Origin of the sequence: Pseudomonas sp. LS-2 (assembly GCF_003605735.1) — a bacterium.
Taxonomy (GTDB): Bacteria; Pseudomonadota; Gammaproteobacteria; order Pseudomonadales; family Pseudomonadaceae; genus Aquipseudomonas.
In genome coordinates this window covers 166,073-277,584 of record NZ_QXTJ01000003.1, presented here as the reverse complement: position 1 = coordinate 277,584, position 111,512 = coordinate 166,073, and the positions used below count along the sequence as shown (strand labels likewise).

The window sequence follows — 111,512 nt, the reverse complement described above, 5'->3', positions numbered from 1 at the left end:
CTTCGATGTCAGCGTCGGACATCCACGAACCTTGTTCGGAGTAGATCTTGAACATGGAACCGGAGATGTCGGACTTGAATTTCACTTCGTCGAAGATGAAGAATTCTGGCTCTGGACCGGCGAATACGGTGTCACCGATACCGGTGGACTTCAGGTATTCCTCGGCGCGGTGAGCGATGGCGCGCGGGTCGCGGTCATAACCTTGCATGGTCGAAGGTTCGATGATGTCGCAAACCAGGATCAGGGTTGGCTCTTCGGTGAACGGGTCCAGAACGGCAGTTTCGTCGTCTGGAAGCAGGATCATGTCGGAGGCTTCGATGCCTTTCCAGCCAGAGATGGAGGAACCGTCGAACATTTTGCCGACTTCGAAGAAGTCGTCTTCCAGCGCATCGCGAGCTGGCATGGTCACGTGGTGCTGGGTGCCTTTGGTGTCCGTGAAGCGCAGATCAATCCACTTTACGTCATGATCTTTGATGAGTTGAACCGACTTCGACATGTTGTCCTCCGGGGTGGATTAGGGCTGGATAGTTGTTGGCCCTTTAATTTGGGTGATGCCGGGCGCGATAGTCGGCCAAGGCAACCTGCCTCACAAGGGAGCAATTTGCATGCCAGTGCCCTGTGTTGGGTTTTCTGCCCAAAATGCCGGATTTTCGGGCGTAAAACGTCGCAATTGTGAAAAGTGATGCACCGCATCGGTGCGCTCAGATTGTATACAGTCCCTTTTTGGTGCGCTGATGATCGGCAGTACGATAACTGGTTAAACCTTGAGCAATTTCCGCTATAATCCGCGCCCCCCTTTTTTGACCGGCACCTCGCGCGCTGTTTTCATGAAACTAATCGTTAAAGTTTTCCCAGAAATCACCATCAAAAGCCGACCTGTGCGCAAGCGCTTCATCAAACAGTTGGCCAAGAACATCCGTACCGTGCTCCGCGATCTGGACCCGGCGCTGGTGGTCGATGGCGTGTGGGACAACCTCGAGGTCGAGACGAAGGTTCAGGATTCCCGCGTCCTGCACGAAATGACCGAGCGCCTGAGCTGCATGCCCGGCATCGCGCATTTCCTGCAGGTCGATCAATACGCTCTTGGCGACATGGACGACATCTACGAGAAGTGCAAACTGCATTTCGGCGATGCCTTGTCCGGCAAGATTTTCTCGGTTCGCTGCAAGCGCGCCGGGCATCATGACTTCAGCTCCATGGACGTCGAGAAGTACGTCGGCAGCAAACTGCGTCGTGAGTGCGGCGCCGCCGGTATTTCCCTGAAAGCGCCGGAAGTCGAAGTGCGCATCGAGATTCGCGACCAACGGTTGTTCGTGATTCACAGCCAGCACAACAGCATCGGCGGTTATCCGTTGGGCTCGCTGGAACAGACCCTGGTATTGATGTCCGGTGGCTTCGACTCCACGGTGGCCGCTTATCAGGTCATGCGTCGTGGCCTGATGAGCCATTTCTGTTTCTTCAATCTGGGCGGCAGGGCCCACGAGCTGGGTGTGATGGAAGTCGCGCACTTCATCTGGAAGAAGTACGGAAGCTCCCAACGTGTGCTGTTCGTCAGCGTACCGTTCGAGGAAGTTCTGGGAGAAATTCTCGGAAAAGTCGATAACAGTCATATGGGCGTAGTATTGAAGCGTATGATGTTGCGCGCTGCGACCAATATTGCCGACAGGCTTGAAATCGACGCGCTGGTGACCGGCGAAGCGATTTCCCAAGTGTCCAGTCAGACACTGCCTAACCTGTCGGTCATCGATTGCGTGACGGAGAAGCTGGTCTTGCGCCCGCTGATCGCCAGTCACAAGCAGGACATCATCGACCTGGCCGACGAGATCGGCACCGGCGATTTTGCCCGGCACATGCCTGAATACTGCGGTGTGATCTCGGTCAATCCAAAGACCGCGGCCAAACGTCACCGCGTCGAGCATGAAGAGAAGGAATTCGACATGGCGGTGCTCGAGCGTGCGCTCGAAAACGCCCGTCTTGTGCCCATCGATCGCGTGATCGAGGAATTGGGTCAGGATGTTCAGGTCGAAGAAGTCAGTCAGGCTCTTGCCGGACAAGTGGTCATCGACATCCGGCACCCGGATGAAGCCGAAGACCGTCCGCTGGAACTGTCAGGCATTGAAGTACAAACGCTGCCGTTCTTTGCTCTGAACAGCCGTTTCAAGGAACTGGATGACACGCGCCAGTACCTGCTTTATTGCGACAAAGGCGTCATGAGTCGCCTGCATGCTCATCATCTGCTCAGTGAGGGGCATGCCAATGTGCGCGTTTATCGACCGAGCTAAGTGCCCGGGGCTGTTTGCCTGTGGCTTGCGTCACCGGCCCCCCGACACCAGTCGTCAGCCGTAAAGGCTTTCACGGGCTCCATTGTTCATAGCTGCCTACACTAGTCAGCTGACCGAATCCTCTGATCGAGATACACAAGTGATCGAAAATCTACGCAACATCGCCATCATTGCTCACGTTGACCACGGTAAAACTACCCTCGTCGACAAGCTTCTGCGCCAGTCCGGCACCCTTGAGCGCAACGAGCTCAACGACGAACGCGTGATGGACTCCAACGACCAGGAGAAAGAGCGCGGTATTACCATTCTCGCGAAGAACACCGCGATCAACTGGAATGGCTACCACATCAACATCGTCGACACCCCGGGCCACGCCGACTTCGGTGGCGAAGTAGAGCGCGTGATGTCGATGGTCGACTCCGTTCTGCTGCTGGTCGACGCCCAAGACGGCCCTATGCCGCAAACCCGCTTCGTGACCAAGAAGGCTTTCGAAGCCGGCCTGCGTCCAATCGTGGTCATCAACAAGGTTGACCGTCCAGGCGCGCGTCCGGATTGGGTTCTGGACCAGATCTTCGATCTGTTCGACAACCTGGGTGCTACCGAAGAGCAACTGGACTTCCAGGTCGTCTACGCCTCGGCCATCAACGGCATCGCGGGTCTGGATCACAACGAAATGGCCGAAGACATGACCCCGCTGTACCAGGCGGTCGTGGATCACGTACCTGCTCCGAAAGTTGACCGTGACGGTCCTTTCCAGATGCAGATCTCGGCTCTGGACTACAACAGCTTCCTGGGTGTTATCGGTGTTGGCCGTATCGCTCGTGGCCGCGTCAAGCCAAACACCCCGGTTGTGGCCATCAGTGCCGACGGCAAGCGTCGCAACGGCCGTATCCTGAAGCTGATGGGTCACCACGGTCTGCACCGCATCGACGTTGAAGAAGCAGCTGCCGGCGACATCGTCTGCATCAGCGGCTTCGAAGAGCTGTTCATCTCCGACACTCTGTGCGACCCGTTGAACGTTGAAGCGATGAAGCCGCTGACCGTTGACGAGCCAACCGTTTCCATGACCTTCCAGGTCAACGACTCGCCTTTCTGCGGTAAAGAAGGCAAGTTCGTGACGTCCCGTAACATCAAGGACCGTCTGGACAAAGAGCTGCTGTACAACGTTGCACTGCGCGTTGAAGAAGGCGACTCGGCTGACAAGTTCAAGGTTTCCGGCCGTGGTGAGCTGCACCTCTCGGTACTGATCGAAACCATGCGTCGCGAAGGCTTCGAGCTGGCCCTGGGCCGTCCTGAAGTGATCATTCGTGAAGTCGACGGCGTCAAGCAAGAACCGTACGAAAACGTCACCATCGACATCCCTGAAGAATCCCAGGGCAAGGTCATGGAAGAGATGGGTCTGCGTAAAGGTGACCTGAGCAACATGGTTCCGGATGGCAAGGGCCGTGTTCGTCTGGAATACAACATTCCTGCTCGTGGTCTGATCGGTTTCCGTAACCAGTTCCTGACCCTGACCAACGGCGCTGGCATCCTGACCTCGATCTTCGATCGCTATGACACCGTCAAGTCGGGCCACATGTCGGGCCGTCAGAACGGCGTACTGGTTTCGGTTGAAACCGGTAAGGCACTGACCTACTCGCTGGAAACCCTGCAGGCGCGTGGCAAGCTGTTCGTTGAACACGGTCAGGAAATCTACAACGGCCAGATCGTTGGTCAGAACAGCCGTGACAACGACCTGGGCGTCAACCCTACCAAGGGCAAGAAGCTCGACAACATGCGTGCTTCGGGTAAAGACGAAACCATCGCTCTGGTTCCACCTGTTCGCTTCACCCTGGAACAGGCTCTGGAATACATCCAGGAAGACGAGCTGTGTGAAGTCACTCCCAAGTCGATCCGTCTTCGCAAGAAGATCCTCGACGAAAGCGAGCGTACCCGCGCTGCCAAGAAAGCCAAGGTGTAACTAGCCCCGGCTGAACGAAAACGCCCCCGGTCGAAAGGCCGGGGGCGTTTTTGTTTGTCTCGAATAAAGGTGAGTGCGCTGATTCTGCTGGAGCGCGCTGCTCGTTTAGAACTTCAGTGGCACATGGCCGGAGTTCGAATTCAGCGTGCCGCTTTTCTCACGCACGACTTCTTTTGGCTTGTACGCGCAATACCCTGGGCGCGGCCCGATCTTCGGATGATTGCGGCAGGTGTCAGGACGTTTGTCGTAAATGGTGCACAAGCGGCTCTTGCGATCCAGATACAGGCAATCGTTGTTGCTCATGCGCTGCAGGGTGAAGATCCCGGATTTCTGGTTGAAGCGCTCGATGATTCCTTCTTTCTGCAGGCGCTTGGCGATGTTCTTCGGGTTGTCGCCCTGTTCGAACTCGTCGACGATGCCAATGCGGATCAGGTCCTTGATCTTCGCTTCGACAGGCAAGGTGCAGCAACTGGACACGCAGCCTCCGCACATGTGGCTGGAGTATTTCTGCCAGGTCTCGAGACGGTCGATTTCTGCAGCGGCGATCAAGGTGGGTTTCATGGCGTTGTGCTTCCGGGTGTATCGGGCGCGCGATCATACCGGGCTGCGCGCATTTCCCCTATCGCAAAATGATCGATGCGACTGTCGGCAAGCGATGGGGCGCAGCCATGCCTTCGCGACAAGGCGCGGGCGTGCCCTTACAGGAAATCAGCGTTTAGACCAGGACAGTTTCCGACAAAGTCTCTAACTGTTCCTGCCGCTCGGTCTGATTGAGCTTCGAGTGCGGATTCAACGACGACCACTGCGGATGCGCCCGAGCCTTTTTGAGTGCTTCAGGCAGTTTGCCTTCGCGCCAGGTCTTATCCTGAAGTGCGTCCAGCTTGATGCTGTCCATTGCGGCGTGGCCTCGCGCCTCCAGTGCCAGTAACAGCTGCCGCTGGCGTAAGGCGAGCAGGCGCAAAACAGCATCATCGACCGTCAGTTCGCGCTGCCCCTTGAGTTTGCCCAACAATCGGCCGCCGTAGCTGCGTGCGGTCTGCAACGCGCCTCCGGCAATCGCGCCGACCAGCGCCGCGGCCCCCATCGTGATACCGCCGACCAGCAAGTCCACGCCTGCGCCCGCCGCTGCACCCGCCGCAATGCCACCTCCCACTCGCACGCCCAGTAGCTTCAGGGTTTCGGGATTGAACAGGTCATCCCCCCATCGCCCGTCCATTAATGGCAGGTCATTGGCCGACGCGTCTTCCCGACGGAACCCATACAAAGTGAGCAGCGCTTCTACGCACCGTTGCTCACGCTGACGGACCGCTTTGCGCAATTCCTCAATGGCCTTCTGAACTTGATCAGACTCGGTCGCGACGCTCCGCCGGCAAGCCGCACAATCGATCAGCAGTTCGGCTATGAGTCGTGCAGCGCTGGTGCGACGAACTTGACGCTGTGCCTGCTGATCGGCAATCAACCGTTCCAGTCGCTCGCGGGATGTTTCCAGCAACAGCGCCAGGCTTTCATACAGCCGCCGTTCGCCATCTTCGGGCGGGGCGACGCTGTCGAATCGCACCAGGGCATGCAGGCCCAGGCGCGCCAAAGCCTCGCGCCAATCCGGTTCGCGATGCTGTGCGCTGCTCACGAAATTGAGCACAGGCAGCAACGGTTTGCCACAACTGGCGATTACGGCCAGCTCATCGCGGTACTTGGCAAGAACCGGCTCGCGGGCATCGATGACGTAAAGACCTGCATCTGAGGCCAGCAACTGACGCATGACCTTGGCCTCCTGTTCGAAACGCTGACGTGCCTCGCTGCCTTCCAGAAAGCGGGCTAATCGGGCCGGGCCATCGAGCCGCTCGCCCGGGCGGTCGAGACGCTCCAGATAATCGAGAAGGGCAATGGCGTCTTCCAGGCCTGGCGTGTCGTAGAGCTCCAGCAGTGCCTCGCCGTCCACCGATAGCCGGGCGCCCTCCACATGGCGGGTGGTGCTCGGACGATGAGAGACTTCGCCGAAACCGACATCCCGGGTGAGCGTGCGCAGCAGAGAGGTCTTACCCACGTTGGTGTGACCGACCACTGCCAGTTTCAGTGGGCGGTTCGCATCCTTTTCAGTCATGTCCGGTCTCCAGCCAGGTCAGCGGTGCGCTATCGACCCACTTCAAGTCCAGCTGTTGCAGTGCCGAGTGCCAGTCGCTGAGACGATCGGCATCCAGCGCCTGGCCAGTTGGCGCAGGCAGCAGCCAGATACGCGTGTCTGCTGCACACCGAGCCAGTTCTGCCACCAACGCCAGGCTGCCGCGATCCGGTGAGCGGCGCGGATCGCAGGCGATGGTCAGGCGCGCAGGCGGGTATCGGGTGAGTTGATCGAGCAGGACTCTGCGCGATTCGCGACTATCGAGGATGCCTGCGTCAGCGATGGTTTTCGGCAGTTTTGGCGGCCATGGGCGCTGATCGTCCAGTTCGATGGCAACCAGAAGCGCGCCTTCGCTGTCCATGGCTGCGGCGCCCGCCTGCACTTGATGGATCTGCGCAGGTGCGGCGTCGTTGATCCCCAGGCGCTCGCTGCTTGGCATCAATCGCTCGCGCAGCTCAGCGAATCCGGGTTGACTCAGGTCCAGGACGAGGTGTTTGCGCCCTGCGCGCCAACGGCCGTAGCACAGAAGGGTCAATATCAAGCGCGGAGCGATGCCATAGACGACAAGCACGCCGACCAGCCATGCAGCCCAGGCCTGTCGAGCATTTTCGATCACCAGCGCGCTGTCGCCACTGGCGCGGATCATGTCTTCGCCGGGAACGCTGAAGCCCAGCAGAGAAGGTAATGTGCCGAGCCCTTGGGTCAGGCTGACGAATGTATCGCTGCCCAGAATTGTGGTTTCCCAGACAAACCCGTAGCGCCGGGTGGCCATCAGCAGCAGCAAGAGCGTCAGAGCGCTGAGCAGGGCAAGCAGCCATAAGCCGTTGACGCACACGCCAAGCACCCAGCGATTCAGGCGTTTGCGTTGCAGTAGCAGAATGAGTGCGGGCGCCAGCTGTGCGGCTCGCGCATCGCGAGCCAGTTTTTCGCTGAGCCATAGCCACAGTCGCCCGAGGCTGGCAGCACTGTCCCCGGCGAACAGCAGCCCTGATAACCAGCTGATCAGCAGAATAAGATTCAGGCCGAGCAGGCTGCCCAGCGCCCAGAACACATTGACCGGCGTTTGTCCGTCGCCCAGCGCCGCGAACGCGAGGCCGGCGCCACTGATGACGGCAAAAACCACCAGCACGATCACCGACAGCCTCGCCCCTTGTTTCCAGTGATGCAGTGCCGCGAGCATGCCGTCGCGTTCGGCGAGCCACAGAGCGCGGTTCTTGATTCGGGTCAGCAAATCCCCCGCGCTGGCGCGGGCGCGGCGGCTGGCTTCCTCATCCTCAAGCGGCCCGGCGTGCTTTTCACGCAGGCGCACGGCTTCGGTGAGCCATAGTTCATCGAGTGGGGTCAGTGCAGTCACACGGCGTCTCGTTGGTGAAGTCAGAAGTGAGCATAACCGCTGTGGCCGCAATCGCGCACGGCCGCAGGGGTGTCGCGGGTTGGACCACCGCAATCGCGAGCAAGCTCCCTCCTGCAATCGGGCGCGTTTGATGTAGGAGTGAGCTTGCTCGCGACTGGGGCTGCTCAGGCGACGCATAACACGTCGTGCGGTTATACGAATCAACCCTCTTGCTCTGCTATCCTCGCCGCCATGAAAAAACATCTCCCCCTCAGCCTGATTGCCGCCCTGGGTCAAAACCGGGTCATCGGCGTCGACAACTCCATGCCCTGGCATTTGCCCGGGGACTTCAAGTATTTCAAAGCCACCACGCTGGGCAAGCCGATCATCATGGGTCGCAAGACCTGGGATTCGCTGGGCCGTCCGTTACCGGGGCGACTGAACATCGTCGTTACCCGTCAGACGGATCTTCACCTGGAGGGCGCTGAGGTATTCACTTCGCTTGAGGCTGCCGTCAAGCGCGCCGAAGAATGGGCGACCGAGCAGGGCGTCAGTGAGGTCATGCTGATCGGCGGAGCACAGCTGTATGCCCAGGGGTTGGCGCAGGCTGATCGGTTGTACCTGACTCGCGTTGCGCTGAGCCCTGAAGGGGACGCCTGGTTTCCAGAGTTTGAGCTGGCAGAGTGGAAGCTGGTGTCGAACACCGAGAACCCGGCACTGGACGACAAGCCTGCCTACACCTTCGAGGTGTGGGAGCGCCGGTAAAAATTCCATCGCGGGCAAGCGCGCTCCTACAGGGAAACGCGATCAACTGTAGGAGCGCGCTCGCCCGCGATGATGTCGTTCCAGCCTGCGACGTTCCCCCGCGTTAACCAACATCTGTCGTTTTTGTGTCATATGTCGCGAAAGGTTCTCAAGGTGACGCCATCAGAACGGGCGCAGTCGCTGACGCATTAAAACAGTAATGGCTTTTTGTTACGGTCCAGCCTCGAACCAAAAAGGGGAGGACAACGTTATGAAGCTCGCACCAAAACTGTTGGCCGCTGCGCTCTGTCTGGGCCTTGCCGGTCAGGTATTTTCCACTGAGCTCAAGCACTGGCCCGAGCCTGCGGCCAAGCAGCTCGACGCCATGATCGCGGCGAACGCCAACAAGGGTAATTTCGCGGTTTTCGACATGGACAACACCAGCTACCGCTATGACCTGGAAGAGTCGCTGCTACCGTTCATGGAAAACAAAGGGCTGATCACCCGCGACAAGCTCGATCCTTCCCTCAAGCTGATTCCTTTCAAGGATACCGCTGACCATAAGGAAAGCCTGTTCAGCTATTACTATCGCCTCTGCGAAATCGACGACATGGTTTGCTATCCGTGGGTCGCGCAGGTGTTCTCTGGTTTCACCCTAAAAGAGCTCAAAGGCTACGTCGATGAGTTGATGGCGTCTGGCAAACCCGTGCCGAGTACCTATTACGAGGGGGATGTGGTCAAGACCATTGAAGTCCAGCCGCCGAAGGTCTTTACCGGGCAGGCCGAGCTGTACAACAAGCTCATGGAGAACGGCATCGAGGTCTATGTGATGACTGCGGCCTCCGAGGAACTGGTGCGTATGGTCGCGTCCGATCCCAAGTACGGCTACAACGTCAAACCGCAGAACGTCATTGGCGTGACCACGCTACTGAAAAACCGCGACACCGGCGAGTTGACCACTGCACGCAAGCAGATCACGGCGGGCGCGTATGACGAGAAGGCCAACCTCGGCCTTGAACTGACCCCATACCTATGGACCCCTGCAACCTGGATGGCAGGCAAACAGGCCGCGATCCTGACCTACATCGATCAGTGGAAAAAACCGGTGCTGGTCGGCGGTGACACCCCAACCAGTGACGGCTACATGCTATTCCACAGTGTTGATGTCAACAAAGGCGGCATTCACTTGTGGATCAACCGCAAGGACAAGTACATGACCCAGCTCAACGGCATGATGAAAACCAACGCCGAGGCCCAGGCCAAGGAAGGTTTGCCGGTGACGGCGGACAAGAACTGGGTGATCGTCAAACCGGACGAGATTCAGTGACGGGGCGACGCTTTCTGTAGCAGCACGGCGTGCCGGCGGTGGGTATTTGAAACGTCAACGCCGGCAAGCCGGACTGCTACAAGGGCTTGTGATGCGCTCATAAAAAACCGGCATTGCTGCCGGTTTTTTTAATGTTGCTGCGACGCCGCTTACGGCACCAGCTTGTCCAGCATCGCCTTGTCACGCACCGCACCTTTGTCGGCGCTGGTGGCGAGCAGAGCGTAAGCCTTGAGAGCAGTGGTGACTTTGCGAGGACGCGACTCGACAGGTTTCCAGCCTTTCTTGTCCTGCTCGGCACGGCGCTCGGCCATTTCCGCATCGTCGATCATCAGGTTGATCGCCCGATTCGGGATGTCGATCAGTACTTTGTCGCCGTCGCGTACGAGGCCGATCGCGCCACCGGCTGCGGCTTCCGGGGAAGCGTGGCCGATGGACAGACCCGAAGTACCACCCGAGAAACGGCCATCGGTCAGCAATGCACAGGCTTTGCCCAGACCCTTGGACTTCAGGTACGACGTTGGGTAGAGCATTTCCTGCATGCCCGGACCGCCTTTCGGACCTTCGTAACGGATGATCACGATGTCGCCGGCTTTCACTTCGTCAGCAAGGATGCCGCGTACGGCGCTGTCCTGGCTTTCGAAAATTTTCGCGTTGCCTTCGAACACGTGGATTGATTCGTCAACACCTGCCGTTTTCACGACGCAACCGTCGAGTGCGATGTTGCCGTACAGCACGGCCAGCCCGCCTTCTTGGGAATAGGCGTGCTCGACGCTGCGAATGCAGCCGTTTTCACGGTCGTCGTCCAGGGTTTCCCAACGGGTCGACTGGCTGAACGCGGTTTGCGTCGGGATACCGGCAGGGCCGGCCTTGAAGAAATGATGAACCGCTTCGTCATCCGTCTGGGTGATGTCCCACTTGGCGATGGCTTCTTCCATCGACTTGGCGTGCACGGTCGGCAGATCGGTGTGCAGCAGGCCACCACGGGCCAGCGATCCGAGGATGCTGAAGATGCCGCCAGCGCGGTGCACGTCTTCCATGTGGTACTTCTGGATGTTCGGCGCGACCTTGCACAGTTGCGGGACGCGACGGGACAGGCGATCGATGTCGCGCAGGTCGAACGGGATTTCTGCTTCCTGAGCGGCGGCCAGCAAGTGCAGGATGGTGTTGGTCGAGCCACCCATGGCGATGTCCAGGGTCATGGCGTTTTCGAACGCCTTGAAGTTGGCGATGTTGCGCGGCAGAACCGAATCGTCGTTGTCGCGGTAGTACGTCTTGCACAGCTCGACGATGGTGCGGCCAGCCTGCAGGAACAGCTGCTCACGGTCGGAGTGGGTCGCCAGTGTCGAACCGTTGCCAGGCAGCGCAAGGCCCAGGGCTTCGGTCAGGCAATTCATCGAGTTGGCGGTGAACATGCCGGAGCACGAACCGCAGGTCGGGCAGGCGCTGCGCTCGTATTCCGCGACTTTCTCGTCGGAAGCCGAGGCGTCGGCAGCGATGACCATCGCGTCAACCAGGTCCAGGCCGTGGCTGGCGAGTTTGGTCTTGCCGGCCTCCATCGGGCCGCCGGAGACGAAGATCACCGGAATGTTCAGACGCAGTGCGGCCATCAGCATGCCGGGGGTGATCTTGTCGCAGTTGGAGATGCAGACGATGGCGTCGGCGCAGTGGGCGTTGACCATGTACTCCACGGAGTCGGCGATGATCTCGCGGCTCGGCAGCGAGTACAGCATGCCGTCGTGCCCCATGGCGATGCCGTCATCGACGGCGATGGTGTTGAACTCCTTGGCAACGCCGCCGGCTCTTTCGATTTCACGGGCGACCAGCTGGCCCAGATCCTTGAGGTGGACGTGGCCCGGTACGAACTGAGTGAACGAGTTGGCGATGGCAATGATCGGTTTTTTGAAGTCTTCGTCTTTCATACCCGTGGCGCGCCAAAGGGCGCGTGCGCCGGCCATATTGCGGCCGTGGGTGGACGTTTTCGAGCGGTAATCAGGCATGGAGCACTCCGGGCGGCTAATCAGGTTCAGTAAGGGAGTGAGCTTCTCTTGGTCCTTTGCAACGGCGACAGGTCGCTGCCGTTGCGGATGAGGTCGGTGACGCCACAGGATCGCTGCGCGCTCGACCGGAGCTCATAAACCCGCCGGGGATGATTGGCGATGAATACGCCGATTCTACACCGCTGGCGGCGGGATGGAATGCCGATACCGATCAGGCGCCTCTATTAGGGCTATGTAGGACGGTTCTGAAAATCGCCCGCATGGGTGTCCTTGCCTGATCGGACTCATTACTATCCCCGCGCCGCATGTGCGGTGAGCGAGAAATCATCCCAATGGACCACCCCGGTTTACGTTCCTCGAGAACAGACAATCTGGCACCGACCGCAGCGGCGGCGGGCTTGCCTGCGGGCTGACGTGGTCGGCTTCCGGGTAGCCCTGCGCGGCTGCCTGGAGAGTTACATGACAATTTTTGATCTGACCCAACCTGTTGGCCCCCTCAACCACCTGTCCGCAGCCGACATCGCGGCCCAACTGCAAGCGCTGCCTTCTGAAAAGCGTATTCAGGTCCTGGAGCAGTTGGACACCGGCGCTGTCGGCGAGGCCACTGAGGACTTTCACAAAGGCGCCGCGATTTCCACGCCGTTGGGCAACCTGAGCAGCGCCACGGCGGGCTTGCTCTACCGCAAGCGCGTTTTCTGGCTGGTGTTGCTGGTGTTCGGCAATCTGTTTTCCGGCGCAGGCATCGCCGCCTTCGAAGATGTAATTGCCGCCAATATCGTGTTGGTGTTCTTCCTGCCGCTGTTGGTGGACAGCGGCGGCAACGCGGGCGCGCAATCGGCGACCTTGATGGTCCGGGCGCTGGCGACCGGCGAGGTGGTCATGAAAGACTGGCTGCGCCTGCTGTGGCGTGAATGCTCGGTGGCGCTGGCGCTGGGCGTGACAATGGCCGTGGCCGTCGCTCTCATCGGCGCCATGCGCGGCGGCTGGAACGTTTCCATGGTAGTTGCCAGCAGCATGCTGATCATCGTGCTGATTGGCAGCCTCATCGGCATGAGCCTGCCCTTCCTGTTCAGCCGCCTGCGGATGGACCCGGCAGTCGCCAGCGGTCCGCTGATTACATCGATTGCCGATGCGGCGGGGGTGTTGGTGTATTTCGGGATTGCTTCGGTGATTCTGGAGCTTTGAGGACGCCGGTTTAACATATTCGCGGGCAAGCGCGCTCCTACAGTTGACCGAGTTCACACAGGGAAATCGGGTCAACTGTAAGAGCCAGCTTGCCCGCAATGGCGTCATTGCAGGCGCTACCGAATCAGCTATTGGGCAACAACCGGCAGGTAATGCTCTTGATGTAACGGGTTTCCGGAATCGCCGGGTGTACCGGGTGATCCGGGCCCTGGCCGCCGCGTTCCAGCAGCTGGATGTTGCGGTCCAGATGCCGGGCGCTGGTGAGCAGGATGTTCTGCAGGTCGTCTTCGGGCAGGTGCATCGAGCAGGATGCACTGACCAGAATGCCGTCCTTGCTGAGCAGACGCATGGCCTGTTCGTTCAGGCGGCGGTAGGCACCTTCGCCGTTTTTCAGGTCTTTCTTGCGTTTGATGAATGCAGGCGGGTCGGCGACGATCACGTCGAAGCGTTCTTCAGCGGCCTTCAATTCTTTCAGCGCCTCGAATACATCACCTTCGATGCAGGTGACTTTTTCGGCAAAGCCGTTGAGCCCCGCATTACGCTCGACGCCATCCAGTGCAAAGCCCGAGGCATCGACGCAGAACACTTCGCTTGCACCGAACGCACCGGCCTGCACGCCCCAGCCGCCGATGTAGCTGAACAGGTCCAGCACGCGCTTGCCCTTGACGTACGGTGCCAGGCGCGCACGGTTCATGCGGTGGTCGTAGAACCAGCCGGTTTTCTGGCCTTCCATCACCGGCGCTTCGAACTTCACGCCGTTCTCTTCCAGCGCAACCCACTCCGGCACCAGGCCGAATGCGGTTTCGACGTAGCGGGTCAGACCTTCGGCATCACGCGCTGCGGAGTCGTTCTTGAGCAGAATGCCGCTTGGCTTGATCACTTGAATCAATGCCGCCAGCACGTCGTCTTTGTGCTGTTCCATGGTCGCGGAGGCCAGTTGCACCACCAGAATGTCGCCGAAACGATCGACGACCAGGCCGGGCAGCAGATCGGAGTCGCCGTAGACGAGGCGGTAGAACGGCTTGTCGAACAGGCGTTCACGCAGCGACAGGCAGACGTTGAGGCGATGCACCAGCAGGGATTTGTCCAGCGGCAGCTTGACGTCGCGGGACAGCAGACGTGCGCAGATCAGGTTGTTGGGACTCATTGCGACAATGCCCAGCGGCTTGCCGCCCGCCGCTTCGAGAATCGCTTGAGCGCCTGGAGCGAAGCCGTTGAGTGGGGTGGCGGCAACGTCGATTTCGTTGCTGTAGATCCACAGGTGACCGGCGCGCAGGCGTCGGTCGGCGTTGGGCTTGAGGCGCAAGCTAGGCAGGGACATGACGTCGCTCCGGAAAAAAGAGCGGGATTATAGCGCGGCTTCCTGCCTGCGGGCGTGTTCAGGTGAATTAACCGGCTGGCGGTCGGTCGGATCCGATGAGTGCTTCTACGGTTGTCGAAGCATGGGCGGTAAAGGTTAGAATCGCCCCCTGACCTTGAGTGTGTACTTATGTCCCAAGAGCTTACTTCCGAGCAGATCCAGCAGGCGTTGCAAGGCATCAGTGTTCCGCCCCAGCCGCAAATCATGGTGGATTTGCAGATGGAGCAGTACATGCCCGACCCTGATCTGGGTGTGATCGCCCGGTTGATCGCGCAGGATCCAGGGTTGTCCGGCGCCTTGCTGAAAATCGTCAATTCGGCGCACTACGGTTTGACGAACAAGATTGCTTCCATTCAGCGCGCGGTGAATCTGCTGGGCAGTCGTTCGGTCATCAACCTGATCAACGCGCAGTCGATCAAGGGCGAGATGAGCGACGAAACCATCGTGGTGCTCAATCGCTTCTGGGACACCGCCCAAGACGTGGCAATGACCAGTCTGACGCTGGCCAAGCGACTTGGCTCGCAGACAGTCGATGAATCCTACGCCTTGGGCCTGTTCCACGACTGCGGCGTGCCGCTGATGCTCAAGCGCTTTCCTGAATACATGAACGTACTGGAAGAGGCGTACGCCAAAGCCGGGCCGGAATGCCGGGTAGTGGATACTGAAAACCGCGTTCTTAACACGAACCACGCGGTTGTCGGCTATTTCACTGCCAAGTCCTGGCGCTTGCCCGAACATGTCAGCAACGCCATTGCCAACCACCATAACGCGCTGGCGATCTTCCAGGATGAGTCGGGCCGCAACGCCCCGCTGAAAAACCTGCTGGCGACGCTGAAAATGGCCGAACACATATGCTCGTCCCACCGCGTGCTGGGCAATCAGACCGTTGACCATGAGTGGAACAGCATCGGTCATCTGATCCTCGACTATGTCGGGTTGTCCGACTATGACTTCGAAAACCTCAAAGAAAGTATTCGAGAATTGAGCGCGCACTGATCCAGCGCGCTTGCGTTCTACTCGCCATCGAGCTGCCTCATGCCTGAATTACCTGAAGTCGAAACCACCCGTCGGGGCATTGCGCCTCATCTGGAAGGGCAGCGCGTGAGCCGCGTCATTGTCCGCGACCGGCGACTGCGTTGGCCGATTCCTGAAGACCTGGACATTCGCCTGTCCGGGCAGAAGATCGTGGTGGTGGAGCGGCGCGCCAAATACCTGCTGATTCAGGCCGAGGTGGGTACCTTGATCAGTCATCTGGGCATGTCTGGCAATCTGCGGTTGGTGGAGGCGGGCTTGCCGGCGCTCAAGCACGAACATGTGGACATCGAGCTGGAGTCCGGACTTGCGCTGCGCTATACCGATCCGCGACGTTTCGGCGCGATGTTGTGGAGCCTCGATCCGCACAACCATGAGCTGCTCATCCGTCTTGGGCCTGAACCGCTGACCGATCTGTTCGACGGGCTGCGCCTGTATGAGCTGTCGCGGGGGCGTTCGATGGCGGTCAAACCGTTCATCATGGACAACGCGGTGGTCGTGGGTGTGGGCAATATTTATGCGACCGAGGCGCTGTTTGCGGCGGGTATCGATCCGCGCCGTGAGGCCAGAAGCATCTCCAAGGCCCGATATGTGAAGCTGGCAATCGAGATCAAACGCATTCTGGCTGCCGCCATCGAGCGCGGTGGTACGACGTTGCGCGATTTCATCGGCGGCGACGGTCAGCCGGGTTATTTCCAGCAGGAATTGTTCGCCTATGGTCGTGGGGAGCAGCCGTGCAAGGTCTGCGGCACGACGCTGCGTGAGGTCAAGCTGGGGCAGCGGGCGAGTGTTTATTGCCCCAAGTGTCAGAAGTAGCGCGCGAGCAATAACTTAGCTGTCGCCGTTGGCCTGCAGCCGCACGGCTTGACGGCGGTGAGGGCGACACGTTCGCCACCGTTGCTGCTACAGCGGCTGTGTCGCGAATGAAACAGACATCTCCTTGCGTAACCTCAATCCCTGTTTATAGTGAGCAACATCACTTTTCTTGCTGTGCCTGAAGGATCACGCCATGAGCCCGTTTCGTATTCTCGCTGCCACCCTGGCTTTGTTTCTCGGCTTGCAGATAACGCCAGCCACGGCACAGACCGAGGCTTCGGGCAGTGGCGATCCGGTCTATCAGATTCAGAATCCGCCTGCATACGCGATGATCGGCGACCTGCTGATCGCGCGTCCGCTGCTGATTGCAGCGACTATCATCGGCGCAGGCCTGTTCGTCATCGCACTTCCGTTTACCGCGACCGGAGGTGGCATCGGACGTACGGGTAAGGCGTTGGTAGTGGATCCCGGCAAGGCAGCATTCGTGCGCTGCCTTGGCTGCACGGGCGATGGCTACGGCAAGCAAGACTGATCGGCACACCTGCGCACCAGATTCAGCGGCGCATTGGGCCTGAACGTCGCTGAAACCCCTACCCCTCGAGGGTCGCTTGCGGCCTCGACACTGGCGTTGTTCTTACGCCACAGCAGCACTTGCTGGTTACCGAAATCCCTTTTCGTTTCTTTAACGCGATAACCACGCTCTTGCAGGTCATTCAGTTCCTCGGTCGTAAAGGCGCCGGGTTCGTACTCCATCACGTCGGGAATGTACTGATGATGGTAGCGGGCTGCCGAAGCCCAGTCGGCAATGGGTTTATCGTCCAGATATTGCAGCATCGACAGCAGAACGACGCTGGGAATCCGGCTACCCCCCGGGGTCCCGAACGCGGTGAAGGACTGGGGGCTTTCGATGAAGCTTGGACTCATGCTCGACAGCGGGCGCTTGCCTGGCTCGATAATATTCGCCTGACTGCCCACCAGCCCGTATGTGTTGCTGCCGTTAGGATCGACCGCGAAGTCGTCCATCTCATCATTGAGGATGACGCCTGTGCCGGGGACGGTGAATGCCGAGCCGAACGGCAGATTCAGTGACAGTGTCCCGGCGACGGCATTGCCCTCGTTGTCGAGCACGCTGAAGTGGCTGGTGTTGTCGCCTTCACGCCAGCGCGGTGCCGGCGGCAGGATGTTATTGGGTGTTGCGCGGTGAGGATTGATGCTGGTCGACAAATTCAGCAGGTAATCGGGCGACAGCACCTGCGCGATCGGATTGGGCACGAAGTCCGGATCGCCGAATAACATTCTGTCCCGGTAAGCCCGACGCAAGACCTCCACAACATAGTGGGCGCGTTGCACTTTGTCAGAGTCACGCCACGGCAGTTGCTGCAGCATGAACAGGCTTTGCGCGAGTGCGATTCCGCCAGCGGAGGGTGGGGGGGCGCTGATCAATTCTCGCTGGTCTGCCAATTGGAAGCGCAACGGGGTGCGACTGATGACGTCATATTCTTCGAAATCATGGTAGTTCCAGATCCCGCCTGCAACCCGAACTCCGCTGACCATGGCCTGAGCCGTCAAGCCGCTGTAGAACCCGGCGCGGCCTTTGTCGGCGAGGCGATCCAGCGTCTGAGCCAGTTCCGGCTGGGTAATCACTTCGCCCAAGGCCGGTACGTCGTTGTTGCGCAGAAACAGCCGCGCGCTTTCCTTGTTGGCCCTCAGTGCGAAAAGGCGCCAGTTGGCGCGTTCGCGGTATATCTCGTCAACCTTGAAACCTCGGTAGGCAATGCGAATGGCGGGCGCCATGGAGATGCTCAGTGGCAAACGCCCGTAGCGTTCGGCGAGTTCGACCAGCGCCGCAGGCAAGCCGGGAATGGCCGCGGCGAGTGGGCCGTTCAGGGACAGGTCGGGCTGTGCGACGCCATTGCGATAAAACATCCTGGATCTGGACTTCAGCGGTGCTTTTTCCCGTGCATCGAGGAACCGATACTGCACAGGCTCACCCGCCTGGCGCATGAGAAAGAAGCCGCCCCCGCCCAGTCCCGAACCATAGGGCTCGACCACGGCAAGGGTTGCGCTGATGGCAACGGCGGCGTCGAAAGCGTTCCCGCCGTCGACGAGAATTTCCCGACCGGCGGCTGTCGCCATGGGATTGGGGCTGGCAATGGCGGCCTGATCAGGGTGATCCGGACTGGCTTGAGCCGAGAGGGCGCATAGTAATAACAATGCGCCGAATGAAAAGGTTATTCGCGCCAGCTTCGATGTCATGCGTATCTCGCTCAGGTCAACGGGCATTACAGCCAGTGTCTTCGGCGAAAGCGCGGATGCCGACAGGATCTGCCTCGGTTATGCCTTGCTGGTAATCAACTGGTACTTGGCCATCAGCTCGTCTTTGCTCTCCACGTGGTTTTCATCCAGAGGGATGCAATCCACGGGGCAGACTTGCTGGCACTGCGGCTCGTCATAGTGGCCAACGCATTCGGTGCACAGGTTCGGATTGATCACGTAGATCTCTTCCCCTTGGGAAATCGCTTCGTTCGGGCACTCGGGTTCGCAGACGTCGCAATTGATGCAATCGTCGGTGATGATCAGGGACATGGATACTCCTGCCGCGGTCGACACCGGGGCATATCAAAACTAATGCGGCGAATTGTGCCGCATCGGCGCTCGATATGCACCTGCACATGACGCAAGGAACCGATTCGACGGACTATGACTTGAATCGTTCGCTCAGCGCCTGCGCGACTGCCGGATGTACGAATTTGGTGATATCCCCACCCAACGCTGCGATTTCTCTGACCAGCGTAGATGAAATGAATGAATAGCGTTCGGACGGCGTGAGAAAAAGACTTTCCACGTCTGGAGCCAGCTGTTTATTCATGTTGGCGAGCTGAAATTCGTACTCGAAGTCGGAAACGGCACGCAGCCCGCGCAGCAGGATGTTGGCGTTCTGCTCTTGGGCGAAATGCGCCAACAAACTCGAAAAGCCGACCACTTCGACGTTCGGCAGGTGTTTGGTGGCGGCGCGAGCCAGCGCGACGCGTTGCTCCAGTGGAAACAGCGGGTTCTTCTTGGGGCTGGCCGCAACGGCAATAACCACTTGATCGAACAGGCGCGAGGCACGCTCGACCAGGTCGCCATGGCCCTTGGTGATAGGGTCGAATGTGCCTGGATACAACACTCGGTTCATCGCGTCGTCCTGATCGAAGTCCGTTGGGGACTCGGATGGTAGCGCAGCGGGGGCCGCTGGGCCAAGTCAGGCGGTCAACCCTTCAACCGGTCTGCCAGGGCCGTCGCCAGTTGCGCGGTCAGGCCATACACCGACAACTGCGGGTTGGCGCCAATGCTGGTGGGGAAAAGCGATCCGTCATGAATCGACAGGTTCTCCAACTGATGATGGCGACCCAGACTGTCGACAACCGCGACTCTTGAATCCTCTCCCATCGCACAGCCTCCCATCACGTGCGCACTGCCCAGGCGGGTCCGAAAGATTTCCAGATTGAGGCTGTCGATCAATGACCGGGCCTGAGCGAGTGTTTTCACGTAATCCGCATCGGCATGCAGTGGCATCAAGGCCTTGGCACCGCCCGCGAACTGGATTTCAGCCATGCTGTGCAGTGCGCGGCGCACCCCATCCCAGGCGTAAGGTGAAACCTGATAGTCGAGCACCGGCGTGTCGTCGCTTCGCAGCTCCACTTGACCGCCAGGGCTGTCGGGATGAAAGCCGTCCCGCAGCAGCGCCAGCATCATGTGGGTATGGGGCAGTTGCGCCATGCGTTCAGCGTTTTTTGTACCGTAGCCGCCAAGCAATGTGCTGGTCAGGGAAGGTTGTAACGGCGGCACTTCGAGCTTGTAGGCCATGGGCCCCGTCACGCCGTCGCGCCACTGGAAATGATCGGAGTAGATCGACTGCGGCGCCCCATAAAACGGATTGATGATCTGGTCGAACAGCGCGGCAGAAAACGTCACCAGATGCAGAAACGTCCGTTTCCCCACACGCCCTTGAGGGTCCGCAGCCCTGGAGCGCATCAGCAAAGCCGGACTGTTGATACCGCCGCCGGCAAGCACCGTATGGCGCGCTCTGACGGTGACTTTGCGCCCCGTTGGCGCCACGCAGCGTTCGTCCATGGCCACGCAGTCCACACCCAGCACCTTATCGTTCTGGATGATCAGGCGATCAGCGCGAGTGAGGTAGAGCAATTCGCCGCCATTCTCAAGGGTCGCAGGAATCGTCGTGACCAGCATCGATTGCTTGGCGTTGGTCGGGCAGCCCATCCCGCAATAGCCAAGGTTCCAGCAGCCACGCACGTTGCGCGGAATCACGTGCCAGCTGTAATCGAGTCTTTCGCAGCCTTGTCGGATCACATCGTTGTTGGCATTGGGCGGCATGATCCACGGCGCTACACCCAGACGCTGCTCCATCTTCGCAAACCAGGGCGCCATCTCGACCGGACTGTGGCCTTTGACGCCGTGCTCTTTGGCCCAGTGTTCCAGGGTCGGATCGGGGGTGCGAAAGCTCGAGGTCCAGTTGACCAACGTAGTCCCGCCGACTGCCCGACCTTGCAGGATGGTGATCGCGCCGTCCTTGCTCATCCGGCCGATGCCTTCCTGATACAGCGTGGAGTAAGCCTGATCTTCCAGCAGTGTGAAGTCCGAACTGGTTTTCAGCGGGCCTTCTTCAATGATCAGCACCTTGAGGCCGGCAGCGCTGAGAATCTCGGCTGTCGTGCCACCTCCTGCGCCGCTGCCGATGATCGCGACGTCCGCTTCCAGTGTCAGATCATGCTCAAGTCGTGAGCCATCATGGGTTTTCCAGCCGCGAGCGAGTCCTTCGCGGAACGTGTCGGGAACAGGCATAGAACCTCGATCTTTTTATTGTTTTGTGGTGTGCGATCAGACTTTTGGCGGGCCCGGATAGCCACAATGTGCCCAGGACTCTGACCGGCCATACCATGCCATGAGCACCAGTTGCAGCAGCGAGCTGTGGCCTTGGCGCAGCAGGTTCAATGAGCTGTTTTCCCATCGCGTGAGAAAGTGCCGGATCTGCTCGGCATCAGCGTTTTCCCAGCTGCCCCAAATGCCTGTCAACGGCCCGCGAGTCATCCCCATCGCCAGTACGTCGAACAGTTGTCGAGTCAGTTTGAGCATTTCAGAAGACAGCCGAGCCAGGCCATGATCGAGGCTTTGCAGGGTTTGTTCGATGGCGGTCGAAACAGCGATTGCGCTCAGTGCTCCGTCCAGCATCACGGGAATGGCGGCGCGCAGAAAAGGCAGATCGCTGGATCGCAAAACGCTGAAGCCGGGCGCAGCAGTACTGCTGGAGCATCCGCTGAGACTCGCCGTGACGCCTGCTGTGGACAGAAACGCAGTCGCCCCGAGCCCAAACTTGAGAACGCCGCGCCGGGAAAGTCCGGTCGTCGCTGCACTCATCGTATAAACATCCGATAGATCAGTTTTTGAATCGCTTTGCCATACGGTGGGTAGATCAAGCGCGCGGCGTTGAAGCGTTGTTTGATGAACACGCCTTTAGCTTTGCTGAACGTGAGAAACCCTTCGTGGCCGTGGTACTGCCCCATTCCTGAAGGGCCGATGCCGCCGAAAGGCATGTCGTCCTGAGCGACATGCAGCAAGGTGTCGTTCAGGCAGACGCCGCCGGAATGCGTCTGCTCCAGCACGCGTTGCTGCTCGGCTTTGTTGTAGCCGAAGTAATACAGCGCCAGAGGACGGGGACGTTGGTTTATGTAGTCGAACGCCTGCTCGATCCGCTCATAAGGGACGACCGGCAACAGTGGGCCAAAGATTTCGTCCTGCATCACCAGCATGTCGTCCCGGACATCCAGCAAGAGGCTGAAAGGCATGCGCCGCCCTTGGCTGTGGTCATACAGCGAAATGACCCGGGCGCCTTTGCCGGTCGCATCGACCAGATAGTGGTGCAGACGCGCCACATGTCGAGGGTTGATGATGGCGGTGTAGTCCGGATTGTCGGCGAGTGTCGGATAAAAGCCGATCACTGCCTTTTTGTAGGCTTCGATGAAGCTTTCCACGCGACTCGTCGGCACCAACACGTAGTCCGGGGCCACGCAGGTTTGTCCGGCATTGAGCGTCTTGCCGAAGGCGATGCGCTCGGCGGCATCGTCGATAGGCACGTCGCTGGACACGATGGCAGGCGACTTTCCGCCCAACTCCAGAGTGACTGGCGTCAGGTTTTGCGCCGCAGCGCGCATCACATGCCGACCGACACTGGTCGCGCCCGTGAATAACAAGTGATCGAAGGGCAGTGTGGAAAAGGCCATTCCGACCTCGGCTTCGCCCAGCACTACGGTCACCAGGTCTTCGGGGAAGACTCTTGCGAACAGCGTTTTGAGCAGCTCGCCCGTCATGGGCGTCGACTCACTGAGTTTGAGCATCACCCGGTTACCCGCCGCCAGGGCACCCACCAAAGGACCTATCGCCAAATAAAGCGGGTAGTTCCACGGCACGATCACGCCCACCACACCCAGCGGCTGATAAACGACCTTTGCAGACGCAGGCTGAAACGCCATGCCAACGCTGCGCCGAGAAGGGCGCATCCAGTTTTTCAGATGACGACGCGCGTAGTGAATGTTGTGAAGGCTGGGCATCAATTCGGCCAGCAGCGTTTCATCGGCGCTGCGATGACTGAAATCGGCGCTGATCGCCTCGATGATGCTCTGGCGTTCATCGCTGAGTACCTGACGCAGACTGTCGAGCCACTGCAGACGCTGACCCAAGACGGGCATGGGGTTCGCGGCGAAGGCCTGTCGCTGCCGGTCGAAGAGGGTCTCAAGGTCGCTTCGCGGGCCCGGCGCTTCGTCATGCACAGGCAAACGAATGGATTCGACAGACATCGCTGCAGCCCTTTATTTGAAGTTGTAGAGTGTTTCTAGAGTCATTGCTCTATAAAGTCAAATCTGTGGGTCTCGCCTCTCTGAGCGAGGCCATGCTACTTGCACGACGCCAATCCGCGGGCCAGACTGCTCGCGACGGTTTTCGACGAACCGTTGCGCAATACCTGACATGGAGTCTCAATGCGTACGGATTACCTGGCGTTCTTCGTTTCTCTCTTTCTCTCGCGGCTGGCCGATCAGATTCTGTTGTTTCTCGTGCCGCTGGTCGTCTTTCAAACCACGAACGATGCGGCTTGGACTGGTCTGGCGTTTTTCGTCGAGACTCTGCCGCGTTTCATTGCGTTTCCGGTCTGCGGAGCGTTATGCGACAAGTTCGCCCCGATCCGGCTTCTGCACATCAGCCAGATTTGCCGAGCCGCCGCCTGTGTAGTGGCCATGACGCTGTATGGGTTCTTCGGAGGCATTTACTGGCTGGTGCTGCTGTCGGCTATCTGCGGCGTGCTGACCACACAAGGCATCATGGCGCGCGAAGTGGTGATGCCGCATATCTTCCCGGATTATCGCTACGGCAAGACACTGTCTTATTCGCAAATCGCCGATCAGACCGGGCTGGTGCTCGGCCCTTTGCTGGCAGCGCTTTCGCTGGAACTGTGCCCGTGGCCCGGCGTGGTCGTCGGGGCCGCGTTGATATTCGTGCTGGCAGATCTCGCGATGCGACAGTGGCAGCGATACTCCAGCGTCACGCTGCAAACCTTCGAGCAGCCTGTCGGGTTCTGGTGGCAGCCGTTGTCGACTGCCTTCGGGCATATCCGCCGATCCGCAGAGTTGAAAAAGATCATCGCGCTGGCAGTCGGCGTCAATTTCATCGTTGGCGTCACACTGGCCAGTTCAGCGGCGATGGTCATCGGCTCGTTTGGCGAGAGCAAGGATTTCTACGCAGCGCTTCAGGCCTCTGGCGCGGTCATCACGATCATCATTCTTTATGTGCTTGCCCGGATCAGCCTGCCGCTGAAGCTGCTTGGCGCGTTGTCATACTCGGCGCTGGTGCTGGGGGCCTTGGTGACCGCCACCGGGGCATCGTCTGAGGTCTATATGGTGGGCTTTCTGCTCGTCGTCGGCTTCGACAAGATGTTCAACGTCTATATGCGCAGCATTCGTCAGCAGGTCATTCCGGTGGCGGACTTCGGCAAAACGGTTGGCGTGATCACCTTGCTCAATAACCTGTCTCAGCCGCTGGCCGGATTGCTGATCGGATTTCTGGCAGCGCCGATAGGGCTGCGTGGGGTGATTCTCTTGCTGACACTGTTCTGTGGTCTGCTCGGTGTGGCAGTGGCGGTTGCGTTCAAGGCCGGGGTCGTGACGCCTGTCGAGTCATGAAGACTGCCCCGGGTCTTGATGCTTGCGTTAAGATCCAGCACATTCCCGTTACATCCGGACGTTCGAGCTGAACATGGCGCCGCGCATAAAAACTCCACGCATCAAGACCCGCGAACGCATCGTGCAGAGCAGCCTGGAGCTGTTCAATCTGCAGGGCGAGCGCAGTGTCAGCACCAACCACATCGCTGCGCACATGGAAATCTCGCCGGGCAATCTGTATTACCACTTCCCGAACAAGCAGGCGATCATCGCCGAGCTGTTCACCGAGTACGAAGATCTGGTCGACAGTTTTCTACACCTGCCCAGAGGGCGTTTGCCCACGGTAGAAGACAAGCGTCATTACCTGATGGCCATCCTCGATGGCATGTGGCGCTACCGTTTTCTGCATCGCGATCTTGAGCATTTGCTCGAAGCCGATCCTGAGCTTGCCGGACGTTATCGCCGGTTTTCGCAGCATTGCCTGATCAAGGCCATGGCCATCTATAGCGGCTTCGTCGAGGCGGGCATTCTGGCCATGGACCAGGTGCAGATCGAATCGCTGACGCTTAATGCCTGGATCATTCTGACCTCCTGGGTACGTTTTCTTTGTACGACACGGGAGAACACCGCGCATCTGAACGAGGATGCCATTCGCCGAGGTGTCTATCAGGTGCTGGTGCTTGAGATGGCGTACGTCACGCCGCAGGCCCACGACGCTGTACATACCCTCTGCGCAGAATTTTATGTGCCACTGAACCAGGCACTGGAGGACGCAGGCTGATTCTGATTCCTGCGCTCGAACCGATTGTTTTTTTGCCACCTTTCACTGTCTGCAGGAGCCCGTCATGTCCATCGCGCAATTGATCAGCCCGCAACAATTGGCAGAACGCTCAAGTAAAGCGGGGCTTGTGATTCTTGATTGTCGTTCCTCCCTCGATGATCTGGACTACGGCCAGCGCAGCTACGCCGAAGGTCATATCGAGGGTGCGTTCTATGCCGATCTACTCAACGACTTGAGCGGGCCGATCAGCAAGGGGGTTACCGGGCGTCATCCGCTGCCGGATCCACAGACGCTGATCGAGCGGCTGCGTTTCTGGGGCGTGAACAACGACAGTGAGATCGTGCTCTATGACGACGGCCCGGGAGCGTATGCCGCTCGGGCCTGGTGGTTGCTGGCGTGGCTGGGCAAGCGTGACGGCGTGTACTTGCTCGATGGTGGCCTGAAGGCGTGGCACGCCGCCGGTTTGCCCTTGAGCCTGGATCCGCCCGAACATCGTCAGGGGTTCTTCGACGGCAAACCGGACGACTCGCTGGTGCTGACGGCAGACGCTTTGCTCGCCCGTATCGGTGAACCGCAGATGACCTTGATCGATGCCCGTGCACCCGCGCGTTTTCGCGGTGAAGTCGAGCCCATCGACCCGATTGCAGGGCATATACCCGGCGCTCAGTGCGCGGCGTTCACCGACAACCTGGGGCCTGACGGCCGATTTCTTCCGCCTGAACAGCTCAAGCAGCGGTTTGCCGAGACGTTGAGAGGGCGAGCACCGGAGCAGTTGGTGGCCTATTGCGGCTCCGGCGTTACGGCGTGCCACAACCTGTTCGCCCTGTGTCTGGCCGGTTATCCGCTGGGCGGGTTGTACGCCGGATCGTGGAGCGAGTGGATCAACGACCCGCGCCGTGGCGTCGCGACAGGGGATTGAGCGAAGTGCGGGGGCAGTTCGTCAGATCTGCCCCATCATCCAGCGCAACACGAAGAACACCGCCAACCCGCCACCAATGGTCGCCAACAGATTTCGGCTGAACGCTGCGATCCCGATCGCCGCTATGCCCGCGAGCAGATACGCGTTCTCGAACGACAGCTGCCAATGTTCGCCATCAGGCAGCAACATCCCTGGCACCACAATGGCCGTCAGTACAGCCGTCGGCACGTAATGCAGCCCTTGGCGAACAACCGGCGGGAAGCGCAGGTTCGGCCAGGCGAACAAGCTGTAGCGCATCAGGAAGGTAATCGCGGTCATCCCCAGAATCAGCCACCAATAACTCATGAGCGCGCCTCCTTGCCCGAGGCGTCATGGGGATGGGCGGTCTGCCCGCGCTCAAGCAACACCCCCACAGCAATGCCGCTGAACGCTGCTGCCATCAGCCCCAGTTTGTAAGGCAGCGACCACGTCATCAGGGCGACTGCACCTGCTGCCAGCGCTGCGGCAACCTGCGGTTGGTTACGCAGTAAAGGCACGACAATCCCTATAAAGGTCGCAAGCATCGCGAATTCCAGCCCCCAGCTCGCCATGTCCGGCACCGCTTGACCGAACAGCACGCCGACCAGCGAACTGCTGACCCAGCAGGCATAGAGGGCGCTGGTCACGCCCAGCCAATACCAATGGGCGAGCGGCTGGCGGCCATGCACGATGTAGTAACGCTGGACCACGGCGAACGTCTCGTCGGTCAGCCAGAACGCCAGCAATAAACGCCAGCGCTGCGGCAAACCATGGACCTGCGGCTGCAACGTGGCGCTATAGAGCACATGGCGCAGATTGACGATGAAGGTGGTCAGCAGAATGACCACTGCGCTGGCGCTGGCGCCCATCAGGCTGATCACGATGAACTGCGCGGATCCTGCGTAGACGAACAGCGACATGCCAACGGCTTGCCACAAGGACAGGCCGCCGACGCCGGCGAGTGTTCCGAAGATGATGCCGAACGGCGCAATGCCGACCAGCATAGGCACGCTGTCGCGAAGGCCGCGAACATAGAGTTGATTGCGGGACATGGTGTTTCTCCTTATGTCCCGAATGGTAGGCCCCTGATGGAGGGCTGTCTTGAACGATCCTGCACGATCGGAGGCGTGACCCCGATTTCAAAAATGTGGGCTTGCTGGCGAATGAGGACTGTCAGTCAAAAAAGCATCAATTGACCCAGCGTTTACGCCAGTAAGCCAGCCCCACAGGATCCGAGGTTTCCTTCAAGTCGACAGAACAGGGAAGCCCTGGTTTTACATCGAGATGCCCTGTGCCCCATGCACCGCCACCAGCCATTCCGGTATCCGCCGCTCCAGATAATAGGTCGGTGTTCTGATCGACCCATCGACAAACCCCACATGCCCACCGCGATTCTGCAGATCGAACTCAGTGCTGGCCGATAATTCGCCGGCATCCGGCAGGCTGTGCTTGAACACGAAAGGATCGTCCAGGGACTGCACCAGCAGCGTGGGCGTACGAATGGCGCCGAGAAAGTAACGGCTTGAGGCGCGTCGGTAGTAGTCGTGAGCGTCGACGAAGCCATTGAGCGGTGCGGTCACGCGTCCATCGAACTCCCAGAAGGTGCGCAGGTTTTCCAGCGAGCCCAGCGCTGCGAGCTCGGCAAGCCCTTCACTCAAACCTTCATGCTGAAAGCGCCGCTGTTTGTCCTTGATGTACCCAACCATCTCGCGCATGAAATGTCGCTGATAGACCTTGGAAAACCCCTGGCCGATACGGTCAGCGCATTCATCCAGGCGAAACGGCACCGACACCGCTGCGGCTCCCTGCAGATCGCTATCCAGGCCCGACTCGCCCAGATGCTTGAGCAGAATGTTGCCGCCCAGCGAGTACCCGACGGCGTAAAGAGGGGCCAGCGGTCGAGCGGTGCGGATATGCGCGATGACCGCCGCCAGGTCTTCGCTCGCGCCGGAGTGATAGCTGCGCGGCAGCAGGTTGGGCTCGCCCGAGCAGCCCCGCCAGTTCAGCGCAACGCTGGTCCAGCCGCGTTTGTCCATCGCCTGTTGCAAGCCGACGACATAAGGTGAATTGGACGAGCCGGTGAGGCCGTGCAACACCAGCACCACCGGTACTTTTGCGTCGTGGGGGCCGTACCAGTCCATGTCGAGGAAGTCGCCGTCTTCAAGCCACATGCGCTCGCGGCGGCGATCCAGATGAATGGTCCTGCGCCAGAGCGGCCCCCACAAGGTTTGCAGGTGAGGGTTACCCAGGCCGATCGCCGGAACGAAAGGGCGGCAGTCAGCTAGCGGCGACACTTCTTTCCCACAGCGCGTAATACACCTGTCCGGCCTTCTTCTCGCGGTGCAAGCGCCAGGTCGCGGGCATACCCAGGGTGGACGGCGCGGTTTCGCTTTCGGTGTAGATCCACGCATCGTTGGCCAGCCAGTTGCGTTCTTCGAGCAGCGTGCAGGCTGGGGTCAGCAGGTTCTGATGGAACGGCGGGTCGAGGAACACCACATCGAACTGTTCAGCCGGTTGGGTCTCCAGATAGCGCAGTGCATCGGTAGCGTGGGTCTTGCCGACCGTGCAACGCAGGGTGCCCAAGTGCTCGCGCAGGTTGGAAATGGCGGCGGAATTAGTGTCCAGCGCCAAACCCATGCTGGCGCCTCGCGACAGGGCCTCCAGATAAAGAGCGCCGCTGCCGGCGAACGGGTCGAGCACCCGAGCGCCTTCGATATGAGGCGCGAGCCAGTTGAACAGCGTTTCGCGAACTCGATCCGGCGTCGGGCGCAGGCCCGGGCCGTCAGGAAAACTCAAACGCCGACTGCGCCATTCGCCGCCGATAATCCGCAGTTGGCCCAGGCCTGTGTGGATTTTGTGCCCCTTGTGAATACGTGGCGGCTTGGAAGTCGAGGTCATTAGTGCTCCGGAACGCCAAGTGGTTGCTCGGCGGGTTTATCAGTAGGGGGCGGCAGAGGCTTCTGCGGGACGGTCGGACCGGCGGTCACGATCACCAGCTTGTCGGCGTCCAGATGTTTGTTCATCACTGCCTTGATCTGCTCGACGGTGATGCTCTGTGACTGCGTCATGAAGTCTTCGAGATAGGTCAGCGGCAGATTATAGAAGCCAATGGCGCCCAGTTGGCCAACGATGGCCGAGTTGCTGGCTGTCGACAACGGGAAACTGCCAGCCAGCTCGCGTTTGGCATCGTCGAGTTCTTTTTGCGTCGGACCGTTGGCGAGGAAATCGCGGGTGATGTCTTTGACCAGCTTCAGGGTGTTTTCGCTCAGTTCGGCCCGGGTTTGCAGGCCGATCATGAACGGGCCCTGAGCCTGCATTGGGGTGAAGCCCGACGACACGCCGTAGGTCAGGCCGCGTTTTTCACGGACTTCAGTCATCAGACGGCTGCCGAAGCCACCGCCGCCGAGAATCGAATTGCCCAGCGACAGCGCTGCGTAGTCGGGGTCGGCGCGGTCGATACCCAGTTCCGCCAGCATCAAGTGAGTCTGTTTAGAGGGAAACTCGATGTGGGTCTCGCCCGGCTTGGGCTCGCTCGGCGCGACGGTCTTGGCCAGCGCCGGGCCTTTTGGCAACGAGGCCGATACCTGAGCCGCCACCGCTTCTGCTTCTGCGCGGGACAAGTCGCCGACCATGGCAATGACCGCGTTACCAGCTGCGTAGGCTTTGGCGTGGAACGCTTTCAATTGAGCCAGGGTAATCGGCGTGATGCTTTTCGCGGTGCCCATGCTCGGGTGCGCGTATGGGTGGTCACCGTAAAGACGTTTGAACAGCTCATCGCCAGCCAGTTTGCCAGGGTTCTGTTTCTGATATTCGAAGCTGGCCATCAGCTGATTCTTGATCCGCGCCAGCGAGTCGGCGGGGAAGGTCGGTTTGCCCACCACCTCAGAGAACAGCTTCAAGGCAGGCTCCCGCTTGTCGGCGGCACTCAGGCTGCGCAGCGACGCAATGGCCATGTCGCGATAAGAACCGTTGCCGAAGTCTGCGCCCAGCCCTTCGAACCCTTCGGCGATGGCGCTGACGTCCTTGCCTTTGACACCTTCGTTGAGCATGGCGTTGGTGATCAGTGCGATACCTGGTGTGGCGCCGTCCTGGCTGCTGCCCGCAGCGAACAGCAGGCGCATGTCGAACATCGGCAGTTCATGGGCTTCGACGAACAGCACGCGAGCGCCCTCGGCGGTATTCCACGACTGGATGTTCAGCGTGCGTCGCGCGGGGGCCTTGCCGTCGAGCTCTTTCAATGACTCAAGCGTAGTGGCTGCCTTGTCGATGGCCTTGGGAGCATCGGCAGACGTGTCGGCCATCGCCGAGGTGCCACCGAACAGCCCGATGGTCACGGCGAGCAGGAGCGTCTGGGCCCGCGTTCGCGCAAAGCGTGCTTTGTTGCGCTTACTCATGGGCTTTCTCCTCAGGCAAAACGTGCGCAACGGCGAGGCGTTCGCGGGTGAAATAGGTACGTGCAGCTTTCTGGATGTCTTCCGGGGTCACGCTTTGCAGTGCCGCCAGCTCACCATCGATCAGTCTCCAGGACAGACCGACAGTTTCCAGTTCGCCGATGGTGCTGGCCTGGCTGGTGATGGAGTCTCGCTCGTAAACCAGGCCGGCGATAACCTGAGCGCGAACCCGCTCGAGTTCTTCCTTGGTCGGCGGTTTGGTTTTCAGCTCGTCCAGCAGGCGCCAGATACCCGCTTCGGCGTCGGCCAGGGTTTTCTTCTTCTGCAGGTTGGGCGTGGCGCTGATGGTGAAGAGGCTGTCGCCACGGGTGTAAGCGTCGTAATCCGACGATGCGCCAGTGACCAGTTCTTCGCCACGTTCGAGGCGAGTCGGGATGCGCGCGCTGTATCCGCCGTCCAGCAGGGCTGAAATCAGGCGCAGTGCATTCACCGATTGTGGATAGGTGGTGGTGCTCAGGCTCGGCACGTTGAAGCCGTACATCAGGCTCGGCATCTGGGTGGCGACATGCACGGTGATCTGGCGCAGGCCCGGCTCAGCCAATTCCAGCGGTTTCTTCGATGGCGGCACGTCGCGGCGGGGAATCGGCCCGAAGAACCGTTCGGCCAATGCTTTCACTTCGTCGGGCTTCACGTCGCCGACCACCACCAGCGTGGCGTTATTGGGCACATACCAGGATTCGTACCAGTGGCGCAGCTCCTGAACCTTCATTCGGTCAAGGTCGGCCATCCAGCCGATGGTCGGCGTGTGATAACCGCTGGCCGGGTAGGCGATGGCCTTGAAGCGCTCATACGCTTTGGCGTTGGGTTTGTCGTCGGTGCGCAGGCGGCGCTCTTCCTTGATGACTTCGATTTCCCGGGCAAACTCTTCAGGCGGCAGCTTCAGTGTTGCCATGCGATCCGCTTCGAGCTCGAGCGCCACGCTTAGACGATCACGGGCCAGGACCTGGTAATAAGCGGTGTAATCGTCGCTGGTAAAGGCGTTCTCTTCGGCGCCTAGATCACGCAGGATCAATGACGCTTCGCCAGGGCCAGCCTTGGAACTGCCCTTGAACATCATGTGCTCGAGCGCGTGGGAGAGACCGGTCTGGCCGGGCGTCTCGTAGCTGGAGCCGACTTTGTACCAGACCTGGGAAACCACCACTGGGGCGCGATGATCTTCGCGCACAACGACCTTCAGGCCGTTGTCCAACGTGAATTCGGAAGTGGGTTGTGGGTCGGCGGCGTTGGCTGCGAGGGGCAAACAGAGTGTGCCGAGCAACAGGCCTGCGGCACAGCGGGCGAGAGCATTCATTCGTAATTCGAACCTTCGAGGCGGCCAGCTTGAACTTAGCGTCGGCGGGCGCGGGGGTTAGGGCGTATCATCACATATTTCCGCCGCCGCGCCGGAGCCTGAGATTACGCAGGGCAAGGCGCGAGGAGTGTGGTTTGGTCATTCCAAACGAACGACGAGCAACGCCGCTCTGCGTAATCTCAGCCCCGGCCCTCCGGGTTGTCGCCTAAAAGCGCGCCATACTGCGTTGAAGGCCTCGGCAAGGAAACGCACATTCCCAGCGGCCTGCGCCTTGTCTGACGCGCTTTTAGGCGGCAACGCGGCGGTGGAAATATGTGATGACACGCCCTAGGATAGCGGCCAGTTTGCTCGACGACCATGGCTACGACGTAGGACTCTTCGTCTGATGCCGGGAGGCGATGCTTAAATGGCGTAAACGGCAGAGCCCTCGATGAACAAGCGGGCTCGATTACAGTCTGTTTCGCATTGACAGAATTTTTCAGAGGCGCCGCTCTGGCGCGTCGCTACCTTGAGATAGCCGTCCTCCATGTTTGGTTCCAACGACGACAAGAAGACCCCAGCCCCGGCTGGCGAGAAAAAAGGCCTGTTCGGATGGCTGCGCAAAAAGCCGCAGGAAACCGTCGCCGAGCAGCAGAAAGACTTACCCGCAGCAGCGCCCGAGCCTGTCGTCGAGACGACGCCGGTCGTTGCTGAACCGCAGATCGCTCCCGCTGTTGCTGCCGATCCAGAACCGGTGGCAATCGACGTTCACGAGTCGGCACCGATTGGCGTGCAGCCTGATGCTGAGCCGTGGCTGAAACTGCCGGTTGCTGAGGAGCCGGTCGCCCTCACCCCTGAAAGCGAACCGCATGTCACCCCGGACATTCCGACCTACACCGCGTCTCACGTGCAGTCTGAGCTGACAATCCCCCATCCTCCGGCCCAGCCCGCGGTTGTCGACACCACCTCATTCGAAGTGCCGCCATCCATCGAGCCGATGCCGGTTGCGCTCCCTGATCCTGTTGCAGGCAATGATCTTCCTGCAGCTTCGCAGCCGTCCCCGGTCATACCACCGCCAGCCGTTGCGCCGGTAGTCGCTCCCGTTGCGGCCGTTGTCGAAACGCCAGAGGCCGCTGCGCAAACAGTGGTTGCCCCAGCCGAGCCAAAGCAGCCCGGTTTCTTCGCCCGCCTCAAGCAAGGCCTGTCCAAAACCAGCGCCAGCCTGGGCGAAGGCATGGCCAGCCTGTTCCTGGGCAAGAAAGCCATCGATGACGACATGCTCGACGAGCTGGAAACCCGCCTGCTGACCGCAGATGTCGGCGTTGAGGCAACTTCGCTGATCGTGCGCAATCTGACGCAGAAAGTGGCACGCAAACAGTTGACTGACAGCGATGCACTGTACAAGTCGCTGCAAAACGAGCTGACCGAAATGCTCAAGCCGGTGGAAGCCCCGCTGGTGATCGGCTCGGAGCACAAGCCATTCGTGATTCTGGTGGTTGGCGTCAACGGTGCCGGCAAGACCACTACCATTGGCAAGCTGGCGAAAAAGCTTCAGCTCGAAGGCAAGAAAGTCATGCTGGCAGCCGGCGACACCTTCCGTGCCGCTGCGGTCGAGCAATTGCAGGTCTGGGGCGAGCGCAACAAGATTCCTGTGATCGCTCAGCACACAGGTGCCGATTCCGCGTCCGTGATCTTCGATGCCGTGCAAGCCGCGAAGGCCCGCGGCATCGATGTGCTGATCGCCGACACCGCCGGTCGACTGCACACCAAAGACAACCTGATGGAAGAGCTGAAGAAGGTTCGCCGGGTGATCGGCAAGCTCGATGAGCAGGCGCCGCACGAAGTGCTGCTGGTGCTTGATGCGGGTACTGGTCAAAACGCGATCAACCAGGCCAAGCAGTTCAACCAGACCGTTCAACTGACAGGGCTTGCCCTGACCAAGCTCGACGGTACGGCCAAGGGCGGTGTGATCTTTGCGCTGGCCAAGCAGTTCGGGCTGCCGATTCGTTACATCGGCGTTGGTGAGGGTATCGACGATTTGCGGACTTTCGAGGCTGAACCCTTCGTTCAGGCCCTTTTCGCCGAGCGGGAGCGCACATGATTCGTTTCGAACAGGTCGGTAAACGCTATCCGAACGGACACGTCGGCTTGCATGAGCTGAGCTTTCGAGTGCGTCGTGGGGAATTTCTGTTTGTCACCGGCCACTCCGGCGCCGGTAAAAGTACCTTGCTGCGTCTGTTGCTCGCCATGGAGCGCCCAACCACCGGCAAACTGCTGCTGGCGGGGCAGGACCTGGGCCAGATCAGCACTGCGCAGATACCATTTCTGCGTCGGCAGATCGGTGTCGTGTTCCAGAACCATCAGTTGCTGTTTGATCGCACCGTGTTCAACAACGTCGCCTTGCCGCTGCAGATTCTCGGCCTGTCCAAAGCTGAAGTGACCAAGCGCGTCGACTCCGCGCTGGAGCGCGTGGCGTTGTCCGACAAGGCCGAGCTGTACCCCGGCGACCTGTCCACCGGCCAGCAACAGCGGGTCGGTATCGCCCGCGCCATCGTTCACCGTCCGGCCTTGCTGCTGGCGGACGAACCGACCGGTAACCTAGATCCACGATTGGCAGCGGAAATCATGGGTGTATTCGAAGACATCAATCGGCTTGGCACCAGCGTGCTGATCGCCAGTCACGACCTGGCCCTGATCGCACGTATGCGCCATCGCATGCTGACCCTGCAACGCGGCCGGCTGATCGGTGACGGGGAGGCAGGTGTATGAGTGCCACTCGAAGCCCCAAGGTTTCCGAACGCGTCGCGCCGAAGGCCTCTGAGCCCGGCCCGCAGAAGAAAAAGAAGCACGACGATGACGACGGTCCGAGTTTCGGCATGTTGTTCAATGCCTGGGTGGAGGCGCATCGCTCCAGCCTGATCGACAGCCTGCGTCGTCTGGGCAAGCAGCCTATTGGCAGTTTCTTCACCTGTCTGGTCATGGCTGTTGCGCTGAGTCTGCCGATGGGCTTGTCGCTGCTGCTGAGCAATGTCGAGCGCCTGGGTGGGTCATGGCAGCGTGCTGCGCAGATTTCGCTTTACTTGCAGCTGGATGCTTCGCCGACCGAAGGCGAGGGGCTGGTGGGTCAGATCAAGGCAATGCCTGGCGTCGCTGAAGCTGAGTACATCAGCCGCGATCAGGCACTCAACGAGTTCCAGCAGCAGTCGGGCTTGGGCGAGGCACTCAAAGAGTTGCCGGAAAACCCGCTGCCAGGCGTGGTACTGGTGACGCCACAGGAAGTTGACAAGGCCGCGCTGGAAGCATTACGTACACGTCTTGCCGAGTTGCCGAAGGTCCAGCAGGCTCAGCTGGACCTGGTCTGGGTCGAGCGTCTGGCGGCGATTCTCAAGCTGGGTGATCGCTTCGTGTTCGGTCTGACGGTGTTGCTGGTCGTGGCGCTGTTGCTCGTCATCGGCAATACCATCCGTCTGCACATCGAGAACCGTCGTACCGAGATCGAGGTCATCAAGCTGGTGGGTGGCACCGACAGTTATGTCCGCAGGCCCTTCCTTTATATGGGCGCCTTGTACGGATTCGGCGCCGGAATCCTCTCCTGGGGCGTGTTGGCGTTTGGGCTGGACTGGCTCAATGAGGCTGTGGTTCGGCTCGCCGGGCTGTACGGCAGCAATTTCTCCCTGGCGGGTGTACCGGTCGCCGATGGTCTGTCCCTCTTGCTTGGGGCGGTCTTGTTGGGGTATATCGGTGCGTGGATTGCAGTCGCACGCCATTTGAGAGAGCTGGCACCTCGTTGAGTTTTAATGTTCAGGTCATTTTTGTAGCGTAAATTTTGTTTCATCTATTGACTTTTCAGCTAAGGGAACTTGTTTAGCGGTTCCCGGTCAATTTCGCAGTGCTGAACTGCACGAGTCATGTGTCGGAGGTTTTTTCGTATGACCAATTCTTTGCAACCTGCTTATGCCTTGGTTCCCGGTGCAAACCTGGAAGCCTATGTGCACACGGTAAACAGCATTCCACTGCTGACGCCCGAGCAGGAGCGTGAACTGGCCGAGAGTCTCTATTACGAGCAGGATCTAGGGGCGGCTCGGCAGATGGTGCTCGCCCACCTGCGTTTTGTCGTGCATATCGCACGCAGCTATTCCGGTTACGGACTGGCTCAGGCTGACCTGATCCAGGAAGGTAACGTCGGTCTGATGAAGGCCGTGAAGCGTTTCAACCCAGAAATGGGCGTTCGTCTGGTGTCCTTCGCAGTGCACTGGATCAAGGCCGAGATTCACGAATTCATTCTGCGCAACTGGCGCATCGTGAAAGTCGCGACCACTAAGGCTCAGCGCAAGCTGTTCTTCAACCTGCGCAGCCAGAAGAAGCGTCTGGCGTGGCTGAACAACGAAGAAGTGCATCGTGTGGCGGAGAGCCTTGGCGTCGAGCCCCGCGAAGTACGTGAGATGGAAAGCCGTCTGACTGGTCACGACATGGCGTTCGACCCGGCAGCGGAGGCAGATGACGACAGCGCATTCCAGTCACCTGCCAACTACCTGGAAGACCATCGCTACGATCCGGCGCGTCAGCTGGAAGATTCCGACTGGACCGACAGCTCGACGGCCAACCTGCACGAAGCGTTGAACGTGCTCGATGACCGCAGCCGCGACATTCTCTACCAACGCTGGTTGGCGGAAGAGAAAGCCACGCTGCACGACCTGGCCGAGAAGTACAACGTCTCTGCCGAGCGTATTCGTCAGCTCGAGAAGAGCGCGATGAACAAGCTCAAGCTGTCGATTGCTGCGTAAGCGAGAAGCCAAAACGAAAAACGCCCCGAGATGATCGGGGCGTTTTTGTTTGTGGGCCGAAACGTTGAATCTTCTGTAGCAGTCCGGCTTGCCGGCGGTGGGGCATCTGAAAACGCCACCGCCGGCAAGCCGGACTGCTACAGAGCAGGATCAGTGATCAGGCAGTGCTCACCACTCCCGCCGGTGATTCAACTCCGTCAGGTACTCCTCCCCACCCAGTTGCCGCATCTGCTGACGAATCCATCCCGCCCGACGGGAAACGTAGCTGCTTGGATGACTGGCGCTCCATTCGCGGGGATTAGGCAGTACGGCCGCGAGATAGCTGGCCTGTTGCATCGAGAGCTGGCTGGCGTTGACATGGAAATGATGCTGCGCCGCGGCCTGGGCGCCGAACACGCCTTCATCCCATTCGACGCTGTTGACGTAGACCTCGAGAATCCGTTGCTTGGACCAGAACACCTCGATCAGCGCGGTAAACCAGGCCTCCAGACCTTTGCGGAAATAGCTGCGGCCGGACCACAGGAACAGATTTTTCGAGACTTGCTGGCTCAACGTGCTGGCGCCGCGAATCGAACCACCTCGTTCGTTATGAACCAGTGCAGCCTGAATGGCGTCGATATCGAAACCCCAGTGCTCGGCGAATTTCTGGTCTTCACCGGCAATGACCGCGACTTTCAGGTCATCGGAGATCTTCTCCCACGGCTGCCAGTCGCGCTGCAGATCAATGGGCTGACCGTCGAACCAGGATTCGATCTTGCGCTCGACCATCAACGCCGTGAACGGCGGAGGCACCCAGCGCAGGATCAAAACCAGCACGACACTTGCTGCTGCGAACCAGAGCAGGCCTTTGGCGACACGACGAAGGAGGAAACGCAGCATAGAGATGGCTTGGCCGAACCCGTTGAGCGGGCCATTATACAGACCACGCGCCATTGAACGACTTTGCCTGGAGTTGCACATGTTACGAACGTTTCTGATGTTGGCCGCTTTCTTCGGCTTTACCGGTGTGGCCCTTGGCGCGTTTGCGGCGCATGGCCTGAAAAACCGGCTCACCCCCGAATATCTGGCGATCTTCCACACCGGTGTTCTTTATCAGCTGATTCACGCCTTGGCGATCTTCGGCGTGGCGATCCTGGCGACGCAGATTCAGGGGCGATTGGTCAGCTACGCCGGTATTGCCTTCACACTGGGCATCCTGCTGTTCTCCGGCAGCCTCTATTTGCTGACGCTGACCGGTGTCAGCAAACTGGGCATCATCACGCCGATTGGCGGGCTGTGTTTTCTGATTGGCTGGTTCATTCTGGGTTGGACCGCGTGGCGGCTGGGTGTCGGAACGCTGTGAGTCGAGCTCAATCTGCCCTTTGCCCGATCATATGACCCAGATCCCTGTAGCAGTCCGGCTTGCCGGCGGTAGCGAGTTTGAATACGCCACCGCCGGCAAGCCGGGCTGCTACGGGGGCGGGTGCAGATGCGAGACGAATGGCACGCCTTTGCCTTGGTCATACCGGCTGATCGGGCTAGAATGCTCGCCCCCTAAAATGATGGCTGCCTTCCGCATGCGCATTCAGTTGAACGGTGAACCCTTCGAACTGCCCGACGGCGAGACCGTTGCGGCGTTGCTGACCCGTCTGGACCTGACCGGGCGTCGAATTGCCGTCGAGCTCAATCTGGACATCGTCCCGCGCAGCCAGCATGACGCCACGACGCTGAACGAAGGCGATCAGGTCGAAGTGGTGCATGCCATCGGTGGCGGCTAGCCGTTTACTGTCGACCGGCACCGCGCCCCGATCCAGAAACAACTGCAAGAACCTCAACCGTAAAGAGGATTTCCGATGAGCAATGTTCGTAGCGACAAGCCGTTTACAGTGGCCGGTCGTACTTTCCAGTCGCGCCTGTTGGTCGGCACTGGCAAGTACAAGGATATGGAAGAAACCCGTCGGGCCATCGAAGCCTCGGGCGCCGAGATCGTCACTGTCGCAGTGCGCCGGACCAACCTGGGCCAGAACCCGGGCGAACCGAACCTGCTCGACGTGCTGCCTCCGGATCGCTACACCATCCTGCCGAACACTGCCGGTTGCTACGACGCCATTGAAGCCGTGCGCACCTGCCGCCTGGCCCGTGAGCTGCTCGACGGCCACAATCTGGTCAAGCTTGAAGTGCTGGCCGACCAGAAAACCCTGTTCCCCAATGTGATCGAAACCCTCAAGGCTGCCGAAACGCTGGTCAAGGATGGCTTCGACGTTATGGTTTACACCAGCGATGACCCGATCATCGCTCGCCAACTGGCGGAAATCGGTTGCTGCGCGGTCATGCCACTGGCAGGTCTGATCGGCACCGGTCTGGGGATCTGCAATCCGTACAACCTGCAGATCATCCTCGAAGAATCTAAAGTGCCGGTGCTGGTCGATGCCGGTGTCGGCACCGCTTCCGACGCCACCATCGCCATGGAGCTGGGTTGTGAAGCCGTGCTGATGAATTCGGCCATTGCTCACGCGCAGCAACCGGTATTGATGGCTGAAGCCATGAAACACGCCATCCTTGCAGGCCGCATGGCCTACCTGGCTGGCCGCATGCAGAAAAAACTCTATGCCAGCGCGTCCTCGCCGCTGGATGGTCTGATCAAGTAAGAGCCCGTTGATGATTGATTCGCAAAAGCCCGATGCACTTCCGGACGACGAAGTGATGAACGACGAAGACGGTAAAGTACAGGGCGATGACAGCCATCATCGACGCATCAAGAGCTTCGTGATGCGCGCCGGCCGCATGACCGAAGGCCAGCAGCGCGGCCTGGATCAAGGCAAGCCTCTGTTCGTGCTGCCGCTGGCCGATGAACCGGTCGATTTCGACAAGGTGTTCGGTCGCTCGGCGCCGCGCACGCTGGAAATCGGTTTTGGCATGGGCCACTCGCTGCTGGAAATGGCAGCGGCGGCTCCCGAGCAGGATTTCATCGGTGTCGAAGTTCACCGTCCGGGCGTTGGCGCGCTGCTCAATGGCGTGCTGACTCAGGGCCTGACCAACGTGCGGGTCTATGATTGCGACGCAATCGAAGTGCTCAACCGTTGCGTTGCCGACAACAGCCTGGACCGCCTGATGCTGTTCTTCCCGGACCCCTGGCACAAAGCGCGTCATCACAAGCGCCGTATCGTGCAGGCCGAGTTCGCCGCATTGGTACGCACCAAGCTCAAGCCGGGGGGTGTCCTGCACATGGCCACCGATTGGGAGCCGTATGCTGAATACATGCTGGAGGTCATGAACGTCGCGCCGGGTTATCGCAATCTGGCTGAAGACGGCAAATGCGTGCCTCGTCCGGCAGAGCGTCCGATCACCAAGTTCGAACGCCGTGGCGAGCGTCTCGGGCATGGTGTGTGGGACTTGAAGTTCGAAAAGCTGGCTTGATCTGACATCTGCTTTCAATGGAAGGGCTACCGGCGCCACGGCGGCCCTTTTGTAACGATTCCTTCCTCCATCTGCATGCCTGGCTGGTCCTGAAAGCCGAACGCATCTCGATCCTTTCTCTTAGCGATCCGGCCCACACGTTCATCAGACGCGTCCGACATCGCGCTCCAAAACTCGTCGTTATAGTCCCGCCGTTGCATACATCAAAACGGATAGAGGGGATAAGTTATGAACAAGTTCTGGCAGATGGCTGCAGTAGCCACGCTGATCGCGACCACCAGTGGTTGTGTCAGCTACAACATGAGCCAACCGGCTGCGTCGCTGTCGGGGGACGTGAAAACCGACCTGAAGGCTGACGTGAAAGTCGGCGAGGCCATCAGTGGTGAGTCTTCTACCAACGTGTTGTTCGGGTGGTTGAAAATCGGCGGCGATAATCAGTTTGCCGATGGCGTCGCATACGGAGGCGCAAGCGCGGGCGGGATGGGGCTGCTGCTTCCTGATCCCGTCTCTAGCGCTAAGGCCGCAGCAGCCTACAAGGCGGTCAAGTCGTCCGGCTCCGATCTGATTGTCGCGCCGCGTTATGAAGTGACCGTCAAAGACTACTTCATCCTCAAACAGGTGAACGTCAAGGTCACCGGCAACAAAGGCAGCATCCAGAGCATTCGCTAATCGAATGCTGCACCCGCATACCCATGGGGGTGGAGACGATAGACATGCCTGGTTCGGCATTCCGGTTTGCTGTCTGCGGTGATCTTTAGATTGCTGCCGCCGGCGAGCCGGACTGCTACAGAAAAGACAAAGCGCAGAGGTCGAATCACTTTCTGTCCGCTACAACCCCGATCAACACCAGCACCACCAGCAACACCGGCGCCAGGCTGTAGTTGTTGAACTGGCTTAGCCCGCGAACTACCCACGGGGTGGCGTAGATCAGCGCGGCACCACTGCCGATGGTGCACAGCAACGCCATGACCGGTACGCGCAATGCGCCGGCAAAGCTGCTCAAGCGACCCTCGATCCAGCCCTTGATGTCTGCGCCGAACAGGATCAGCAGGCAGCCCACCAATGCCAGAGCGATTTCCGAAAGGTTGCTGCGACTCCAGCGCGAGACGGTGGCCAGCAAGTCGAGTACGAGGTCCATTCAGTGTCCTTAGCGTTAAGCCTTAAAGAAGAAAGTACTGCAGCAGGTCATTCAGGAACAGCTGACCGCGAGCAGTTGCCGCCAGGCGAGCAGGATCGGCCTCCATCAAGCCGCGTTCCACGGCCTGCTGACGCGCGCTGGCCAGCGAATCGAGGCTTAGACCCGTGCGGTGCTGAAATAATGCAGCGTCGACGCCTTTCGTCAGGCGCAGGGCATTCATCAGGAATTCGAACGGCATTTCATCCAGCGCCAGCAGCTTTTCACCGGCCTGATAAGACTTGGCTGGGTTCAGATAATCCTTGGGCAGACGGGTCTTCCAGGTGCGCACGATGCGGCCATCAGGATGGCTGAGCTTGCCGTGGGCACCGGCGCCAATACCGATAAAGTCGCCGAAGCTCCAGTAGTTCAGATTGTGCCGTGCGGCGCGACCTGGCTGCGCATACGCCGAAACTTCGTATTGTGCGTAGCCGTTTTCCTTGAGCAGCGTCTGACCGGCCTCCTGAATATCCCACAGGATGTCGTCTTCCGGCAGCGTCGGTGGCTGATTCCAGAATACAGTGTTCGGCTCCAGCGTCAGTTGATACCAGGACAGGTGCGTCGGGGCGAGCGCGATGGCCTGGCGCAGATCGCCCAAAGCGTCGTCCTCTGACTGATCCGGCAGGCCGTGCATCAGATCCAGGTTGAAGTTGTCGAATCCCGCCCGGCGCGCCATGTCAGCGGCACGTACGGCTTCATCGCCGTTGTGGATACGTCCCAAGGCCTTGAGCTTGGCCTCTTGAAAGCTCTGGATGCCGATGGACAGGCGATTGATGCCCAGCCCTCGATAAGCACTGAACTTCACCTGTTCGAAGGTGCCGGGATTGGCCTCGAGCGTGATCTCGATGTCGGGAGCGAAACGAATGCGCTGCTCGACGCCCTTGAGCAGCCGGCCCAGCGCATCGGCGCTAAACAGGCTGGGCGTGCCTCCCCCGAAAAAGATCGTGCTCAGTTCGCGTCCATAGACGTGGGGCAAGTCTTGGTCAAGATCCGCCAACAGCGCATCGACATATTCCTGCTCGGGCAACACGGGACTGGCAGTGTGGGAGTTGAAGTCGCAGTACGGGCATTTGCGCACACACCACGGAATATGGATGTACAGCGATAGCGGAGGCAGCTCGGGCAAGGCGGGGCGCGGTTGCTCAGAGCTGAAACCGGCCGCGCCAAGGATCAGCGGCCGGGTGGTGGAGTCCTGAGTCATTTCAACGCCGTACTCAAGTGCAGGCGATCACGCAGAATGGCCATGGCACGGGCGCGATGACTGATCTGGTTCTTGTCGGCGGGGCTCAGTTCGGCGCTGGAGAGGCCGCGCTCGGGGACCCAGAACAACGGATCGTAGCCAAAACCGTGGTCACCGCTGGCGGCGGTCAGAATGCGTCCATGCCAGAGACCTTCACAGAGAATCGGCAACGGATCGTCGGCGTGACGAACCAACGCCAGGACGCAGACAAACTGCGCGCCACGCTGCTCTTCAGGCACATCCTTGAGAGCGTCCAGCAGTTTGGCGTTATTGGCAGCATCGCCTTTACCGTCGGCGTAGCGGGCCGAGTAAATACCCGGCGCACCGCCCAGGAAGTCGACCGCCAGGCCAGAGTCATCGGCCAGCGAAGGCAGGCCGGAAATGCGTGCTGCGTTGCGCGCCTTGAGAATCGCATTCTCGACGAACGACAGGCCGGTCTCTTCCGGCTCGACGCTGCTGAACTCGCCGATCGAGCGCAGCTGTACGCTGCCGCCGAGCATGGCCTGGAGTTCTTTGAGTTTGCCAGCGTTGTGGCTGGCCAGTACGAGCTGGGTGAAATTCATTATTGATCCGTGAAAATCTGCTGATTGAAGCTGAGCGTGTGTGGGTCGCCGTCGCCCGCCTTCACATCGATGGTGAAGGTGTAGAAGTCCGAGGTATCAGGCTCGACCGCGAACTGTGCGATGTAATTCACCGCGCCTTGTTCGCTGATCTGCTTGAAGATCAGTGGTTTCTTACGGCCGGTCAGGTCTTGAACCGTTCCGCTGACGGTGGCCGGCACCGTCTTGCCGCTCTTTATGGCCGTGATGTTAATCGCGGCTTGGCCCTTGCTGCGAATCAGACCTGTGGCCTGAGCGACGGATGGTTGCAGGATGCTGGACGCGAAGGCGTTGTAGTGAATGGTCAAGTCGCCGAACTGCTCCTGTCGCTCCGGTCGGGCGTTGTCCACGGCCATCGCAGGCCCCGACAGCGCCAGCAGCACGCCCAGCATTGCAATCAGACGAGCCATGATCATTCTCCTTCTTGTTGGGTTCAGACGGCGATCCGGTGGTCCTGCAGGGTAGGGCTGCTGACCCGATAGATGCCGATCTCACCCAACAGATTAGGCCATAGCTTGCTGGCCCAGCCGTGGCGATGCTGTTGATCCACGGCCAGCCGATCAATGACCTTGGCGGAACGGCCGCGACACAGTTCTTCGAAATCTTCGAACGTGCAGAAGTGGATGTTCGGCGTGTTGTACCAGGTGTAGGGGAGGAATTCGGAGACCGGCATCCGTCCCTTGCTTGCCAGGTACCAGCGGCAGCGCCAGTGGCCGAAGTTGGGGAAGGTGATGATGCACTGACGACCGACCCGCAGCATTTCGTCGAGGATGCGATCAGGGTAGTGAACCGCCTGCAGCGCCTGAGTCATGACCACGACGTCGAAGCTGTTGCTGGCGAAGTTGCCCAGGCCCTTGTCCAGGTCCTGCTCGATGACGTTGACGCCCCGCGCCACGCAGCGTGCGATGTTGTCGGCGTCGTTTTCCAGGCCGTAGCCGGTGACTTGTTTGTTGTCCCGCAGCCAGGCCAGCAATTCGCCGTCACCGCAGCCGAGGTCGAGCACGCGGCTGCCTGCCGGTATCCAGTCTTGGATGATTTCCAGGTCGGCTCTCATGGTGTCCTCAGAGTGCAATACGGTTCATGTAGCTGGAGAAGGCCTGCAAGTAGCGCGGGATCGGCATCAGGAAGGCGTCGTGGCCCTGCGGTGCGTCGATTTCCAGATAGCAGACGTCCTTCTTCGCAGCCATGAGGGCGTCCACCAGTTCCCGCGAACGGGCTGGCGAGAAGCGCCAGTCGGTGGTGAACGACATCACGCAGAATTTGGAGGTGACATGGGCGAAGGTGGCCGCCAGATCATCGTTGAAGCTGGCCGCCGGGTCGAAGTAATCCAGGGCCTTGGTCATCAACAAATAGGTGTTGGCATCGAAGCGCCCGGAGAACTCTTCACCCTGATAGCGCAGATAGCTCTCGACCTGAAACTCGACACTGTGAAAGTCGTAGTTGAGCTTTTCGCTCTTGAGACCCCGGCCGAATTTCTCGCCCATGGAGTCGTCCGACAGGTACGTGATGTGGCCGACCATGCGGGCCAGCATCAGGCCGCGTTTGGGGATCACGCCCATTTCCTGGAACGAGCCGCCGTGGAATTCGGGGTCGGTCAGGATGGCCTGACGGGCGACTTCGTTGAAGGCGATGTTCTGCGCCGACAGCTTCGGTGCTGACGCGATGGCCAGACAGTGACGCACGCGATCCGGGTAGGTCATGGTCCACTGCAGGGCCTGCATGCCGCCCAGACTGCCGCCCACGATAGCGGCCCATTGCATGATGCCGAGACTGTCGGCCAGACGCGCCTGGCTGTGCACCCAGTCCTCGACGGTCAGTACCGGGAAGTCTGCGCCGAACGGCTTGCCGGTTTCCGGGTTGATACTGCTCGGGCCGGTGGAGCCATTGCAACCGCCGAGGTTGTTCAGGCTGACGACGAAGAACCTGTTGGTGTCGATGGGCTTGCCGGGGCCGATGCAGCTGTCCCACCAGCCCGGTTTGCGGTCTTCGGCGCTGTGGTAACCGGCGGCATGATGATGGCCGGAAAGGGCGTGGCAAATCAGTACCGCGTTGCTTTTGGCGGCGTTGAGCTGACCGTAGGTTTCGTAGATGAGGTCGTAGGCGGCCAGCGAACGGCCGCAGGCCAACGCTAGAGGCTCGCTGAAATGCGCCGTTTGCGGCGTGACTAGACCGACAGAATCTTCGGGAAAGACCGTGGACATCGACCCTGCTCTCGCTGAAATGAGGCGTAAGTCTAAAGATCGCGGTGGGTAGCGGCAACAAAGTAAATAATTGAAACGGTTGATGATGGCTTTTGATTCTGCCCAGAGGGCGGAGGAGCGCGCTTGCCCGCGATTGCGTTGGGTCAGATATCAAATATGAACCTGATCTACTGCTGTCGCGGGCAAGCGCGCTCCTACAAAATCCTGCTCCCGATTGGAGGGGTCAGATCAACCGCCACAACTCCTGCGGCATGCCGGCGTAGCCTGCCAGTTCAGGCATGACGTACGACTGCAGCACCTGAATCGCCAGGAAGGCGAAGATCGGTGAGATGTCCAGACCGCCCAGGTTCGGAATGATGCGGCGGAACGGCGCCAGAATCGGCTCGCTGATCTGGTAAGCCAGTTCGGCGGCCGGGTTGTGCGTGCCAGGTGCGATCCAGGACACGATGACCATGATGATCATTGCCACCCAGAAGATCTTCAGCAGCAGCGAGGTAATGCCGATGATCGACCACATCAGCAAATGCGGCACGTCGCCGATGGTGCCGTAGGTCATCATCAGCACGAACGCCATCAACAGCGCCTGAATCACAATGGCCAACAGCAGGGAGGAGGTGTCCAGCCCCAACACGCTAGGCACGATCCGACGGATAGGTTTGAGCAACGGCTGGGTCGCGCGCACGGCGAACTGGCAAAGCGGGTTGTAGAAGTTGGCCTTGACCAGTTGCAGCACGAAGCGCAGCAGAACGATCGTCAGGTACAGGCTGATCAGCGTCTGGATGACGAAAATCGTGGCGCCGGTGAGTGCATTCATGAATTGCTCCTTATTTGCCCAGCAGTTCGGCCATCTCGGCCGAGCGGTGTGCGGCAGCGCCAAGCGCCTTTTCTACGATGGCTTCGAAACCGTCCGCCTGGAACGACTTGATCGCTGCTTCCGTGGTGCCCGCTGGCGAAGTCACACGACGACGCAGCTCGGCAGCGTCGACATCGCTTTCGGTGGCCATGCGTGCAGCGCCCAGCGCGGTCTGTTCGGCCAGTTGTTTGGCGACCTGTTGTGACAGGCCCAGCTTCACGCCAGCGGCAGTCATGGCTTCGATCAGCAGGAAGAAGTACGCAGGACCGCTGCCCGAAACGGCAGTCACGGAGTCGATCTGGGTTTCTTCGTCCACCCAGAGAGCGATCCCCACTGCGGACAGCAGCGTTTCGGCCTGCTGACGCTGGGCCTGGGTCGCTTCAGCGGTCGCATACAGCCCACTCACACCCTGACGCAACAGCGCCGGAGTGTTAGGCATGCAGCGCACGATCGGCTGCTCGCCCAGCCATGCTTTCATGCTGGCGCAGGTGATCCCGGCAGCAATCGAGACAACAAGCTGGTTCGGTTTGAGGGCTGGCTTGAGGGCTTCGCAGACGGTCTTCATCATCTGTGGCTTGACCGCCAGCAGGATCACGTCAGCGCCATCGATGGCTTCAGCATTATCCGCGACGACGTTGATGCCGTGCTCTCTGGCCACGCGCTCGCGGGTTTCTGCACCAGGATCGCTGGCACGGATCAAATCAGCTTCGACGCCTTGGGCACGCATGCCGCCAATCAGGCTGGCGGCCATGTTTCCGGCGCCGATAAACGCGATACGGGTCTTGCTCATGAACGATTTCCTGTGAGGCGAAGGTTAAGGCTGCCCATAGTTGCGGGCGCCGAAGAGGGCAGTGCCGATCCGCACCCAGGTCGCGCCTTGTGCAATGGCGGCTTCCAGGTCGTGGCTCATGCCCATGGAAAGAGTGTCCAGCGGCAGATTCAGTTGGTCTTGCAAGGTACGTACAGCAGCAAAGGCAGCGTTCTGTTCGTCGCTGTCTTCTGTAGGTTCGGGAATTGCCATCAGGCCGCGCAATCTCAGATTGGGTAAGGCGCTGATTGCCTGCGCCAGTGCGGGCAGGTCTTGGGGCGTGCAGCCGGACTTGCTGGCTTCGCCGCTGACATTGACCTGGATACAGATGTTGAGCGGAGGCAGTTCTGCGGGACGTTGCTCGGACAGGCGTTGTGCGATTTTCAGGCGATCCACGGAGTGTACCCAGGCAAAGTTCTCGGCGATGGCGCGAGTCTTGTTTGACTGGATGGGGCCGATGAAATGCCAGATCAAGGGCAGGTCGCTCAATTCGGTCTGTTTGCCGAGGGCTTCCTGGAGGTAATTCTCGCCGAAGTCGCGTAATCCGGCGGCGTAGGCTTCGCGCAGGTCGCTCGCCGGTTTGGTCTTGCTCACGGCCAGCAGGCCGACGGACGCCGGGTCGCGCTGCACCGCTTGCGCAGCGTTGCGAATTCGCTCTGCGAGCGTTGAAATGTTCTCTGCTATCGTGGACATTGATTTGCGCCAGCAGGGCTAAAGTCTGCGGCATTCTATGTGATGAGGAGCTGTATGGATATTACCGAGCTGCTTGCCTTCAGTGCCAAGCAAGGCGCGTCGGACTTACATCTCTCTGCCGGCTTGCCACCGATGATTCGGGTGGATGGCGATGTGCGGCGGATCAACCTCCCGGCTTTGGACCAGAAAGAAGTCCAGGCGCTGATCTACGACATCATGAACGACAGGCAGCGCAAGGACTTCGAAGAAGACCTGGAGACGGACTTCTCCTTCGAAGTGCCAGGCGTGGCGCGGTTCAGGGTCAACGCGTTCAATCAGAACCGTGGGGCAGGTGCGGTGTTCCGGACCATTCCATCGAAAGTCCTGAGCATGGAAGAGTTGGGCATGGGGGAAGTGTTTCGCAAGATTACCGATGTCCCCCGTGGTCTGGTGCTGGTGACCGGTCCTACCGGTTCGGGTAAGTCCACGACGCTTGCGGCGATGGTCGATTATCTGAACGCCAACAAGCATCACCACATCCTGACCATTGAGGACCCGATCGAATTCGTTCACGAGTCCAAGAAAAGTCTGATCAATCAGCGTGAAGTTCACCGCGACACTCATGGTTTCGCGGAGGCGCTGCGGTCGGCACTTCGGGAAGATCCGGACGTGATTCTGGTGGGTGAGCTGCGTGACCTGGAGACCATCCGCCTGGCGCTGACTGCCGCGGAAACCGGCCACCTTGTGTTCGGCACGCTGCACACCACATCTGCGGCGAAGAGTATCGACCGTATCGTTGACGTATTCCCGGCTCAGGAAAAATCGATGATTCGTTCGATGCTTTCGGAGTCGCTGCACGCCATTGTGTCCCAGGCGCTGTTGAAGAAAGTTGGCGGCGGCCGAGTGGCGGCGCACGAGATCATGATCGGCACGTCGGCGATCCGGAACCTGATCCGCGAGGACAAGGTGGCGCAGATGTACTCGTCGATTCAGACCGGGGGCGCATTGGGGATGCAGACACTGGATATGTGTCTGAAGGATCTGATCAGCAAGGGGCTGATCACGCGAGAAAGCGCTCGCGAGAAAGCGAAGACGCCAGATAATTTCTGATTGCCCAAACAGCAGATGCGAAAAAACCTGCAGGAGTCCGGATTCGCGGCGGTGGCGTCAATAAGATCACTACCACCGGCAAGCCGGGCCACTACAGGTTCATGAAGCGATGTTGCCGTATCCAGTTCAGCGCTGCGCGATGCGCACAGTGCCTTTCGGCGCAGGTGCCTGTTTTGGCAGGACGCGCTTGGCAACGACGTAATGGCTGTCCCAGTACGGCTTCTTCAGGGTGTCGATGGTCACCGACTTGCCACGGCGAGGCGCGTGGACAAAGCGGTCGTCACCCAGATAGATCGCGACGTGGTTGACCTTGCGGCTCTTGATGTTGAAAAACAGCAAGTCGCCTGGCTTCAGATCCTTGCGGTCGACCTTCTGCCCGTGACCTTCGGCCATGGCATTAGAGGTACGCGGAAGATCCACTTCGCTCACGTCGTTGAACGCATATTTGACCAGGCCGCTGCAGTCAAACCCTTTTGTTGGGCTGGTGCCGCCCCAACGATAGGGTGTACCGATGGCATTGACTGCACGGTTCACCACGTTGCTACTCTGCTTGCTCCCCATTTGCGAGGGTGCTGCCAGGGCAACGGTGTTCTGGGAAATCTTGCGAGAACTGTGGGACTTCTTGCCCTTGGTCGCTCGGGTTTTCTTGCTTGAAGTCTCAAGCGGGGTGGCTGTTTCTTCGAGTGCGGCGATTGCAGCGCGTTGAGCGGCAATATTGCGTGATACGGTTTCCTGTGACTCGGATTTGGCGGTGAAACCCGTAAAACTCGAAGGCAGCGTTTGCTCACGATTGGTGGCGTGGGCGGCCAGTGGCATAAATAGGCAAATAGTTAGCCATGTCTTGAAAAATGGACGCATTAGGCAGGGCTCATATTGGTCAGCGCGCAACTTTATAACAGCTTTTGCGGCGTTTCCGAGGCCATTTGTCGAACAATTTACTGGCCGGGAGGTCAGCATCGACACTAAAACTGTCATATGACCGGATGCATCGCCTTTCAGAACAAGGGTTTGCGTGAACGCGCAGAGGTTCAAGCCATACGTCGGAGAGCGTCACCAAAGTCACAAAAGTTACGCATATTTTTTTCTATCGCTTCAAATGAGGTAAGCAATGAACACCTATCATCCTGACGTTCAACGTCCCGATACGCACAGCAAGGTCATGGGTTATCTGCTGTGGATCGTCGGTTTTACCGGTTCTCATCGCTTCTATTACGGTAAGCCGGTGACCGGCACGCTCTGGTTTTTTACCCTCGGGTTGTTGGGGATTGGCTGGCTGATCGACCTGTTTCTTATTCCGTCGATGGATCGTGAGGCAGATCTGAGATTCAACGCGGGCACGACTGACTACAGCGTCGCATGGATTCTTCTGACGTTTTTGGGTGTGTTCGGGGTGCATCGGATGTATCAGGGCAAATGGATCACCGGGATCCTCTACCTGTTTACGGGCGGGCTGTTCTTTCTGGGTGTGCTGTATGACTTCTGGACGCTGAATGACCAGATCTCGATGAAGAACGCGCAGCACCGGTAAACGCTGACCTATAGCGGCGCGCTTCCCGGCGAGGCGTCAGACCTGAGTTTCGAGGGTGTCTGACTTAATGCTATCGCGGGTAAGCGCTCCTACGAGGTCAGAGTGTCGCGTCGACTTAGCCGATATAACTGATCCGGCCATCCACGAAGGTGTATTTCACTGCGCCCGGCAGGCAATGCCCGAGGAATGGGCAGTTTTCGCCCTTGGACAACCATTTCTCGCCAGCCACGGTGGAGGCCGCAGGATCAAACAGCACCAGATCCGCTGGTGCACCCGCAGCCAGCTGGCCCGCTGGCAGACGCAAGGCTGCTGCAGGCCCAGAACTCAGGCGTGCCAGCAGGGTGGGGACGTCCAGCAGGCCATCCTCGACAAGGGTCATTGCCAACGGCAGCAGCAGTTCGACGCTGCTGATGCCAGGCTCCGTCGCGCCGAACGGCGCCAGCTTGGCATCTCGCTCATGGGGCTGATGGTGGCTGGAGATGGCTTGAACCACGCCCGACCGGACCGCCTCTCGCAGCGCATCGCGGTCGGCGCGGGTGCGCAGCGGCGGTTGCACGTGATAGAGGCTGGAAAAGTCGATCAGCGCTTCGTCGGTCAGAATCAGTTGATAGAGCGCGACGTCGGCAGTGACCGGCAGGCCGCGAGCTTGCGCCTGGGCGATGAGCTCGACGCCGCGAGCACTGGTCAACTGAGTGAAATGTGCGCGTACGCCGCTTTGCTCGACCAGCAGCAGGTCGCGGGCCAGGGCCACGGTCTCGGCGGTTTCCGGGATACCTGGCAGACCGAGGAAGGCAGCCGTCGGACCATCATGGGCCAGACCACCGCCCGCCAGATCGTGATCTTGCGAATTGAAAATCACGGTCAGGTCGAAGGTTGCAGCGTATTCCAGCGCCCTGCACAGGGTGCGATTGCTGCCAAAGTTCACCAGGCCATTGGTGAACGCTACGCAACCCGCGTCACGCAGGGCGATCAGTTCGGCCAGTTGCTCGCCTTCCAGACCTTTGCTCAGCGCGCCGATGGGGAAGACTTTGCTGTGTCCGGCTTCACGGGCGCGGTCCAGAATCAGCTCCGCGACGGCCGAGGTGTCGAGGACCGGTTTGGTCCGAGGCGGGCAGCAAACGCTGGTCACGCCGCCCGCCGCAGCGGCGCGCGTTTCGCTGGCGATAGTGCCCTTGCGGCTGTAACCGGGTTCGCGCAGGGAGACATTGAGATCGACCAGGCCGGGCGCTGCAATCAGACCCTTGCCGTCGATGGTCTGCGACGGGATGAAATCGGCGGGCGCCGCGCCCAGGGCCAGGACCTTGCCGGCTTCCAGGTGGACATCGATGACTTGATCCAGACCGCTGACAGGGTCGATGACGCGGGCTTTGATGATGCTGAACTTCACTGCGCGTTCTCCTGCTCGAACTGGCGTTGGGCCGTTTGGCCACTCATGGCCATGGACAAGACGGCCATGCGCACCGCGATGCCGTAGGTCACTTGATTGAGAATCACCGAGTGGGCGCCGTCGGCCACCGCCGACTCGATCTCCACGCCCCGGTTGATCGGGCCAGGGTGCATGACGATGGCGTCAGGCTTGGCACCGGCCAGGCGCGCGGTGGTCAACCCGAACAGGCGGTAGAACTCGCCCTCGCTCGGCAGCAGACCGCCCGACATGCGCTCGCGCTGCAGGCGCAGCATGATGACCACGTCGACGTCTTTGAGGCCTTCGGCCAGATCCGTATAGACCTTCACGCCATACTGCTCGACGCCAATCGGCAGCAGGGTTTTCGGCGCGACCACGCGAATGTCAGGGCAGCCCAACGCCTTGAGAGCGATCATGTTCGAGCGCGCAACCCGGGAATGAAGGATGTCGCCGACGATGGCCACCGAAAGGTTCTCGAAGTTGCCCTTGTGGCGGCGGATGGTCAGCATGTCGAGCATGCCTTGTGTCGGGTGCGCATGACGGCCGTCGCCGCCGTTGATGATCGCCACCTGCGGGCAGACATGCTCGGCAATGAAGTGCGCCGCGCCGGAGTCGCCGTGGCGCACGACGAACATGTCGGCGGCCATGGCCTCAAGGTTGCGCAGGGTATCGAACAGGGTTTCGCCCTTGCTGGTTGAAGAGGTCGAGACGTTCAGGGTAATGACGTCCGCCGACAGCCGCTGCGCCGCCAGTTCGAAAGTGGTGCGGGTGCGAGTCGAATTCTCGAAGAACACGTTGCACACGGTCTTGCCGCGCAGCAACGGGACTTTTTTCACCGCCCGGGCGCCAACCTCAAGGAACGAGTCGGCGGTGTCGAGGATTTCGGTGAGCAGCTCGCGGGGCAAACCATCGAGCGAGAGGAAATGTTGCAGCTGACCCTGATGGTTCAGCTGCAGCGGGCGCTTGGCGTCGAGAGGCGTCATCGCAAAGGACTCTTAGAGGGCGGCGGAATCGGTGGAGAGGTCTTGCAGTTCGAGTGTCAGCGGTGTCGGACCCGACAGCTTGACCCGTTCGTTCGGAGACAGATCCAGCGTCGCACCGGTCACATTCGGGCGGATTGGCAGATCGGCTGCGTCCAGATCCAGCAGTGAAACCAGGGTCACACTGGCAGGGCGGCCATAGTCGAACAACTCGTTCAGCGCCGCGCGAATGGTGCGGCCGCTCATCAGGACGTCGTCGATCAGGACCAGATGCTGTCCTTCGATCTCGAACGGCAGCTCGGAAGGGCGTACTTGCGGGTGCAGGCCGTTCTGGCTGAAATCGTCGCGATAGAAGGAAACGTCCAGCGTACCAAGGGGAGACTGGCTGTTCAGCGCCTGAAGGAGGGCTTGGGCGACCCATACGCCGCCGGTGCGGATGCCGATGAAGCGGGGCTCGCTGATACCACGTTTATTCAGGTGCGCGTTCAGATCGATCGCCATCTGGCTGATCAGTTCGGCGGGGTTGGGCAGGCTGCTCATGGTCGCTCCTTCAGGAGCCCGGTCGTCCGTGCGGCACACACCGGGCTGAAACTCGAATGCTGTGTTCTACAATGCGGTGCAGTGTAAGTCGCTCAGGTGTCAAACAGTGCGCCGTTAGCCTCCAGCCAGCCTTGCAACAGAAGCGCTGCGGCGATGGCATCGACCGGATTATCGCGGTAGCTGCCGCGCTGACCGCCACGGGACATGCGTTCGCCTTTGGCTTCGAAGGTGGTCAGGCGCTCGTCGTGGGTGTAGACGGGCAGATTGAAGCGGCCGTTGAGCTTGCGTGAAAACTTCTCGGCACGGGCGCTCATCTCGCTGGGGGTGCCGTCCATGTTCAGCGGCAGGCCGACGACGATGGCGTCGGGCTTCCACTCGCTGATCAGGGCCTGAACCTTGTCCCAGTCCGGCACGCCGTTCTGGGCTTTCAAGGTGCACAGCTCGCGGGCCTGGCCGGTAATCACCTGGCCCACCGCCACGCCGATCTGTTTAGTGCCGTAATCGAAACCCAGTAACAGGCGCAGAGCGGCCATCAGGCGTGACCCGCCTGGCTGGTCAGCAGGCTGAGATTGACCCCCAGCTTCGCAGCAGCGGCGTCGAGACGCTGCTCGCTGTCAAGTTCGAAGAGGATGGCTGGATCGAACGCGCAGTTCAGCCACGCGTTGGCGGCGAATTCGGCTTCCAGTTGCCCGGCGTCCCAGCCCGCGTAGCCCAGAGTGATCAGATTTTGATCAGGTCCGTAGCCGTCGGCGATGGAAAACAGGATGTCCTGGGAGGTCGACAGCGAGATACCGCCCAGATCGACCGTGGCCTGGAAGATCTGGCCGGTCGGATGCAGGACGAAACCGCGATCGGTCTGAACCGGACCGCCGACGTGAATGGGGATGTGCTGGCAACGTACCGGCGGCGGCAGTTCCGGGCGCAGTTGCTCAAGAATGTCTGCCAGAGAAAGGCTTTGCGGTCGGTTGATCACCAGACCCATGGCGCCATTGGCGTTGTGCTCGACGATGTAGGTCAAGGTCTGAGCGAAGTTCTCATCGTGCATGTGGGGCATGGCGATCAGAAATTGGTGCTTGAGGTACGACGGAGTGACGTTTTTCATGAGCCCTAGTGTGGCGCCGTGGGGCTGTTGTGACAACTGGCAGAACCGACTCCACGGAGGATAAATCGCGACGGGGTTCAGGTTTCATCCTCGAACAGGCCAGCGTTGTGCGATGGATTGGCAAGCTTTGCAGGAGCGCGCTTGTCGCGGGACACCCTCTGTAGCAGTCCGGCTTGCCGGCGGTGGCGATCTTGAGTGCCCTACCGCCGGCAAGCCGGACTGCTACAGGACCAGGCACGTCGGTCAGTTACTCGAAAGCTTGTCGCCTCGGGCGAATTTCCAGGTGCGGATGATCTCGAGCCGGTCGATGTCAGCCAGATCGCCGGTAAACGGTGCAAAAGGCGCCGCCAGTCTGACGATTCTCTGCGCTGCCTGGTCCAGCAACGGCTGGCCGGATGACTCGAGCACCAACACTTCATAAAGGGAGCCGTCGCGGTTGATCGACACCATCATTCGCAGGCTGCCGTAGATCTGCTGGCGCCGCGCTTCTTCCGGGTAGTTGAGGTTGCCGATGCGTTCGATCTTCTTGCGCCAGTCCTCTTTGTACCAGGCGCCTTTGTCACGCATGGTCGAGGCGGCGCTCAGGCGATGGATCTTCGGACGCTTGGCATACGCCTGCTGCTCGTCGGCGAGTTCCGCTTCGAGGCTGGCGATTTCGCTGTTCAGTTGGGTGCTGTCGAACGTCGGGGCGGCTTTCTTGGGCTCGTCCGGTTTGACTTCATCGCGCTTGGCGACAGTTTTTTGCGGCGCCTGAGCCTTGGTCGCCACGGCGGTTTTGGGCGCTTCCTGCTTGACCACCGGTTTGGCGGCAGGAGGAGGCGTCACCTTGTTGATCCTGGTGTCCTGATACGGCGCGATTTCAGTGGTCTTGGGCACTGCTTTCTTGTCGAGGGTGCCGCTGCCTTGCTGGTTTTCCTGGGCGAGGAAGTCAGCGTCCTTGGGTTTGGTGTCGCTCTTGAAGGGGGCGAGGGTGATTTCCAGTGTCTGGCTGATCTTCTCCGGTTTGACGTAGCTGAAGCCCACGCCAAGGATCAACGCCAGATGCACGAGCGCAGCGATCATCAGGGTAAAACCCAGGCGATCGGCCGGGCGCACGTGAGTGCGGGTCAGGGCCATCGGGAGATCACTGTCGACCGCAGCGTTCATCGACGCTCCGGAATCACACGAGCCAGCATTGCGAAAACCAACCTAGAGCGAAATTCAGGCCGCGCATGATAACGCAATGTCACGGGGTTCTTGGGCTTTGATAGCGGCGGGCCGATTAGTGGGCAATAAAGCATTGCGCCTCTGATTCTGGCCGGAGGCCGTGGGAGTTCAGCTTGCTGACGATCTGCCGGGGACCGGCAGTAATCCCATCCAGCCCGGCTATATCAGGTAGGCCGAGTTGTCAGAGTCTACTGCCGCTTCGCGCCAGATCGCCGGCAAGCCAGGCTCCCACGCCCTCCGGGCAGAAGCAGGGCTGGCAGGGCTTAAGTGCGAGCTTGCAGCTTCTTCTCGATCACATCCATCAACATCCCGCCGATGTCCGTGCCGAACGCGTTGTCGATTTCGCGGATGCAGGTCGGGCTGGTGACGTTGATTTCGGTCAGGTGCTCACCGATGACGTCCAGACCCACGAACAACAGGCCTTTTTCGCGTAGGGTCGGACCGATTTCAGCGGCGATCCAGCGGTCGCGGTCGGTCAGGGGACGTGCTTCGCCTCGTCCACCGGCCGCCAGGTTGCCGCGGGTTTCGCCAGCGGCGGGAATCCGGGCCAGGCAATACGGCACAGGTTCGCCATCGACCATCAAAATGCGCTTGTCGCCGTCCTTGATTGCAGGCAGGTACGCCTGCGCCATGATCTGTTGCTGACCGTGGGTGGTCAGGGTTTCCAGAATCACCGACAGGTTCGGGTCGCCAACGCGATGGCGGAAGATCGACGCGCCGCCCATGCCGTCGAGCGGCTTGAGGATGACATCGCCGTGTTTGGCTGCGAACTCACGAAGGACGTCCGAACGGCGGCTGACCAGCGTCGGCGGCGTGCACTGAGGGAACAGCGTGGCGAACAGCTTCTCGTTGCAGTCACGCAGACTCTGGGGCTTGTTGACCACCAGCACGCCTGCGCGCTCGGCCTGCTCCAGCAGGTAGGTGGAGTAGACGAATTCCATGTCGAACGGCGGATCCTTGCGCATCAGGATCACGTCCAGGTCGTCCAGACCGCTGTCGACTTCCGCGCCCAGCTCGAACCAGTGTGCAGGGTCGGCGAACACTGTCAGCGGCTTCATGCGTGCGCGGGCCTGGCCGGCGTCCTGATACAGGTCCTGCTGTTCCATATAGAACAGCGACCAGCCGCGGGCTTGCGCTGCAAGGAGCATGGCCAGCGAGCTGTCCTTTTTATAGGAGATGCGCTCGATGGGGTCCATGACAATTCCCAGGCGAATGCTCATGGGCAGTATTCCTCTGATCGGTAATGGCCGTAACGGGCCTGAAAACAGGCGTCAGGGTGGCGCTGCGCCGGCTTCGGGTCAAGGGGCAAGAGTGGCGCAGATGCTTTATGGATTGCGTCTTTAGAGTGTGCTAAAAAGGCTCGGCATCCGGCGTCATGCCGATTGCCAGTGCACCCCTCTAGATGGGGGTTCAGCGATCCCGACCAACACCATAGGCCCGGCCGAAGGCAGACCCATCTGAATCGCCGAGGCGATGGTAGAGCAGATATGGAACAGCATTCAGCCCCATTGAAAGTCATGGTCATCGACGACTCGAGAACGATTCGCCGTACCGCCGAGACCCTGTTGAAGAATGTCGGCTGTGAAGTGATCACGGCGGTGGACGGCTTCGATGCCTTGGCCAAGATTGCCGATAATCATCCTAGAATCATTTTTGTCGACATCATGATGCCCAGGCTGGACGGGTATCAGACCTGTGCGCTGATCAAGAACAATCGGGCATTCAAGTCCACTCCGGTGATCATGTTGTCCTCCAGGGACGGGCTGTTCGACAAGGCCAAGGGCCGAATCGTCGGTTCTGATCAGTTTTTGACCAAGCCGTTCAGCAAGGAAGAACTGCTGGGGGCGATAAAGGCGCATGTGCCAGAGTTCGTCGCAGTAGAACAACAACTATCTTGATGCCGACCCTCATCGAGGGGCGGCTGTTTCTATGGGGAAGCACCATGGCTCGAATTCTGATCGTCGATGACTCGCCGACTGAAATGTACAAGCTGACGGGGATGCTGGAGAAGCATGGCCATGAAGTCCTCAAGGCTGAAAACGGTGCCGATGGCGTGGCATTGGCCCGCCAGGAAAAGCCCGATGCGGTATTGATGGATATCGTCATGCCCGGTCTCAATGGCTTCCAGGCAACCCGGCAGCTGACCAAGGACGCTGACACCAACATGATCCCGGTGATCATGATCACCACCAAGGATCAGGAAACCGACAAAGTCTGGGGCAAACGCCAAGGCGCTCGGGATTACCTGACCAAGCCGGTGGATGAAGAAACCCTCATGAAAACCCTGAACGCGGTTCTGGCGGGCTGAAGGCCGGCCAGCGTTCATGGCTCAGTCACAAACCGCCTTCCAACTGCTGCTCGACATCGACCAGCGCTGCCGTTCGCTGGCTGCCGGGCTGCCGTTGCAGGAAACCCGACAGCAAGGCTGGAGCGGCATCGGCTTTCGCATGGGCGAGCGCTACTACGTGGCGCCCATGGGGGAGGTCGATGAAATTCTCCACGAGCCGCGTTGTGCAACGCTGCCGGGGGTCAAACCCTGGGTCAAGGGCATCGCGAATCTGCGGGGCCGATTGCTCCCGATCATGGACCTTTACGCCTTTTTCGGACACGAACTCTCGCCGCTGCGTAAACAGCGTCGGGTGTTGGTGATCGATCATCAGGACGTGTTCGCCGGTTTGCTGGTCGATGAGGTATTGGGCATGCAGCACTTCAGCGAGCGCAGCCTGATGCCCGATTTGCCAGATGACAGCGATCCCAGAATGGCTCCCTACGTTCAAGGCCGGTTTCTGCGGGAACAGGCCTGGCGGGTTTTCAGCCCCATAGTCCTGGTCCAGTCGCCGGAATTCATGGATGTCGCACTTTAATACGGTCTGGCACAGCACCGAGGACGCTCGTCGTCTTCGCAGGCGCGGACCTGTCCGCATTGGCCATGGTTCAGGCGGAGCCCTGAGAAATGAGTAATACCGGCAAGTCACTGGAAGGCGCCCGCAGCCGTTCGCAGATCATTGCGCTGTTCGTGGGGCTGATCGTCTTCATCATGCTGTTGTTCGTCAATTTCGCGTACCTGAGCACGCAATCCAACTACGACAAGCAGTACATCGGTCACGCGGGCGAGCTTCGCGTGCTGTCCCAGCGTATCGCCAAGAACGCCACGGAAGCGGCGGCAGGCAAAGCTGCGGCGTTCAAGTTGCTGGCCGATGCGCGCAACGATTTCGACACCCGCTGGCAATACCTCAGGAAGGGCGACAAGAACACGGGTCTGCCCGCCGCGCCCGCCGAGGTCACCGACGAATTGAAAGCGGTGCAGAGCGACTGGGAAAACCTGCGCAAAAGCACCGACGTGATCCTGTCTCGCGAACAGACGGTGCTCTCACTGCATCAGGTCGCCGCCACCTTGGCCGAGACCATCCCGCAACTGCAGATCGAGTCGGAAAAGGTCGTCGACATCCTCCTGCAGAATCGCGCACCGGCCAGCCAGGTCGCGCTCGCCCAGCGTCAGTCTCTGCTCGCCGAGCGAATACTCGGCGCGGTGAATACCGTTTTGTCGGGCGACGAAACGGCGGTTCAGGCCGCTGATGCCTTCGGGCGTGACGCCAGCCAGTTCGGGCGCGTGCTCAACGGCATGCTGGATGGCAATGCGACGCTGAAAATTACTCAGGTCGAGGATCGCGATGCGCGGGCGCGTCTGGCCGAGATCGCCGAGTTGTTCCAGTTCGTGTCGGGGTCGGTCGATGAAATTCTGGAAACGTCGCCAGAACTGCTAGAGGTGCGCGAAGCCGCAGGCAATATTTTCAACCTTTCGCAGACGCTGCTGGACGAAGCCTCCGTGCTGGCCAACAGCTTCGAGCACCTGGCCGGTGGTCGCGCCACCAACAGTTACGGCGGGTACATTCTTGGTTTGCTGGCGTTGGCCTCTATCATCCTGATCGGTCTGATCATGGTCCGTGAAACCAACCGCCAACTTCGTGAAACCGCCGAGAAAAATGAGCGCAACCAGAACGCGATCATGCGCCTGCTCGACGAGATCGAAGACCTTGCCGACGGCGATCTCACTGTCGCCGCGTCGGTAACCGAGGACTTCACGGGCGCCATTGCCGATTCGATCAACTACTCCATCGACCAATTGCGCGAACTGGTGGCGACGATCAACCTGACCGCCGAGCAGGTGTTCGGTGCGGTCAAAGACACGCAGACCACCGCGACTCAACTTGCCGCCGCTTCCGAGCATCAGGCGTTGCAGATCGCGGCGGCTTCCAATGCGGTCAACGATATGTCCCGTTCGGTGGAGCAGGTGTCGGCCAACGCGTCGGAGTCGGTGGCGGTTGCCGAGCGTTCAGTCGCCATTGCCAACAAGGGCAACGAGGTGGTGCACAACACGATCAACGGCATGGACAACATTCGCGAACAAATTCAGGACACGTCCAAGCGGATCAAGCGTCTGGGCGAGTCTTCCCAAGAAATTGGCGACATTGTCAGCCTGATCGACGACATCGCCGATCAGACTAGCATTCTCGCGCTCGACGCGGCGATTCAAGCCGCGATGGCCGGGGATGCTGGGCGCGGATTTGCGGTGGTCGCCGACGAGGTCCAGCGGCTGGCGGAGCGCTCGTCGTCGGCGACCAAGCAGATCGAAACGCTGGTCCGCGCCATTCAAAATGACACCAATGAAGCGGTAATCTCCATGGAGCAGACCACCACCGAAGTGGTGCGAGGCGCACGGTTGGCGCAGGATGCCGGTGTGGCACTGGAGGAAATCGAAGGCGTTTCCAAGGTCCTCGCCGCACTCATCGAGAGCATTACCAACGCTGCGCAACAGCAGGCCGCGCTGGGCCAGCAGATTTCCGCAACCATGACGGTGATCCAGCAGACCACCACGCAGACCACGTCGGGAACAGCGGCCACAGCGCAGAGCATGGGCAATCTGGCGAAGATGGCCAGTGAGATGCGCCGTTCGGTATCCGGTTTTAAACTACCGGCTTCACGGGATCAGCATTGATCGTCAAGCGTCAGGACTTGGGCAACTGGAGCCATCATGGCTGACCGTCACGACTACGTGGCCCTGGAGTGGGTCAAGGGCGAAATAGCCGAAACCCTCAAGCACGCCCGTCAGGCGCTGGATTCGTTCGTCGCGCGTCCCCATGACCCATCGGCGATGGACGTCTGCCTGGATTTCATCCATCAGGTGCACGGCAGCCTGCAAATGATCGAATTCTACGGCGCGGCCTTGTTCGCCGAAGAGATCGAGCAGTTGGCCCTCGCTCTTCAGCAAGGTCATGTCGTTCAGGAAACCGAAGCGATTCAGTTGCTGAATCAGGCGATGAGCCAGTTGCCGGTGTATCTGGAGCGCGTGCATTCAGCGCGTCGTGACCTGCCGTTGGTGATCTTGCCACTGCTCAACGACCTGCGCAGTGCCCGCGGCGAAAGTCTGCTTTCCGAAACCAGTCTGTTCTCCCCCCAGTTATTGTCTGTCCCCGAACTCGACGCCTGGACGCTGGCCGAGCGCGACAGCCCCGAATTGCCCGCAAAGCTGCGCAAGTTGCGCCAGACCCTGCAAACTGCATTGGTCGGGCTGCTCCGCGAACAGGATGTACAGACTCACCTGGGTTACATGACCAAAGTGTTCGCGCGGCTCGAAGTCCTGTGCAAGGACGCGCCACTGGAGCCGTTGTGGCGGATCGCCTCGGCACTGGTCGAAACCATGGCCAGCGGCAACTTCACCAACAGCCCGGCGCTGCGCAGCCTGTTCAAGGATGCCGACAAGGAACTCAAGCGCCTGCTGGAGCAAGGCATCGCCGGGATCAATCAGCCGGCGCCGGATGAACTGCTCAAAAGCCTGCTGTTTTATATCGCCAAGTCTGACAGTCAGGCCCCGAGGATGATGGAATTGAAGGAGCAATACGGCCTCGCCGAAGCCCTGCCGGAAAGCGCGTTGGTCGATGAAGAACGCGCACGAATGGCCGGACCTGATCGCGACGCCATGCGCTCGGTGATCATTGCGCTGTGCGACGAACTGGTGCGCACCAAGGAGCGCCTGGATGTGTTCGTTCGTGGCGACCGCCAGCATGTCAGCGAACTCAATGCTCTGCTGCCGCCGCTCAGGCAGATCGCCGATACCCTGGCGGTGCTGGGTTTCGGTCAGCCGCGCAAGGTCATCATCGATCAACTGGCCGTTGTTCAGGGCATGGCGCAAGGGCAGCGCGAACCCAATGACGCGACCTTGATGGATGTGGCCGGCGCCTTGTTGTACGTCGAAGCGACGTTGGCGGGCATGGCAGGCACGGTTGATCAGAGCAGCCCCGAAGAAAGCCGGTTGCCAACGACCGATCTGAGCCAGATCCACCAACTGGTGATCAAGGAGGCGCGGCTCGTGTTGCAACAGGCCAAGGATGTGATCGACGATTACGTTGACGGCGAACTGGATCGCGAGCGGCTGGCGCCACTGTCTGCGCAGTTGATTCAGGTCCGTGGAGCGCTGGCGATGATCCCGTTGGCTCGGGCCTCGAGCCTGCTCGCGGCATGCAACGACTACATCGTCGAGCATCTCCTGGCTGATGGTGGGCATCCAACGGGGCCGCAACTTGATCATCTGGCCGACGTCATCATCGGCATCGAATACTACCTGGAGCGCATGGCCGAGGACCCGGAAGCGCCGGGAGAACATGTGCTGGATCTGGCGCAGGAGAGTCTGGCGAAGCTTGGGTACTCACCGGTTCCGGATGCCGTGGACGTGCCGGTGCTCGAGGACGTGATCAGCCCTGAAGTCCTGAATGAACTGAATGAGCAGCAGACGACGGCCAACATTAGCCTGATACCAAGTAAAACCATCGCCGAAGTGCTCGCCAGCCCGCTGTCAGCCGTGAACCCACCTGCGCGCAACGTGCCTGCCAGCCTGTTGCCTCCCCCCAAAGACGAGCAACCGGTGGATGATGAGCTGCGTGACGTATTTCTCGAAGAAACCGACGAGGTCCTCCAGGCGCTGCATGAGTACCTGCCGCGCTGGCTGGCCGACGGCGAGAACTTTTCGGCGCTGGGCGAGATTCGTCGCGCGTTTCATACGCTCAAAGGCAGCGGACGCATGGTGCGGGCGCTGGTTCTCGGCGAACTTGCCTGGTCGGTTGAGAACCTGCTGAACCGCGTGCTGGAGCACAGCGTCGCGCCGGATACGCAGGTTCAGCAAGTGTTGATCGATGTGCAGGCCCTGCTGCCGGATGTCATTCGCGACTTCGCTGAAGACGTGCAACGTCAGCGGGATGATGTCGACTCGCTGGCTACCCGCGCCCACGCGCTGGCCCAAGGCGAGGAGACCGAACACGAAGAGCCCGTGCCCGTCAGGCGACCTGAGCCTGAGGAAGAAGGTTTCGATCCGCAACTGCTGGAGATCTTCCGTCAGGAAGCCCATACCCACCTCGACACGCTCAACCGGTATCTCGACGTGTCCCGGAGCGAAGCATCGCCTTCCTTCAGCGACGATTTGTTGCGCGCGCTGCACACCCTCAAAGGCAGTGCCTACATGGCCGGTGTGTTGCCGATGGCCGAACTGGCGAGCCCGCTCGACCAGTTGGTGCGCGAATTCAAGACCAATCAGATTGCGGTCGGCAAATCCGAAATCGAGCTGCTGAGTGCGGCCGAGCCGTTGTTTCACAAGGGCCTGATGCAGCTGAACGTCGACCCGCTGATGCCCATCGAGGGTGCTTCGCAATTGATCGAAGCGGCTCACGCTCTGCTCGACGAACGAATGGCGGACGCCTTGAGCGCCGATAACAACGGTCTGCGCACCCGCCGCAATCCGCAATTGATCGCCAGTTTTCTCGCCGAAGGCATGGACATCCTGCTGGACGCCGAAAACCTGCTCAAACGCTGGCGGCAGCATCCGGGCGAGCGCCAGGAGCTCAATGCGCTGCTCGACGAGCTGACCATGCTCGGCCACGGGGCGCACATGGCCGACTTGCCGCAGGTGGATGAGCTGTGCGAAGCGCTGCTGGACCTGTATGGCGCGGTGGAAGAAAGCAGTCTGGCGGTCAGCGAGCGTTTTTTCCATGAAGCCGAAAACGCTCACGAGGCGCTGATCGGCATGCTTGATCAGCTCGCGGCCGGTCAACAGGTCCAGGCATGCCCCGAGCGGGTACAGGCGTTGCGCGAGCTGCTCGAAGAGGGACTGGACCCCGGTGCCATGGGCCTGATCAAGAGCGATGGCGGGTTGGCGACCAGCGTGACCGAACTGGGCGAGGCTACCGCCGGCCTTGACGGCGGGCCTGAGCGTGCAGAGCAACCGCTGCGCGATGAGCTGGATCAGGAGATCGTCGATATCTTTCTCGAAGAGGCTGTCGACATCCTCGACGGTACCGGCCAGGCGTTGCAACGCTGGCTCGATGACCCGGAAAACCCGCTGCCGCTGTCATCGCTGCAACGCGATCTGCACACCCTCAAGGGCGGCGCGCGCATGGCCGAGATCGGCCCGGTGGGCGATCTCGGGCACGAACTGGAATCGCTTTACGAAGGCCTGATCGATCGACGCTGTAACTACACGCCCGATCTGGCCGAATTGCTGGTCCGCAGCCACGATCATCTGGCGCTGATGCTCGAGCAGCTGCAGAGCCGGGCTGAGTTGACCGATCCGGCGCCGGTGATCGACGAGATTCGTGAGTTCCGCCAGTGCAACTGTTACGTGCTGCCGCACGAGGGTGAACCCCGCAATGTCGGCTCAATGATCCAGCCGCTGGACGAGCGCGATCCTGAACTGCTGGAGATCTTCCTCGAAGAAGCCGACGACATCATCGAAAGCTCCAGTGCTGCGCTGGTGCGCTGGCAGGCCGATCCGCAGAACACGCTGGAAGTGGAAAACCTGCTGCGCGATTTGCACACGCTAAAGGGCGGTGCGCGCATGGTGGAGATTGCTCCCATCGGCGATCTGGCCCATGAACTGGAGTCGTTATACGAGGGATTGTCGTCCGGTGTGCTGAAGAACAGTGCGTTGCTCAATGGCTTGCTGCAGAGCGGCCACGACATGCTGGCCGATATGGTCGATGCCGTCAGGGGCTATGAACCGCTGCCCAATCCCTCGCTGCTGATCGAAAGCATCGCGCAATATTCGGCATCCGGCGCGATTCAGGAAGTCGCCAGCAAGCCCGTGGAAGAACAGGCGATCAACCCAACGCCGGGCAGCGAGCCGGCAGCGCCCGCCGCGGACGCCGATGTCGAACGTGCCGGTCCCGAGATGGTCAAGGTTGCGGCCGAGCAGTTGGAGGATCTGGTCAACCTGGCAGGAGAAACGTCGATCTTTCGCGGTCGCATCGAGCAGCAGGTCAGCGACGCGCAGGTCACGCTGGCCGAGATGGAAACCACCATCGAGCGGATGCGTGATCAGTTGCGGCGGCTGGATATCGAAACCCAAGGCCGGATTCTCAGCCGTGATCGCCAGGCCGAGCGACTGGGCTACGAGGAGTTCGACCCGCTGGAAATGGACAGGCATTCGCAACTACAGCAGCTGTCGCGCGCGCTGTTCGAGTCAGCGTCCGATCTGATGGACCTCAAGGAAACTCTGGACACTCGTGCCCATGAAGCCGAAACCCTGTTACTCCAACAGGCGCGGGTCAATACCGAGCTTCAGGAAAACCTGATGCGTACGCGCATGGTGCCGTTCGAGCGGATGGTGCCGCGCCTGCGCCGGATCGTGCGGCAGGTATCGGGCGAATTGAACAAGAAGGTCAGGTTCGATGTGGTCAACGCCGAGGGCGAGATGGACCGCAATGTGCTTGAGCGCATGGTCGCACCATTGGAGCACATGCTGCGCAACGCCATCGACCATGGCCTGGAAAGCCCGGAAAAGCGTCAGGTTGCGGGTAAATCGGACGTGGGGCACATCACCCTGAGTCTGTTTCACGAGGGCGGTGACATTGTCATCGAGATGAGCGATGACGGCGCTGGCGTCGATTTCGAGGCCGTGCGGCGCAAGGCGATCAAGCGGGGACTGATCAGCCCGGACGCCGAGCTCAGCGAACATGACACCCTGCAGTTCATTCTGCAGGCCGGCTTCTCCACGGCCGAGACCATCACTCAGATTTCCGGGCGGGGCGTCGGGATGGACGTGGTCCATGCCGAGGTAAAAGAGTTGGGCGGCTCTATGGTCATCGACTCGAAGTCGGGGCAGGGCGCTCGATTCCGCATCCGCCTGCCGTTCTCTGTGTCGGTCAATCGCGCGCTCATGGTGCAGTGCGGTGAAGAGCAGTATGCCGTGCCGCTGAACAGCATCGAAGGCATCGTGCGGGTCATGCCTGGCGAACTCGAGGCGTATTATCAGTCCTCGCCGCCGCGTTATCAGTACGGCGAGCGCAGCTATGAATTGCGCTATCTGGGGGAGTTGCTCAACAACGGCCAGCCTCCGAAACTGATGGGCCAGACACAGCCGCTGCCGGTGTTGCTGGTTCATGTCCACGATCAATGGGTGGCGGTGCAGGTCGATGCGTTGGCGGGATCACGGGAAATCGTGGTCAAGAATCTCGGCCCGCAGTTTTCCGGCGTGCAGGGGATTTCAGGCGCGACGATTCTCGGCGATGGACGGGTGGTGCTGATCCTTGACCTGTTCGCCCACATTCGCCGCTTGCATGCGCGCATGTTGGCTTTGCAGGCGTCTGGACAGATGCCGACGCCGTATGTTGAGACCGAACAGGCTCGACCATTGCTGGTGATGGTGGTGGACGACTCGGTCACGGTGCGCAAGGTCACCGGGCGACTTCTGGAACGTAACGGCATGAATGTGCTGACGGCCAAGGATGGTGTCGACGCGATGGCGTTACTGCAGGAACACACCCCCGACGTCATGCTGCTGGACATCGAGATGCCGCGCATGGACGGCTTCGAAGTCGCCAGCAAGGTCCGTGAAGACGAAGCGCTCAAGCACCTGCCGATCATCATGATCACCTCCCGTTCAGGGCAAAAACATCGTGACCGCGCGATGGCCCTGGGCGTGAATGACTACATGAGCAAGCCTTATCAGGAAGCCGCGTTGCTGGAGAGCATTGCTCACTGGAGTCATGTGCATGTCTGACACCACCACGCAAACCGCGCGGCTGACCAGCCTGACCGGGTTACTCATTCCGCTGAGTGACCGGCATCTGCTGTTGCCCAATGTGGCTGTCGCCGAGCTGATCGACTATCAGGACAGCATCGCCGATCCCGCCGCACCCCAGTGGTACCTTGGCCCAATCAACTGGCGCAACCGGAGCCTGCCCCTGCTCAGTTTCGAAGCCGCCTGTGGCAGCCGCGCCCGGGTCGGCGGCCGCGCGCGTATCGTCGTGCTCAACGCTCTGGGCGGCCGCCCGGACCTGAAATTCATCGCCCTGCTGACCCAGGGCATCCCCCGCTCCTGCAAGCTCGACAATCAGCTCAGCTATGTCGACGTGCCGCTGTCGGAACTGGAACTGGCGGCGGTACAGGTCGGTGAAACCGTGGCGAAAGTGCCCGATCTGGTGGCGCTGGAACAGTGGCTGGTGGATGCCGGTTTGGTGCAGGTGGCGGGGCCGGGGATTTGATTGACCGAACGCTGACAGAGCAATCACCTGTGCTCTGTGGCAGTACGACTTGCCGGCGGTAGCGACTTTCATGGTGTCACCACTGGCAAACGGAACGTCGCCGGGCCGGAGTGCTATAGGAGTTTTGTGCAGCCTTCACCTTCGTCTTCGGCACGACATCGCGAGCGTGTGCGGGATATGCTTATCGGCGCACATACTCCGTACAGCTGGACGATGAGCCGAATAAACTGCATATTCGGCTCAATGGGTGAGCCGAATAACTGTCTCATTCGGCTCATGACTCCCGAGGTATTCCGTGACCCAGCCCATCCAATGGATCTGGCAGCAACGCAATTGGCCATCTTTTACTTGGGACGTCGAGCGATTGGCGCCTTTAGTACGGTCCTGTACTCAGACTCAGGGTCGGCTGCTGGGGATGATTAGCGCCTCCGGTGCCAGCGAACAGTCTGAGCTCGATGCATTGCTACAAAACGTCATCACGTCTTCGGCCATTGAAGGCGAGCAGCTGAATGTTGGCTCGGTGCGTTCATCGCTTGCCAAACGTCTTGGCATGGCGAGCGATGAGCGGGTGACGCCGCGCAGTGAAGGTCTGGCCGAGTTGATGCTTGACGCGACTCAGCATCACCAGACACCGCTGACTTCCGAGCGGCTGATGCGCTGGCACACCTTCTTGTTCCCCGAATCGTCTTCATTGCTCGCAAACCGCGTTCGGGTCGGAGCGCTGCGGGGCGTCGAGCCAATGCAGGTTGTCTCAGGCCGCATCGATCGGCCTGTTGTGCATTTCGAAGCGCCTCCTCGCGACGGGCTGGAAAAGCAGTTGGAAGGTTTTTTTTACTGGTTCAACGCTAGCCGGACCGATTCGACACTTGACCCTCTGCTGCGTGCAGGTATCGCGCACTTCTGGTTTGTGACCTTGCATCCGTTCGACGATGGCAATGGCCGTCTGACGCGGGCCATCACCGACCTGGCGTTGGCGCAGGGGGAAAATCAGGCGATTCGTTTTTATGCCATGTCCGCCAGCATTCTGGAAAATCGTCAGGAGTATTACCAGATCCTTGAAACCAGCCAGCGCGGAGGAATGAATCTCACACCTTGGCTTGAGTGGTTCCTGCACACATTGTTGCACACGCTGGAACAGGCCATGCAGCGTATAGACCGTGTGCTGGCGAAGGCGCGCTTTTGGCATCAGCACCGAAAGGACGGTCTGTCTGCAGAGCAAATCAAGGTGCTCAACCGCTTGCTCAATGGTGACTTGTTGTCCGAAAAAAATGGTGCGGGATTCGAAGGCGGGATCAGTGCTGCTCAATATCAAGCAGTTGCCAAAGTCAGTAAGGCCACGGCGACACGGCATTTGGCGGATTTGCTGGAGAAGGGCTGTCTGGTGAAGCTGCCCGCCGGTGGGCGCAGCACGCGCTATCAAATCAGGTGGTAAACACTAGGTGTAGTAATCATTACTCCAACCGTAACGATCGACATGCCTGCTTGATTGATACCCCATACCCTTAGCTCCTAATGTGGCCCACGACAGCGAAACTCGTGGAGTCAGCATGACTACAACAACGAAACTTGATCCGCGCTGGTCGCGTCGTCGCAGCGAAAAGCAGCGGCGGCTCGAACTGGTGCGTTCCCTCGCCGATGGCGTCGTACTGCCCACCGACAAAATCGTCGCGGCGCTGGAGGCGTTGATCGCGCCTGGTGATCGCGTGGTACTTGAAGGCAACAACCAGAAGCAGGCGGATTTTCTGTCTCGTTCACTGGTCAAGGCCGATCCCGGCAAGCTCCATGACCTGCACATGATCATGCCCAGCGTCGGACGCGCCGAGCATCTGGATCTGTTCGAACGCGGCATCGCCCGCAAGCTCGATTTCTCTTTTGCCGGTACGCAAAGTCTGCGCATTAGCCAGTTGCTGGAAGACGGCCTGCTGGAAATCGGCGCGATTCACACGTACATCGAGCTGTATTCCCGCCTGTTGGTCGACCTGATTCCCAATGTTGTGCTGTCTGCCGGGTTCATGGCCGACCGCGCGGGTAACATCTACACCGGCGCCAGCACCGAAGACACTCCGGCCCTGATCGAACCCGCCGCCTTCAGCGACGGCATCGTCATCGTGCAGGTCAATCAGCTGGTGGACGACGTCAGCGATTTGCCCCGTGTGGACATCCCGGCTTCGTGGGTCGACTTCGTGGTCGTCGCCGACAAGCCGTTCTACATCGAACCGCTGTTCACACGGGATCCACGCCACATCAAGCCGGTCCACGTGCTGATGGCGATGATGGCGATTCGCGGGATCTACGAGAAACACAACGTTCAGTCGCTGAACCACGGCATCGGCTTCAACACGGCCGCCATCGAGCTGATTTTGCCGACCTACGGCGAGTCACTGGGTTTGAAGGGGAAGATCTGCCGCAACTGGACGCTCAACCCGCACCCAACGCTGATTCCCGCCATCGAAAGCGGCTGGGTCCAGAGCGTGCATTGCTTCGGCACCGAACTGGGCATGGAGAACTACATCGCCGCGCGGCCTGATGTGTTCTTCACGGGTCGCGACGGTTCGATGCGCTCCAATCGCATGATGTGTCAGCTCGCCGGGCAATACGCGGTGGATCTGTTCATAGGCGCGACGCTGCAAGTGGACGGTGACGGTCACTCCTCGACCGTGACCCGCGGTCGTCTCGCCGGTTTCGGCGGCGCACCGAACATGGGGCATGACCCGCGCGGGCGTCGTCACGGCACTCCGGCCTGGCTGGACATGCGTCAGCAGAGCGGTGATGGCCCGGATGCTTACCTTGAGCGCGGCAAGAAGCTCGTCGTGCAGATGGTCGAGACCTTCCAGGAAGGCGGGAAACCCACCTTCGTTGAAACCCTCGACGCTGTAGACGTCGCGAAGAAAAGCGGCATGGCACTGGCGCCGATCATGATTTATGGCGATGACGTCACTCACCTGCTCACCGAAGAGGGCATCGCCTACCTGTATAAAGCGCGCAGTCTGCGAGAGCGTCAGGCGATGATCGCCGCCGTGGCAGGCGTGACCTCCATCGGCCTTCGACACAACCCCAAAGACACCGCGCGCATGCGTCGTGAAGGCTTGATCGCGTTGCCTGAAGATCTGGGCATTCGTCGCACCGATGCCAGCCGTGAGTTGCTGGCCGCCAAGAGCATCGCCGATCTGGTGGAGTGGTCCGGTGGTTTGTACAACCCGCCTGCGAAATTCAGGAGCTGGTGATGCGCGCACTCAATCTGGCTTTCGACACGTTACCTCACTTACTCCCTTTGGCCGAGCGTCTCGCCGATCTGGCCGTGGATGCGCTGATCGACGAAGCCGACCTGTCGCCAAAACCCGCATTGGTCGACCGTCGCAGCAGCGGCGCACACAAGGATCTGCACTTGGGCCTGATGCACGCTTCGGCGCTGTCACTGTGGCCCGCCTTCAAGCAAATGGCCGAAGCCGCGATTGAAATCGGCGAAATCGGCCAGCCGTTAAGGGAGGCGATAGGGCGCATCGGCCGCGAAGGCGAAGCGGCGATGATGCGCACCACCGGCGGCGTGAACACCCATCGTGGTGCGATCTGGGCCTTGGGACTGCTGGTCACCGCGGCCGCGCTTGATCCTCGCGATCTGTCTGCTTCGGGATTGGGGTTGCGTGCAGCCTGTCTGGCGTTGATCGAGGATCGCAACTTGCCCGCGCAGCACAGCCATGGCGCTGCGGTCGCTCGGAAATACGGCGCAATGGGGGCTCGGGAGCAAGCGCAGATGGGCTTCCCGGCGATCACCCAATGCGGCTTGCCTCAACTGAAGCGCAGCCGCATTGCCAATCATGGCGAGCAGAACGCAAGGCTCGACGCACTACTGGCGATCATGACCACGCTGTCTGATACCTGCGTGCTGTATCGCGCCGGCGAGCAGGGCCTGTTGACCATGCAGCAAGGTGCGCAGCGAGTGCTGGACGCTGGAGGTAGCGCGACGCTGAGTGGTCGACGCGCATTGCACGATCTCGATCAGCAGTTGTTGAGCCTGAACGCATCCCCTGGTGGCGCCGCCGATCTGCTTGCTGCCTGCCTGTTTATCGATTGCCTTGAGCCTGCGCTCGGCGATGAAACGAGGAACCTCTGATCATGGAAACCCTGTCTTTTGAATTCCCCGCTGGTCAGCCTCCGTTGGGGCGTGCGCTGGTGGGTTGTGTCGGTTCCGGCGACCTTGAAGTCATGCTGGAACCCGGTCTTCCGGGCCGATTGACCATCCAGGTCTTGACCTCAGTCAACGGCAGCTCGGCGCGCTGGCAGCATCTGTTCGAGCGCATGTTCGACGGCCAGACACCGCCTGCAGTGAGCATCGATATTCACGACTTCGGCGCCACGCCTGGCGTGGTTCGTCTGCGTCTGGAGCAAGGCTTCGAGGAGATCGGTCATGACTGACAGCGCGCGTTTGTTGAAACAACACAGCTTCGTCGAACTCGGCGCTCGTCAGCGTGCTCGCGCCCTGCTCGACGAGGGCAGCTTTCGCGAGCTCATCGACCCGTTCGCGCGAATGACGTCTCCTTGGCTGCCAAAGCAGGGCGTCGTACCCCAAGCCGATGACGGTGTAGTGATTGCCAAAGGATCTATGGGTGGCAAACCCGTCGTGGTATGCGCCATCGAAGGCAACTTTCAGGGCGGCAGCATGGGCGAGGTCGGTGGCGCGAAAATGGCCGGCGCGCTGGAGCTGGCCGCAGAGGACAACCGCAAGGGCATTCCCACCGCCGCCATTGTGCTATTGGAAACCGGTGGCGTGCGTTTGCAGGAGGCCAATCTCGGGCTGGCCGCTATCGCTGAGATCCACGCGGCCATCGTCGATCTGCGCCGCTATCAGCCGGTGATCGGTGTCGTGGCGGGCAGCGTCGGTTGTTTCGGCGGTATGTCCATCGCGGCGGGGCTGTGCAGTTATCTGGTTGTCACTCAAGAAGCGCGTCTAGGCCTGAACGGTCCGCAGGTGATTGAACAGGAAGCCGGCATCGAAGAGTACGACTCACGCGACCGCCCGTTCATCTGGAGCATCACCGGCGGGGAGCAACGATTCGCCAGCGGTCTGGTGGACGCCTACGTCGCCGATGACATTGCGGCCATTCAACAGCAAGTCCAAGGCCTGTTGCACAAGGGCAAGCCGGCTCAGGAGCGCAGCGGCCAGTACGCGTTGTTCCTGAAACGTCTGGCTGAAGTAGACATCCGGGTTCAGATCGATCCCGCCGCCGTGCGCAGCCTGTATCAAGGAGAACAGTCATGACTGGTTACTCGACGCGTGGTTTACAGTGGTTCAACGCGTTGGCCGCGAATGCTGCCGAGGTGACCGGCCTGCCGACATCGGTAAAAGCGGCCGACGGCAAGCTGGGCGATCAGCAGGCACGTTTTCTGGCCGTGGTCGCTGACCCGGCCAACCGCTTCCCTCGTGCGCGGAACGGTGAAGTTGGCCTGCTCGAAGGCTGGGGGCTGGCACACGCGGTCGACGCTGCCATCGAACTGGATCGTCAAACTGAAGACAAGCGGGCGTTGATCGCCATCATCGACGTCCCCAGTCAGGCGTATGGGCGCCGCGAAGAAGCGTTGGGCATTCATCAGGCGCTGGCGGGAGCGGTGGATGCTTATGCGCGCGCACGTCTGGCAGGCCATCCCGTGATCGGTCTGCTGGTTGGCAAGGCGATGTCAGGTGCGTTTTTGGCTCATGGCTATCAAGCCAATCGCCTGATCGCGCTGCGTGATCCCGGTGTGATGGTGCATGCGATGGGCAAAGCGTCCGCGGCGCGTGTGACGCTACGCAGTGTCGAAGAGCTGGAAAAGCTGGCCGCCAGCATCCCGCCGATGGCCTACGACATCGACAGTTACGCGGGGCTTGGTTTGCTGTGGGAAACCTTGTCGGTCAGCCAGATCGAGCAGCCGTCGGCTTCTGATATTTCCTCCGTCGAGGAATGTCTGGTCGCCGCGATCAAGGACACGAAAGCCAGCGGTAATGACCTGAGTTCGCGTCTGGGTGCGGTCAATCGTAGCGCCTCATCGAAAGTGCGTGAATTGCTGCGAGCGCAGTGGTGATGAACGCTTTCATGCCTGCTCAACCCCATGATCTGTTGTGGGGTATGTCTGTGGCCGCCTTGCCTGCCGACGCTCCGGCGTGGGTGGTGGAAGTGATTGGCCTCGGGCATCCGGTGGTGGTACGCCGGGCGCGAGTAGCAGAAGGTTTCGTAGCCGTCGGCGTGCGCGGCCGTTCTCGGGATCAACGCTATGCGACGAAGATGAAGATCAGTGATATCAGCCGCCGTGTTCAGCCTGAAGACTTGATTGATGTCGTGGATCGCCAGTGCGCAGAGTGGCCTGCTTTGCGTGCGCTGAAGCAGATTCGTGCGTTGATGAACGCGCTGAGTTTGCCGTGGGGCGTGGCGGGCAGCGCCGGATTCGAACTGGCCACAGGCGTTCCGGTGTTGCATCAGGACAGCGATCTTGACCTCATCTTGCGAGCCTCTGCTTTCTTCAGTCGGCAACAGGCGGCTGAACTGGTAGAGGCGCTGGCGGGTGCGGCGTGTCGCATTGATCTGCAGATGCAGACACCTGCAGGTGCCGTGGCGCTGCGCGAGTGGGCAGGCTCGGCACGCCGGGTACTGCTCAAGTCCGATGACGCAGCGCGTTTGGTGGCTAACCCTTGGTTGCCGCAGGCGTGTGCTGCATGAGCAGCTTCTGGGTGTTCCCTGGCCAGGGCGCGCAGCAGGCGGGCATGTTGCACGCTTTGCCCAATGATCCGTTGGTCGCGCAATGCCTGCGTGAAGCCAGCGATGCGCTCAACGAAAATGTGCTCGATCTGGACACCACGGCTGCACTGCAATCGACCCGCGCCGTTCAGCTTTGTCTGCTGATTGCCGGAGTCGCCTGCTCCCGGCTTCTTCTGGCTCAAGGCAACACGCCGGATTACGTGGCGGGGCTGTCGATTGGCGCTTATCCCGCCGCAGTGATGGCTGGGGCGCTGAGCTTTGCCGATGCCGTTCGATTGGTCGCCTTGCGGGGCGAGTTGATGCAGAACGCTTATCCCAAAGGCTATGGCATGACAGCGCTGATCGGTCTGGATCAGGCCACCGTTGAAAGCCTGGTGGAAAAAATTCACAGCAAGAACACGCCGGTTTATCTGGCGAACATCAATGCCGACAACCAGTTCGTCATCGCTGGCAGCGACCAGGCCATGGCGAGCATTGCGGCGTTGGCAAAAGGGCAGGGCGCCGCAGCGGCCAAGCGGTTGGCGGTGAGCGTGCCTTCTCATTGCGAGCTGTTGCGCGAGCCTGCGCAGACGCTGGCCCAGGCGCTGGCAGATGTTTCTGTGCAGGTTCCGACGCTCAAGTACCTGAGCGGCAGCACCGCCCGGCCAATATTCAGTGCCGACAAATTGCGTGACGACCTGGCGTTCAACATGTGCCGGGTCATCGACTGGCGCAGTACCGTGCAAACCGCCTACGAGCGCGGAGCACGTCTGCAGATCGAATTGCCGCCCGGCACCGTGCTCACGGGGCTGGCACGCAAAGTCTTCGAACAAGGATCCGCAGTCGCCTTCCAGGGCGCCCGGCTGGATACGCTGAGCGCGCTGTCGCAAGAGGAGGAACGCCGCCACCCATAACCGACTGTTGCTTTCGAAGGAACACAAAAACAACAACTTCGACGATGCAAATTGAGGATAAGAACAATGATTATTTATGGTGTTGCGTTACTCGCTATCTGCACCCTTGCGGGGGTCATTCTCGGTGATCTGCTCGGTGTGCTGCTGGGCGTCAAATCCAACGTGGGCGGTGTCGGGATCGCGATGATTCTGCTGATCTGCGCCCGTCTGTTCATGCAAAAGCGCGGCGGCATGAGCGAAGGCTGTGAAATGGGCGTCGGCTTCTGGGGCGCGATGTACATTCCGGTGGTCGTGGCCATGGCGGCACAGCAAAACGTGGTGACCGCGCTCAAAGGCGGCCCGATTGCCGTCATCGCGGCCATTGGCTCGGTGATTATCTGTGGCTTCACCATTGCGATCATCAGCCGTACAAATAAAGGCGAGCCACTGCCCAAGGAAGACGAACCCATGCCTCAGGCGTCGGTCATTGCGCCGACCGTCTCCCCAGCAGGAGGCCACTGATATGTGGGATCTCATTCAGAAAGACCTGATCAGCCAGGGCCTGGTCACTGCATTCGCGGTGGTCGGCGTGGTGATGTGGATTTCCGTGGTGCTGTCCAGGCGCCTGACCTTTGGCCGGATTCATGGCTCGGCCATCGCTATCGTGATCGGCCTGGTGCTGGCGTGGGTCGGGGGAGTGATGACCGGTGGCCAGAAAGGGCTGGCGGATCTGGCGCTGTTCTCAGGAATCGGCTTGATGGGCGGCGCGATGCTGCGTGACTTCGCTATCGTCGCCACAGCGTTTGAAGTGCAGGCAACCGAAGCGAAGAAGGCAGGCCTGATCGGCGCGATCTCGTTGTTCCTCGGCACGCTGTTGCCGTTCATCGTCGGCTCCTGCGTGGCCTATGCCTTTGGTTACCGAGACGCCGTGAGCATCACCACTATCGGCGCGGGTGCGGTGACCTATATCGTGGGTCCAGTCACAGGTGCGGCATTGGGGGCGAGTTCGGATGTGATGGCGCTGTCGATTGCCACCGGCCTGATCAAGGCGATTCTGGTCATGGTCGGCACGCCCATGGCAGCGCGCTGGATGGGTCTGGACAACCCGCGCTCGGCGATGGTCTTTGGTGGCCTGGCCGGGACTGTGAGCGGCGTGACCGCAGGGCTGGCGGCAACGGATCGGCGGCTGGTGCCTTACGGCGCGCTGACTGCGACCTTCCACACGGGGCTCGGCTGCCTGCTTGGGCCTTCGCTACTGTACTTCATTGTGCGCGGGATTCTGGGTTGATCGACAGAGGTCCATCGGGCGCCGAGTGACCTGTAGCAGTCCGGCTTGCCGGCGGCGGTCATGAGGCCGCCATCGCGGGCAAGCGCGCTCCTAAGGTTCGGCGTTGCCGATCAGCTATCCCTCAACCGGTTCGAGTACATCCGGCACTCGGCCAATAACGCCAGCAGATTCGGATCGCGCTCCCGGGCTTTGAGAAACACCAGTCCAATGTGCTGCTGCATGCGGTAACGCGCCTGAAGCGGAATCAGGCGCACGCGGTTCTCGTAGACTGCTGCAATCCGGCCCGGCAGCAACGCGTAACCAACGCCCGAACTGACCATGCTCAGTAGTGTGAAGATGTCATTGACCTGCATCGCCACCTTCGGTTCGAACCCGGCCTGCTGGAATACTCTCGCGCCGTCGCGATGGGTGGCGAAGCCTTGGGTGAGCGTAATGAACGTCGCTTCACGCAAGTCGCTCAGGTCCACCTCGCTCTGTTGAGCGAAGGGGGAGTCGGCGGGCGTGGCAAGGAAGATATCGTCAGAGAACAGTGGCAGTTGCTCGCAGTCCGGATCGTTCACGCTTTCGTTGAGAGAGACCAGGATCGCGTCGACTTCCATGTTCTTCAGCTTGTAGAACAGATCGATGTTCGAGCCCAGAATGAGGTCGATGTTCAGCTCGCTGCGGCGGATCTTCAGGCCCATGATCAGCTGCGGCACGGTCTTGACCGTCAATGAGTACAACGCCCCGAGCTTGAAACGCGCTGCAGAAAACCCGGCAGCTTCGCGCGTCAATTCGACCGTACTCAATACGTCCTGTACCAGTTTCTGCGCGCGCTCCTCGAGCACGTAAGCGCCCTCCAGCGGTGTCAGATTGCGTCCTTCGTGTTTGAAAAGCGGGCAGCGCAGGGCGCTTTCCAGCGAGTGAATCGCCCGGTGAACGCTGACAGTGCTGGTCTGCAAATCCGCTGCCGCCCGCGCCAGATTGCCGGTGCGCATGAAGGCCAGGAAGATTTCCAGCTTCTTGAGAGTCAGCTCTTCATCGATTTGCATCGTGTCGTTCCCGGACCGAATTTTTCTTGTGCGCTCGATTGTGCCCAAGTCATCGGCCGCTGGCTGCATGAAATTCTCATTAACACTGACACATCCATTGCGCTTTTCATCCATAAGCTGGAGCCTTGGGGTTTGTCAGTGCAACTCAGAGAGGTTATTTGCGGATGTACTACGGGGAAAAATTCAACGCCTGGACCCACCTCGTGGGGGCAGTATTGGCGTCCATCGGTGCGGTCTGGCTGTTGGTGATCGCAAGTCTGACCGGTGACGTGTGGAAGATCGTCAGCGTGGCCGTATATGGCGTGGCCCTGGTGCTGCTGTACAGCGCTTCCACGGTGTATCACAGCGTTCGAGGGAGGGCCAAAGTGATCATGCAGAAGGTCGATCACTTCTCGATCTATTTGCTAATCGCGGGAAGTTACACGCCGTTCTGCCTGGTGACCCTGCGCGGGCCGTGGGGCTGGACGCTCTTTGGTGTGGTCTGGGGGCTGGCGGTCATCGGAATGCTGCAAGAGATCAAGCCGCGTTCGGAAGCGCGAGTGATGTCGATCGTGATCTATGCCGTGATGGGCTGGATCGTGCTGGTGGCGGTCAAACCGCTGATGGCGGCACTGGGAACGGCAGGCTTCACCTGGCTGGCGCTGGGCGGCGTGCTGTACACCGTGGGGATCATTTTCTTCGCCTACGACAACCGCTTCCGCCATTGGCATGGCATCTGGCATCTGTTCGTGATCGCCGGCAGTCTGCTGCATTTTGTGGCGATCGCGTGGTATGTGCTCTGAACGGCATCGCTAACTTTCTGTGGGCCGGCTTGCTGGCGAATGTGTCAGGTCGACCCTCTTCGGGTTAAATGACACACTGCGATTGGCCAGCGAGCCGGCACAGACATCGTCTCCCTGCGAAGAGTTTTCGTCGATCGTGACTAAAAATCCCCCCACAACTGCTGCGCCACGCTCAACGCGACCACTGGCGCAGTCTCGGTGCGCAATACCCGTGGGCCGAGGCGGGCAGCGTGGAAGCCGGCATCCTGCGCTTGATCAACTTCTGCATCGTTCAAACCACCTTCCGGGCCAATCAAAAAAGCCAGGCTTGCCGGTTTGTCATGGCTGACCAGCGGCTCGGCCACCGGATGCAACACCAGCTTCAAATCAGCGTCGGTGTGTTCGAGCCACTCGGCGAGCGTGACCGGCGGATTGACCACCGGCACCACGGAACGACCGCACTGTTCACAGGCGCTGATCGCAATCTGCTGCCAGTGTGCCTGACGCTTCTCGGCCCGTTCGTCTTTGAGTCGAACCTCACAGCGCTCGCTGACAATCGGGGTGATCTGCGTTACGCCTAGCTCGGTCGCTTTTTGAATCGCCCAGTCCATGCGCTCGCCACGGGACAAGCCTTGTCCGAGATGGATCTGCAACGACGATTCGGCTAACCCTGCAAAGCTTTCGGTCACTTGCACCCGGACCCGCTTCTTGCCGACTTCCACCAGCGTGGCGCGGAACTCAAAGCCTGAGCCGTCGAACAGTTGCACCGCATCGCCCTCGGCCATGCGCAGTACCCGACCGATGTAATGCGCCTGGGCTTCTGGCAGTTCGTGTTCACCGGTGCTCAAGGTGGCGTCGATGAAAAAGCGGGACAGTCTCATGGTTGTTTCTCTTTGAGTTCTTCAGGTACTGCGTGTTGTTTGATGACCGCTGATGGTTATTACGTATTTCAATCAACCCGGATCACGGAAGTCCGGATGAAAGTTCTCGCGCACCGCGACGCTGATACTGCTACGCGTTGCGATGTCGATGCCTTCGCTCGCCACTTCGGCCAGGAAGTCGATCTGTTCCGGCGTGATCACGTATGGCGGCAGGAAATACACCACGCTGCCCAGCGGCCTGAGCAATGCGCCACGGGTCAGTGCGTGTTCGAAGACTTTCAGGCCTCGGCGCTCCTGCCACGGATAGGCGGTTTTGCTTGATTTGTCCTGCACCATCTCGATGGCCAGTGCCATGCCGGTCTGGCGCACCTCGGCGATGTTCGGGTGATCCACCAGATGCGCCGTCGCGGTCTTCATGCGCTCGGCCAGCGCCTTGTTGTTCTCGATGACGTTGTCCTGCTCGAAGATATCCAGCGTCGCCAGCGCCGCGGCGCACGCCAGCGGGTTGCCGGTATAGCTGTGCGAGTGCAGGAAGGCGCGCAGGGTCGGGTAGTCGTCGTAGAAGGCATCGTAGACGTCATCGGTAGTCAGGCATGCCGCCAACGGCAGGTAGCCGCCGGTCAGGGCTTTGGACAAGCACAGGAAATCCGGGCGAATCCCCGCCTGTTCGCAGGCGAACATGGTCCCGGTGCGACCGAAGCCCACCGCAATCTCGTCATGAATCAGGTGCACGCCGTAACGATCACAGGCCTCACGCAACAGCTTGAGGTAGATCGGATCGTACATGCGCATACCGCCTGCGCCCTGAATCAACGGCTCGATGATCACCGCCGCAACGGTGTCGTGGTTCACCGCCAGGGTCTGTTCCATCACCGCGAACATCGTGCGGGTGTGTTCTTCCCAGCTCACGCCATCCGGGCGGTGGTAGCAATCAGGGCTTGGCACCTTGATGGTGTCCAGCAGCAGCGCTTTGTAGGTCTCGGTGAACAGCGGCACATCACCCACGGACATCGCGGCCACGGTTTCGCCGTGATAGCTGTTGGTCAGGGTGACATAGCGTTTTTTGTTCGGCTTGCCGCGATTGAGCCAGTAATGAAAGCTCATTTTCAGCGCGACTTCGATGCAGGACGAACCATTATCGGCGTAGAAGCAGCGTGTCAGACCTTCCGGGGTCATGGCGACCAGGCGCTCCGACAATTCAATCACTGGCTGATGGCTGAAGCCGGCCAGAATCACGTGCTCGAGCTGATCGACCTGATCCTTGATGCGCTGATTGATGCGCGGGTTAGCGTGGCCGAATACGTTGACCCACCAGGAACTGACGGCATCGAGGTAACGCTTGCCTTCGAAGTCCTCGAGCCAGACGCCTTCACCGCGCTTGATCGGGATCAGCGGCAGGTTTTCGTGGTCTTTCATCTGGGTGCAGGGGTGCCACAGGACCTTGAGGTCGCGTTGCATCCACTGATCGTTAAGTCCCATCGTTGATCTCCTGGTGACGACTCGCATGACGCGAGGGCAAACAATCGCGCAAGCCTATGCAATGCATCGTGCAGGAACAACCTCTAGCGCATTTTTTAGCGCCCGGCGCGTGCGGAAATCGTGCTCGATGGACATTGCTGGCGGGCATTTCCCGGCTGGCGTATCCTGCGCGCTCTTCGAAGAATCGGACGAAAAAATCCGATAATTCTCCCTGCTTTGTTCCGGAGTTCGCTGAATGCTTTCTGGTTGGCTGCGCGCCTGTGCGCTGGTGATGGTTGGGCTGGTCAGCGCTTCAGCGCTTGCCGTTGATAAGCCACATACGGCGATTGTCGTCGGTGGCGGTCTGGCGGGGCTGACCGCCGCTTATGAACTGCAGAACAAGGGCTGGCAAGTCACCTTGCTGGAAGCCAAATCGACTGTCGGCGGCCGCTCAGGCCTGGCGGGCAGCGAGTGGATCGGCAATGCCAAGGCGCAGCCGGTGCTCAATCAGTATCTGGATCGCTTCAAGCTCAAACCGGTGCCGGCGCCTGAGTTCGTACGAACGCCGGGCTATCTGATCGAAGGCGAATATTTCTCCGCCGCAGACCTTGCGACCAAACAGCCTGCCACCGCCGAAGCCATGAAGCGCTACGAAGCGGCGCTGGACGATATCGCGCGCTCGATCACCGATCCTGAGAACCCGGCCGCCAACAGCACATTGTTCGCGCTGGACCAGATCAACGTCGCCAACTGGCTGGATCGCCTTGCACTGCCGCCGACCGCGCGTCAGTTGATCAATCAGCAGATTCGCACGCGTTACGACGAACCATCGCGGCTGTCGCTGCTGTATCTCGCTCAGCAATCGCGGGTCAACCGCAGTGTCGATGATCGTGACCGTCGTGCCGCACGCTTGCCCGGTGGTAGCGCTGTCCTGGCCGAAGAGTTCGTCAAACAGCTGAAAGTGATCAAGACCAACTCGCCGGTGTCGGCCATCAACCAGGACAAGGATGGTGTCACCGTCAAAGTCGGTTCGGTGGGTTACGAGGCAGAATATGTGGTCCTCGCGGTGCCGCTGCGTGCGCTGAGCAAAATCCAGCTGACACCTGCGCTTGACGCGCAGCATCAGGGCGCGATCAAGAGCACCAACTACGGCTGGCATGATCAGATCATGCTCAAGTTCAAGACGCCGGTCTGGGACAGCAAGGCGCGCATGTCCGGCGAAATCTATAGCAACACCGGTCTGGGGATGCTGTGGATCGAGCCAGCTCTGAAGGGCGGCGCCAACGCAGTGATCAACCTTTCGGGCGACAACGCGCGGATCATGCAGGCCTTCGGCGACAAGCAATTGGTGGATCAGGTGCTGATTCGTCTGCACGCGTTCTATCCACAGGCCCGCGGGGCATTCACCGGTTATGAAATTCGTCGCTCCAGCGTCGATCCTTCTACTGGCGGTGCGTACCTGGCGTTCGGCCCGGGTCAGATCAGCAAATACTGGCGTCTGTGGGAGCGCCCATTGCAGCGCGTAGCGTTTGCCGGTGAGCACACCGACACGCTTTATCCGGGCACGCTGGAAGGTGCGCTGCGTACAGGCCAGCGCGCGGCGGGCCAGGTGCAGGATCTGGCGGCGGGCAAGTCGTTCGAGCCTGTAAAAGTCGCTCCGCCGAAAGCGCCTGAACCGGCTGCCAAGGAAAGCGGTAGTGGTATCGGCGGTTTCTTCTCCAACATGTTCGGTGGTTCCAAACCAGAGCCGAAGCCTGTCGAGAAAGCACCAGAGCCAGCACCGGCCCCTGCGCCAGCACCGGCTCCAGTCACGCCGCCACCGGCTCCAGCGGTCGAGCCAGCCAAGCCGGCTGCGGTTGAACCGGCTAAAAAGGCGCCTGCGAAGAAGGACGCGACCAAGAAAGAGCCAGCGAAAAAGGCTCCAGCCAAACCGGCGGCAACCCACAAGGCCCCGGGCAAGACCGACGCTGCCAAGAAAGCACCGGCCAAAGCTGCAACCGACAAGGCTGCCGCTCCGGTAGCTCCGGCGGCGGACAGCAAGAACTGATTGCTGAAACCCTGAAATGAGAAAGGCGCGGTTTAAATACCGCGCCTTTTTTTTCGTTCGGTGAATGACTGCAGCGTCTAGAGTGTTCTATCAATGCGGCCGCTTACAAACCCGTAGCAGTCTGGCCTGCCGGCGGTGACGCCCGCGAGATCGCTGCCGCCGGGGACTGCTACAGAAGGGCGTCGTAACACTGCCTTAATCCGCTACGAGGAAAAGTATGTCGGCAAATTCCCATCGTAATTCTCGATATTTCAAAGCGAAATTTTGCGCTTTCTTTCGATAGGTAAACCGCTAGTCTTTCTTCCAGCTTCACAGGCTGCTTTTACAGGAACCGTACCATGCAGTTACGCAACTCTTCTTCTCGTTATGGCTGGGTCAGTATTGTTCTGCACTGGGGCGTGGCGCTGACTGTTTTCGGGTTGTTTGCGTTGGGGTTGTGGATGGTCGGGCTCGGTTACTACGACACCTGGCGCAAGGCCGGTCCCGATCTGCACAAGAGCATCGGCATCACCTTGTTTCTGTTCATGCTGATTCGTGTGGTCTGGCGCTTTGTCAGCCCGCCACCTCCGCCACCTGCCAATCACAGTCGTTTCGTACGGATCGCCGCCAAACTGGGCCATGCGTTTCTGTACCTCGATCTGTTTCTGGTGATGTTCGCCGGCTACCTGATTTCCACCGCTGAAGGTGTCGGAATACCGGTCTTCGGTTTGTTTGAAGTGCCTGCGCTGATCAGCGGACTGCCCGACCAGGCGGACGTTGCCGGCGAAGTGCACCTGTATCTGGCCTGGACCCTGGTGGTCTTTGCTGTACTCCACGGTCTGGCTGCCCTGAAGCACCATTTCATCGACCGTGATGCAACGCTTGTCCGTATGCTTGGCCGTAAGGCCTGACACCCAACTCAACTGAAACAGGAAGACGACGTATGTTGAAAAAGACACTGGCTGCACTGGCTCTGGGTACCGCGCTGCTGTCAGCCGGTCAGGCAATGGCCGCTGATTACACCATCGACAAGGAAGGCCAACACGCCTTCATCGATTTCAAGATCAGCCACCTGGGCTACAGCTTCATCACCGGTACTTTCAAGGACTGGAGCGGTACGTTCAGCTTCGACGCCGCCAAGCCTGAAGACAGCAAGATCAGCATCGACATCAAGACCGCCAGCGTTGATACCAACCACGCCGAACGTAACAAGCACATCAGCAGCAAGGATTTCCTGGACGTCGCGACCTATCCAGACGCCAAGTTCGTGTCCACCAGCGTCAAGTCGACCGGCAAGAACGCCGATGGCAAGGATACGGCTGACGTAACCGGAGACCTGACCCTGCACGGCGTGACCAAGCCGGTCGTCATCAAGGCGGTCTTCAACGGCGAAGGCAAGGACCCATGGGGCGGCTACCGTGCCGGCTTCAACGGCACCACCACCATCAAGCGCTCTGATTTCGGCAAGATGATGGATCTGGGTCCACAGTCGGACACAGTGACTTTCGACATTTCGTTCGAAGGCGTCAAAGCCAAGTAAGACGGCTCGACACAAGAACGCCGCCCAATGGGGCGGCGTTTTTGTTGGTCAAGTTCGTGAATCTATCTGAAAAGCTCGGCATGGGTACCGAGGTCGACAAATATCAAATTGCGTTCAGTCATTTGATAGATCAGAGGGAAATCGCCGCCGACATGGCACTCTCTGGAACCTCCCCACTCCCCCCTTAGCTCATGGTCCAGATACTCAGGCGGTAAAGGCTGGCCTTCCCAGATCATGACCATCACTGCACGCATGGCGTGCATGTCGTGTCGACCGGCCTTGTTGTAGCGATCCCAGGACTTTTTGAATTCCGGTGTGTAATCGACGCGTCTAGGCAGAGTGGCTCGTTTTGGGTTTGGCGCTTTGCTTTCTGCGTGTTTGGGGTGCTTCTTTGCCATCCAGGTCCTCTAACAACTCGTCCATCGAATCAAATCGGCTTCGGATTTCGCGCGCCTGAACCAAGGCTCGGGCAGTTTTATCCGAAGGTGCACGCACCTCAAACGGTAGACCTTGCGTTTCCACGACCTGCAGCAGGAAAAGGCGCATTGCTTCGCTGATGGTTAACCCGCAGGCGCTAAGCACTGCGGTCACTCGCTCCTTCAAATCCTCATCTATGCGGCAGCGCACGTCGGTGTTTTTAAGTAATGCGGCCATAGTGATAACCTCTCAAAGAATGTAGCTACGTCGTAGCTACGTATTGACGCGCAATTATTGGCTTTTTGATTGCTACTTGGCAAGCGGCGACATTGCGGCGGCTTTAAAGGAAAGTCTCACTGGTGCAGGGACTTCGTTCCCGCACAAACAAAAACGCCCCGAACCAGTCGGGGCGTTTTTCTCAGCCTGGCTTAACCTTCGCGATTGCGGGTCAGCAGGGCCGGCTTCTCACCGCGTGGGCGGCTTGGCAACTGATCGAGCAACTCGGCCGAAGGAAAGCGATCGCTCTTGGACTCTTTGTGCATGATCTTGGGGGCAGGCTGGCCATCGCGAGGGCCGCGAACGGCTGGCTCTTGACGGGCTGGCTGATCGTCACGGGCCGGGCGGCGATTGCGCGGCTGGTCTTCGCGACGAGCCTGGCCATCACGACCGGAGCCATTGCGTGGGCCGCTGCGCTTGGCCGGAGCGCCTGCGCCTGAACCTGTGCTCGCGCCGGTGCCAGAGCCGGAACCCGAACCGCTGCGCGGGCCGCTACGGCCAGGTGCCTGACCCCGTGGCGCCGGAGCAGAGCCGGTAGCAGGTGCGCCAGGGCGACGGTTGCGACCTTGCTGGTTCTTGCCCTGATAGGGACTGACGTAGTCGGCGCGGTTGCCGAAATTGTCGACGTCGTCATCCAGGAATTCGTCAGGCGCTCGGTCGGCAGAAGGCGCTGGCGGACGCGATTGACGCGTTTCACCGGCCGGAGTGCCTTGGCGAGGCTTCTGCTGACGAGCCGGGCGGGCAGGGCGTTCGCCCGATGCCGCCGCCGCTGCCGGCTTATCCTTGCCCTTATCCTTGCCTTTGTCCTTGCGACCACCGCCGCCACCGCCACCGTTCGGGCCGTCGCCACGCGGACCACGGGCGTTGCGCGGGTTGCGCACGTCAGGGCGTTCGCGAACTTCCGGCTTCTCGGCTTCGACGGCGTTGATGTCGAAGCCCATCAGATCGCCATCTGCAATCTTCTGTTTAGTCATGCGCTCAATGCTCTTGAGCAGTTTCTCTTCATCGGGCGCGACCAGCGAGATCGCCTCACCGGTGCGACCCGCACGGCCGGTACGACCGATACGGTGTACGTAATCTTCGTCGACGTTTGGCAGTTCGAAGTTGACCACGTGTGGCAGTTGGTCGATGTCCAGACCGCGGGCGGCGATATCGGTCGCAACCATGATGCGAACGGTGCCAGCCTTGAAGTCAGCCAGCGCTTTGGTACGGGCGTTCTGGCTCTTGTTGCCGTGGATCGCCACCGCGCTCAGACCGTGTTTGTCCAGATACTCGGCCAGACGGTTGGCGCCGTGCTTGGTGCGGGTGAACACCAGCACCTGCTCCCACGCGCCCTGAGTGATCAGGTGAGCCAGCAACGAACGCTTGTGGTTGGCAGGCAGGCGGAAGACCCGTTGCTCGATACGCTCGACCGTGGTGTTCGGCGGCGTGACTTCGATGCGTTCCGGATTGTGCAGCAGCTTGCCAGCCAGCGCCGTGATGTCCGCGGAGAACGTGGCCGAAAACAGCAGGTTCTGACGCTTGGCCGGCAGACGGGCCAGGACTTTCTTCACATCGTGAACGAAGCCCATATCCAGCATGCGGTCGGCTTCGTCCAGCACGAGGATTTCGACGTGGGACAGGTCGACGCTGCCTTGGCCGGCGAGGTCAAGCAGGCGACCCGGGCAAGCGACCAGAACGTCGACGCCGCGAGCCATGGCCTGAACCTGAGGGTTCATGCCGACACCGCCGAAGATGCAGGCGCTGACGAACTTGAGGTTCTTGGCGTAGATCTTGAAGCTGTCGTGGACTTGAGCCGCGAGTTCACGGGTAGGGGTCAGGACCAGAACGCGGGGTTGACGCGGGCCGTGACGCTGGGATTTGTCCGGGTGACCGGCGGGGAAAAGGCGCTCCAGAATCGGGAGGGCGAAACCACCGGTTTTACCAGTACCTGTCTGAGCGGCGACCATCAGATCGCGGCCTTGCAACACGGCGGGAATGGCCCGCTGTTGCACCGGAGTAGGCTGGGTATAGCCAGCTGCCTCGATGGCGCTGACTAAAGCCTCGGAGAGACCGAGGGAAGCAAAGGACATGAGTAATCCTGTCTTAAGTTGGGGCCATGGGCCCGAATAGGGGGAAGAACGGCCCGCCGCAAATTGGCAATGGAAGCTCAATTCCGTCCGGTCGTGGCGCGGTCTGCAAGTTCAGCTCGGGCATGAGCGCGGGAAAGAAAATGCGCTGCTGGCGTGATCGAGAAGGCTTCTGTGAGACCGTGCATCCGGGCGTAAGCCTGGCGGGAACGCCGGAGTATAACAGAGCAATCACAATGCGCTGCTTTCATGCTGCTCAACGGTTTTTTCAGCGCTGATCGCCGATGGATCGGTTGGCAAGGCGGGTGCAATCGCCGGAAGCTCCCCGGTGTAGCGTGCAACAAGTTGCGCGTAGGCCGGTTCGCGTTTGAAACGTTTCAATTCCGCGCCGAACCGCGCGACGAGCAAATCCATGCCTACGTTGCGCCGAACCGCCAGGTACAGCGCGCGGCGGCTGAGCACTTCAGGCAACTGGCTGACTTGGTCCTGCAGATTGAGTTGATCGATCATCCTCTGGCCCAGCACTCGGTCCGTCACCATCAGATCGATACGGCCACGCACCAGTTTGCCGAAATTCGCCTCGTGGCTCGGGGCAGGCTCGCGTGTGAACAAGGCCGAGTCATCGAAATCGGGACTGTAGAGATATCCGGGCGAGACGCCAATGTTCAGGCCTTGCAGGTCTTGGAGTTTGTGAAACGCGTGAGGTCTGGCGTTGGCCTGAAAAAACACCCAGTTGACGTCGGATAGCGACTCTGTGGGGTACAGCAACAGATCCTCGCGTTCGGCGACCTTGAAAATATCCAGTACGCCATCTGCGTCACCTTGTTCGAGCATCATCAGGCAGCGCTTCCACGGCAGGAATTGCCACTGCACATCAATGCCCAGGCGCTTGAATACGATGTTGGTCATTTCATAGTCGAGTCCCGACACCTGTTTGTCGTCGACGATCACATAGGGCGACCAGGGCTCCGTGACAATGCGAAGCCTTTCGCCCGCAGCGCTGAAGCTGAGACTGGCGAGGAGGGCGGCGAACAGTAATCGGGAAGTCAGAGGCATGGGGCGAGATTACGATGGTCGCCTGCTAAATAGAAGGGGGCGCCAGTCGCATAGGGGAGAGCCCAAGCGTCTGGCGCGCGGATTAGCGTGAAGTCTGGCTCCGCACCAAGTGTTGATAGATGGCCGTGCGCTGTCGCCCCAATAGCCTGCGCACTGCCCAATGATCCAGCCAGTCATGCAGCTGCGCCGGTGCAATCGGTTTCTTCATTCGCCGCTGGGCATTGTTGAACGCCTTCTCCCACCAGACGGGTGAGCACGCCCGGTCGAATTCGTTCGAGTACTCGCAGCATCCGTAAAGTACCTCGCGTACGAACTGACGTTGCGGTTGTGGCACAGCCAGCGTTGCACTCTTGTAGATCAGTCGTTGCCAGGTTGCAGGACGCGGAAGCTGCGGCGAGACGTTCGCTGTGTCTTCCAGCGCTTCGGCGTTCAGAGGGGCTTGAGCATGTTTATCCAGCCAGGCACGGACCTTGGCACGGAACAGCTGTTTGCGGCTCCAGTAGTGATGAATCAGGTCGGCGCATTGATCGATCTTCAGCGAACGGTAGGCGGCAACCCCCAGGCAGAATTCTTCCAGGGTGATTGCACCGGGCGTGACGGGAAAGAACTCATCCATCAGAGCGATGGATGTTTCCAGCACCGAACTGTTGTTGCGCGTCAGCCCGATCACTCCGGAGTTGACCAGTCGCATCTGGTCGTCAGCCAGATTGCGTTGCGCCAAAGTTTCTGCGAGCGCGGTGTACAGCACCGTTTCCTTGCAGTCGGCATAACTTAGCTGAAAGGCGTTACACAGCAAGGTATCGGGCTGAACCCTTTCGAACAGCTCCATGGGGGTTGTCTGAAAAAAGGTGTCTGTGTCGATCAGAATCGCTTTTTCCGACTCCTCCAGCACCTTGTGCAGTACCACATGTTTGCAGCGGAAGTGGTAGCCATGAGGGCCGCTCCATTCGCGGCGCATTTCGTCATCCAGCGACCGCACGCGCACCGGCAATTGTGCGTACGGCGCAGGGTTGTCACTGAAGACCTGAATGTCGAATGGCTGGTCACCGGATTCAGCGGATCGGGCGAGGGCGCTGGCGATGCTGAACACTGCTTCCTGATGATAGGTGTGGGCACCGAAGACCAGATAGACCAGTTGTGGGCGTGAAGTTATCTGACTGAATGAACTCAACTGCTTGGGATTCCGTCTCGTTAAGGCTTTGGCAGGCGTCGTGATGAGAAAGCCTGCCGGTGAAACGTTGCCTTATTGTGACTGGTTCATCCAGCGCGAATTCCGACCCTTCAGCGGGGAAGCTTGAGATTGTTCCAGACGGCCAGGCTCGGTTCCGCCTGATTCAGGGTGTAGAAGTGCAAACCCGGGGCTCCGCCTTGCAACAAGCGCTCACACATCTCTGTGATCACCTGTTCGCCAAAGGCCTGAATGCTCGCCGAATCATCGCCGTAGGCTTCCAGTTGCTTGCGGATCCAGCGCGGGATTTCCGCGCCACACGCATCGGAGAAGCGTGCCAGTTTGCTGTAGTTGGTGATCGGCATGATGCCCGGCACGATAGGGATACCCACCCCCATTTTCTGGACGCGTTCGACGAAGTGGAAATAGCTGTCGGCGTTGAAGAAGTATTGGGTGATTGCACTGTCAGCGCCAGCGTTGGCCTTGCGCACGAAATTCTTCAAATCGTCTTCGAAGTTACGTGCCTGGGGGTGCATCTCCGGGTAAGCGGCCACTTCGATGTGGAAGTGACTGCCGGTTTCTTCGCGGATGAAACTCACCAGATCGTTGGCGTGACGCAATTCGCCACTGGCCATGCCCATGCCGGATGGCAGGTCACCGCGCAGTGCGACGATACGGGTGATGCCCGCATCCTTGTACTGGGTCAGCAGACCGCGCAGGTCGGCCTTGCTGTCGCCCACGCACGAGAGATGCGGCGCGGCGGGGATGTTCACTTCCTTTTCCAGCTGCAGCACGGTGTTGATCGTACGATCGCGCGTGGAGCCACCGGCACCGTAGGTGCAGGAGAAGAAATCAGGGTTGTAGCTGGCCAGGGTACGGGCAGTGGCGAGCAGTTTTTCATGACCAGCGTCGGTCTTCGTAGGGAAGAACTCGAAACTGTAGCGACGGTCTTGGGACATGGTCATAACCTTGAGTTTTGAGCCTTGCGCCGACTCGTGTAGGAGCGCGCTTGCCCGCGATTGCAGTGGGTCAGATACGCATGGGTGACTGACAAAGCGCAATCGCGGGCAAGCGCGCTCCTACATGGGGCGGTAGTCGTTTCTGTGAGCGCGCGCCCGGAACACCGGGCACGCTCTCCCGCAGACGTATCAGTAACGGTAAGCGTGCGGCTTGAACGGACCTTCGACGCTCACGCCGATGTAGTCGGCCTGGGTCTTGGTCAGCTTGGTCACGACGCCGCCGAAGCCACGTACCATTTCCAGGGCCACTTCTTCGTCCAGCTTCTTCGGCAGGACTTCAACGGTCAGGCGCTCGGCTTTCTGGGCAGGGCTCAGGTCGGCGTACTTTTGGCCGAACAGGAAGATCTGAGCCAGAACCTGGTTGGCAAACGAACCGTCCATGATGCGGCTCGGGTGACCGGTGGCGTTGCCCAGGTTCACCAGACGGCCTTCGGCCAGCAGGATCAGGTAGTCGTCGTTCTGCGGGTCGAATTCGCCAGCGCCGGTGCGGTGGATCTTGTGCACCTGAGGCTTCACCTCTTCCCATGCCCAGTTCTTGCGCATGAAAGCGGTGTCGATTTCGTTGTCGAAGTGACCGATGTTGCAGACCACGGCGCGTTTTTTCAGCGCTTTGAGCATGTTCGAGTCGCAGACGTTGACGTTACCGGTGGTGGTCACGATCAGGTCGATCTTGCCCAGCAGCGCTTTGTCGATGGTCGCTTCGGTGCCGTCGCTTTCACCGTTGATGAACGGCGAAACCAGCTCGAAACCGTCCATGCAGGCTTGCATGGCGCAGATCGGGTCGACTTCGGTGACCTTGACGATCATGCCTTCCTGACGCAGCGACTGAGCCGAGCCCTTGCCCACGTCACCGTAGCCGATGACCAGGGCTTGCTTGCCGGACAGCAGGTGGTCGGTACCGCGCTTGATGGCGTCGTTCAGGCTATGACGGCAGCCGTACTTGTTGTCGTTCTTGCTCTTGGTGACCGAGTCGTTGACGTTGATCGCAGGGATCTTCAGCTCGCCCTTGGCCAGCATGTCCAGCAGACGGTGAACGCCGGTGGTGGTCTCTTCGGTAACGCCGTGGATGCGATCCAGCATCGCCGGGTATTTCTTGTGCAGCAGCTCGGTGAGGTCGCCGCCGTCGTCGAGGATCATGTTGGCGTCCCATGGCTGACCGTCCTTGAGGATGGTCTGCTCCAGGCACCACTCGTACTCGGCTTCGGTTTCGCCTTTCCAGGCGAAAACAGGGATACCGGCAGCGGCGATGGCGGCAGCGGCCTGGTCCTGAGTCGAGAAGATGTTGCAGGACGACCAACGTACTTCGGCACCCAGGGCAACCAGGGTTTCGATCAGCACGGCGGTCTGAATGGTCATGTGGATGCAGCCGAGGATTTTGGCGCCCTTGAGCGGTTGCTCGCCGGCGTACTTGCGACGCAGACCCATCAGGGCAGGCATTTCGGATTCAGCGATGATGGTCTCGCGACGACCCCAGGCAGCCAGGGAAATGTCGGCGACTTTGTAGTCGTTGAAATCGTTGGGCGTCAGTACAGCGCTCATAAGAGTCTCCATTCGTAGTGTGCGAATGGGCGCCGTTGTGCGTTTAAGGCTTGCTCAGGCTGCCAATGAACCTTGAGCAAACAACGCCCCATCCGAGCCTGACAGGTCTGACCTGCTGCAGCGCCCCTCGGACAGGTGGCGGGAAAACGGTATCAAGCGGTGATGACCGTTTTTTGAAGCGGTGGCGATTATAGCGACGACAGGGAATTAGCCCAAGGGGTTGTTGCGTTTAAATGACGGATGACAAATCGAGACCATAGTCGATGCTCAATGGAGGTAAACGGCCAGGGCTGGCACTATGCTGGGCATTAACAGACAGACGATCAGGAGCGAACATGAATTTCCACACTCGCAAATGGGTAAAACCCGAAGACCTCAACCCGAACGGGACGCTGTTCGGTGGCAGCCTGCTGCGCTGGATCGACGAAGAAGCGGCGATCTACGCCATCGTTCAACTGGGCAATCAGCGGGTGGTCACCAAGTACATTTCCGAGATCAACTTCGTCAGCGCGTCTCGCCAGGGCGACATCATCGAATTGGGGATCACTGCCACCGAATTCGGCCGGACCTCAATCACCCTGACCTGTCAGGTGCGCAACAAGATCACCCGCAAAAGCATCCTGACGGTTGAAAAGATGGTGTTCGTGAACCTGGGAGAAGATGGCCTGCCCGCGCCACACGGCAAGACCGAAATCACCTATGTGAAGGATCAGTTCAAGGATGAAGTGATCAACGAGTGATGGGTGCTCTGGATCGGTGAGTAGGGTCCTGTAGCAGTCCGGCTTGCCGGCGGTGGCGCTCTCGAAATCGCTACCGCCGGCAAGCCGGACTGCTACAGGGAATTGCGGTGGCTCAGGAAGGATTACGCGCCTTCCAGTCCCGCAGCCACTGCAAGCCTTCACTGGTATCGCCTTTCGGACGGTACTCGCAACCCACCCAGCCGGTGTACCCCAGCCGGTCGATTTCTTCGAACAGCCACGGGTAGTTCACTTCACCGATATTTGGCTCATGACGATCCGGAACGCCCGCGATCTGGATGTGGCCAACGCCAGCAAAATCACGGCGTAGCTTGCTGATCACGTCCCCTTCGACGATCTGGCAGTGGTAGAAGTCGAACTGCACTTTCAGATTGTCCGCGCCCACTTCCTTGCACACCGCCTGACCCTGATCCTGACGGTTAAGGAAGAAGCCCGGCATGTCGCGGGTATTGATCGGCTCGATCAGCACGGTAATGCCAGTCTTCGCCGCTTCTTGCGCGGCGAAGCTCAGGTTTTCCAGGTACACCGCGTGGTGCTTCTGACGCAGGTCTTCGTCCGGCAGCAAGCCGGCCATGACATGAATCCGGTCATTGCCCAGAACGGCGGCGTATTCCAGAGCCTTCTGGAAGCCGTCGCGGAATTCGTTCTCGCGTCCTGGCAACGAAGCGATGCCACGCTCGCCCTTGCCCCAGTCACCCGGTGGTGCGTTGAACAGCGCCTGCGTCAGGCCGAAGTCTTCCAGACGCAGCTTGATTTCTGCTGCGGTGAAGTCGTATGGGAACAGGTACTCCACCGCTTCGAAGCCATCACTAGCCGCGGCCGAAAAGCGCGCGAGGAAGTCATGTTGCGGATACAGCATGCTGAGGTTGGCAGCGAAACAAGGCATGTTTTTCTCCTGTCTTTATCAGGTCAGACGAATGGCCAGAGCAGCAGCGTCATGACAAAACCCAGCGTGCCCAGAACGGTCACCAGGAAGGTCCAGGTGCGCAGGCCGTCGCCGACGTTCAGGCCGGCCAGTTTGGTGAACATCCAGTAACCGGCGTCGTTGATGTGCGACATCGCCAGACCGCCACCGCCCATGGCCAGGCACAGCAGGGCCATGTGATTGGCGCTCAAATTCAGGGTGGCGATCAGCGGGCTCAAGATGCCCGCAGTGGTCACCAGCGCCACTGTGGTCGAGCCTTGTACGGCGCGCAACAGCAATGTCAGCAGGAAGCCCAGCGCCAGAACCGGCAGACCGGTGTTGCGCAGCGCTTCGGATACCACAGCGCCGATACCGGTATCGACCAGTACCTTGCCGAACACGCCGCCGGCGCCTGCGATCAGAATCACCATCGCCACGCCCGGCAACGCCGAACCGATCACGTCCGAGACCTGGCTGCGGCTCCAGCCACGACGCGAGCCCAGAATCCATGCGCACAGCAGAGTGTCGATCAGCAGGGCCACCAGCGGAGCGCCCAGAACCGTAAATACACTGCGCAGCATCGAATCCACTGGCAGCAGGGTGGTTGCCAGTGTGCCGAGCAGAATCAGGATGATCGGCAATACAATCAACGAAATGATAATGCCGGCGCCCGGAGCCGGGGCTTTTGGCAGGCGCGCAGCCAGGCTGCTGGCGCTTTCTTCCAGGCCCATCGCGTGACCGGTGTGGGTCGCGTCGGCGGTTTTCGAATAGTCGTTGTTGGCCCAGGCGACCAAGTCTTCGTTGGTGATCTGCGGACCGTAGACTTCACTGCGGATGTCGTCGGTCATCGGGTAGACCTTGCGGGTCATGCGCCCGGCGATCAGGTAGCCGATCAGGCACAGCACGCCAACGATCGGCAGACCGAACATCAACACGCGACCCAGATCCGCCCCCAACTGACCGGCAGCGGCAACAGCGCCCGGATGCGGCGGCAAGAACGCATGCACCGACAAGAGTGCGGCGCACATTGGCAGGGCAAACACCAGCAGCGGCTTGCGAGCAGCACGGGCAACGCCGTAGGCCAGTGGCATGAGGATGATCACCCCCACCTCGAAGAACACCGGAATCCCGACCATGAAGCCAGCCACGGTCAGCGCCAGCGGCGTGCGCTTGTTGCCGAACCGGTTGATCAAAGACTTGGCCAGTGCCTCGGCACCACCGGAGAGTTCGATGATGCGTCCGATCATGGCCCCCAGCGCGATGATGATGGCAATGTGACCGAGGGTCTTGCCCATGCCGCCTTCGATGGTGGCGACCAGATCGCTCGGCTTCACACCGGCAACCAGCGCCACGATGATGCTGACGAGCATCAACGCCACAAAAGGCTGGAACTTGTATTTGAGGACCAGAAGCAGCAACAGCGCGATGCCCGCCCCTGCAATGGTCATAAGGAGTAATGGAGTCATGTTGTGCGTGGTGTCCTGTTGTTATTTTGTCCGGCAAGACCGGCGCGCCGGAGACCGCAAGACGGTCTCCGGTCAAAACGTCTGAAGGGTTACCAGTTCACGCCGAAAGTCTGGCGCAGATCTTCCAGGGCGGCTGCGTCCAGCGGCTCGGGCTTGGGATTGCTCATCAGCCAGAGACGTGCAGTTTCTTCCAGCTCTTCCAGGGCATAAGCGGCTTTGGCGACCGAGCTTTCCCAGACCACGGGGCCGAGGCGTTCGAGCATCACGCCGCGCACGCTATTTGCCAGTTGCGCCACCTGTGCCGCAACGTTTGGCGAGCCGGGGCGTTCATAAGGAATCAGCGGGATGTGGCCGACTTTCATCACTTGATACGGCGTGATCGGCGGCAGGATATCGTTGGGCTGCCAGACGCCAGCCAGCGTCAGTGCCACCAGATGCGTAGAGTGTGTGTGCACGACACCGCCCACGCCCGGATTGCGGTCGTAGACTTCGCGATGCAGCATCAGGGTTTTCGACGGCTTGTCGCCTGAGACCCACTCGCCGGCCAGATTGACCTTGGCAATCGCGGCGGGGTCCAGACGACCCAGGCACGCATCAGTCGGTGTGATCAGCCAGCCATCGTCCAGGCGGGCGCTGATATTGCCCGCACTGCCTACGGTATAACCGCGACCGAACAGCAGTCGGCCGATGTCGCAAATTTCTTCGCGCAGTTTGTTCTCGGCACTCATTTGGCAGCCCCCTTTACGGTCCCGGCCAGCTGCTTCAAGGCTTTGTCGAAGAATTCGCGGCCACCGAAGTTGCCGGATTTCAGCGCCAGCGCCAGCGGTTGGTCGCCGCTGCTGATGGTCGCTGGAACACCTGGGTCGATCTGTGCGCCGATCTTCAACAAGCTGACGCCCAGTGCTTGAACCACGGCTCCCGAGGTCTCGCCGCCTGCGACCACGAAGCGTTTCACGCCCGAGTCCAGCAGGCCGCGAGCGATCTTGCCCAGTGCGTCTTCGACCATGGCACCAGCACGTTCTACACCGAGCTTCTGCTGCACGGCTTTGACTTCTTCCGGGCTGCTGGTGGCGTAGATCAGAACGGTTTCACCGGCATCGCGGGCGAAAGCCAGTGCATCCTCAACGACAGGTTTGCCATCGGCCAGCGCGAGTGGATCGATACGCAGGGCAGGGCGTTTGGCCTCAAGCCAGGCCGCAACCTGACCGTTGGTGGCGACAGACGCGCTCCCGGCGAGCACCACTTCACCGCCATCGACTTGCTCAAGCTGAGCGGCGTCGATGTCGCGCAACTTGCCGGCCTTGCGGAAGTTGCCCGGCAGGCCCAGCGCCAGACCCGAGCCGCCAGTCAACAACGGCAGATCGGCGCAGGCTTCGCCCAAGGTATAGAGATCGGCGTCGGACAGGGCGTCGGCAATGGCCATGGTCACGCCGTTCGCGCGTAGCTCAGCGATGCGCGCGCGCACACCTTCTACACCTTTGGCGATGCTGTCGTAACGCAACAGTCCGACTTTTTTTGTGGTCTGCGATTGCAGCACGCGCACCAGATTGGCGTCGGTCATCGGCGTCAGCGGGTGGTTCTGCATGCCGCATTCGCTGAGCAGTTGATCTTGCACGAACAGGTGACCACGGAAGATCGTGCGCCCGTTTTCCGGAAATGCCGGGCAGGCCAGGGTGAAATCGCTGTTCAAGGCTTCGAGCAGGGCTTCGCTGACCTGGCCGATGTTGCCTTTGGCGGTGGAATCGAACGTCGAGCAGTACTTGAAGAAGATCTGCTCACAGCCGCGATTACGCAGCCATTGCAGCGCTTGCAGGGATTCTTCGACCGCTTCGGCGGCGGGGGTAGTCCGGGATTTCAACGCGATGACGATGGCGTCGGCGTCCAGTTCCGCAAGGGTTTCGGCATTCGGGATGCCGATACTTTGCACGGTACGCATACCGCCACGCACCAGCATGTTGGCGAGGTCGGTAGCGCCGGTGAAGTCATCGGCGATGCAGCCCAGCAGAGGGCGCGGAGTCGTGGTGCTCATCTGCAATTCCTCAGTCGTTGGCTGCTTTGGCGGAGGGCAATGTGATGCCGGGGAAGATTTTGATCACGGCCGAGTCATCTTCACGACCGAAGCCTGCAGTCGACGCTTGCATGAACATCTGGTGCGCGGTGGACGACAGCGGCAGCGGGAATTTGCTGGCGCGGGCGGTATCCAGCACCAAGCCCAGGTCCTTGACGAAGATATCCACAGCCGACAGTGGGGTGTAATCGGCCTTGAGGATGTGCGGCACGCGGTTCTCGAACATCCAGGAATTACCAGCGCTGTTCGTGATCACTTCGTAGAGCGCATCGGCGTCGACCCCTTCGCGCAGGCCCAGTGCCATGGCTTCGGCGCTCGCCGCGATATGCACGCCCGCCAACAATTGGTTGATGATTTTCACTTTCGAGCCCAGACCGTGAACGTCGCCCAGGCGATAGACCTTGCCGGCCATGCCGTTGAGGACCGCGTCGGCCTTGGCGTAGGAGTCAGCCGGGCCGGACGTCATCATGGTCATTTGGCCAGCAGCCGCTTTTGCGGCACCGCCGGAGATTGGCGCATCGAGGTAGAGCAAGCCTTTTTCGGTCAGGCGCTCGCCCAGTTCGATGGCGAATGTAGGGGCAACGGTGGCACAGCCGATGATCAGGCTGCCAGGCTTGAGCGCGGCAACGGCGCCGTTTTCGCCAAACAGCACGGTTTCGGTCTGCTCGGCATTGACCACGACGGTGATGATCACGTCGCAGGCTGCCGCCATGCTGGCTGGAGAGTCACAAGCAACGCCGCCTTCGCTGGCGAATTGCTCAGTGACGGTGGCACGTACGTCACAGGCATGAACGTTGAAACCGCTGCGCAGCAGCGAACGTGCGATGCCCAAGCCCATGGCACCCAGTCCGACCACGCCGACATTTTTGTTATTCATACATCCCTCCTCGGGTTGAGTGCCATCGTTGCCTCAGGCACTCGAACGGTGTTTGTTCTGATCTGTTAAAGATAGTGAACCTGTGAGCAAATAATGTGAAGTATTTTTTCGTCTTCACAAAAGTTAACATTGATCGTTTTTTGATCAGGCGCGAAGAAGCCTCTACCTCGAACCTGGCTTAGATTCGGTTTTTTGTAGCAGTCCGGCTTGCCGGCGGGGCGTCTTCCAAATCGCCATCGCCGGTAAGTCTGACTGCTACAGAGAGGTCGATAAGCAACCCGCTGACGCCCAAAGCATCTCCAGCAGCGCAAACGTTTTTTCGGTTTTTTGTTCGATAGCGTAGGCGATCATGGAGGCCCGTTGAGTATTTCTTATATTGCTAATCGCGATGTATGTAGTGTTATTTATTTCGATAGATTTAGATGAATCGCTATAGGGGGGAGGAGGTTTATTGCAGATACTTATTTGTCGGTACTTTCGTGGGCCGTCCATCAGGGTTTTCTGTTTTTATTTATCTTCTGGCTTGAAGTTTTTGGGGTTTGATTGATAGTGAATGCATGGCGGGTCGAACTTCTCGGCAGCCGAGTACGAATGAATAGAGGGATTGTTGCTATGACGAATGTCAAGTTGGATCTCAATGCCAATGTAAAACCAGAGCTTAGGTTCGAGGGTGATGTCCGCGCGGCAGGGCCGTCCCGCTATACGTTTTCCGGCACGCTTGTCGCGCGCGCCCCGTTGAACAAGCCCGACGCCGTATTTGTCGTGCGGTTGGGGCACGGCGGCAATACCAGCGCATATTCGTATCTGGAATACACTCTAAAAGGCTCGGGGGATAACACTTTTGCAGTGACGGGCAATGGGGAAAGGAAAGCGGGGGATAAAGTGGATTTTCGCTTGGGATTTAAAGAAGGGTTAAGTGGTCAGTTCAGCGATGGAGATAAGTCAATTTTCACCTTGGACGAAGTATCGCGGGAAAGCGAAGGGGGAGTAATTGACATTGAGGATGGAGAAATTACGGAAGTCTACGAACCAAAACAATTTATCTGATGAGGGGTGGTCGGTATTTTAATTTAGGCGGCTCATTGACGCGAGAGCGTTCGACGCGCCGCTTTCGCTGTAGCAGCACGACTTGCCGGCGGTGGCCATTTCAAAGGCGCTACCGCCAGCAAGCCGCGCGGCTATAGAAACGGAAGCAGGCTCAGCGGTTTTTTTCCACAGATGCCAACAGCAATTCCACGCCGTGCGCGCGAATGCTTTCCGCCGCCGCTTGCGCCAGGCCTTCATCGCTGATGATCGTGTCGAACTGCTCAAGCCCCGCTACCTTGTACATGCCGAACGTGCCGTACTTCGAGCTTGTGGTCAGCAGCACGCAGCGTGACGCCGCTTCCATCGCCGCCTGCTTGACCTCGACTTTCAGTGCCGAGGGCGTTGTCGTGCCCCGTTGCAGGTCCCACGAACTGGTGGACATGAACGCGACATCGGTTGCCAGATGGCGCAAGGTTGCGGCTGCCAACCCTCCGACGCAGGATCGATTCGGATGGTCCAGCATCCCGCCGGTGTGAATCACATCTACATGTGTCGCCTCGGCCAGCGCATTGACCACGCCAAAATCGTTGGTCACTACGGTCATTCCGGACAAGGCGATGATGTGCGGCACGATTTCCAGCGTGCTGGTGCCGGCATCCAGGTAAACGGTCATTTCCGGGTGGAGCAACCCAGCGGCGAGTCGGGCCATCGCCTGCTTGTGCGGCAGCTCGACCACAGCCTTGGACTGGTGACTGGGTTCACTGTGGACCTGACTGGCGATGCGTACGCCTCCGGTCACCGAATAGGCACGCCCGCTCTGTTCCAGCAGTGCGATGTCGCGGCGAACGGTCATGTGCGAGCAGTCGAACATTTCCATCAGCTGATGCACGCTCAGTACCTGATGCTTGCGCAACTGACGCAGCATCAATTCTCTACGCTGGTCGGGAATCATGGGCGCTGCACCACTGATGGTGGTGTCTTCTTCGCTGGACATTCAGGCTCCTGGGGCACGGTATTCAGCCGTTATCGACTGTGATGGCTGGCATCTTAGCCAATCGTTCGCGTTGTGACAGCAGCCAGAAGTGCCGGTGCGTATTCTGCAGGCCTGCTGTGTTCGATCCGCGAGAATCCATTATTCTCGCGGACTGCGGGCATTCCGGCCGTCAAACGCTGTCCATTCCCGAGATGAAACCTGAATTCCAGAAAAGGATGCTGAAACCATGACCGTTGCCTTTTGGTGCGTGTTGATCGTGATTCTGTTACCCCTTGTGTGTACCTCGATTGCCAAGTTCGGCAGCGGTCGCTTCAGCGCCCGGCAGAACCACAACCCCCGGGATTTTCTCGACGCCCTCGAAGGGTTGCCACGTCGCGCCCACGCCGCCCAGCAGAACAGCTTCGAAGCCATTCCGGGTTTTGCAGCGGGTGTAATCATTGCTCACATTGCCGGTGTGGCGCAGTTGGTCACCATTGATGTGCTGGCAGTCCTGTTCGTGACCAGCCGTCTGCTGTACATCATCTTTTACCTTGCCGACCTCGCCGCACTGCGCTCGCTGGCGTGGTTCATCGGCCTGGCGCTGGTGGTCGCCTTGTTCGGCGTTTCCGTTTGATCGCAATGTCGATCCTTCACTTGGGTTTTTCATGGCGCGGGCCGATACTGGCGGCCGTTTTTTCCAGCCAGTCGTCGCCATGAAATCGAAGAGCGTTGGTTTGAAAGGTTTGTCCCACAAAAGTTTGCCGTTGAGGGCGTGCCTGTTGGTGGTTGCTCTGCTTGGCTTGAGCGCGTGCGGCGGTGTCGATCCTGACTCGCCGCTCGGGCAGCGCAAGGCGATCTTCAAGCAAATGCTCAAAACCAGTGAAGATATCGGCGGCATGCTGCGCGGGAGACTGACGTTCGATGGCCCGAAATTCGCCGAGGGCGCGGTAAAGCTCGATGCCTTGTCTCACGCGCCCTGGAAGCATTTCCCGCCTGTACGTGAGTCCGAGCACACCAGTGCGAAGGATGCGGTCTGGCAGCGGCAGGCACGTTTTCAGGAACTCGCCAAAGCGCTGGAAACCCGAACCGGGGAACTGGTGGTTGCCACGCAGCAACTTCAGTTGACGCCTGTGAACATGATTGCGCCGATGAACAACGTCGAAGATGCCTGCGACGCCTGCCACAAAGAGTTTCGGGATCACTGAGGGCAATTGGACGCGGGGTTCTGGGGAAACCGGCTTGCTGGTGAAAGCGGGATTTCATTCACCTTGAAACCCCAGACCGAACGCCCTCACCAGTAAGCTGGCTCCCGCTACAGGCTCGCGCCTACTCGTCTTCTTCATCCGGCTGAAGCTTCTCCAGCTTCTCCTGCTCGTCCTGCAACTCCTTCCTTGATTCGGCCAGCTTGTCTTTACGCTTGTTGATTTTCTCCGGATCGCCCTTGCTGTTGGCTTTGTCCAGATCAGCCTGACGACGGCTGACCTCGCGCTTGGCGTCCAGAACTTTCTTTTCCTGCTCTTTGAGCAAACCCGCGTCGGTGCAGTTGGCCGTGACTTCGCTCAAGGCTTTTTCCAGACCGGCCTGCTGATTGCTGTTGCCTGCGGCCTTGGCCTGTTCGATCTGGGTGCTGATGTCCTGACGTTTCGCCGCGCAGCCGGTCAACTCGGGTGCCTGTTCGGCAGCGAACAAGGGGGCGGCGAGCAGACCGCAAGCGGTGAATGCGATCAGTGGGGACAAAAATTTCATAAACGCTCCTTGAATACAGACGCCCCGGCGCTCGATGCGAGCATACGGGGGTATAAATGACTAAAACCCTTTGATGCCTTGATCCCGCAGCTGCGTGCTGAGCGCCTGCACCTGCGGGTCGTTGAAAAATGCGTGTAACTGCTTTGCACGACTGGGACCGATACCGGGCTCGGCTTGCCACTGAGCGATACTTCGAGACGCCAGTGCCGACCACGAGTCGCCGAGACTGGCACCCGCCACAGGCGGCAGACCGATCGCTTTGAGCCAGATTTCGAACGATTGTTCGCGCGCGCTCTGAAAACCCTTCAGCAGTTTAGCTGCGCTGCGTTCACCGAGACCGGGAATGTTAACAAGCTGTGCACCCTCAAGGGACATCCAGTCCAGCAGACCGTTGAGGTTGCCGGAGTCGATCAGCTTGTCCCAAGTGCCGGGTCCTACGCCACTCAATGCCAACCCCCTCTTCCCGCTCAGCCATTTCAGACGTTCGCGGAACTGACTTTCGCATCCCTCGACAGGTCGCCAGCAACTTAGCGAGTGGTAATCCTCGGCATTAGGGACGTTCAACGGGGTGCGTTCGACGCTGCGCGTGACCACGCCGTCCAGGCGAGGAATCGTAAGACCGGCAAGGCTGATCGACACTTGGTCGCCGGGTAGAATATCCATCGCCTGCCAGCGTTTCAGCGAGCCAACGCTGACTCTGCTGACTTTGCGGTCGTCCAGCCGAACGGGGTCTACGTCGAGCACTGGCGTGATCTTCCCGCTTCGCCCTACATTGAAATTGACATTGCGAACCCCGACCAACACCTTTGCAAATGGGTACTTCCACGCCGCAATCCAGTATGGCGCCTTCGCCTGCCAGCGCTCTGACTGCGGCCGCTCTCCCTGCCGAATTACCACGCCGTCGGTGGCGAACGGGAGCGGGTTTGTGTACCAGTGTTCACGCCAGTTTCGTGCCTGAGCAAAATTCTGCAGCGGCTCGCTGAAGCGTGCGCTGTCCGCAAAGCCGAGCGCCCGAAGTCCGGTCAGCCGTTCTGTCATCTCCGCAGGGCCGTCTGGCCACTCCCATACGAACAATCCGATCTGAGCCCCTTCTTCGGCGCTGATGGAGGTTCGGGCCATAAGCCCGGCCACTTTGCTGCGAGCATTGATACTTCCCGCATCGGCCTGTACATGGTCGGAGAGTCGCCAGTACAACTCACCCTGTAAAATCAGGGTCTTTTCCCACGCAAGCTGATTGGGAATCCCGGGAATTTGATGGGCGTGGCCCGTCCAGTCCTGTCCCTTGGTGCCATCACCGCGGCTAATGACTTTTGCCAGTTTGCCGCGTTCATAAACCAGCGTGACCGCCACCCCATCCACCTTCGGTTGAATCCACACATCGTGCTTGCCATTGAGCCACGTCTGCACCGCATCCTCGTCAGGCAGTTTGTTCACGCCGGTATGAGGCACGGGGTGAAAATGCTCACCTGCTGCGGTTTTGAGGGGGTTGTCATCTGGGGTTGCGCGTAGAGGGAAACAGGATCGCAGATGAGCGAGCCGCTGAACCGACTGGTCATACAGCTCGTCCGCGACCAGAGAAATCCCTTGGCGATGATAGCTGTCGTCCCACTTCACGATCTGCTCGCGTAGCGAAAGGATCTCGCTTTCGGCTCGGGGTGATGCCCATTCAGGGCAGATGCTGGCGTAGGCAGTATTGAAGTTCAGGACCACGAAAATACAGATGATGGGGAGGAGAAGGGGCAGCATCGACGCATCCTTGCCAGTCAGTCATACGGCAAAGGCTAGGGCCTCACGCGTGTGTCTGGCGCTACGCCTGGTTACCGGATTTGTCATGGCCGGTACAGTCGGGCTGCAATTCGCTGCGCAGCTGTGCCTTGAGCCCATTCGGTGCGAGTGCAAAATGATGTTTCATCCAGCGCCTGGAAAGGACGCCCATAAAATGGAACTGTCGACCCTCGCCGTTTTCATCCCTGCCTGTTTTGCCCTCAACATGGCTCCCGGCCCCAACAACCTGCTGTCGATCAGCAATGCCTCACGCTACGGCTTCGTTCGCGGTTGCGGCGGTGGGCTTGGCCGTTTGTTGGCGTTCGCAATCATGATTGCACTCGCCGCGGTGGGAATGACGGCGGTCTTGCACACATCCGAATGGCTGTTTCACGCGATCAAGATTGTCGGAGCGGCGTACCTCTTTTACCTGTCGATTCAACTGTGGCGGGCTCGGGGGGACTCCCACATTGATGGCACGGCCGCACAGATTGGACTCGGCCGATTGGCGCGTCAGGAATTTCTGCTCGCCATCGGCAACCCCAAGGCGATCCTTCTGTTCACCGCTTTCCTGCCACAGTTCATCGACCGCTCCGGGGTGATCACCACCCAGTTCGCACAACTGGGCGCGATGTTTCTGGCACTGGAGTGCATCGCCATCGCGCTCTATTGCTACATGGGCATCCACGCCCGCCGGCTGTTCGCCAAGCCCAGCGGCAAGCGGTTGTTCAACCGTGTTTGCGCCGGGTTGTTGGCGAGCTCTGCGTCGTTTTTGCTGGTGGCGCGGCGGGCATAAAAGCAAAAAGCCCCTGACGAGTCTCATCGCCAGGGGCTTTTCTTACCTGTCACAGCTCAGGCGTATTACAAACCGGCGGCAGCACGCAGTGCGTTGGCGCGGTCGGTTTTTTCCCAAGTGAACGTGGTGAAGGTGTCTTCGCCGACGGTCTTGGTTTCCGGGGTGCGGCCGAAGTGGCCATAGGCTGCGGTTTCCTGGTACATCGGGTGCAGCAGGTCGAGCATGGTGGTGATTGCGTATGGACGCAGATCGAAGTGCTCGCGGACCAGCTTGACGATCTTGTCGTCGCTGATCTTGCCGGTGCCGAAGGTGTTCAGCGAGATCGAAGTCGGTTGCGCGACGCCGATGGCGTAAGAAACCTGAATCTCGCAACGCTCGGCCAGGCCCGCGGCGACGATGTTTTTGGCAACGTAACGACCGGCGTAGGCGGCCGAACGGTCAACCTTGGACGGATCCTTGCCGGAGAACGCGCCACCGCCGTGACGGGCCATGCCGCCGTAGCTGTCGACGATGATCTTGCGACCGGTCAGACCGCAGTCGCCCACCGGGCCGCCGATGATGAACTGACCCGTCGGGTTGATGTGGAACTGGGTGTCCTTGTGCAGCAGCTCGGCTGGCAGCACATGCTTGACGATCAGCTCCATCACGCCTTCGCGCAAGTCGGCGTAGGAGACTTCAGGGTTGTGCTGGGTGGAGAGGACGATCGCGTCGATACCGACCACGATGCCGTTTTCATAGCGGCAGGTGACCTGAGATTTGGCGTCCGGGCGCAGCCATGGCAGCAGACCGGATTTGCGGGCTTCAGCCTGACGTTTGACCAACTGGTGGGAGAACGCGATGGGTGCAGGCATCAGTTCGGCGGTTTCGTTGCTGGCATAGCCGAACATCAGGCCCTGGTCGCCAGCGCCCTGATCTTCAGGCTTGGCACGGTCGACACCCTGGTTGATGTCAGGGGATTGCTTGCCGATGATATTCATCACGCCGCAGGTCGCGCCGTCGAAACCAACGTCGGAGCTGGTGTAGCCGATGTCGCTGATCACGTCACGAACGATCTGCTCCAGGTCGACCCACGCAGTGGTGGTGACTTCGCCGGCAACGATGGCAACACCGGTCTTGACCAGGGTTTCAACCGCTACGCGAGCGTGTTTATCCTGGGTAATGATTGCGTCCAGCACCGCATCGGAGATCTGGTCGGCGATTTTGTCCGGATGCCCTTCGGACACGGACTCGGAGGTGAAAAGGGAGTATTCGCTCATCTCGACGATTTTCCTGAGTGTTACCGATGGTGAGTGTCGCCAGCCGGTCGCTGAAAGTGGCGGACCTGTATCTGGAAACCATTACGTAAACCTACATAGAGGCTTTCCCCGGGGACCAGCCCCGCAGCGATGGCCCAACGGGCCAGATCTTCCTGTTCGAAACCCAACCAGAGATCGCCACAGGCCTCCCTGGCCCAGCTCTGATCGTGGCTGCACAACTCCGTCACCAAGAGGCTTGCGCCCGGTCGTAACAGGTTGGCCAGTTGTTTCAGTGCCTCAGCCGGTGCGGCAAAGTGGTGAAGCACCATATTCAAGACAACGCAGTCGCCGCTAACGTTAGCGTCGGACAGTGCATCGGCCAGTTTCAGCTCAACGTTATCCAGTGCTTTCTGCTCGCAGATATTGCGTGCCAGATCGAGCATGGCGGGGCTGTTGTCCAGTCCCGTGACGTGCCGGAAACGCTGCGCAAGGTCAGGCAGGAAACCACCATCGCCAGGACCGACTTCGACAGCCGTGGCGTCAGCGTCAAAGCTCAGCTTGTCCATTAACGACAAGAGACTGTCGCGGTATTGCGGCAGTCCTGCGATCAGGTCCTGCTGGGCTCGAAATTTTTCGGCGGTGCGTGCGAAGAAATCCTGGCTGGCGTTGGCGCGCTGGCGATGCACAGCGCCAATTCGGGCCTGCATGTCGTCCGGCAGCGTCAGGCCGTCGATTTCTTCAAGTAGCGCCGCGTGCAACTTGCCGCCGATCTGGTCGGTATGGGGCAGGGCGCGGCGATAGAAAATCGCATTGCCTTCGCGTCGGGTTGCCACCAGACCTGCCTGGGCAAGTACCTTCAAGTGATGGCTCATGCCCGACTGCCCCATCGCGAAGATCTGCGCCAGCTCCAGCACACCGAAAGAGTCGTTCGACAGGGCGCGCAGCACGTTCAGACGCAGGGGGTCGCCACCGGCCTTGCACAAGGCAGCCAGTTCGTCGCTTTGATCATGACTGATAGCGGGCACGCGAAGATTCATAAGGCAGGCAGTCTAGTTATGGACCGAGCGAGCCGCAAGACCAATATCAAAAAGTTTTGATATTGCTCGATGGGTGGCGGGCATCAGACGCCGCGATTACGCCGTCTGCGGCCACAACTCTCCTTTCGTGACATAAAAAGCGCCTGCAACGCAGTAAATTCGCGCATCGGCTGCATCTGTCATTGCCCCGCAGCAGTGCCTGAGGGAAAATGGCCGCCTTTTTCAGATCCCACTTCTTTCTGCCCCAGGAGATCAGCGATGCCCAGCCGTCGTGAGCGTGCCAATGCCATTCGTGCCCTCAGCATGGATGCCGTGCAAAAGGCCAACAGCGGCCACCCAGGAGCCCCGATGGGCATGGCGGATATCGCTGAAGTCCTGTGGCGCGATTATCTGAAACACAATCCGAGCAACCCGCTGTTCGCCGACCGTGACCGGTTCATCCTGTCTAACGGCCACGGCTCGATGCTGATCTATTCGCTGCTGCACCTGACCGGTTACGACCTGTCGATCGACGACCTGAAAAACTTCCGTCAGTTGCACAGCCGCACCCCGGGCCACCCGGAATACGGCTACACCCCAGGCGTCGAAACCACCACCGGGCCGCTGGGTCAGGGTTTCGCCAACGCCGTCGGTTTCGCTGTCGCCGAAAAGACTCTGGCTGCACAGTTCAACCGCCCAGGCCACAACATCGTTGATCACCACACCTACGTGTTCATGGGTGACGGCTGCATGATGGAAGGGATTTCCCACGAAGTCGCTTCGCTGGCTGGCACTCTGCGGTTGAACAAGCTGATCGCCTTCTACGACGACAACGGCATCTCCATCGACGGCGAAGTCGAAGGCTGGTTCACCGATGACACGCCAAAGCGCTTTGAGTCCTACGGCTGGCTGGTGATCCGCAATGTTGACGGTCATGACGCCGACGAAATCAAGACCGCCATCGACACCGCTCGCAAGAGCGACAAGCCGACCCTGATCTGCTGCAAGACCACCATCGGTTTCGGATCGCCGAACAAGCAGGGCAAGGAAGAGTGCCACGGCGCTCCACTGGGCAACGACGAAATCGCCCTGACCCGCGCTGCGCTGAAATGGACCCACGGTCCGTTCGAGATCCCGGCCGACATCTACAAAGAATGGGACGCCAAGGAAAAAGGCCTGGCCGCCGAAGCCGAGTGGGATCAGCGTTTCGCTGCCTACTCCGCTGCATTCCCTGCTGAAGCCAACGAGCTGATCCGTCGCATGAGCGGCGAGCTGCCAGCCGACTTCGCTGAAAAGTCCGCTGCGTACGTCGCTGAAGTGAACGCCAAGGGCGAGACCATCGCCAGCCGTAAGGCCAGCCAGAACGCCCTGAGCAATTTTGGCCCGCTGCTGCCTGAGTTCCTCGGCGGTTCGGCTGACCTGGCCGGTTCCAACCTGACCATCTGGAAAGGCTGCAAGAGCATCACCGGCGAAGACGCCAACGGCAACTACCTGCATTACGGGGTGCGTGAGTTCGGCATGGGCGCGATCATGAACGGTATCGCCCTGCACGGCGGTTTCGTGCCGTATGGCGCAACCTTCCTGATCTTCATGGAATACGCCCGTAACGCGGTGCGGATGTCTTCGCTGATGAAGAAGCGCGTCATCTATGTGTTCACCCACGACTCCATCGGTCTGGGCGAAGACGGCCCGACTCACCAGCCGATCGAGCAACTGACCAGCCTGCGTACTACGCCGAACCTGGATTGCTGGCGTCCAGCTGACGCGGTTGAATCGGCAGTGGCCTGGAAACACGCCATCGAGCGTGACGACGGCCCTTCGGCCCTGATCTTCTCCCGTCAGAACCTGCAGCATCAGTCTCGTGACGCGCTGCAACTGGAGAATATCAACCGTGGTGGTTACGTGCTGCGCGACTGCAACGGCGAACCGGATCTGATCCTGATCGCGACCGGCTCCGAAGTCGGTCTGGCCGTTCAGGCCTTCGACAAGCTGACTGCCGACGGCAAGAACGTGCGTGTGGTTTCCATGCCCTGCACCAGCGTCTTCGAGTCCCAGGACGCGCTGTACAAGCAGTCGGTTCTGCCGCTGGAAGTCAGCGCCCGTATCGCCATCGAAGCGGGTCACGCGGACTACTGGTACAAGTACGTCGGTCTGGAAGGCCGCGTGATCGGCATGACCACCTTCGGTGAGTCGGCGCCGGCGAACCTGCTGTTCGAAGAGTTCGGCTTCACGCTGGAGAACATCGTCGGCACGGCTGAAGAGCTGCTGGAAGACTGATATCGGCAACGCATGCCTTTTGATTGGCGCACCGTCCATCTGTAGCAGCCCGACTTGCCGGCGGTGGCGATCTTGAATTCGCCGCCGCCGGCAAGCCGGACTGCTACAGGGGGGCGCTTACGCCATCGTGGGGCGATAACGAATGTCTGTGAGAACCCCCATGCCTCAGCCCCGCCCTTATAAAGTTGCCCTCAATGGTTACGGTCGTATCGGTCGCTGCGTGCTGCGCGCGCTGTGCGAGCGAGGAGCGAAGGCTGGCTTTGAAGTGGTGGCAATCAACGACCTGGCCGACATGGCCAGTCTCGAATACCTCACGCGCTTTGACTCCACACATGGCCGGTTTCCCGGCGAAGTGCGGGTCGAAGGCGATTTTCTGCACATCAACGATCACGTCATCAAAGTGTTCCGTAGTGCGACGCCGGAAGGCATCGACTGGAATGAGCTGGACGTCGATCTGGTGCTCGAATGCTCGGGTGTCTACAACACTCGCGCCGATGGCGAGCGCTTTTTGTCGGCCCGTGCGCCGCGCGTGCTGTTCTCCCAGCCGATGGCGAGCGAAGCGGATGTCGATGCCACCATCGTCTACGGCATCAACCAGCAGAGGCTGACTGGAGAAGAGTTGCTGGTCTCTGCGGCGTCCTGCACCACCAACTGCAGCGTGCCATTGCTAGACCTGCTGAACCGCGAGCTGGGCCTGGAATACGTCACGATCACCACGATTCACTCGGCGATGAACGACCAACCGGTGATTGACGCCTATCATCATGAAGACCTGCGCCGGACGCGTTCGGCCTTTCAGTCGATCATTCCGGTGTCCACTGGTCTGGCGCGTGGCATCGAGCGGCTGCTTCCGGAACTTGCCGGCCGAATTCAGGCCAAAGCAGTTCGTGTGCCGACGGTAAACGTTTCATGCCTGGACATCACGCTGCAGGTAGCGCGTGATACGGATGCGGTGGAGATCAACCGGATTCTGCGCGAGGCCGCCACCAGCGGTCCGCTGAAAGGCTTGCTGGCCTACACCGAGCTGCCCCACGCCAGTTGTGATTTCAACCATGACCCTCATTCGGCCATCATCGATGCCAGCCAGACACGGGTTTCCGGCCCGCGGCTGGTCAACGTTCTGGCCTGGTTCGACAACGAATGGGGTTTTGCCAATCGAATGCTGGATGTCGCCGATCACTTTCTTCAAAGCATCCATAAACAACAGTAATAAACAGGGAACGCCTCATGACCGTGTTGAAGATGACCGACCTCGATCTGCAAGGTAAGCGTGTACTGATCCGCGAAGACCTCAACGTCCCGGTCAAGGACGGTGTCGTCACCAGCGATGCACGTATTCTTGCTTCGCTGCCGACCATCAAGCTGGCGCTGGAAAAGGGCGCCGCTGTCATGGTCTGCTCTCACCTGGGTCGTCCGACCGAGGGCGAGTTTTCCGCCGAGAACAGCCTCAAGCCCGTTGCGGACTACCTGAGCAAGGCGCTGGGTCGTGAAGTGCCGCTGGTGGCCGAGTATCTGGACGGCGTCGAAGTGAAAGCAGGCGACATCGTGCTGTTCGAAAACGTGCGCTTCAACAAAGGCGAGAAAAAGAACGCCGACGAGCTGGCGCAGAAATACGCCGCGCTGTGCGACGTGTTCGTGATGGACGCGTTCGGCACCGCTCACCGCGCTGAAGGCTCGACCCACGGCGTGGCCAAGTTCGCCAAGGTTGCCGCAGCCGGTCCTTTGCTTGCCGCGGAACTGGACGCTCTGGGCAAGGCGCTGGGCAAACCCGCCAAGCCAATGGCTGCCATCGTTGCCGGATCCAAGGTTTCCACCAAACTGGACGTGCTGAACAGCCTCAGCACCGTCTGCGATCAGTTGATCGTCGGTGGCGGCATCGCCAATACGTTCCTGGCGGCTGCTGGTCATCCAGTCGGCAAATCGCTGTACGAACCGGATCTGCTGGACACCGCCCGCGCCATCGCCGCCAAGGTCAGCGTTCCGCTGCCGGTCGATGTCGTGGTCGCCAAGAAATTCGCTGAAGACGCCGAAGCGACGGTCAAACTGATCGCTGACGTTTCCGACGACGACATGATTCTGGACATTGGCCCGAAAACTGCGGCCCAATTCGCTGACTTGTTGAAATCTTCCAAGACTATTCTGTGGAACGGTCCAGTCGGCGTATTCGAGTTCGACCAGTTCGGTAACGGCACCAAAGTGCTGGCTCAGGCAATCGCTGAAAGCCCGGCGTTCTCCATCGCTGGTGGTGGCGATACTCTGGCTGCAATCGACAAATACGGCGTAGGCGAGAAAATCTCCTACATTTCCACCGGTGGCGGCGCGTTCCTGGAGTTCGTCGAAGGCAAGGTATTGCCTGCCGTGGAAGTTCTGGAACAACGCGCCAAGGCCTGAATACAGGGCCTGGTGTGAAGGGGAGTGAGATGGTCAAGCCATTACCGCTGTTGATCATGGCGGGTTTACTGGTCGGCTGCGCGAGCGAGCCAGAGGATGGAACGGGGCCGAAGGCGGCGCCGGAACTGCTGCAGGTCAGCTGCTATCAGGCCGGCTGGCAGGCTGAGACCGTACCGATCGTTTACAAGCGTGGCGGTCCCGAGGTTTGGGAAAAATACGAGTTCATGCCCGCTGTCGGCCCAGTCGCCTGTCGCTGATTCTGAACTGAACGTGTACCGGAACATCTGAAACAGAACTGCCCCTGGGCATCGGAGCGAGCGACACGTGTCGCGCTTCGCAGGGGATCCAGGAGTGGTAATGAAAGGCTTGATTGCCCTTGCGACACTGATGCTGCTGGGCGGTTGCGCCAGCATGAAGGCTTCTGAGCCGGTTGCGCCGTGGACCCACTGGGTCTGCGACAGCGAGGCGGAGATCTATTGGCGTTACGCCGATGCTGCGAAGAAAGAGGTCGAAGTGCGCTTGAACCAAAGCGAACAGGTCTTCCGGCTACAGGCGGCGCCCGGTGCTTCCGGTGCTCTGTTCAGCAACGGGGTATTGGCGTTTGACAACAAGGGTAGCGAGGGCCTGGTCTACTGGGACGCTACCAACGATTTGATCGGTCGCGGCTGCAAGGCGCCTTGAAGGGCTGAGTGGCAGGATCGATGCAACACCGGGCGGTGACCGAGTATTACGCCCCTATAATTTGAATAGCCGCCGCTACGGCAGGCACGCACGATTAACGACCCTACCGGGAGAGAGACAGACAATGGCACTTATCAGCATGCGCCAGATGTTGGACCACGCCGCCGAATTCGGCTATGGCGTCCCTGCATTCAACGTGAACAACCTGGAACAGATGCGCGCCATTATGGAAGCGGCCGACAAGACCGATTCCCCGGTGATCGTTCAGGCTTCGGCCGGTGCGCGTAAATACGCCGGTGCGCCTTTCCTGCGCCACCTGATCCTGGCCGCAATCGAAGAATTTCCGCATATCCCCGTGGTCATGCACCAGGACCACGGCACCAGCCCCGCCATTTGCCAGCGTTCGATCCAGCTGGGTTTCAGCTCGGTGATGATGGACGGCTCTCTGCGCGACGACGGCAAAACCCCGGCTGAC

109 protein-coding genes and 1 riboswitch (1 of these 110 cut by a window edge) are annotated in these 111,512 nt (G+C 59.9%); of the genes, 53 read left to right on the top strand and 56 right to left on the bottom strand.

Going from position 1 to position 111,512, the window contains the following annotated elements; translation table 11 throughout:
* Positions 1 to 496, bottom strand: the 5' portion of a protein-coding gene (gene glnA, locus D3M70_RS03245) for a glutamate--ammonia ligase (protein WP_120124291.1). 911 nt of this gene lie to the left of the window's left edge; 496 of the gene's 1,407 nt are visible here — the first part of the coding sequence; its start codon is at positions 494 to 496; its stop codon lies off the left edge, out of view.
* A gap of 331 nt (positions 497 to 827) precedes the next feature.
* On the opposite strand from glnA, the gene thiI reads away from it, so the two are divergent.
* Together thiI and typA are read left to right on the top strand one after the other, a co-directional pair.
* Positions 828 to 2,282, top strand: a complete 1,455-nt coding sequence (thiI, locus tag D3M70_RS03235) for a tRNA uracil 4-sulfurtransferase ThiI (protein WP_120124442.1) — start codon at positions 828 to 830, stop codon at positions 2,280 to 2,282.
* A 139-nt stretch (positions 2,283 to 2,421) separates the two neighbouring features.
* Positions 2,422 to 4,242 carry a translational GTPase TypA gene (typA, locus tag D3M70_RS03230; protein WP_081565149.1) on the top strand — a complete coding sequence of 607 codons (1,821 nt, stop codon included), beginning with the start codon at positions 2,422 to 2,424 and terminating at the stop codon, positions 4,240 to 4,242.
* A gap of 105 nt (positions 4,243 to 4,347) precedes the next feature.
* Here the strand turns inward: typA and D3M70_RS03225 are convergent, their stop codons facing one another.
* The 3 genes from D3M70_RS03225 to D3M70_RS03215 form a co-directional block, all read right to left on the bottom strand.
* On the bottom strand, positions 4,348 to 4,803 hold the full coding sequence (locus D3M70_RS03225) for a YkgJ family cysteine cluster protein (protein WP_120124289.1): 456 nt from the start codon (positions 4,801 to 4,803) through the stop codon (positions 4,348 to 4,350).
* A 154-nt stretch (positions 4,804 to 4,957) separates the two neighbouring features.
* Complete coding sequence (locus tag D3M70_RS03220) at positions 4,958 to 6,343, bottom strand: GTPase/DUF3482 domain-containing protein (RefSeq protein WP_120124288.1); 1,386 nt, start codon at positions 6,341 to 6,343, stop codon at positions 4,958 to 4,960.
* Positions 6,336 to 7,715, bottom strand: coding sequence for a DUF2868 domain-containing protein (locus tag D3M70_RS03215; RefSeq protein ID WP_120124286.1), 1,380 nt, complete (start codon positions 7,713 to 7,715; stop codon positions 6,336 to 6,338). Before D3M70_RS03215 ends, D3M70_RS03220 begins: the two co-directional genes overlap by 8 nt.
* Positions 7,716 to 7,946: 231 nt before the next feature.
* On the opposite strand from D3M70_RS03215, the gene D3M70_RS03210 reads away from it, so the two are divergent.
* Together D3M70_RS03210 and D3M70_RS03205 are read left to right on the top strand one after the other, a co-directional pair.
* Complete coding sequence (locus tag D3M70_RS03210; RefSeq protein ID WP_120124285.1) at positions 7,947 to 8,459, top strand: dihydrofolate reductase; 513 nt, start codon at positions 7,947 to 7,949, stop codon at positions 8,457 to 8,459.
* Positions 8,460 to 8,709: 250 nt separating this feature from the next.
* Entirely contained in the window at positions 8,710 to 9,765 is a 1,056-nt protein-coding gene (locus D3M70_RS03205) for a haloacid dehalogenase-like hydrolase (RefSeq protein WP_120124283.1), read from the top strand.
* A gap of 149 nt (positions 9,766 to 9,914) precedes the next feature.
* Here D3M70_RS03205 and ilvD read toward each other — a convergent pair whose 3' ends face one another.
* Positions 9,915 to 11,762, bottom strand: coding sequence for a dihydroxy-acid dehydratase (gene ilvD, locus D3M70_RS03200; protein WP_120124282.1), 1,848 nt, complete (start codon positions 11,760 to 11,762; stop codon positions 9,915 to 9,917).
* A 459-nt stretch (positions 11,763 to 12,221) separates the two neighbouring features.
* Between ilvD and D3M70_RS03195 the strand changes: the two genes are divergently transcribed.
* The gene (locus D3M70_RS03195) at positions 12,222 to 12,947 is read left to right on the top strand and encodes a magnesium transporter (RefSeq protein WP_120124280.1); all 726 of its coding nucleotides are present in this window, start codon (positions 12,222 to 12,224) and stop codon (positions 12,945 to 12,947) included.
* A 124-nt stretch (positions 12,948 to 13,071) separates the two neighbouring features.
* On the opposite strand, the gene D3M70_RS03190 is transcribed toward D3M70_RS03195, so the two are convergent.
* Positions 13,072 to 14,268, bottom strand: coding sequence for a class I SAM-dependent rRNA methyltransferase (locus D3M70_RS03190; protein ID WP_074752414.1), 1,197 nt, complete (start codon positions 14,266 to 14,268; stop codon positions 13,072 to 13,074).
* Positions 14,269 to 14,436: 168 nt separating this feature from the next.
* Between D3M70_RS03190 and D3M70_RS03185 the strand changes: the two genes are divergently transcribed.
* The 3 genes from D3M70_RS03185 to D3M70_RS03175 all read left to right on the top strand — a co-directional run bounded on the left by D3M70_RS03185 (position 14,437) and on the right by D3M70_RS03175 (position 16,687).
* A complete protein-coding gene (locus tag D3M70_RS03185) occupies positions 14,437 to 15,303 on the top strand; it encodes an HDOD domain-containing protein (RefSeq protein WP_120124278.1) in 867 nt (288 codons plus the stop codon).
* Between the two features lie 39 nt (positions 15,304 to 15,342).
* Entirely contained in the window at positions 15,343 to 16,155 is an 813-nt protein-coding gene (mutM, locus tag D3M70_RS03180) for a bifunctional DNA-formamidopyrimidine glycosylase/DNA-(apurinic or apyrimidinic site) lyase (RefSeq protein WP_120124277.1), read from the top strand.
* Positions 16,156 to 16,348: 193 nt separating this feature from the next.
* Positions 16,349 to 16,687: a multidrug transporter gene (locus D3M70_RS03175; protein WP_120124275.1), complete on the top strand. Its 339-nt coding sequence runs from the start codon at positions 16,349 to 16,351 to the stop codon at positions 16,685 to 16,687.
* On the opposite strand, the gene ggt is transcribed toward D3M70_RS03175, so the two are convergent.
* The 6 genes from ggt to D3M70_RS03145 all read right to left on the bottom strand — a co-directional run bounded on the left by ggt (position 16,669) and on the right by D3M70_RS03145 (position 23,009).
* Complete coding sequence (gene ggt / locus D3M70_RS03170) at positions 16,669 to 18,411, bottom strand: gamma-glutamyltransferase (RefSeq protein WP_120124273.1); 1,743 nt, start codon at positions 18,409 to 18,411, stop codon at positions 16,669 to 16,671. The genes D3M70_RS03175 and ggt overlap by 19 nt on opposite strands.
* Before the next feature lie 78 nt (positions 18,412 to 18,489).
* On the bottom strand, positions 18,490 to 18,741 hold the full coding sequence (locus tag D3M70_RS03165) for a YfhL family 4Fe-4S dicluster ferredoxin (protein WP_074752410.1): 252 nt from the start codon (positions 18,739 to 18,741) through the stop codon (positions 18,490 to 18,492).
* 112 nt (positions 18,742 to 18,853) lie between these two features.
* The gene (coaD, locus tag D3M70_RS03160) at positions 18,854 to 19,333 is read right to left on the bottom strand and encodes a pantetheine-phosphate adenylyltransferase (RefSeq protein ID WP_120124272.1); all 480 of its coding nucleotides are present in this window, start codon (positions 19,331 to 19,333) and stop codon (positions 18,854 to 18,856) included.
* 74 nt (positions 19,334 to 19,407) lie between these two features.
* On the bottom strand, positions 19,408 to 21,000 hold the full coding sequence (locus D3M70_RS03155) for a GMC family oxidoreductase (protein ID WP_120124270.1): 1,593 nt from the start codon (positions 20,998 to 21,000) through the stop codon (positions 19,408 to 19,410).
* A 36-nt stretch (positions 21,001 to 21,036) separates the two neighbouring features.
* Positions 21,037 to 21,573 (bottom strand): twin-arginine translocation pathway signal protein, encoded by a 537-nt coding sequence (locus tag D3M70_RS03150; protein WP_120124268.1) that lies wholly within the window; start codon positions 21,571 to 21,573, stop codon positions 21,037 to 21,039.
* Positions 21,570 to 23,009 carry a coniferyl aldehyde dehydrogenase gene (locus tag D3M70_RS03145; protein WP_120124267.1) on the bottom strand — a complete coding sequence of 480 codons (1,440 nt, stop codon included), beginning with the start codon at positions 23,007 to 23,009 and terminating at the stop codon, positions 21,570 to 21,572. Before D3M70_RS03145 ends, D3M70_RS03150 begins: the two co-directional genes overlap by 4 nt.
* Positions 23,010 to 23,189: 180 nt before the next feature.
* Between D3M70_RS03145 and D3M70_RS03140 the strand changes: the two genes are divergently transcribed.
* The 3 genes from D3M70_RS03140 (at position 23,190) to D3M70_RS03130 (ending at position 26,065) form a co-directional block, all read left to right on the top strand.
* A complete protein-coding gene (locus tag D3M70_RS03140) occupies positions 23,190 to 24,386 on the top strand; it encodes an MFS transporter (protein WP_120124265.1) in 1,197 nt (398 codons plus the stop codon).
* 73 nt (positions 24,387 to 24,459) lie between these two features.
* Entirely contained in the window at positions 24,460 to 25,146 is a 687-nt protein-coding gene (locus D3M70_RS03135; protein ID WP_120124263.1) for a TetR/AcrR family transcriptional regulator, read from the top strand.
* Between the two features lie 64 nt (positions 25,147 to 25,210).
* Complete coding sequence (locus D3M70_RS03130) at positions 25,211 to 26,065, top strand: sulfurtransferase (protein ID WP_120124262.1); 855 nt, start codon at positions 25,211 to 25,213, stop codon at positions 26,063 to 26,065.
* A 21-nt stretch (positions 26,066 to 26,086) separates the two neighbouring features.
* On the opposite strand, the gene D3M70_RS03125 is transcribed toward D3M70_RS03130, so the two are convergent.
* From D3M70_RS03125 to D3M70_RS03100, 6 genes are all read right to left on the bottom strand, one after another.
* A complete protein-coding gene (locus tag D3M70_RS03125) occupies positions 26,087 to 26,410 on the bottom strand; it encodes an AzlD domain-containing protein (protein WP_120124260.1) in 324 nt (107 codons plus the stop codon).
* Positions 26,407 to 27,135, bottom strand: coding sequence for an AzlC family ABC transporter permease (locus D3M70_RS03120; protein ID WP_120124258.1), 729 nt, complete (start codon positions 27,133 to 27,135; stop codon positions 26,407 to 26,409). Before D3M70_RS03120 ends, D3M70_RS03125 begins: the two co-directional genes overlap by 4 nt.
* Positions 27,136 to 27,357: 222 nt before the next feature.
* Positions 27,358 to 28,377 carry a hydrolase gene (locus D3M70_RS03115; protein ID WP_120124441.1) on the bottom strand — a complete coding sequence of 340 codons (1,020 nt, stop codon included), beginning with the start codon at positions 28,375 to 28,377 and terminating at the stop codon, positions 27,358 to 27,360.
* A complete protein-coding gene (gene rsmD, locus D3M70_RS03110) occupies positions 28,361 to 28,981 on the bottom strand; it encodes a 16S rRNA (guanine(966)-N(2))-methyltransferase RsmD (protein WP_120124256.1) in 621 nt (206 codons plus the stop codon). Before rsmD ends, D3M70_RS03115 begins: the two co-directional genes overlap by 17 nt.
* Positions 28,981 to 30,477, bottom strand: coding sequence for a pitrilysin family protein (locus D3M70_RS03105; RefSeq protein WP_120124255.1), 1,497 nt, complete (start codon positions 30,475 to 30,477; stop codon positions 28,981 to 28,983). Before D3M70_RS03105 ends, rsmD begins: the two co-directional genes overlap by 1 nt.
* Positions 30,470 to 31,825 (bottom strand): pitrilysin family protein, encoded by a 1,356-nt coding sequence (locus D3M70_RS03100; RefSeq protein ID WP_120124253.1) that lies wholly within the window; start codon positions 31,823 to 31,825, stop codon positions 30,470 to 30,472. Before D3M70_RS03100 ends, D3M70_RS03105 begins: the two co-directional genes overlap by 8 nt.
* 526 nt (positions 31,826 to 32,351) lie before the next feature.
* On the opposite strand from D3M70_RS03100, the gene ftsY reads away from it, so the two are divergent.
* The 4 genes from ftsY to rpoH all read left to right on the top strand — a co-directional run bounded on the left by ftsY (position 32,352) and on the right by rpoH (position 36,588).
* Complete coding sequence (gene ftsY, locus D3M70_RS03090) at positions 32,352 to 33,905, top strand: signal recognition particle-docking protein FtsY (RefSeq protein ID WP_120124251.1); 1,554 nt, start codon at positions 32,352 to 32,354, stop codon at positions 33,903 to 33,905.
* Positions 33,902 to 34,573, top strand: coding sequence for a cell division ATP-binding protein FtsE (gene ftsE, locus D3M70_RS03085; protein ID WP_081565121.1), 672 nt, complete (start codon positions 33,902 to 33,904; stop codon positions 34,571 to 34,573). Before ftsY ends, ftsE begins: the two co-directional genes overlap by 4 nt.
* Entirely contained in the window at positions 34,570 to 35,595 is a 1,026-nt protein-coding gene (gene ftsX / locus D3M70_RS03080; RefSeq protein ID WP_120124249.1) for a permease-like cell division protein FtsX, read from the top strand. The genes ftsE and ftsX overlap by 4 nt, the downstream gene beginning before the upstream one ends.
* 138 nt (positions 35,596 to 35,733) lie before the next feature.
* Positions 35,734 to 36,588 carry an RNA polymerase sigma factor RpoH gene (rpoH, locus tag D3M70_RS03075; RefSeq protein ID WP_065991120.1) on the top strand — a complete coding sequence of 285 codons (855 nt, stop codon included), beginning with the start codon at positions 35,734 to 35,736 and terminating at the stop codon, positions 36,586 to 36,588.
* Positions 36,589 to 36,756: 168 nt separating this feature from the next.
* On the opposite strand, the gene mtgA is transcribed toward rpoH, so the two are convergent.
* Complete coding sequence (mtgA, locus tag D3M70_RS03070) at positions 36,757 to 37,467, bottom strand: monofunctional biosynthetic peptidoglycan transglycosylase (RefSeq protein ID WP_120124439.1); 711 nt, start codon at positions 37,465 to 37,467, stop codon at positions 36,757 to 36,759.
* 79 nt (positions 37,468 to 37,546) lie between these two features.
* On the opposite strand from mtgA, the gene D3M70_RS03065 reads away from it, so the two are divergent.
* The 5 genes from D3M70_RS03065 to D3M70_RS03045 all read left to right on the top strand — a co-directional run bounded on the left by D3M70_RS03065 (position 37,547) and on the right by D3M70_RS03045 (position 40,653).
* Positions 37,547 to 37,930 carry a DUF423 domain-containing protein gene (locus D3M70_RS03065; protein WP_120124247.1) on the top strand — a complete coding sequence of 128 codons (384 nt, stop codon included), beginning with the start codon at positions 37,547 to 37,549 and terminating at the stop codon, positions 37,928 to 37,930.
* A gap of 214 nt (positions 37,931 to 38,144) precedes the next feature.
* Positions 38,145 to 38,345 (top strand): sulfur carrier protein ThiS, encoded by a 201-nt coding sequence (gene thiS / locus D3M70_RS03060; protein ID WP_165869726.1) that lies wholly within the window; start codon positions 38,145 to 38,147, stop codon positions 38,343 to 38,345.
* A gap of 75 nt (positions 38,346 to 38,420) precedes the next feature.
* Entirely contained in the window at positions 38,421 to 39,215 is a 795-nt protein-coding gene (locus D3M70_RS03055; protein ID WP_120124245.1) for a thiazole synthase, read from the top strand.
* A 55-nt stretch (positions 39,216 to 39,270) separates the two neighbouring features.
* Positions 39,271 to 39,984, top strand: coding sequence for a tRNA (guanosine(46)-N7)-methyltransferase TrmB (gene trmB / locus D3M70_RS03050; protein WP_120124435.1), 714 nt, complete (start codon positions 39,271 to 39,273; stop codon positions 39,982 to 39,984).
* 228 nt (positions 39,985 to 40,212) lie between these two features.
* On the top strand, positions 40,213 to 40,653 hold the full coding sequence (locus D3M70_RS03045; RefSeq protein WP_120124243.1) for a hypothetical protein: 441 nt from the start codon (positions 40,213 to 40,215) through the stop codon (positions 40,651 to 40,653).
* A gap of 145 nt (positions 40,654 to 40,798) precedes the next feature.
* Here the strand turns inward: D3M70_RS03045 and D3M70_RS03040 are convergent, their stop codons facing one another.
* From D3M70_RS03040 to D3M70_RS03000, 9 genes are all read right to left on the bottom strand, one after another.
* Positions 40,799 to 41,122: a DUF3392 domain-containing protein gene (locus D3M70_RS03040; protein ID WP_062385487.1), complete on the bottom strand. Its 324-nt coding sequence runs from the start codon at positions 41,120 to 41,122 to the stop codon at positions 40,799 to 40,801.
* A 22-nt stretch (positions 41,123 to 41,144) separates the two neighbouring features.
* On the bottom strand, positions 41,145 to 42,359 hold the full coding sequence (gene hemW, locus D3M70_RS03035; RefSeq protein ID WP_120124241.1) for a radical SAM family heme chaperone HemW: 1,215 nt from the start codon (positions 42,357 to 42,359) through the stop codon (positions 41,145 to 41,147).
* The gene (gene rdgB, locus D3M70_RS03030; RefSeq protein ID WP_375232910.1) at positions 42,356 to 42,961 is read right to left on the bottom strand and encodes an RdgB/HAM1 family non-canonical purine NTP pyrophosphatase; all 606 of its coding nucleotides are present in this window, start codon (positions 42,959 to 42,961) and stop codon (positions 42,356 to 42,358) included. The genes hemW and rdgB overlap by 4 nt, the downstream gene beginning before the upstream one ends.
* On the bottom strand, positions 42,961 to 43,407 hold the full coding sequence (locus tag D3M70_RS03025) for a DUF4426 domain-containing protein (protein ID WP_120124238.1): 447 nt from the start codon (positions 43,405 to 43,407) through the stop codon (positions 42,961 to 42,963). The genes rdgB and D3M70_RS03025 overlap by 1 nt, the downstream gene beginning before the upstream one ends.
* A gap of 23 nt (positions 43,408 to 43,430) precedes the next feature.
* Positions 43,431 to 44,051, bottom strand: a complete 621-nt coding sequence (gene metW, locus D3M70_RS03020) for a methionine biosynthesis protein MetW (protein WP_120124237.1) — start codon at positions 44,049 to 44,051, stop codon at positions 43,431 to 43,433.
* A gap of 7 nt (positions 44,052 to 44,058) precedes the next feature.
* Positions 44,059 to 45,198 carry a homoserine O-acetyltransferase gene (locus D3M70_RS03015; protein WP_120124235.1) on the bottom strand — a complete coding sequence of 380 codons (1,140 nt, stop codon included), beginning with the start codon at positions 45,196 to 45,198 and terminating at the stop codon, positions 44,059 to 44,061.
* 223 nt (positions 45,199 to 45,421) lie between these two features.
* Positions 45,422 to 46,012: a YggT family protein gene (locus tag D3M70_RS03010; RefSeq protein WP_120124233.1), complete on the bottom strand. Its 591-nt coding sequence runs from the start codon at positions 46,010 to 46,012 to the stop codon at positions 45,422 to 45,424.
* Positions 46,013 to 46,022: 10 nt separating this feature from the next.
* Positions 46,023 to 46,841, bottom strand: a complete 819-nt coding sequence (gene proC, locus D3M70_RS03005; RefSeq protein ID WP_120124231.1) for a pyrroline-5-carboxylate reductase — start codon at positions 46,839 to 46,841, stop codon at positions 46,023 to 46,025.
* 24 nt (positions 46,842 to 46,865) lie between these two features.
* Positions 46,866 to 47,552 carry a YggS family pyridoxal phosphate-dependent enzyme gene (locus tag D3M70_RS03000; protein ID WP_120124230.1) on the bottom strand — a complete coding sequence of 229 codons (687 nt, stop codon included), beginning with the start codon at positions 47,550 to 47,552 and terminating at the stop codon, positions 46,866 to 46,868.
* Positions 47,553 to 47,606: 54 nt separating this feature from the next.
* Between D3M70_RS03000 and D3M70_RS02995 the strand changes: the two genes are divergently transcribed.
* Complete coding sequence (locus tag D3M70_RS02995; RefSeq protein ID WP_081565107.1) at positions 47,607 to 48,641, top strand: type IV pilus twitching motility protein PilT; 1,035 nt, start codon at positions 47,607 to 47,609, stop codon at positions 48,639 to 48,641.
* 126 nt (positions 48,642 to 48,767) lie between these two features.
* Here D3M70_RS02995 and D3M70_RS02990 read toward each other — a convergent pair whose 3' ends face one another.
* Positions 48,768 to 49,499: a C40 family peptidase gene (locus D3M70_RS02990; RefSeq protein WP_120124228.1), complete on the bottom strand. Its 732-nt coding sequence runs from the start codon at positions 49,497 to 49,499 to the stop codon at positions 48,768 to 48,770.
* A 250-nt stretch (positions 49,500 to 49,749) separates the two neighbouring features.
* Here D3M70_RS02990 and D3M70_RS02985 point away from each other — a divergent pair, with 250 nt between their 5' ends.
* Positions 49,750 to 50,169 carry an NINE protein gene (locus D3M70_RS02985; protein ID WP_120124226.1) on the top strand — a complete coding sequence of 140 codons (420 nt, stop codon included), beginning with the start codon at positions 49,750 to 49,752 and terminating at the stop codon, positions 50,167 to 50,169.
* Positions 50,170 to 50,284: 115 nt separating this feature from the next.
* On the opposite strand, the gene D3M70_RS02980 is transcribed toward D3M70_RS02985, so the two are convergent.
* The 7 genes from D3M70_RS02980 to gshB all read right to left on the bottom strand — a co-directional run bounded on the left by D3M70_RS02980 (position 50,285) and on the right by gshB (position 56,622).
* On the bottom strand, positions 50,285 to 51,556 hold the full coding sequence (locus D3M70_RS02980) for a dihydroorotase (protein WP_120124225.1): 1,272 nt from the start codon (positions 51,554 to 51,556) through the stop codon (positions 50,285 to 50,287).
* Positions 51,553 to 52,557: an aspartate carbamoyltransferase catalytic subunit gene (locus D3M70_RS02975; RefSeq protein ID WP_074752379.1), complete on the bottom strand. Its 1,005-nt coding sequence runs from the start codon at positions 52,555 to 52,557 to the stop codon at positions 51,553 to 51,555. The genes D3M70_RS02980 and D3M70_RS02975 overlap by 4 nt, the downstream gene beginning before the upstream one ends.
* Positions 52,558 to 52,569: 12 nt before the next feature.
* Complete coding sequence (gene pyrR, locus D3M70_RS02970) at positions 52,570 to 53,094, bottom strand: bifunctional pyr operon transcriptional regulator/uracil phosphoribosyltransferase PyrR (protein WP_120124223.1); 525 nt, start codon at positions 53,092 to 53,094, stop codon at positions 52,570 to 52,572.
* A 92-nt stretch (positions 53,095 to 53,186) separates the two neighbouring features.
* On the bottom strand, positions 53,187 to 53,627 hold the full coding sequence (gene ruvX / locus D3M70_RS02965; protein WP_120124221.1) for a Holliday junction resolvase RuvX: 441 nt from the start codon (positions 53,625 to 53,627) through the stop codon (positions 53,187 to 53,189).
* Positions 53,627 to 54,196 (bottom strand): YqgE/AlgH family protein, encoded by a 570-nt coding sequence (locus D3M70_RS02960; protein ID WP_120124220.1) that lies wholly within the window; start codon positions 54,194 to 54,196, stop codon positions 53,627 to 53,629. Before D3M70_RS02960 ends, ruvX begins: the two co-directional genes overlap by 1 nt.
* 243 nt (positions 54,197 to 54,439) lie before the next feature.
* The gene (locus D3M70_RS02955) at positions 54,440 to 55,342 is read right to left on the bottom strand and encodes an energy transducer TonB (protein ID WP_120124218.1); all 903 of its coding nucleotides are present in this window, start codon (positions 55,340 to 55,342) and stop codon (positions 54,440 to 54,442) included.
* Positions 55,343 to 55,665: 323 nt separating this feature from the next.
* On the bottom strand, positions 55,666 to 56,622 hold the full coding sequence (gshB, locus tag D3M70_RS02950) for a glutathione synthase (protein ID WP_120124216.1): 957 nt from the start codon (positions 56,620 to 56,622) through the stop codon (positions 55,666 to 55,668).
* Positions 56,623 to 56,889: 267 nt separating this feature from the next.
* Here gshB and pilG point away from each other — a divergent pair, with 267 nt between their 5' ends.
* The 16 genes from pilG to madM all read left to right on the top strand — a co-directional run bounded on the left by pilG (position 56,890) and on the right by madM (position 75,818).
* Positions 56,890 to 57,300, top strand: a complete 411-nt coding sequence (gene pilG, locus D3M70_RS02945; RefSeq protein WP_120124214.1) for a twitching motility response regulator PilG — start codon at positions 56,890 to 56,892, stop codon at positions 57,298 to 57,300.
* A 44-nt stretch (positions 57,301 to 57,344) separates the two neighbouring features.
* Complete coding sequence (gene pilH / locus D3M70_RS02940; RefSeq protein ID WP_002551739.1) at positions 57,345 to 57,710, top strand: twitching motility response regulator PilH; 366 nt, start codon at positions 57,345 to 57,347, stop codon at positions 57,708 to 57,710.
* A 16-nt stretch (positions 57,711 to 57,726) separates the two neighbouring features.
* Entirely contained in the window at positions 57,727 to 58,266 is a 540-nt protein-coding gene (locus D3M70_RS02935; RefSeq protein ID WP_120124213.1) for a chemotaxis protein CheW, read from the top strand.
* A gap of 89 nt (positions 58,267 to 58,355) precedes the next feature.
* Positions 58,356 to 60,398, top strand: a complete 2,043-nt coding sequence (locus D3M70_RS02930; protein WP_120124211.1) for a methyl-accepting chemotaxis protein — start codon at positions 58,356 to 58,358, stop codon at positions 60,396 to 60,398.
* 36 nt (positions 60,399 to 60,434) lie between these two features.
* The gene (locus D3M70_RS02925) at positions 60,435 to 66,446 is read left to right on the top strand and encodes an Hpt domain-containing protein (RefSeq protein ID WP_120124209.1); all 6,012 of its coding nucleotides are present in this window, start codon (positions 60,435 to 60,437) and stop codon (positions 66,444 to 66,446) included.
* Positions 66,439 to 66,930: a chemotaxis protein CheW gene (locus D3M70_RS02920; protein WP_081565092.1), complete on the top strand. Its 492-nt coding sequence runs from the start codon at positions 66,439 to 66,441 to the stop codon at positions 66,928 to 66,930. Before D3M70_RS02925 ends, D3M70_RS02920 begins: the two co-directional genes overlap by 8 nt.
* A gap of 307 nt (positions 66,931 to 67,237) precedes the next feature.
* Positions 67,238 to 68,362 (top strand): Fic family protein, encoded by a 1,125-nt coding sequence (locus D3M70_RS02915; protein WP_375232913.1) that lies wholly within the window; start codon positions 67,238 to 67,240, stop codon positions 68,360 to 68,362.
* A gap of 115 nt (positions 68,363 to 68,477) precedes the next feature.
* Positions 68,478 to 70,154: a malonate decarboxylase subunit alpha gene (gene mdcA, locus D3M70_RS02910; RefSeq protein ID WP_120124206.1), complete on the top strand. Its 1,677-nt coding sequence runs from the start codon at positions 68,478 to 68,480 to the stop codon at positions 70,152 to 70,154.
* Positions 70,154 to 71,041 carry a triphosphoribosyl-dephospho-CoA synthase gene (locus D3M70_RS02905; RefSeq protein ID WP_120124204.1) on the top strand — a complete coding sequence of 296 codons (888 nt, stop codon included), beginning with the start codon at positions 70,154 to 70,156 and terminating at the stop codon, positions 71,039 to 71,041. Before mdcA ends, D3M70_RS02905 begins: the two co-directional genes overlap by 1 nt.
* Before the next feature lie 2 nt (positions 71,042 to 71,043).
* Positions 71,044 to 71,343 carry a malonate decarboxylase subunit delta gene (locus tag D3M70_RS02900; RefSeq protein WP_120124203.1) on the top strand — a complete coding sequence of 100 codons (300 nt, stop codon included), beginning with the start codon at positions 71,044 to 71,046 and terminating at the stop codon, positions 71,341 to 71,343.
* A complete protein-coding gene (locus D3M70_RS02895) occupies positions 71,336 to 72,187 on the top strand; it encodes a biotin-independent malonate decarboxylase subunit beta (RefSeq protein ID WP_120124201.1) in 852 nt (283 codons plus the stop codon). The genes D3M70_RS02900 and D3M70_RS02895 overlap by 8 nt, the downstream gene beginning before the upstream one ends.
* Positions 72,184 to 72,987, top strand: a complete 804-nt coding sequence (gene mdcE / locus D3M70_RS02890) for a biotin-independent malonate decarboxylase subunit gamma (RefSeq protein ID WP_120124199.1) — start codon at positions 72,184 to 72,186, stop codon at positions 72,985 to 72,987. The genes D3M70_RS02895 and mdcE overlap by 4 nt, the downstream gene beginning before the upstream one ends.
* Positions 72,981 to 73,619: a malonate decarboxylase holo-ACP synthase gene (locus D3M70_RS02885; RefSeq protein WP_375232909.1), complete on the top strand. Its 639-nt coding sequence runs from the start codon at positions 72,981 to 72,983 to the stop codon at positions 73,617 to 73,619. The genes mdcE and D3M70_RS02885 overlap by 7 nt, the downstream gene beginning before the upstream one ends.
* Positions 73,616 to 74,551, top strand: coding sequence for a malonate decarboxylase subunit epsilon (mdcH, locus tag D3M70_RS02880; RefSeq protein WP_120124195.1), 936 nt, complete (start codon positions 73,616 to 73,618; stop codon positions 74,549 to 74,551). The genes D3M70_RS02885 and mdcH overlap by 4 nt, the downstream gene beginning before the upstream one ends.
* A gap of 66 nt (positions 74,552 to 74,617) precedes the next feature.
* Complete coding sequence (gene madL / locus D3M70_RS02875) at positions 74,618 to 75,052, top strand: malonate transporter subunit MadL (protein WP_120124193.1); 435 nt, start codon at positions 74,618 to 74,620, stop codon at positions 75,050 to 75,052.
* 1 nt (position 75,053) lies between these two features.
* Positions 75,054 to 75,818 carry a malonate transporter subunit MadM gene (gene madM / locus D3M70_RS02870; protein ID WP_120124192.1) on the top strand — a complete coding sequence of 255 codons (765 nt, stop codon included), beginning with the start codon at positions 75,054 to 75,056 and terminating at the stop codon, positions 75,816 to 75,818.
* Positions 75,819 to 75,928: 110 nt separating this feature from the next.
* Here madM and D3M70_RS02865 read toward each other — a convergent pair whose 3' ends face one another.
* Positions 75,929 to 76,849: a LysR substrate-binding domain-containing protein gene (locus tag D3M70_RS02865; protein WP_120124433.1), complete on the bottom strand. Its 921-nt coding sequence runs from the start codon at positions 76,847 to 76,849 to the stop codon at positions 75,929 to 75,931.
* Positions 76,850 to 77,013: 164 nt separating this feature from the next.
* Between D3M70_RS02865 and D3M70_RS02860 the strand changes: the two genes are divergently transcribed.
* Positions 77,014 to 77,631 (top strand): hemolysin III family protein, encoded by a 618-nt coding sequence (locus tag D3M70_RS02860; protein ID WP_120124190.1) that lies wholly within the window; start codon positions 77,014 to 77,016, stop codon positions 77,629 to 77,631.
* A gap of 140 nt (positions 77,632 to 77,771) precedes the next feature.
* Here the strand turns inward: D3M70_RS02860 and D3M70_RS02855 are convergent, their stop codons facing one another.
* Positions 77,772 to 78,491 carry a 16S rRNA (uracil(1498)-N(3))-methyltransferase gene (locus D3M70_RS02855; RefSeq protein WP_120124189.1) on the bottom strand — a complete coding sequence of 240 codons (720 nt, stop codon included), beginning with the start codon at positions 78,489 to 78,491 and terminating at the stop codon, positions 77,772 to 77,774.
* 72 nt (positions 78,492 to 78,563) lie between these two features.
* Positions 78,564 to 79,970, bottom strand: coding sequence for an adenosylmethionine--8-amino-7-oxononanoate transaminase (locus D3M70_RS02850; protein WP_120124187.1), 1,407 nt, complete (start codon positions 79,968 to 79,970; stop codon positions 78,564 to 78,566).
* 235 nt (positions 79,971 to 80,205) lie between these two features.
* Here D3M70_RS02850 and D3M70_RS02845 point away from each other — a divergent pair, with 235 nt between their 5' ends.
* The 3 genes from D3M70_RS02845 to D3M70_RS02835 all read left to right on the top strand — a co-directional run bounded on the left by D3M70_RS02845 (position 80,206) and on the right by D3M70_RS02835 (position 83,515).
* A complete protein-coding gene (locus D3M70_RS02845) occupies positions 80,206 to 81,996 on the top strand; it encodes a flavin monoamine oxidase family protein (RefSeq protein WP_120124185.1) in 1,791 nt (596 codons plus the stop codon).
* Between the two features lie 338 nt (positions 81,997 to 82,334).
* Positions 82,335 to 82,886: a cytochrome b gene (locus tag D3M70_RS02840; RefSeq protein WP_120124183.1), complete on the top strand. Its 552-nt coding sequence runs from the start codon at positions 82,335 to 82,337 to the stop codon at positions 82,884 to 82,886.
* Positions 82,887 to 82,918: 32 nt separating this feature from the next.
* Positions 82,919 to 83,515 carry a YceI family protein gene (locus tag D3M70_RS02835; RefSeq protein ID WP_120124182.1) on the top strand — a complete coding sequence of 199 codons (597 nt, stop codon included), beginning with the start codon at positions 82,919 to 82,921 and terminating at the stop codon, positions 83,513 to 83,515.
* 62 nt (positions 83,516 to 83,577) lie between these two features.
* Here D3M70_RS02835 and D3M70_RS02830 read toward each other — a convergent pair whose 3' ends face one another.
* From D3M70_RS02830 to ahcY, 7 genes are all read right to left on the bottom strand, one after another.
* Entirely contained in the window at positions 83,578 to 83,913 is a 336-nt protein-coding gene (locus D3M70_RS02830) for a type II toxin-antitoxin system YafQ family toxin (RefSeq protein ID WP_120124180.1), read from the bottom strand.
* The gene (locus D3M70_RS02825) at positions 83,846 to 84,169 is read right to left on the bottom strand and encodes a type II toxin-antitoxin system RelB/DinJ family antitoxin (protein WP_120124178.1); all 324 of its coding nucleotides are present in this window, start codon (positions 84,167 to 84,169) and stop codon (positions 83,846 to 83,848) included. The genes D3M70_RS02830 and D3M70_RS02825 overlap by 68 nt, the downstream gene beginning before the upstream one ends.
* Before the next feature lie 191 nt (positions 84,170 to 84,360).
* Positions 84,361 to 86,280, bottom strand: a complete 1,920-nt coding sequence (locus D3M70_RS02820) for a DEAD/DEAH box helicase (protein WP_120124176.1) — start codon at positions 86,278 to 86,280, stop codon at positions 84,361 to 84,363.
* 228 nt (positions 86,281 to 86,508) lie between these two features.
* Complete coding sequence (locus D3M70_RS02815; RefSeq protein WP_120124174.1) at positions 86,509 to 87,333, bottom strand: ABC transporter substrate-binding protein; 825 nt, start codon at positions 87,331 to 87,333, stop codon at positions 86,509 to 86,511.
* An 82-nt stretch (positions 87,334 to 87,415) separates the two neighbouring features.
* Entirely contained in the window at positions 87,416 to 88,504 is a 1,089-nt protein-coding gene (locus D3M70_RS02810; protein WP_120124172.1) for a hypothetical protein, read from the bottom strand.
* A gap of 110 nt (positions 88,505 to 88,614) precedes the next feature.
* Positions 88,615 to 89,460: a methylenetetrahydrofolate reductase [NAD(P)H] gene (gene metF / locus D3M70_RS02805; RefSeq protein WP_120124432.1), complete on the bottom strand. Its 846-nt coding sequence runs from the start codon at positions 89,458 to 89,460 to the stop codon at positions 88,615 to 88,617.
* Between the two features lie 189 nt (positions 89,461 to 89,649).
* A complete protein-coding gene (gene ahcY, locus D3M70_RS02800; protein WP_081565062.1) occupies positions 89,650 to 91,059 on the bottom strand; it encodes an adenosylhomocysteinase in 1,410 nt (469 codons plus the stop codon).
* A 20-nt stretch (positions 91,060 to 91,079) separates the two neighbouring features.
* Positions 91,080 to 91,194, bottom strand: a riboswitch (S-adenosyl-L-homocysteine riboswitch).
* Between the two features lie 200 nt (positions 91,195 to 91,394).
* Here ahcY and D3M70_RS02795 point away from each other — a divergent pair.
* On the top strand, positions 91,395 to 91,799 hold the full coding sequence (locus D3M70_RS02795; RefSeq protein WP_074752526.1) for an acyl-CoA thioesterase: 405 nt from the start codon (positions 91,395 to 91,397) through the stop codon (positions 91,797 to 91,799).
* Between the two features lie 112 nt (positions 91,800 to 91,911).
* On the opposite strand, the gene otnI is transcribed toward D3M70_RS02795, so the two are convergent.
* The 5 genes from otnI to ltnD form a co-directional block, all read right to left on the bottom strand.
* Positions 91,912 to 92,703: a 2-oxo-tetronate isomerase gene (gene otnI, locus D3M70_RS02790; RefSeq protein ID WP_120124171.1), complete on the bottom strand. Its 792-nt coding sequence runs from the start codon at positions 92,701 to 92,703 to the stop codon at positions 91,912 to 91,914.
* A gap of 23 nt (positions 92,704 to 92,726) precedes the next feature.
* Positions 92,727 to 94,187 (bottom strand): SLC13 family permease, encoded by a 1,461-nt coding sequence (locus D3M70_RS02785; RefSeq protein WP_120124169.1) that lies wholly within the window; start codon positions 94,185 to 94,187, stop codon positions 92,727 to 92,729.
* Positions 94,188 to 94,276: 89 nt separating this feature from the next.
* Positions 94,277 to 94,915 carry an aldolase gene (locus tag D3M70_RS02780; RefSeq protein ID WP_120124167.1) on the bottom strand — a complete coding sequence of 213 codons (639 nt, stop codon included), beginning with the start codon at positions 94,913 to 94,915 and terminating at the stop codon, positions 94,277 to 94,279.
* Positions 94,912 to 96,216: a 3-oxo-tetronate kinase gene (otnK, locus tag D3M70_RS02775; RefSeq protein WP_120124166.1), complete on the bottom strand. Its 1,305-nt coding sequence runs from the start codon at positions 96,214 to 96,216 to the stop codon at positions 94,912 to 94,914. The genes D3M70_RS02780 and otnK overlap by 4 nt, the downstream gene beginning before the upstream one ends.
* A 10-nt stretch (positions 96,217 to 96,226) precedes the next feature.
* Positions 96,227 to 97,132: an L-threonate dehydrogenase gene (gene ltnD / locus D3M70_RS02770; RefSeq protein WP_120124164.1), complete on the bottom strand. Its 906-nt coding sequence runs from the start codon at positions 97,130 to 97,132 to the stop codon at positions 96,227 to 96,229.
* Between the two features lie 612 nt (positions 97,133 to 97,744).
* On the opposite strand from ltnD, the gene D3M70_RS02765 reads away from it, so the two are divergent.
* Complete coding sequence (locus tag D3M70_RS02765; protein WP_120124162.1) at positions 97,745 to 98,179, top strand: hypothetical protein; 435 nt, start codon at positions 97,745 to 97,747, stop codon at positions 98,177 to 98,179.
* A gap of 151 nt (positions 98,180 to 98,330) precedes the next feature.
* Here the strand turns inward: D3M70_RS02765 and D3M70_RS02760 are convergent, their stop codons facing one another.
* On the bottom strand, positions 98,331 to 99,152 hold the full coding sequence (locus D3M70_RS02760) for a DeoR/GlpR family DNA-binding transcription regulator (RefSeq protein ID WP_120124160.1): 822 nt from the start codon (positions 99,150 to 99,152) through the stop codon (positions 98,331 to 98,333).
* Positions 99,153 to 99,378: 226 nt separating this feature from the next.
* Here D3M70_RS02760 and D3M70_RS02755 point away from each other — a divergent pair, with 226 nt between their 5' ends.
* Both D3M70_RS02755 and D3M70_RS02750 read left to right on the top strand, forming a co-directional pair.
* Positions 99,379 to 99,765: an MAPEG family protein gene (locus D3M70_RS02755; protein ID WP_120124158.1), complete on the top strand. Its 387-nt coding sequence runs from the start codon at positions 99,379 to 99,381 to the stop codon at positions 99,763 to 99,765.
* A gap of 148 nt (positions 99,766 to 99,913) precedes the next feature.
* Complete coding sequence (locus tag D3M70_RS02750; RefSeq protein ID WP_256659682.1) at positions 99,914 to 100,336, top strand: cytochrome c; 423 nt, start codon at positions 99,914 to 99,916, stop codon at positions 100,334 to 100,336.
* Between the two features lie 121 nt (positions 100,337 to 100,457).
* Here D3M70_RS02750 and D3M70_RS02745 read toward each other — a convergent pair whose 3' ends face one another.
* Together D3M70_RS02745 and ligB are read right to left on the bottom strand one after the other, a co-directional pair.
* On the bottom strand, positions 100,458 to 100,877 hold the full coding sequence (locus D3M70_RS02745) for a DUF1090 domain-containing protein (RefSeq protein WP_120124157.1): 420 nt from the start codon (positions 100,875 to 100,877) through the stop codon (positions 100,458 to 100,460).
* A gap of 60 nt (positions 100,878 to 100,937) precedes the next feature.
* Positions 100,938 to 102,623 carry an NAD-dependent DNA ligase LigB gene (ligB, locus tag D3M70_RS02740; protein WP_120124155.1) on the bottom strand — a complete coding sequence of 562 codons (1,686 nt, stop codon included), beginning with the start codon at positions 102,621 to 102,623 and terminating at the stop codon, positions 100,938 to 100,940.
* Positions 102,624 to 102,816: 193 nt separating this feature from the next.
* Here ligB and D3M70_RS02735 point away from each other — a divergent pair, with 193 nt between their 5' ends.
* The gene (locus tag D3M70_RS02735) at positions 102,817 to 103,437 is read left to right on the top strand and encodes a LysE family translocator (protein ID WP_120124153.1); all 621 of its coding nucleotides are present in this window, start codon (positions 102,817 to 102,819) and stop codon (positions 103,435 to 103,437) included.
* Positions 103,438 to 103,502: 65 nt separating this feature from the next.
* On the opposite strand, the gene metK is transcribed toward D3M70_RS02735, so the two are convergent.
* Together metK and D3M70_RS02725 are read right to left on the bottom strand one after the other, a co-directional pair.
* Positions 103,503 to 104,693 carry a methionine adenosyltransferase gene (gene metK, locus D3M70_RS02730; protein WP_120124151.1) on the bottom strand — a complete coding sequence of 397 codons (1,191 nt, stop codon included), beginning with the start codon at positions 104,691 to 104,693 and terminating at the stop codon, positions 103,503 to 103,505.
* 20 nt (positions 104,694 to 104,713) lie between these two features.
* The gene (locus D3M70_RS02725) at positions 104,714 to 105,709 is read right to left on the bottom strand and encodes a metalloregulator ArsR/SmtB family transcription factor (RefSeq protein ID WP_120124150.1); all 996 of its coding nucleotides are present in this window, start codon (positions 105,707 to 105,709) and stop codon (positions 104,714 to 104,716) included.
* A 258-nt stretch (positions 105,710 to 105,967) separates the two neighbouring features.
* Here D3M70_RS02725 and tkt point away from each other — a divergent pair, with 258 nt between their 5' ends.
* The 6 genes from tkt to D3M70_RS32565 all read left to right on the top strand — a co-directional run.
* A complete protein-coding gene (gene tkt / locus D3M70_RS02720) occupies positions 105,968 to 107,965 on the top strand; it encodes a transketolase (RefSeq protein ID WP_120124148.1) in 1,998 nt (665 codons plus the stop codon).
* A 160-nt stretch (positions 107,966 to 108,125) separates the two neighbouring features.
* A complete protein-coding gene (gene epd, locus D3M70_RS02715; RefSeq protein ID WP_120124146.1) occupies positions 108,126 to 109,175 on the top strand; it encodes an erythrose-4-phosphate dehydrogenase in 1,050 nt (349 codons plus the stop codon).
* 17 nt (positions 109,176 to 109,192) lie between these two features.
* Positions 109,193 to 110,356 carry a phosphoglycerate kinase gene (locus D3M70_RS02710; protein ID WP_120124145.1) on the top strand — a complete coding sequence of 388 codons (1,164 nt, stop codon included), beginning with the start codon at positions 109,193 to 109,195 and terminating at the stop codon, positions 110,354 to 110,356.
* 29 nt (positions 110,357 to 110,385) lie between these two features.
* Positions 110,386 to 110,613, top strand: coding sequence for a hypothetical protein (locus D3M70_RS02705; RefSeq protein ID WP_120124143.1), 228 nt, complete (start codon positions 110,386 to 110,388; stop codon positions 110,611 to 110,613).
* Positions 110,614 to 110,713: 100 nt separating this feature from the next.
* Entirely contained in the window at positions 110,714 to 111,037 is a 324-nt protein-coding gene (locus tag D3M70_RS02700) for an MliC family protein (protein ID WP_120124141.1), read from the top strand.
* A 124-nt stretch (positions 111,038 to 111,161) separates the two neighbouring features.
* Positions 111,162 to 111,512 (top strand): class II fructose-bisphosphate aldolase (locus D3M70_RS32565; protein WP_256659673.1); only part of this gene is annotated, 351 nt, incomplete at its 3' end.

What these genes read in the sequence shown, in the direction of transcription:
- trmB (WP_120124435.1), top strand. Translation starts at nt 39,271, where the DNA reads ATGAACGACGAAGACGGTAAAGTACAGGGCGATGACAGCCATCATCGA.
- ftsE (WP_081565121.1), top strand. Translation starts at nt 33,902, where the DNA reads ATGATTCGTTTCGAACAGGTCGGTAAACGCTATCCGAACGGACACGTC.
- D3M70_RS02845 (WP_120124185.1), top strand. Translation starts at nt 80,206, where the DNA reads ATGCTTTCTGGTTGGCTGCGCGCCTGTGCGCTGGTGATGGTTGGGCTG.
- D3M70_RS02935 (WP_120124213.1), top strand. Translation starts at nt 57,727, where the DNA reads ATGGCTCAGTCACAAACCGCCTTCCAACTGCTGCTCGACATCGACCAG.
- D3M70_RS03100 (WP_120124253.1), bottom strand. Translation starts at nt 31,825, where the DNA reads ATGAATGCTCTCGCCCGCTGTGCCGCAGGCCTGTTGCTCGGCACACTC.
- otnI (WP_120124171.1), bottom strand. Translation starts at nt 92,703, where the DNA reads ATGCCTTGTTTCGCTGCCAACCTCAGCATGCTGTATCCGCAACATGAC.
- D3M70_RS02705 (WP_120124143.1), top strand. Translation starts at nt 110,386, where the DNA reads ATGGTCAAGCCATTACCGCTGTTGATCATGGCGGGTTTACTGGTCGGC.
- coaD (WP_120124272.1), bottom strand. Translation starts at nt 19,333, where the DNA reads ATGAACCGAGTGTTGTATCCAGGCACATTCGACCCTATCACCAAGGGC.
- D3M70_RS02785 (WP_120124169.1), bottom strand. Translation starts at nt 94,187, where the DNA reads ATGACTCCATTACTCCTTATGACCATTGCAGGGGCGGGCATCGCGCTG.
- otnK (WP_120124166.1), bottom strand. Translation starts at nt 96,216, where the DNA reads ATGAGCACCACGACTCCGCGCCCTCTGCTGGGCTGCATCGCCGATGAC.
- D3M70_RS02795 (WP_074752526.1), top strand. Translation starts at nt 91,395, where the DNA reads ATGAATTTCCACACTCGCAAATGGGTAAAACCCGAAGACCTCAACCCG.
- D3M70_RS02850 (WP_120124187.1), bottom strand. Translation starts at nt 79,970, where the DNA reads ATGGGACTTAACGATCAGTGGATGCAACGCGACCTCAAGGTCCTGTGG.
- D3M70_RS03000 (WP_120124230.1), bottom strand. Translation starts at nt 47,552, where the DNA reads ATGTCCACGATAGCAGAGAACATTTCAACGCTCGCAGAGCGAATTCGC.
- D3M70_RS02925 (WP_120124209.1), top strand. Translation starts at nt 60,435, where the DNA reads ATGGCTGACCGTCACGACTACGTGGCCCTGGAGTGGGTCAAGGGCGAA.
- thiI (WP_120124442.1), top strand. Translation starts at nt 828, where the DNA reads ATGAAACTAATCGTTAAAGTTTTCCCAGAAATCACCATCAAAAGCCGA.
- D3M70_RS03190 (WP_074752414.1), bottom strand. Translation starts at nt 14,268, where the DNA reads ATGTCCCTGCCTAGCTTGCGCCTCAAGCCCAACGCCGACCGACGCCTG.
- D3M70_RS03150 (WP_120124268.1), bottom strand. Translation starts at nt 21,573, where the DNA reads ATGAGTGCAGCGACGACCGGACTTTCCCGGCGCGGCGTTCTCAAGTTT.
- ftsX (WP_120124249.1), top strand. Translation starts at nt 34,570, where the DNA reads ATGAGTGCCACTCGAAGCCCCAAGGTTTCCGAACGCGTCGCGCCGAAG.
- D3M70_RS02905 (WP_120124204.1), top strand. Translation starts at nt 70,154, where the DNA reads ATGCGCGCACTCAATCTGGCTTTCGACACGTTACCTCACTTACTCCCT.
- D3M70_RS02860 (WP_120124190.1), top strand. Translation starts at nt 77,014, where the DNA reads ATGTACTACGGGGAAAAATTCAACGCCTGGACCCACCTCGTGGGGGCA.
- D3M70_RS03105 (WP_120124255.1), bottom strand. Translation starts at nt 30,477, where the DNA reads ATGAGTAAGCGCAACAAAGCACGCTTTGCGCGAACGCGGGCCCAGACG.
- D3M70_RS03040 (WP_062385487.1), bottom strand. Translation starts at nt 41,122, where the DNA reads ATGGACCTCGTACTCGACTTGCTGGCCACCGTCTCGCGCTGGAGTCGC.
- gshB (WP_120124216.1), bottom strand. Translation starts at nt 56,622, where the DNA reads ATGAGCATTCGCCTGGGAATTGTCATGGACCCCATCGAGCGCATCTCC.
- D3M70_RS03130 (WP_120124262.1), top strand. Translation starts at nt 25,211, where the DNA reads ATGTCCATCGCGCAATTGATCAGCCCGCAACAATTGGCAGAACGCTCA.
- D3M70_RS02930 (WP_120124211.1), top strand. Translation starts at nt 58,356, where the DNA reads ATGAGTAATACCGGCAAGTCACTGGAAGGCGCCCGCAGCCGTTCGCAG.
- D3M70_RS02765 (WP_120124162.1), top strand. Translation starts at nt 97,745, where the DNA reads ATGACGAATGTCAAGTTGGATCTCAATGCCAATGTAAAACCAGAGCTT.
- D3M70_RS02900 (WP_120124203.1), top strand. Translation starts at nt 71,044, where the DNA reads ATGGAAACCCTGTCTTTTGAATTCCCCGCTGGTCAGCCTCCGTTGGGG.
- D3M70_RS02840 (WP_120124183.1), top strand. Translation starts at nt 82,335, where the DNA reads ATGCAGTTACGCAACTCTTCTTCTCGTTATGGCTGGGTCAGTATTGTT.
- D3M70_RS03165 (WP_074752410.1), bottom strand. Translation starts at nt 18,741, where the DNA reads ATGTCCCTGATCATCACCGACGATTGCATCAATTGCGACGTCTGCGAA.
- D3M70_RS02710 (WP_120124145.1), top strand. Translation starts at nt 109,193, where the DNA reads ATGACCGTGTTGAAGATGACCGACCTCGATCTGCAAGGTAAGCGTGTA.
- D3M70_RS02855 (WP_120124189.1), bottom strand. Translation starts at nt 78,491, where the DNA reads ATGAGACTGTCCCGCTTTTTCATCGACGCCACCTTGAGCACCGGTGAA.
- D3M70_RS02975 (WP_074752379.1), bottom strand. Translation starts at nt 52,557, where the DNA reads ATGACGCCTCTCGACGCCAAGCGCCCGCTGCAGCTGAACCATCAGGGT.
- D3M70_RS02755 (WP_120124158.1), top strand. Translation starts at nt 99,379, where the DNA reads ATGACCGTTGCCTTTTGGTGCGTGTTGATCGTGATTCTGTTACCCCTT.
- D3M70_RS03155 (WP_120124270.1), bottom strand. Translation starts at nt 21,000, where the DNA reads ATGCCTGTTCCCGACACGTTCCGCGAAGGACTCGCTCGCGGCTGGAAA.
- D3M70_RS02725 (WP_120124150.1), bottom strand. Translation starts at nt 105,709, where the DNA reads ATGAATCTTCGCGTGCCCGCTATCAGTCATGATCAAAGCGACGAACTG.
- D3M70_RS03220 (WP_120124288.1), bottom strand. Translation starts at nt 6,343, where the DNA reads ATGACTGAAAAGGATGCGAACCGCCCACTGAAACTGGCAGTGGTCGGT.
- D3M70_RS03195 (WP_120124280.1), top strand. Translation starts at nt 12,222, where the DNA reads ATGACAATTTTTGATCTGACCCAACCTGTTGGCCCCCTCAACCACCTG.
- D3M70_RS03025 (WP_120124238.1), bottom strand. Translation starts at nt 43,407, where the DNA reads ATGGCTCGTCTGATTGCAATGCTGGGCGTGCTGCTGGCGCTGTCGGGG.
- ruvX (WP_120124221.1), bottom strand. Translation starts at nt 53,627, where the DNA reads ATGGCCGCTCTGCGCCTGTTACTGGGTTTCGATTACGGCACTAAACAG.
- thiS (WP_165869726.1), top strand. Translation starts at nt 38,145, where the DNA reads ATGCGCATTCAGTTGAACGGTGAACCCTTCGAACTGCCCGACGGCGAG.
- hemW (WP_120124241.1), bottom strand. Translation starts at nt 42,359, where the DNA reads ATGACTCAGGACTCCACCACCCGGCCGCTGATCCTTGGCGCGGCCGGT.
- D3M70_RS02990 (WP_120124228.1), bottom strand. Translation starts at nt 49,499, where the DNA reads ATGCGTCCATTTTTCAAGACATGGCTAACTATTTGCCTATTTATGCCA.
- D3M70_RS03055 (WP_120124245.1), top strand. Translation starts at nt 38,421, where the DNA reads ATGAGCAATGTTCGTAGCGACAAGCCGTTTACAGTGGCCGGTCGTACT.
- D3M70_RS02780 (WP_120124167.1), bottom strand. Translation starts at nt 94,915, where the DNA reads ATGAGTGCCGAGAACAAACTGCGCGAAGAAATTTGCGACATCGGCCGA.
- D3M70_RS03185 (WP_120124278.1), top strand. Translation starts at nt 14,437, where the DNA reads ATGTCCCAAGAGCTTACTTCCGAGCAGATCCAGCAGGCGTTGCAAGGC.
- D3M70_RS02820 (WP_120124176.1), bottom strand. Translation starts at nt 86,280, where the DNA reads ATGTCCTTTGCTTCCCTCGGTCTCTCCGAGGCTTTAGTCAGCGCCATC.
- D3M70_RS02955 (WP_120124218.1), bottom strand. Translation starts at nt 55,342, where the DNA reads ATGAACGCTGCGGTCGACAGTGATCTCCCGATGGCCCTGACCCGCACT.
- D3M70_RS02830 (WP_120124180.1), bottom strand. Translation starts at nt 83,913, where the DNA reads ATGGCAAAGAAGCACCCCAAACACGCAGAAAGCAAAGCGCCAAACCCA.
- D3M70_RS02745 (WP_120124157.1), bottom strand. Translation starts at nt 100,877, where the DNA reads ATGAAATTTTTGTCCCCACTGATCGCATTCACCGCTTGCGGTCTGCTC.
- ahcY (WP_081565062.1), bottom strand. Translation starts at nt 91,059, where the DNA reads ATGAGCGCTGTACTGACGCCCAACGATTTCAACGACTACAAAGTCGCC.
- D3M70_RS03210 (WP_120124285.1), top strand. Translation starts at nt 7,947, where the DNA reads ATGAAAAAACATCTCCCCCTCAGCCTGATTGCCGCCCTGGGTCAAAAC.
- mdcE (WP_120124199.1), top strand. Translation starts at nt 72,184, where the DNA reads ATGACTGGTTACTCGACGCGTGGTTTACAGTGGTTCAACGCGTTGGCC.
- D3M70_RS03015 (WP_120124235.1), bottom strand. Translation starts at nt 45,198, where the DNA reads ATGTCCACGGTCTTTCCCGAAGATTCTGTCGGTCTAGTCACGCCGCAA.
- mdcA (WP_120124206.1), top strand. Translation starts at nt 68,478, where the DNA reads ATGACTACAACAACGAAACTTGATCCGCGCTGGTCGCGTCGTCGCAGC.
- D3M70_RS02825 (WP_120124178.1), bottom strand. Translation starts at nt 84,169, where the DNA reads ATGGCCGCATTACTTAAAAACACCGACGTGCGCTGCCGCATAGATGAG.
- D3M70_RS02960 (WP_120124220.1), bottom strand. Translation starts at nt 54,196, where the DNA reads ATGAAAAACGTCACTCCGTCGTACCTCAAGCACCAATTTCTGATCGCC.
- D3M70_RS03140 (WP_120124265.1), top strand. Translation starts at nt 23,190, where the DNA reads ATGCGTACGGATTACCTGGCGTTCTTCGTTTCTCTCTTTCTCTCGCGG.
- D3M70_RS02700 (WP_120124141.1), top strand. Translation starts at nt 110,714, where the DNA reads ATGAAAGGCTTGATTGCCCTTGCGACACTGATGCTGCTGGGCGGTTGC.
- tkt (WP_120124148.1), top strand. Translation starts at nt 105,968, where the DNA reads ATGCCCAGCCGTCGTGAGCGTGCCAATGCCATTCGTGCCCTCAGCATG.
- D3M70_RS02895 (WP_120124201.1), top strand. Translation starts at nt 71,336, where the DNA reads ATGACTGACAGCGCGCGTTTGTTGAAACAACACAGCTTCGTCGAACTC.
- epd (WP_120124146.1), top strand. Translation starts at nt 108,126, where the DNA reads ATGCCTCAGCCCCGCCCTTATAAAGTTGCCCTCAATGGTTACGGTCGT.
- D3M70_RS02920 (WP_081565092.1), top strand. Translation starts at nt 66,439, where the DNA reads ATGTCTGACACCACCACGCAAACCGCGCGGCTGACCAGCCTGACCGGG.
- ligB (WP_120124155.1), bottom strand. Translation starts at nt 102,623, where the DNA reads ATGCTGCCCCTTCTCCTCCCCATCATCTGTATTTTCGTGGTCCTGAAC.
- ltnD (WP_120124164.1), bottom strand. Translation starts at nt 97,132, where the DNA reads ATGAATAACAAAAATGTCGGCGTGGTCGGACTGGGTGCCATGGGCTTG.
- D3M70_RS02760 (WP_120124160.1), bottom strand. Translation starts at nt 99,152, where the DNA reads ATGTCCAGCGAAGAAGACACCACCATCAGTGGTGCAGCGCCCATGATT.
- metK (WP_120124151.1), bottom strand. Translation starts at nt 104,693, where the DNA reads ATGAGCGAATACTCCCTTTTCACCTCCGAGTCCGTGTCCGAAGGGCAT.
- D3M70_RS03175 (WP_120124275.1), top strand. Translation starts at nt 16,349, where the DNA reads ATGAGCCCGTTTCGTATTCTCGCTGCCACCCTGGCTTTGTTTCTCGGC.
- D3M70_RS03145 (WP_120124267.1), bottom strand. Translation starts at nt 23,009, where the DNA reads ATGTCTGTCGAATCCATTCGTTTGCCTGTGCATGACGAAGCGCCGGGC.
- metW (WP_120124237.1), bottom strand. Translation starts at nt 44,051, where the DNA reads ATGAGAGCCGACCTGGAAATCATCCAAGACTGGATACCGGCAGGCAGC.
- D3M70_RS03225 (WP_120124289.1), bottom strand. Translation starts at nt 4,803, where the DNA reads ATGAAACCCACCTTGATCGCCGCTGCAGAAATCGACCGTCTCGAGACC.
- madL (WP_120124193.1), top strand. Translation starts at nt 74,618, where the DNA reads ATGATTATTTATGGTGTTGCGTTACTCGCTATCTGCACCCTTGCGGGG.
- proC (WP_120124231.1), bottom strand. Translation starts at nt 46,841, where the DNA reads ATGAGCAAGACCCGTATCGCGTTTATCGGCGCCGGAAACATGGCCGCC.
- ftsY (WP_120124251.1), top strand. Translation starts at nt 32,352, where the DNA reads ATGTTTGGTTCCAACGACGACAAGAAGACCCCAGCCCCGGCTGGCGAG.
- rsmD (WP_120124256.1), bottom strand. Translation starts at nt 28,981, where the DNA reads ATGACCTCGACTTCCAAGCCGCCACGTATTCACAAGGGGCACAAAATC.
- metF (WP_120124432.1), bottom strand. Translation starts at nt 89,460, where the DNA reads ATGTCCCAAGACCGTCGCTACAGTTTCGAGTTCTTCCCTACGAAGACC.
- pilG (WP_120124214.1), top strand. Translation starts at nt 56,890, where the DNA reads ATGGAACAGCATTCAGCCCCATTGAAAGTCATGGTCATCGACGACTCG.
- D3M70_RS02735 (WP_120124153.1), top strand. Translation starts at nt 102,817, where the DNA reads ATGGAACTGTCGACCCTCGCCGTTTTCATCCCTGCCTGTTTTGCCCTC.
- D3M70_RS02815 (WP_120124174.1), bottom strand. Translation starts at nt 87,333, where the DNA reads ATGCCTCTGACTTCCCGATTACTGTTCGCCGCCCTCCTCGCCAGTCTC.
- mdcH (WP_120124195.1), top strand. Translation starts at nt 73,616, where the DNA reads ATGAGCAGCTTCTGGGTGTTCCCTGGCCAGGGCGCGCAGCAGGCGGGC.
- D3M70_RS02985 (WP_120124226.1), top strand. Translation starts at nt 49,750, where the DNA reads ATGAACACCTATCATCCTGACGTTCAACGTCCCGATACGCACAGCAAG.
- D3M70_RS03125 (WP_120124260.1), bottom strand. Translation starts at nt 26,410, where the DNA reads ATGAGTTATTGGTGGCTGATTCTGGGGATGACCGCGATTACCTTCCTG.
- ilvD (WP_120124282.1), bottom strand. Translation starts at nt 11,762, where the DNA reads ATGCCTGATTACCGCTCGAAAACGTCCACCCACGGCCGCAATATGGCC.
- mutM (WP_120124277.1), top strand. Translation starts at nt 15,343, where the DNA reads ATGCCTGAATTACCTGAAGTCGAAACCACCCGTCGGGGCATTGCGCCT.
- D3M70_RS02995 (WP_081565107.1), top strand. Translation starts at nt 47,607, where the DNA reads ATGGATATTACCGAGCTGCTTGCCTTCAGTGCCAAGCAAGGCGCGTCG.
- pilH (WP_002551739.1), top strand. Translation starts at nt 57,345, where the DNA reads ATGGCTCGAATTCTGATCGTCGATGACTCGCCGACTGAAATGTACAAG.
- D3M70_RS03205 (WP_120124283.1), top strand. Translation starts at nt 8,710, where the DNA reads ATGAAGCTCGCACCAAAACTGTTGGCCGCTGCGCTCTGTCTGGGCCTT.
- D3M70_RS03135 (WP_120124263.1), top strand. Translation starts at nt 24,460, where the DNA reads ATGGCGCCGCGCATAAAAACTCCACGCATCAAGACCCGCGAACGCATC.
- madM (WP_120124192.1), top strand. Translation starts at nt 75,054, where the DNA reads ATGTGGGATCTCATTCAGAAAGACCTGATCAGCCAGGGCCTGGTCACT.
- mtgA (WP_120124439.1), bottom strand. Translation starts at nt 37,467, where the DNA reads ATGCTGCGTTTCCTCCTTCGTCGTGTCGCCAAAGGCCTGCTCTGGTTC.
- D3M70_RS03045 (WP_120124243.1), top strand. Translation starts at nt 40,213, where the DNA reads ATGAACAAGTTCTGGCAGATGGCTGCAGTAGCCACGCTGATCGCGACC.
- D3M70_RS03065 (WP_120124247.1), top strand. Translation starts at nt 37,547, where the DNA reads ATGTTACGAACGTTTCTGATGTTGGCCGCTTTCTTCGGCTTTACCGGT.
- rdgB (WP_375232910.1), bottom strand. Translation starts at nt 42,961, where the DNA reads ATGAATTTCACCCAGCTCGTACTGGCCAGCCACAACGCTGGCAAACTC.
- D3M70_RS02865 (WP_120124433.1), bottom strand. Translation starts at nt 76,849, where the DNA reads ATGCAAATCGATGAAGAGCTGACTCTCAAGAAGCTGGAAATCTTCCTG.
- pyrR (WP_120124223.1), bottom strand. Translation starts at nt 53,094, where the DNA reads ATGAGCAGCCTGCCCAACCCCGCCGAACTGATCAGCCAGATGGCGATC.
- D3M70_RS03010 (WP_120124233.1), bottom strand. Translation starts at nt 46,012, where the DNA reads ATGAATGCACTCACCGGCGCCACGATTTTCGTCATCCAGACGCTGATC.
- ggt (WP_120124273.1), bottom strand. Translation starts at nt 18,411, where the DNA reads ATGACATCGAAGCTGGCGCGAATAACCTTTTCATTCGGCGCATTGTTA.
- D3M70_RS02835 (WP_120124182.1), top strand. Translation starts at nt 82,919, where the DNA reads ATGTTGAAAAAGACACTGGCTGCACTGGCTCTGGGTACCGCGCTGCTG.
- rpoH (WP_065991120.1), top strand. Translation starts at nt 35,734, where the DNA reads ATGACCAATTCTTTGCAACCTGCTTATGCCTTGGTTCCCGGTGCAAAC.
- D3M70_RS03120 (WP_120124258.1), bottom strand. Translation starts at nt 27,135, where the DNA reads ATGTCCCGCAATCAACTCTATGTTCGCGGCCTTCGCGACAGCGTGCCT.